At 64.0% G+C, this 115,343-nt stretch carries 85 protein-coding genes and 1 pseudogene (1 of these 86 running past the window's edge); 37 read left to right on the forward strand and 49 right to left on the reverse strand.

Going from position 1 to position 115,343, the window contains the following annotated elements; all coding sequences use genetic code 11:
• The 3 genes in view from JFU04_RS18915 to JFU04_RS18925 are tightly spaced (each overlapping or abutting the next) and all read right to left on the reverse strand, a layout consistent with a single transcriptional unit that may run on beyond the window.
• A protein-coding gene (locus tag JFU04_RS18915; protein WP_201145339.1) for an ABC transporter permease crosses the window boundary here: on the reverse strand, positions 1–736 show its 5' portion. Its footprint begins 92 nt before the window's first position; the window shows 736 of its 828 coding nt (coding positions 1–736); it begins with the start codon at positions 734–736; its stop codon lies beyond the left edge, outside the window.
• Positions 736–1,713, reverse strand: a complete 978-nt coding sequence (locus JFU04_RS18920) for an ABC transporter permease (protein WP_120449090.1) — start codon at positions 1,711–1,713, stop codon at positions 736–738. The genes JFU04_RS18915 and JFU04_RS18920 overlap by 1 nt, the downstream gene beginning before the upstream one ends.
• On the reverse strand, positions 1,710–3,293 hold the full coding sequence (locus JFU04_RS18925; protein ID WP_065904090.1) for an ABC transporter substrate-binding protein: 1,584 nt from the start codon (positions 3,291–3,293) through the stop codon (positions 1,710–1,712). Before JFU04_RS18925 ends, JFU04_RS18920 begins: the two co-directional genes overlap by 4 nt.
• Positions 3,294–3,598: 305 nt before the next feature.
• Between JFU04_RS18925 and JFU04_RS18930 the strand changes: the two genes are divergently transcribed.
• A complete protein-coding gene (locus JFU04_RS18930) occupies positions 3,599–4,945 on the forward strand; it encodes a tetratricopeptide repeat protein (protein WP_201145341.1) in 1,347 nt (448 codons plus the stop codon).
• Positions 4,946–5,065: 120 nt separating this feature from the next.
• Here the strand turns inward: JFU04_RS18930 and JFU04_RS18935 are convergent, their stop codons facing one another.
• The gene (locus tag JFU04_RS18935; RefSeq protein ID WP_201145343.1) at positions 5,066–6,061 is read right to left on the reverse strand and encodes a P1 family peptidase; all 996 of its coding nucleotides are present in this window, start codon (positions 6,059–6,061) and stop codon (positions 5,066–5,068) included.
• Between the two features lie 287 nt (positions 6,062–6,348).
• Here JFU04_RS18935 and JFU04_RS18940 point away from each other — a divergent pair, with 287 nt between their 5' ends.
• The 7 genes from JFU04_RS18940 to JFU04_RS18970 are packed head-to-tail and all read left to right on the forward strand — an operon-like array spanning position 6,349 to position 15,135.
• A complete protein-coding gene (locus JFU04_RS18940) occupies positions 6,349–8,784 on the forward strand; it encodes a TonB-dependent receptor plug domain-containing protein (RefSeq protein ID WP_065904104.1) in 2,436 nt (811 codons plus the stop codon).
• A gap of 57 nt (positions 8,785–8,841) precedes the next feature.
• On the forward strand, positions 8,842–10,179 hold the full coding sequence (locus JFU04_RS18945; RefSeq protein WP_065904105.1) for an LLM class flavin-dependent oxidoreductase: 1,338 nt from the start codon (positions 8,842–8,844) through the stop codon (positions 10,177–10,179).
• The gene (locus JFU04_RS18950) at positions 10,176–11,090 is read left to right on the forward strand and encodes a 5'/3'-nucleotidase SurE (protein ID WP_065904108.1); all 915 of its coding nucleotides are present in this window, start codon (positions 10,176–10,178) and stop codon (positions 11,088–11,090) included. Before JFU04_RS18945 ends, JFU04_RS18950 begins: the two co-directional genes overlap by 4 nt.
• Positions 11,087–12,067 (forward strand): LLM class flavin-dependent oxidoreductase, encoded by a 981-nt coding sequence (locus JFU04_RS18955; RefSeq protein ID WP_201145345.1) that lies wholly within the window; start codon positions 11,087–11,089, stop codon positions 12,065–12,067. Before JFU04_RS18950 ends, JFU04_RS18955 begins: the two co-directional genes overlap by 4 nt.
• On the forward strand, positions 12,064–13,041 hold the full coding sequence (locus JFU04_RS18960) for an LLM class flavin-dependent oxidoreductase (protein WP_065904114.1): 978 nt from the start codon (positions 12,064–12,066) through the stop codon (positions 13,039–13,041). The genes JFU04_RS18955 and JFU04_RS18960 overlap by 4 nt, the downstream gene beginning before the upstream one ends.
• Before the next feature lie 16 nt (positions 13,042–13,057).
• Complete coding sequence (locus tag JFU04_RS18965; protein WP_065904116.1) at positions 13,058–14,011, forward strand: LLM class flavin-dependent oxidoreductase; 954 nt, start codon at positions 13,058–13,060, stop codon at positions 14,009–14,011.
• Positions 14,008–15,135 carry an LLM class flavin-dependent oxidoreductase gene (locus tag JFU04_RS18970; protein ID WP_065904119.1) on the forward strand — a complete coding sequence of 376 codons (1,128 nt, stop codon included), beginning with the start codon at positions 14,008–14,010 and terminating at the stop codon, positions 15,133–15,135. The genes JFU04_RS18965 and JFU04_RS18970 overlap by 4 nt, the downstream gene beginning before the upstream one ends.
• 7 nt (positions 15,136–15,142) lie before the next feature.
• On the opposite strand, the gene JFU04_RS18975 is transcribed toward JFU04_RS18970, so the two are convergent.
• On the reverse strand, positions 15,143–15,607 hold the full coding sequence (locus tag JFU04_RS18975; protein WP_157955066.1) for a hypothetical protein: 465 nt from the start codon (positions 15,605–15,607) through the stop codon (positions 15,143–15,145).
• Positions 15,608–15,895: 288 nt separating this feature from the next.
• Positions 15,896–22,153, reverse strand: a complete 6,258-nt coding sequence (locus JFU04_RS18980) for a non-ribosomal peptide synthetase (protein WP_201145347.1) — start codon at positions 22,151–22,153, stop codon at positions 15,896–15,898.
• Between the two features lie 479 nt (positions 22,154–22,632).
• Between JFU04_RS18980 and JFU04_RS18985 the strand changes: the two genes are divergently transcribed.
• Both JFU04_RS18985 and JFU04_RS18990 read left to right on the forward strand, forming a co-directional pair.
• Positions 22,633–23,427 carry a helix-turn-helix transcriptional regulator gene (locus tag JFU04_RS18985; protein ID WP_201145349.1) on the forward strand — a complete coding sequence of 265 codons (795 nt, stop codon included), beginning with the start codon at positions 22,633–22,635 and terminating at the stop codon, positions 23,425–23,427.
• The gene (locus JFU04_RS18990; RefSeq protein ID WP_201145351.1) at positions 23,427–25,001 is read left to right on the forward strand and encodes an efflux transporter outer membrane subunit; all 1,575 of its coding nucleotides are present in this window, start codon (positions 23,427–23,429) and stop codon (positions 24,999–25,001) included. The genes JFU04_RS18985 and JFU04_RS18990 overlap by 1 nt, the downstream gene beginning before the upstream one ends.
• Positions 25,002–25,483: 482 nt before the next feature.
• Here the strand turns inward: JFU04_RS18990 and JFU04_RS18995 are convergent, their stop codons facing one another.
• Positions 25,484–26,824, reverse strand: coding sequence for a PQQ-dependent sugar dehydrogenase (locus tag JFU04_RS18995; RefSeq protein ID WP_065904145.1), 1,341 nt, complete (start codon positions 26,822–26,824; stop codon positions 25,484–25,486).
• 212 nt (positions 26,825–27,036) lie between these two features.
• Between JFU04_RS18995 and JFU04_RS19000 the strand changes: the two are divergent.
• Positions 27,037–27,462: pseudogene (locus tag JFU04_RS19000) on the forward strand (Sbal_3080 family lipoprotein); the annotation flags it as partial.
• A gap of 25 nt (positions 27,463–27,487) precedes the next feature.
• Here JFU04_RS19000 and JFU04_RS19005 read toward each other — a convergent pair.
• The 5 genes from JFU04_RS19005 to JFU04_RS19025 all read right to left on the reverse strand — a co-directional run bounded on the left by JFU04_RS19005 (position 27,488) and on the right by JFU04_RS19025 (position 31,931).
• Positions 27,488–28,420, reverse strand: a complete 933-nt coding sequence (locus JFU04_RS19005) for a pyridoxamine 5'-phosphate oxidase family protein (protein WP_201145355.1) — start codon at positions 28,418–28,420, stop codon at positions 27,488–27,490.
• Between the two features lie 79 nt (positions 28,421–28,499).
• The gene (locus JFU04_RS19010) at positions 28,500–29,384 is read right to left on the reverse strand and encodes a LysR family transcriptional regulator (protein WP_201146429.1); all 885 of its coding nucleotides are present in this window, start codon (positions 29,382–29,384) and stop codon (positions 28,500–28,502) included.
• Positions 29,384–30,304 (reverse strand): LysR family transcriptional regulator, encoded by a 921-nt coding sequence (locus JFU04_RS19015; protein ID WP_201145357.1) that lies wholly within the window; start codon positions 30,302–30,304, stop codon positions 29,384–29,386. The genes JFU04_RS19010 and JFU04_RS19015 overlap by 1 nt, the downstream gene beginning before the upstream one ends.
• A gap of 18 nt (positions 30,305–30,322) precedes the next feature.
• The gene (locus JFU04_RS19020) at positions 30,323–30,955 is read right to left on the reverse strand and encodes a glutathione S-transferase family protein (RefSeq protein ID WP_201145359.1); all 633 of its coding nucleotides are present in this window, start codon (positions 30,953–30,955) and stop codon (positions 30,323–30,325) included.
• Between the two features lie 103 nt (positions 30,956–31,058).
• Positions 31,059–31,931, reverse strand: a complete 873-nt coding sequence (locus JFU04_RS19025; RefSeq protein ID WP_201145361.1) for a LysR family transcriptional regulator — start codon at positions 31,929–31,931, stop codon at positions 31,059–31,061.
• Between the two features lie 132 nt (positions 31,932–32,063).
• On the opposite strand from JFU04_RS19025, the gene JFU04_RS19030 reads away from it, so the two are divergent.
• Complete coding sequence (locus JFU04_RS19030; protein ID WP_201145363.1) at positions 32,064–32,837, forward strand: glucose 1-dehydrogenase; 774 nt, start codon at positions 32,064–32,066, stop codon at positions 32,835–32,837.
• Between the two features lie 695 nt (positions 32,838–33,532).
• On the opposite strand, the gene JFU04_RS19035 is transcribed toward JFU04_RS19030, so the two are convergent.
• Both JFU04_RS19035 and JFU04_RS19040 read right to left on the reverse strand, forming a co-directional pair.
• Positions 33,533–34,324: an ABC transporter permease gene (locus tag JFU04_RS19035; RefSeq protein WP_106803279.1), complete on the reverse strand. Its 792-nt coding sequence runs from the start codon at positions 34,322–34,324 to the stop codon at positions 33,533–33,535.
• Positions 34,321–34,998: an ABC transporter ATP-binding protein gene (locus JFU04_RS19040; RefSeq protein WP_201145365.1), complete on the reverse strand. Its 678-nt coding sequence runs from the start codon at positions 34,996–34,998 to the stop codon at positions 34,321–34,323. The genes JFU04_RS19035 and JFU04_RS19040 overlap by 4 nt, the downstream gene beginning before the upstream one ends.
• A 131-nt stretch (positions 34,999–35,129) precedes the next feature.
• Between JFU04_RS19040 and JFU04_RS19045 the strand changes: the two genes are divergently transcribed.
• Entirely contained in the window at positions 35,130–36,206 is a 1,077-nt protein-coding gene (locus JFU04_RS19045) for an aldo/keto reductase (protein WP_106803277.1), read from the forward strand.
• Positions 36,207–36,404: 198 nt separating this feature from the next.
• On the forward strand, positions 36,405–37,601 hold the full coding sequence (locus JFU04_RS19050; protein WP_201145367.1) for a DUF1835 domain-containing protein: 1,197 nt from the start codon (positions 36,405–36,407) through the stop codon (positions 37,599–37,601).
• Here the strand turns inward: JFU04_RS19050 and JFU04_RS19055 are convergent.
• Positions 37,587–38,702: a catalase family protein gene (locus JFU04_RS19055; protein WP_446739700.1), complete on the reverse strand. Its 1,116-nt coding sequence runs from the start codon at positions 38,700–38,702 to the stop codon at positions 37,587–37,589. The two genes, JFU04_RS19050 and JFU04_RS19055, sit on opposite strands and share 15 nt — an antisense overlap.
• Positions 38,703–38,934: 232 nt before the next feature.
• Between JFU04_RS19055 and JFU04_RS19060 the strand changes: the two genes are divergently transcribed.
• Positions 38,935–41,235 carry an FdhF/YdeP family oxidoreductase gene (locus JFU04_RS19060; protein WP_201145371.1) on the forward strand — a complete coding sequence of 767 codons (2,301 nt, stop codon included), beginning with the start codon at positions 38,935–38,937 and terminating at the stop codon, positions 41,233–41,235.
• On the opposite strand, the gene JFU04_RS19065 is transcribed toward JFU04_RS19060, so the two are convergent.
• Positions 41,236–41,757, reverse strand: coding sequence for a chemotaxis protein CheY (locus JFU04_RS19065; protein ID WP_201145373.1), 522 nt, complete (start codon positions 41,755–41,757; stop codon positions 41,236–41,238).
• 204 nt (positions 41,758–41,961) lie between these two features.
• On the opposite strand from JFU04_RS19065, the gene JFU04_RS19070 reads away from it, so the two are divergent.
• The 9 genes from JFU04_RS19070 to JFU04_RS19110 all read left to right on the forward strand — a co-directional run bounded on the left by JFU04_RS19070 (position 41,962) and on the right by JFU04_RS19110 (position 55,821).
• On the forward strand, positions 41,962–42,648 hold the full coding sequence (locus JFU04_RS19070) for a fimbrial biogenesis chaperone (RefSeq protein ID WP_242485918.1): 687 nt from the start codon (positions 41,962–41,964) through the stop codon (positions 42,646–42,648).
• A 23-nt stretch (positions 42,649–42,671) separates the two neighbouring features.
• Entirely contained in the window at positions 42,672–43,655 is a 984-nt protein-coding gene (locus tag JFU04_RS19075; protein WP_120449113.1) for a fimbrial protein, read from the forward strand.
• Between the two features lie 57 nt (positions 43,656–43,712).
• Positions 43,713–46,511 carry an ATP-binding protein gene (locus JFU04_RS19080; RefSeq protein ID WP_106805626.1) on the forward strand — a complete coding sequence of 933 codons (2,799 nt, stop codon included), beginning with the start codon at positions 43,713–43,715 and terminating at the stop codon, positions 46,509–46,511.
• On the forward strand, positions 46,498–47,691 hold the full coding sequence (locus tag JFU04_RS19085) for an EAL domain-containing response regulator (protein WP_065904201.1): 1,194 nt from the start codon (positions 46,498–46,500) through the stop codon (positions 47,689–47,691). The genes JFU04_RS19080 and JFU04_RS19085 overlap by 14 nt, the downstream gene beginning before the upstream one ends.
• 83 nt (positions 47,692–47,774) lie before the next feature.
• Positions 47,775–50,945 carry a hybrid sensor histidine kinase/response regulator gene (locus JFU04_RS19090; protein WP_201145377.1) on the forward strand — a complete coding sequence of 1,057 codons (3,171 nt, stop codon included), beginning with the start codon at positions 47,775–47,777 and terminating at the stop codon, positions 50,943–50,945.
• Positions 50,946–50,968: 23 nt separating this feature from the next.
• On the forward strand, positions 50,969–51,616 hold the full coding sequence (locus JFU04_RS19095) for a response regulator (protein ID WP_065904208.1): 648 nt from the start codon (positions 50,969–50,971) through the stop codon (positions 51,614–51,616).
• A gap of 190 nt (positions 51,617–51,806) precedes the next feature.
• Entirely contained in the window at positions 51,807–52,409 is a 603-nt protein-coding gene (locus JFU04_RS19100) for a fimbrial protein (protein ID WP_065904210.1), read from the forward strand.
• Positions 52,410–52,484: 75 nt separating this feature from the next.
• Entirely contained in the window at positions 52,485–53,225 is a 741-nt protein-coding gene (locus JFU04_RS19105; RefSeq protein WP_201145379.1) for a fimbrial biogenesis chaperone, read from the forward strand.
• A gap of 85 nt (positions 53,226–53,310) precedes the next feature.
• Complete coding sequence (locus JFU04_RS19110; RefSeq protein ID WP_201145381.1) at positions 53,311–55,821, forward strand: fimbria/pilus outer membrane usher protein; 2,511 nt, start codon at positions 53,311–53,313, stop codon at positions 55,819–55,821.
• 619 nt (positions 55,822–56,440) lie between these two features.
• On the opposite strand, the gene JFU04_RS19115 is transcribed toward JFU04_RS19110, so the two are convergent.
• From JFU04_RS19115 to JFU04_RS19170, 12 genes are all read right to left on the reverse strand, one after another.
• Positions 56,441–57,304 carry an alpha/beta hydrolase gene (locus JFU04_RS19115; protein WP_201145383.1) on the reverse strand — a complete coding sequence of 288 codons (864 nt, stop codon included), beginning with the start codon at positions 57,302–57,304 and terminating at the stop codon, positions 56,441–56,443.
• Entirely contained in the window at positions 57,304–59,526 is a 2,223-nt protein-coding gene (locus JFU04_RS19120) for a TonB-dependent siderophore receptor (protein ID WP_201145384.1), read from the reverse strand. Before JFU04_RS19120 ends, JFU04_RS19115 begins: the two co-directional genes overlap by 1 nt.
• Before the next feature lie 96 nt (positions 59,527–59,622).
• Positions 59,623–60,966 carry a HAMP domain-containing sensor histidine kinase gene (locus JFU04_RS19125; RefSeq protein ID WP_120449122.1) on the reverse strand — a complete coding sequence of 448 codons (1,344 nt, stop codon included), beginning with the start codon at positions 60,964–60,966 and terminating at the stop codon, positions 59,623–59,625.
• On the reverse strand, positions 60,966–61,697 hold the full coding sequence (locus tag JFU04_RS19130) for a response regulator transcription factor (RefSeq protein WP_342389447.1): 732 nt from the start codon (positions 61,695–61,697) through the stop codon (positions 60,966–60,968). The genes JFU04_RS19125 and JFU04_RS19130 overlap by 1 nt, the downstream gene beginning before the upstream one ends.
• Positions 61,698–61,738: 41 nt before the next feature.
• On the reverse strand, positions 61,739–62,962 hold the full coding sequence (locus tag JFU04_RS19135) for a dipeptidase (protein ID WP_201145388.1): 1,224 nt from the start codon (positions 62,960–62,962) through the stop codon (positions 61,739–61,741).
• Positions 62,959–64,323, reverse strand: a complete 1,365-nt coding sequence (locus JFU04_RS19140) for an MmgE/PrpD family protein (protein WP_157955064.1) — start codon at positions 64,321–64,323, stop codon at positions 62,959–62,961. Before JFU04_RS19140 ends, JFU04_RS19135 begins: the two co-directional genes overlap by 4 nt.
• Before the next feature lie 2 nt (positions 64,324–64,325).
• The gene (locus tag JFU04_RS19145) at positions 64,326–65,039 is read right to left on the reverse strand and encodes an SDR family NAD(P)-dependent oxidoreductase (RefSeq protein WP_106803258.1); all 714 of its coding nucleotides are present in this window, start codon (positions 65,037–65,039) and stop codon (positions 64,326–64,328) included.
• The gene (locus tag JFU04_RS19150; RefSeq protein WP_201145390.1) at positions 65,036–66,280 is read right to left on the reverse strand and encodes an FAD-dependent oxidoreductase; all 1,245 of its coding nucleotides are present in this window, start codon (positions 66,278–66,280) and stop codon (positions 65,036–65,038) included. The genes JFU04_RS19145 and JFU04_RS19150 overlap by 4 nt, the downstream gene beginning before the upstream one ends.
• Positions 66,277–67,023, reverse strand: coding sequence for an amino acid ABC transporter ATP-binding protein (locus tag JFU04_RS19155; protein WP_120449127.1), 747 nt, complete (start codon positions 67,021–67,023; stop codon positions 66,277–66,279). The genes JFU04_RS19150 and JFU04_RS19155 overlap by 4 nt, the downstream gene beginning before the upstream one ends.
• A gap of 3 nt (positions 67,024–67,026) precedes the next feature.
• Positions 67,027–67,707 carry an amino acid ABC transporter permease gene (locus JFU04_RS19160; protein ID WP_106803255.1) on the reverse strand — a complete coding sequence of 227 codons (681 nt, stop codon included), beginning with the start codon at positions 67,705–67,707 and terminating at the stop codon, positions 67,027–67,029.
• Complete coding sequence (locus tag JFU04_RS19165; RefSeq protein ID WP_240435316.1) at positions 67,704–69,296, reverse strand: ABC transporter substrate-binding protein/permease; 1,593 nt, start codon at positions 69,294–69,296, stop codon at positions 67,704–67,706. The genes JFU04_RS19160 and JFU04_RS19165 overlap by 4 nt, the downstream gene beginning before the upstream one ends.
• Positions 69,296–71,689 carry a TonB-dependent receptor plug domain-containing protein gene (locus tag JFU04_RS19170; protein WP_201145392.1) on the reverse strand — a complete coding sequence of 798 codons (2,394 nt, stop codon included), beginning with the start codon at positions 71,687–71,689 and terminating at the stop codon, positions 69,296–69,298. Before JFU04_RS19170 ends, JFU04_RS19165 begins: the two co-directional genes overlap by 1 nt.
• Positions 71,690–72,037: 348 nt before the next feature.
• On the opposite strand from JFU04_RS19170, the gene JFU04_RS19175 reads away from it, so the two are divergent.
• Positions 72,038–72,934 carry a LysR family transcriptional regulator gene (locus tag JFU04_RS19175; RefSeq protein ID WP_106803252.1) on the forward strand — a complete coding sequence of 299 codons (897 nt, stop codon included), beginning with the start codon at positions 72,038–72,040 and terminating at the stop codon, positions 72,932–72,934.
• A gap of 394 nt (positions 72,935–73,328) precedes the next feature.
• On the opposite strand, the gene JFU04_RS19180 is transcribed toward JFU04_RS19175, so the two are convergent.
• From JFU04_RS19180 to JFU04_RS19235, 13 genes are all read right to left on the reverse strand, one after another.
• On the reverse strand, positions 73,329–74,165 hold the full coding sequence (locus JFU04_RS19180) for an IS3 family transposase (protein WP_065899479.1): 837 nt from the start codon (positions 74,163–74,165) through the stop codon (positions 73,329–73,331).
• Complete coding sequence (locus JFU04_RS30315) at positions 74,162–74,464, reverse strand: IS3 family transposase (RefSeq protein ID WP_065899480.1); 303 nt, start codon at positions 74,462–74,464, stop codon at positions 74,162–74,164. The genes JFU04_RS19180 and JFU04_RS30315 overlap by 4 nt, the downstream gene beginning before the upstream one ends.
• A gap of 614 nt (positions 74,465–75,078) precedes the next feature.
• Positions 75,079–75,663: a peroxidase-related enzyme gene (locus JFU04_RS19185; RefSeq protein ID WP_201145394.1), complete on the reverse strand. Its 585-nt coding sequence runs from the start codon at positions 75,661–75,663 to the stop codon at positions 75,079–75,081.
• Positions 75,660–76,124 carry a CMD domain-containing protein gene (locus tag JFU04_RS19190; RefSeq protein ID WP_201145396.1) on the reverse strand — a complete coding sequence of 155 codons (465 nt, stop codon included), beginning with the start codon at positions 76,122–76,124 and terminating at the stop codon, positions 75,660–75,662. Before JFU04_RS19190 ends, JFU04_RS19185 begins: the two co-directional genes overlap by 4 nt.
• Positions 76,121–77,374 carry an acyl-CoA thioesterase/bile acid-CoA:amino acid N-acyltransferase family protein gene (locus tag JFU04_RS19195; RefSeq protein WP_201145397.1) on the reverse strand — a complete coding sequence of 418 codons (1,254 nt, stop codon included), beginning with the start codon at positions 77,372–77,374 and terminating at the stop codon, positions 76,121–76,123. The genes JFU04_RS19190 and JFU04_RS19195 overlap by 4 nt, the downstream gene beginning before the upstream one ends.
• Positions 77,374–78,939, reverse strand: coding sequence for an ABC transporter substrate-binding protein (locus JFU04_RS19200; protein ID WP_106803250.1), 1,566 nt, complete (start codon positions 78,937–78,939; stop codon positions 77,374–77,376). Before JFU04_RS19200 ends, JFU04_RS19195 begins: the two co-directional genes overlap by 1 nt.
• A 9-nt stretch (positions 78,940–78,948) precedes the next feature.
• Positions 78,949–79,935: an ABC transporter ATP-binding protein gene (locus JFU04_RS19205; protein WP_106803249.1), complete on the reverse strand. Its 987-nt coding sequence runs from the start codon at positions 79,933–79,935 to the stop codon at positions 78,949–78,951.
• Positions 79,925–80,923, reverse strand: coding sequence for an ABC transporter ATP-binding protein (locus JFU04_RS19210; protein ID WP_120449129.1), 999 nt, complete (start codon positions 80,921–80,923; stop codon positions 79,925–79,927). The genes JFU04_RS19205 and JFU04_RS19210 overlap by 11 nt, the downstream gene beginning before the upstream one ends.
• A complete protein-coding gene (locus JFU04_RS19215; protein ID WP_106803247.1) occupies positions 80,920–81,804 on the reverse strand; it encodes an ABC transporter permease in 885 nt (294 codons plus the stop codon). The genes JFU04_RS19210 and JFU04_RS19215 overlap by 4 nt, the downstream gene beginning before the upstream one ends.
• Positions 81,801–82,775: an ABC transporter permease gene (locus JFU04_RS19220; protein WP_106803246.1), complete on the reverse strand. Its 975-nt coding sequence runs from the start codon at positions 82,773–82,775 to the stop codon at positions 81,801–81,803. Before JFU04_RS19220 ends, JFU04_RS19215 begins: the two co-directional genes overlap by 4 nt.
• Positions 82,772–84,232 carry an FAD-dependent oxidoreductase gene (locus JFU04_RS19225; protein WP_106803245.1) on the reverse strand — a complete coding sequence of 487 codons (1,461 nt, stop codon included), beginning with the start codon at positions 84,230–84,232 and terminating at the stop codon, positions 82,772–82,774. The genes JFU04_RS19220 and JFU04_RS19225 overlap by 4 nt, the downstream gene beginning before the upstream one ends.
• Before the next feature lie 45 nt (positions 84,233–84,277).
• Positions 84,278–86,776, reverse strand: a complete 2,499-nt coding sequence (locus tag JFU04_RS19230; RefSeq protein ID WP_106803244.1) for a TonB-dependent receptor plug domain-containing protein — start codon at positions 86,774–86,776, stop codon at positions 84,278–84,280.
• 222 nt (positions 86,777–86,998) lie between these two features.
• Entirely contained in the window at positions 86,999–87,949 is a 951-nt protein-coding gene (locus JFU04_RS19235; RefSeq protein ID WP_120449130.1) for a LysR family transcriptional regulator, read from the reverse strand.
• Positions 87,950–88,921: 972 nt separating this feature from the next.
• Here JFU04_RS19235 and JFU04_RS19240 point away from each other — a divergent pair.
• From JFU04_RS19240 to JFU04_RS19295, 12 genes are all read left to right on the forward strand, one after another.
• Positions 88,922–89,842, forward strand: coding sequence for an ABC transporter substrate-binding protein (locus tag JFU04_RS19240; protein ID WP_106803242.1), 921 nt, complete (start codon positions 88,922–88,924; stop codon positions 89,840–89,842).
• Complete coding sequence (locus JFU04_RS19245) at positions 89,839–90,942, forward strand: phosphotransferase enzyme family protein (RefSeq protein ID WP_201145398.1); 1,104 nt, start codon at positions 89,839–89,841, stop codon at positions 90,940–90,942. Before JFU04_RS19240 ends, JFU04_RS19245 begins: the two co-directional genes overlap by 4 nt.
• 2 nt (positions 90,943–90,944) lie before the next feature.
• Positions 90,945–91,811, forward strand: coding sequence for a sulfurtransferase (locus JFU04_RS19250; protein ID WP_242485919.1), 867 nt, complete (start codon positions 90,945–90,947; stop codon positions 91,809–91,811).
• A 127-nt stretch (positions 91,812–91,938) separates the two neighbouring features.
• Positions 91,939–94,086, forward strand: a complete 2,148-nt coding sequence (locus JFU04_RS19255) for a TonB-dependent siderophore receptor (RefSeq protein ID WP_106803239.1) — start codon at positions 91,939–91,941, stop codon at positions 94,084–94,086.
• A gap of 12 nt (positions 94,087–94,098) precedes the next feature.
• A complete protein-coding gene (locus JFU04_RS19260) occupies positions 94,099–94,935 on the forward strand; it encodes a 5'-nucleotidase, lipoprotein e(P4) family (RefSeq protein ID WP_120449135.1) in 837 nt (278 codons plus the stop codon).
• Positions 94,936–94,950: 15 nt separating this feature from the next.
• Positions 94,951–95,544 (forward strand): nicotinamide riboside transporter PnuC, encoded by a 594-nt coding sequence (gene pnuC / locus JFU04_RS19265; protein WP_065904251.1) that lies wholly within the window; start codon positions 94,951–94,953, stop codon positions 95,542–95,544.
• A gap of 62 nt (positions 95,545–95,606) precedes the next feature.
• Positions 95,607–96,425 carry a transporter substrate-binding domain-containing protein gene (locus tag JFU04_RS19270; RefSeq protein WP_201145402.1) on the forward strand — a complete coding sequence of 273 codons (819 nt, stop codon included), beginning with the start codon at positions 95,607–95,609 and terminating at the stop codon, positions 96,423–96,425.
• A complete protein-coding gene (locus tag JFU04_RS19275; RefSeq protein WP_065904255.1) occupies positions 96,422–97,252 on the forward strand; it encodes an amino acid ABC transporter permease in 831 nt (276 codons plus the stop codon). The genes JFU04_RS19270 and JFU04_RS19275 overlap by 4 nt, the downstream gene beginning before the upstream one ends.
• A gap of 36 nt (positions 97,253–97,288) precedes the next feature.
• Positions 97,289–98,662 (forward strand): NtaA/DmoA family FMN-dependent monooxygenase, encoded by a 1,374-nt coding sequence (locus tag JFU04_RS19280; protein WP_201145404.1) that lies wholly within the window; start codon positions 97,289–97,291, stop codon positions 98,660–98,662.
• 81 nt (positions 98,663–98,743) lie between these two features.
• Complete coding sequence (locus JFU04_RS19285) at positions 98,744–99,478, forward strand: UTRA domain-containing protein (RefSeq protein ID WP_065904260.1); 735 nt, start codon at positions 98,744–98,746, stop codon at positions 99,476–99,478.
• Positions 99,479–99,822: 344 nt separating this feature from the next.
• On the forward strand, positions 99,823–102,093 hold the full coding sequence (locus tag JFU04_RS19290) for a TonB-dependent receptor (protein WP_201145406.1): 2,271 nt from the start codon (positions 99,823–99,825) through the stop codon (positions 102,091–102,093).
• 9 nt (positions 102,094–102,102) lie between these two features.
• The gene (locus JFU04_RS19295) at positions 102,103–103,677 is read left to right on the forward strand and encodes an alkaline phosphatase D family protein (protein WP_201145407.1); all 1,575 of its coding nucleotides are present in this window, start codon (positions 102,103–102,105) and stop codon (positions 103,675–103,677) included.
• Here JFU04_RS19295 and JFU04_RS19300 read toward each other — a convergent pair.
• Genes JFU04_RS19300 through JFU04_RS19335 form a run of 8 tightly spaced genes read right to left on the reverse strand, consistent with a single transcriptional unit; the run spans position 103,674 to position 114,354 of the window.
• Complete coding sequence (locus JFU04_RS19300; protein WP_201145408.1) at positions 103,674–105,380, reverse strand: dipeptide ABC transporter ATP-binding protein; 1,707 nt, start codon at positions 105,378–105,380, stop codon at positions 103,674–103,676. The two genes, JFU04_RS19295 and JFU04_RS19300, sit on opposite strands and share 4 nt — an antisense overlap.
• On the reverse strand, positions 105,377–106,231 hold the full coding sequence (locus JFU04_RS19305; RefSeq protein WP_106803231.1) for an ABC transporter permease: 855 nt from the start codon (positions 106,229–106,231) through the stop codon (positions 105,377–105,379). The genes JFU04_RS19300 and JFU04_RS19305 overlap by 4 nt, the downstream gene beginning before the upstream one ends.
• Complete coding sequence (locus JFU04_RS19310) at positions 106,228–107,178, reverse strand: ABC transporter permease (RefSeq protein ID WP_106803230.1); 951 nt, start codon at positions 107,176–107,178, stop codon at positions 106,228–106,230. Before JFU04_RS19310 ends, JFU04_RS19305 begins: the two co-directional genes overlap by 4 nt.
• The gene (locus tag JFU04_RS19315) at positions 107,175–108,749 is read right to left on the reverse strand and encodes an ABC transporter substrate-binding protein (RefSeq protein WP_201145409.1); all 1,575 of its coding nucleotides are present in this window, start codon (positions 108,747–108,749) and stop codon (positions 107,175–107,177) included. Before JFU04_RS19315 ends, JFU04_RS19310 begins: the two co-directional genes overlap by 4 nt.
• Positions 108,746–110,089: an LLM class flavin-dependent oxidoreductase gene (locus JFU04_RS19320; RefSeq protein ID WP_106803228.1), complete on the reverse strand. Its 1,344-nt coding sequence runs from the start codon at positions 110,087–110,089 to the stop codon at positions 108,746–108,748. The genes JFU04_RS19315 and JFU04_RS19320 overlap by 4 nt, the downstream gene beginning before the upstream one ends.
• 13 nt (positions 110,090–110,102) lie before the next feature.
• Positions 110,103–112,547 carry a TonB-dependent receptor plug domain-containing protein gene (locus JFU04_RS19325; protein ID WP_120449141.1) on the reverse strand — a complete coding sequence of 815 codons (2,445 nt, stop codon included), beginning with the start codon at positions 112,545–112,547 and terminating at the stop codon, positions 110,103–110,105.
• A gap of 6 nt (positions 112,548–112,553) precedes the next feature.
• Positions 112,554–113,510, reverse strand: a complete 957-nt coding sequence (locus JFU04_RS19330; protein ID WP_201145410.1) for an ABC transporter substrate-binding protein — start codon at positions 113,508–113,510, stop codon at positions 112,554–112,556.
• A gap of 10 nt (positions 113,511–113,520) precedes the next feature.
• On the reverse strand, positions 113,521–114,354 hold the full coding sequence (locus tag JFU04_RS19335; protein ID WP_106803225.1) for a class II aldolase/adducin family protein: 834 nt from the start codon (positions 114,352–114,354) through the stop codon (positions 113,521–113,523).
• Positions 114,355–115,343: the final 989 nt, after the last annotated feature.

The raw sequence follows: 115,343 nt of genomic DNA on the forward strand, positions 1-115,343 counted from the left end.
GGAAGCTCATCCACCACGCATCGCGCAGCAGGCCACGGGAGGCGTTGATCATGTAGCCCCAGCTCATCGCCTCGGGGTCGCTGAGGCCGAGGAATGCCAGGGAGGATTCGGTGAGGATCGCCGTGGCCATCACAAAGGTCATGACCACCAGCAACGGCGCCAGCGCATTCGGCAGGATCTGTTGGCTGATGATCCCCCACGGCGACTGGCCCAACACCCGCGCCGCCTGCACGAATTCGCGCTGGCGCAGGGTGAGGAATTCACTGCGCACCAACCGCGCGACGGCCGGCCACGCCACCAGTGCAATCGCCAGCACGATGGTGCCCAGGGACGGTTCCAGCACCGCCACCAGGATCACCGCCAGCACCAGTTGCGGGATGATCTGGAAGAATTCGGCGATGCGCATCAGCACGCCGTCGACCCAACCGCCGAAGTAGCCGGCGATGGCGCCCACGAGCAGGCCCATCAGCAAAGTCGCCAGGCTGGTCAGCACGCCCACGGCCAGTGACACTCGCGCGCCATACAGCAAGCCGATGCCGAGGTCGCGGCCAAGCAGGTCGCTGCCCAGCCAATGGGCCGGATCATGGAACGGCGCCAGCATCGGCTGGCTGTTCATTTCCCATGGCGAGCTGCTGGTCAGCCACGGTGCAGCAATCGCCAAGGCGGCGAGCACCAGCAAAAACACCGCGCCGAGCAGCGCCGAGGGTTGGCGCACAAAGCGCTTCAACAACCGCATCAGCCCTGCCCTCCAGCGCCAATACGCGGGTCGAGCACGCGGCAGAGCACGTCCGTCAACACGTTAAAACCGACCACCAGCATCGAGATCACCAGGAAGCCGCCCATCAACACGCCATAGTCGCGCTGGGCCAGCGAGTCATACATCAAGCGCCCGATGCCGGGCCAGGAATAGACCACCTCCACCAGCAAGGCGACGCTGGCCAGCTGGCCGAGTTGCAAGCCGGCAAAGGTCACCACCGGCAACAACGCGTTGCGAAGCACATGCACCCAGAGAATCCGCCGTGGGTGCAAGCCCTTGGCGTGCGCGGTGCGCACGTACTCCTGGGCAAGGGCATCGAGCACGGCGGCCCGGGTCAGGTGGATGTACAACGCGAGGAACATCACGCTCAGCGACAGGCACGGCAACAGCAAGTGCTGCAGGCGATCAAGCAGAGAAAAGTCGCGGCCCACGGTCTCCATGCCAAACGCCGGCAACCAGTCCAGGCTCACCGAGAACAGCAGGATCAGCAGCATCGCCAGCCAGAACGGCGGCATCGCATACAGCAGCAAGGCGCCGTGGGAGATCAGGCCATCGAGCCAATGGCGCTTCTGCCGCGCGCGCGCCGCCAGCACGCCAAGGGTCACCCCCAGCACCGACGACAGCACGAACGCCGAGCCCATCAACGCCAGGGTCGCCGGCAAGCGCTCGGCGATCAGCGACCACACCGGGGTCTGGTTGCGGTAGGAGTAACCGAGGTCGAGGTGCGCGATATTGCCCAGGTAAATCAGCAGTTGCTGGAGCAGCGGTTTGTCCAAACCCATGGTCTGGCGCAATTGCTCGATGAACTGCACATCATCCACCCCGGCCTCGCCGGCCAGCAGCAGCGCCGGGTCACCCGGCGCGAGGTGAATCAACAAAAAGCTCAACACCAGCACGGCCACCACCATCAGCAGCGCCTTGCCCAGGCGCCCACCGATATACAGCACGCCATTCATGGTGCCGGCGCCTCGAGGTACACGCTTTCGTAGTCCTCGTTAAGGCTGGTGGCGGTCTGCAGCAGGTTTTTCACCTGGGTGTGGAACAGCGTCGGGTAGCGCATTTCGAAGATCGGCGCGATGGGCAGGTCGGTGTTCAGTACGTTCTCCAATTGGCTGAAGAGCTGCTTGCGCTCGGGGCCTTCCGGGGTATCCGCGATTTTGCTCCACAGCGCATCCGCCTCGGGGCTGTTGTAGCCGCTGACGTTGGCGAACGGCGAGGTCTTGAGGATGTAGTCGGAGCGGAACAGATAGGCGCTGGTCAGGTACGGGTCGCCGATCTGGAAGATAAAGTTGTAGGTCAGGTCAAAGTCCCAATCACTCACGCGCTGGAACCAGGTCGCCGCATCGGACGTCACCACCTGCACCTTGAAGCCCAACGGCTGCAGGGCCTGCTTGGTGTATTCGGCCAGGCGCTCCCAGGCACCGCCCTTCTCGCCATTGAGCAGGCGGATGCGCACCGCGCCGACGTCCACGCCGGATTCGGCAATCAGCGCCTTGGCCTTTTTCACGTCATAGGTGTACTGCGGCAACTGCGGGTCGTGGTACGGCGTGGTCGAGACAAACTCACCCTGGGCGACCTTGCCCGAACCGAAAAAGATGTTGTCGACGATGAACTGGCGATTCAGCGCGTACAGGATCGCCTGGCGCACCTTGGGGTTGTTCAGCGGTGGCTTGCGTGTGTTGATCTGCAGGAAGGCCAGGCCGGCATACAGCTCCCAGCCTTTCTCCGAGGACTGCACATTCGGCAAGGCGCTGAGCCGCTTGAGGTCGGCGTAATCCGCATCACCGCTGCGCAGCACTTGCACGTCATTGCGCTCGAACGCGGCGGCGCGCGAAGAGCCATCGGGGATCACGTGAAAGATGATGCTGTCGAGGTGCGGCAGGCCTTTTTTCCAGTAATTGGGGTTCTTGGCCAGCTTGATGTAGGCGCCGCGTTTCCACTCCACGAATACAAACGGCCCGGTGCCCACCGGCTTGAGGTTGTAGGGGTTGTTGCGAAAATCGGTGTGCTCATAGAGGTGCTTGGGCACCACCGGGCGCAGGCCGCTGCCCAGGGCCGAGAGCAATGGCGCGAAGGGTTTCTTCAGGTGGAAGACCACTTGCAGCGGGCCCTTGGCGGTGATGCTGTCGACGTACTCGGTGATGATCCCGCCGAGGCGCTTGTCGACCTCGGGGTAGAAGGTCTGGAAGCTGAACACCACGTCATCGGCGGTCAACGCCGGGCCGTCGTGCCAATGCACGCCGTCCTGCAGGTCGAAGGTGTAGGTGAGGCCGTCGGGGGAAATCGTCCAGGCCTTGGCCAGTACCGGCTTGGGGTTGAGGTCGGTGTCGAAGGTCAACAAGCCCTGCAGCACCTTGCCGCTCACGTATTGGGTGGACACGTGGCTGACCACGCCGTGCATCAGCGATGGCGGCTCCGGCTGGGCCACCAGGTTCAGCACCCCGCCGTCCTGGGGTTGCGCCAGTGCCTGGCCGGCCAGCAACGCGGTGCACAGTGCCACGGAGGTGAGGGCACGGCGGAAAGAAAATGGGCGCATGAAGGCTCCTCGACTGGAAAGACAGGCGAGGGATTTTGCAAGGGCTGTGCCATGGGGGTATTGGCGGGGGATTGCTGAGCCAGGGGCCCGGCAAGGTGATGAAAAAACCACAGCGGCCTGCGTGAGTGTGCAAAAAGCAACAGCCCCTGCAGGAGCCAGCTTGCCGGCGATGGCGGTGTCTCAGCCAACGAATCCATCGCCGACCCACCGCTCTCACAGGCGCCAGCGCCCACATGAGTGCCACGGCGTCATCTGGCACAAGGTTTGCCCCTCCAACCCCATCTGAAACCAAGAGCCTCTTCACCATGCCACTGGATTACCTGGGCAACCCCATCGACACCACCGACCCCGTCACCCGCCAAGGGTTGGACGATTTCATCGGCGGCTTCCTCGGCTACCAGCCCCGCGCCGAAGGCATCCTTGCCGCCGCCGATGCCAACCCGGACTCGGCGCTGGCCAATGCGTTTGCCGGCTTGCTGCTGATGTTCATCGAGTCCCCGCAAGGCCCGGCGCTGGCGGAAAAATACCGCCAGCGCGGCGCAGCCGTGAACACCGACCACCCGCGCGCCCAGTTGTACCTTGACGTGCTGCACGCCTGGATCAAGGACGACCTCGATCAGGTCCTGCAGTTGAGCGAAAACCTGCTCGACCGCTACCCTCGCGACCTGTTCGCCGCCAAGCTCAACCAGTACCTGGAGTTCAACCGCGGCAACTGGCCGGCGCTGTTGCGCATCGGGCTCAAGGCCCGTGCCGGCGCGCCCGACACTGCCCACAGCCACGGCCTGCTCGCCTTCGCCTACGAGCAATGCCACCTGCTCGAAGAGGCCGAAGCCAGCGCCCGCGAAGCCCTGCGCCTGCAACCGTCGGAGCCCTGGGCCCAACACGCCCTCGCCCACGTGCTGCTGACCCACGGGCGCATCGAGGAAGGCACCGCGTTCCTGGAAAGCGTCAAGCACCACTGGGACGGCCTGAACTCCTTTATGTACACCCACAACTGGTGGCACCTCGCGCTGTTTTACCTGGCCCGGGGCGAGGATCAACGCGTATTGGTGATTTACGACCAGCATGTGTGGGGCATCCTCCCGGAGTACTCCCAGGACCAGGTCGGCGCCGTGTCCCTGCTGGCGCGCCTGGAATTGGCCGGCATCGACGTGGGCCAGCGCTGGCAGGCCTTGGCGCCCTACCTGCAACGCCGTACCGCAGACACCGTGCAGCCGTTTTTGAGCGTGCAGTATCTGTATGGCCTGGCTCGCGCGGGTCAGCCGGAGGCAGACACCCTGCTGGCGGCGCTGCAGCACCACAGCCTTCACGCACGGCCGGTGTGGGGCGAAGTGACGCTGCCGTTGGCGCGTGGCCTGCTCGCCCATGCACGCGGCGATGCCCACGTCGCGCTTGAACAACTGGGCATTGCCCTGCCGCGCCTGAACGAAATTGGCGGCAGCCACGCCCAGCGCGACTTGTTCGCCCAGGTCGAGCTGGATGCGCGCTTGCAAGCCGGGGATTGGTCCAGCGCCCAGCAGGCATTGGAGTTGCGCCGCCGGTATGACGGCTGGGACGTGCCGACCAATCGCAGCCTGGTGCGGGTATATGAGGCGCTGGGATTGCCGGAGCAGGCAGCAAAAGCCCAGGAGCGGCTTGCACGCTTTACCTGATGTTCACAGATCCAAACAGTAGGCGCTGGCTTGCCTGCGATAGCGGTCGGTCAGCGGCATGTGGCCCAACTGACAGATTGCCATCGCCGGCAAGCCAGCCCTTACAGGAATCCGTGCTGCTCATTGGCTTCGCGCGGCAAACACCCCCCGGGCAATCGCCCGCGCCACACAATCGGCCGCCGCCGAACCAATACAGCCGATCTCCACCTGCCGCCGTGGTCCGTCGGTCAGCTCCACTGCCGCCGATGCCAGCGCAAAGACCGTGTCGCCATCGAACGGCAAATGCGCCGGGCGCACGGCGCGGGCGATGCCGTCCTGGGCCATGATCGCCACGCGCTTGCACTCGGCAACACTGAGCCGCGCAGTGCTGGCGACCACCACCAACGTGGTGTTCGCCCCGGCCTGCAGGCGGCCCATGGAATCCAGGCGCGACAGCTCGGGGATCGGGTCGCTGCAGTCCATCACGCCCTCGGGCCGCTGGCCGCCGAACTCACCGGCGACTTCCCAGGGCCAGGCCCAGAAAGTCTTGCCGTCGGGCATGTACACCGAGCCGATCGGGTTGGCGACCACCAGCGCCGCGACGATCAGCCCGTCGCCTAGGTCCAGCGAGGCCGTGCCCAGCCCGCCCTTCAACACCCCGGCCATGGCGCCACGGCCGGCGCCGACCGAGCCCAGCTCGAAGTCCTTGGCGGCATTTGCCAGCGCTTCAAAGCCCAGGCGCCGATAAGGCGGTTCCAGGCCCCAGGCTTTGTCGCCGCCATTGGCCAGGTCATGCAACACCGCAGCGGGCACGATGGGGATCGCCGGGGCGCCCGGTTTCAGATGCAGCCCGACCTGGTCCTGGGACAGCTTCGCGGCCACGGCATCCGCAGCGCCGAGGCCAAACACCGAGCCGCCGGCGAAGACCAGGGCATGCAGTTGGCCGACCATGTTTTCCGGCTCCAGGGCGGCCGTCTCGCGCCCACCGGGGCCGCCGCCGCGGATGTCGATACTGGCGGTCCAGAAACCATCGGGGCGGATCACCGTGACGCCGGTGTCGACGTGCAGGTCCGTGGCGTGGCCGACCGTGAGGCCTGGGATATCAGTGAGGGCGTTGCGCGGGCCGGGTCTAGGCATACAGAAAAAGCTTCCTTGGGTTTAGGTATGGCGTGGGGAGAGCAAGGGGTGTGCCAAGCATCGGCGCCCCGGCCTCGCGAGGCAAAACCGGATGGCCCGGAAAAACCCCTGCACAAAAACCAACACCCTGCCTTCGTGCCTGTTAGAAAAACACCAGCGCCCTGCTCAACAACTCATCAACTCACTGTTTTTAAACGACTTTCCCACATGGCACAGGCCTTGCTCTCAAGCCTCCCACCAGAGCTTGAACTCAACAAGCCACCCTACCCATTGGAGTGTTGCCCATCATGAATGCATCCCGCGCCGCCGGCCGCAGGCCCCGCAAGGCCTTCGCCCACACGCTGTTATTCCTCGCCCTGTGCGAGGCCGCCAGTTACAGCAGCCTGACCCTCGCCGCCGACGCCCCGGCCAGCGACAACCCCCTGGACACCGTGGTGGTGATCGGCAACCGTGGCCAGGCGCGCACTCTCGCCGAAAGCCCGGCGCCGGTGGATGTGATCTCCTCCAAGCAATTGCTCGCCACCGGCCAGGGCGACCTGACCCGCGCCTTGAGCAAGGTTCTGCCGTCGCTCAATCAGCCGGCGTCCTCCGGCTTCGGTTCCACCTCGGTGGTCCGCCCGATCAGCCTGCGCGGTCTCAACGGCGACCAGGTGCTGGTGCTGGTCAACGGCAAGCGCCGCCACAACAGCGCGCTGCTCAACAACGGCACTTACCTCAACTCCGGCTCGCAACCGGTGGACCTGGACATGATCCCCACCGCCCTGGTGGATCACGTGGAAGTGCTGCGCGATGGCGCCTCGGCCCAGTACGGCTCGGATGCGATCGGCGGCGTGGTCAACGTGGTACTCAAGCAGACCGACCACGGCGGCAGCCTGTCCACCAGCTACGGCCAGAACTATGAAAACGGCGACGGCGAAACCGCGCGGCAGACCGGCAATATCGGCCTGGCCCTGCCCAACGACGGGTTTATCAACCTGGCGCTGGACGTGAAAAAACAAAACATCTCCGACCGCTCCGACAACGCGCCGTACACCGACTCTGCCGGCAACACCAGTCTGCAGCACACCTACTACGGCACCGGCCTGCCCGAGGCGAAGAACTTCAGCCTAGGCTACAACGCCGAGCTGCCGGTGGACGATGCGCTGACCTTGTATTCGTTTTCCACCTACACCCACCGCAACTCGGAAAAGCCCCTGGCCTTCCACCAGCCGTCGAGCTTCAACGGCATCCAGACGCCCTATCCGGAAGGGATTGAAGACAACCTGCGCTTTATCGAAGAAGACTTCCAGGTCGCGTTCGGCGGCAAGGGCAAGGCCGCCGGCTGGGACTATGACCTGTCCAGCACGTTTGGCCAGGATCACGCGCGCGCCACCCTCACCGACACCTACAACCTGAGCTACGGCCCGACGTCGCCGACCTCGGTGGACACCGGGGTAAAAACCTTCAGCCAGTGGACCAACAACCTTGACCTGACCCGCGCCTTCGACCTCGGCCTGTACAAGCCCACGCAGATTTCCTGGGGCCTGGAACATCGCTACGAGGATTACAAGATCGGCAAGGGTGACGTAGCCTCCTACGCCAGCGGGCCGTTCAGCACCGGTGCCAACGGCGCGCTGATCCCGCCTGGGACCATTTCCGGTGCCGGCACCACGCCCGCCGACGCCGCCGAGAAAAGCCGCGACAGCCTGGCTGCCTACGGCGAAATCGGCCAGGACTTCACCGATAAATGGCACGTCGACCTGGCCGGGCGCTACGAGCATTACGACGATGGCTCCGGCAACACCACCAACGGCAAGCTCTCCACGCGCTACCAGTTGACCCCGATCCTGGCCGTGCGCGGCACCGTCAGCACCGGCTTTCGCGCACCATCGCTGGCCCAGCAGATCTACAGCGCCACCTCGCAGACCAGCGTGAATGGCCAGCTGTTCGACTATCGCAACGTGGCGGTCGATTCCGACGTGGCCAAGGCCCTGGGCGCGAGCAAGCTCAAGCCGGAAAAATCCACCAACTTCAGCCTTGGCATCACCCTGCAACCCACTGACGCCACCAACATCACCCTCGATGCGTACCAGATCAAAATCAAGGACCGCATCGCCCAGACCGGCTACCTCGGCGGCACCCCGCAGATCAGCGCGATTCTCGCCGCCGCCGGGCTCAACCCGAACCAGGCCGTCACCTACTTCACCAACGCCCTGGACACCACCACCCGAGGTATCGACCTGGTCGGCGACTATCGCCAGGACATCGGCGCCTGGGGCAGCCTGAAATACTCTGCGGGCTTCAACTGGAACACCACGCAGATCGACGACATCCACGCGTCCGCCGTCGCCGCCCAGGCCCTTGGCCCGGACGGTGGCTACGACCGTCAGCGCCAGGGCAACCTCAAGTACGGCCTGCCGCAATCCAAGCTGCTGCTGGGCACCACCTGGACCTACGACAAGCTGGAAGTCGGCCTCAACCTGACCCGCTACGGCGAATACACCCAGTACGGTACGGCTGAAATCTACGACCGCACCTTCTCGCCGGCGTGGATCACCGACCTCAATATCGACTACCACCTGACCCCGGCAATCACCCTGAATGCCGGCGCCAACAACCTGTTCAACAAGTACCCGGAACGCACCGACCTGGCCAGCAGCTCGGGCGGCTTCCCCTACGGCAACTTCTCGCCCTACGGCACCACCGGCGGCTACTGGTACACCGGCGTGACCTACAACTTCTGACCCAGCCCACGGGGCCGGTTCGCCGGCTCCGTGCCTGACCTCGATGGGAGCCTGTTCATGACCCGCCGCACCGATCAACTCAAACTGGGGGCCTTCCTCGCCAACAGCGGCCACCACGTGGCTGCCTGGCGTCACCCCCTCGCACAGGCCGATGCGAGCCTGGATTTCGAGCACTTCAAGCACATCGCGCAGACCGCCGAACGCGGCAAGTTCGACGCGCTGTTCATCGCCGATGTGGTCGCGCTGTGGGGCCATCACCACGACGCCCTCAGCCGCACCGCCCGCGCCGAACACTTCGAGCCGCTGACGCTGATGTCGGCCCTGGCCGCCGTGACCCGCAATATCGGCCTGATCGCCACCGCCACCACCACCTACAACGAGCCGTACCATATCGCGCGCAAGTTCGCCTCCCTCGACCACCTGTCCAAGGGCCGTGCCGCCTGGAACCTGGTGACCTCGGTGGTCTCCGACGAAGCCTGGAATTTCGGCCGGGAAAACCATGTGGACCATGGCGACCGCTACCAGCGCGCCGAAGAATTCCACGACGTGGTCAAGGACCTGTGGGACAGCTGGGACGACGACGCCTTCACCCGCGACAAGGCCAGCGGTGAATACTTCGACCCGGCCAAGTTGCACACCCTCAACCACCGGGGCGAACACTTTGCCGTCCGGGGGCCGCTCAACGTGGCACGTCCGCCCCAGGGCCACCCGGTGCTGGTGCAGGCCGGTGCTTCGGAGCCGGGCAAGCAGCTGGCCGCGCGCGTCGCCGAACTGATCTTTGCCCACGCCCATAGCCTTGAAAGCGCCCAGGCGTTCTACCAGGACATCAAGCAACGCGCCGCCGCCCTCGGGCGCGACCCGGACCACGTCAAAATCCTGCCCGGTGTCACCCCGTTCATCGCCGACACCCGTGAGCAGGCCCAGGCGCTGTTCGAGGAATTCCAGGCGCTGATCGACCCGGTGCTGGGCCTGCGCCTGCTGGCCGACACCCTGGGCGATGACATCGACCTATCCGGCCATGACCTCGACGGCCCGCTGCCGGACACCCCGGTGGGCCAGCGTGGCAGTCGTCGCGACAAAGTGCTGGAACTGGCGCGCAGTGAAAACCTCAGCATCCGCCAGTTGTACCTGCGCCTGGCTGGCGGCAACCCGGTGATCGGGACCGCCGAGGACGTCGCCGATTACTTCGAGCGATGGTTCCAGGCTCGAGCCTGCGATGGCTTCAATGTGTTCTTCCCGTACTTTCCCGGCGCCATCGACCTGTTCGTCGAGCAGGTGATCCCGCTGCTGCAGGCGCGTGGCCTGTTCCGTCTCGAGTACGAAGGCACCACCCTGCGCGACAACCTCGGCCTGCCGCGCCCGCCCAACCGCTTTACCCAAGGAGCCACCGCATGAAACGCAGCGCATGGATGCTCGCCTTTGGCAGCCTGATCGCCTCCAAGGCGTTTGCCTTGAACATTTTGCTGAGCAACGACGACGGTTATCAGCACCCCAATATTCGCGCCCTCTACACCGAGCTCAAGGCCCAGGGCCACAACGTCAAGATTGCCGCGCCGCAAAGTGACCAGAGTGCACGTGGCGGCGCGTTCTTTTTCGGCCGCGAAGTGACCGTTGGCCACGACAGCGACCCGGCCTATCCGGACAGCTATTACCTCAGCACCCTTGAAAAAGGCGTGTGCCAGAGCGCCGACTGCGCCGGCAAGGAGGTGCAGATCGAAATCAGTGGCACGCCAGTGATGGCGCTGCTGATGGGCCTGAATAAAATCCTGCCGCACCCCGACCTGGTGATCGTCGGTCCCAACCCCGGCAACAACCTGGGCGCGATCAATATGGCCTCCGGCACCTTCAATGCTGCCAGCGTGGCGTTGCAGGCCGGGATCCCGGCGTTGGCGGTGAGTACCGACCTGAAGGAAAAAGACCCGCAGCGCGCCGCCCTGCTGGTGGCGAAACTGGTCAAGGCCCTCGATCAACATCGCCAGCCCAACGGCGCGCTGTTGCCGCCGGGCCTGGGCCTGAACATCAACTTGCCCAAGGACGCGCAGATCAAAGGCGTGAAACTCACCCGGGTCGGCAGCTATGTGGGTTTCGAGGCGCTCTACACCGACGACCTCAAGCAGTTCAACCTGCCGGGCAAGCCGGGCATCGGTTTCCAGTACAGCCCCGCCGCGACGGCTGCGCAGCAGAACGACGAAGCGGTTTGGCTGAACAAGGGTTACCTGACCATCAGCCCCTTCAGTGGCCTGCCGGAATCGGTCAGCGCCGGCCCGGCGCTGCAAAAGCAATTGGCGCAGGAGGTGAACCCATGAGTGGCGGCTTTTCCCTGGGGTTCCTCAGCCGGGTCTACAGCCCCAGCGATGACCCCAAGGTCTACCGCGACACCCTGGAACTGTTCAAGGTCGCCGAGGCGCTGGGCTTCGACAGTGGCTGGGTGGCGCAGCATCACTTCGCCAGTGAGCACGGACGCCTGCCTGCGCCGCTGGTATTGCTTGCCGCCGTGGCCCAACGCACGCGGCACATCAGCCTCGGCACCGGGATTATCGTGCTGCCTCAGGAACCCCCGCTGCGCCTGGCCGAAGACGCGGCGGTGCTCGACCTGCTGAGCAATGGCCGCCTGGAGTTGGGCCTCGGCGCAGGTTTCGACCCCGAGACGTTCCTCGCCTTCGGCCGCGAACATGACGCGCGCCACCGTGACTACGAACAACACCTGCACCAGTTGCTCAACGCACTCGGCAACGCGCCCCTGACCGACAGCGGCTCGCGCCTGCTGCCACGCGCCAACGGCTTGAGCCATCGGTTATGGGAGGCCACCTCCCGCGTGGAACTGGTCGCCGAACGCGGCCACGGCCTGATCATGGCACCCAACCCGCACCAGCCCGCCGACGCCGGCACAGACCTGGTGAACCGCTACCGCAATGCCTGGACCGGCGACAACGGCACCCCGGCGCGGGTCGCGCGGGTGCAGGCGCTGTTCCCGGCACCGGACGACGCCACCCGCAACGACATCCGCGCCTATGTGCAGCGCCAGCAACGCATTGGCGTGTTCAAGGGCGCGATCGATGACGATTTCGACACGACCCTCAAGCGCCTCGGCGTCCTGCACGGCCCGGTACAGCAGATGATCGAGCAGTTGCAGCAAGGTCCGGCGCTGACCGCCCACGACCAGTTGATCCTGCAGGTGCAGACCGTCAGCACGCCGTTGCGCGATGCCATTCGCGCGCTGGAGATCATCCGCGAACACATTGCCCCAGCCCTGGGCTGGCAGCCCACAGGAACCCCGTCATGACGTTCAAACTGGGCTTTCTCAGCCACGCTTTTGGCGATGATCCACAGCAGGTCTACCGCGACCTGATCGAACAATTCGAAGTGGCCGAAGCCCTCGGTTTCGACAGCGGCTGGATTGCCCAGCACCACCTCAGCAACGGCTTTGGGCGCCTGCCGTCACCCTTGGTGTTGCTGGCGGCGGTGGCCGAGCGCACGCAGCGTATCGAGCTGGGTACCGGCGTGATCGTATTGCCGTTCGAAGACCCGATCCGCCTGGCCGAGGACGCCAGCGTGCTCGACGCCTTGAGCGGCGGCCGTGTGCAACTGGGCCTGGGCAGCGGCGGCGCCAACCTGGACAATTTCAGCGCGTTCGAGCGCGACCCGAGTCGACGCCAGGCGGAGTTCGCCGAGCGCCAGCAAACGCTTCAACGGCTGCTGGAGGGCGAGCCACTGACGGGTGGGCTCACACTGCAGCCACCCGCGCGCGGTTTGCGCCAGCGCCTGTGGCACTCCCACGCCAGCATCGACGGCGCCACCTACACCGCCGAACAGGGCAACGGCCTGTTGCTGGGCACCGCGACCCATGATCCGCTGACCGTGCAAAAGCCCTTGGCCGATGCGTACCTCAAGGCCTGGTCACATCCAGGCCGCGCGCCGCGTATCGGCGTGGTCCGGGCGGTGTTCCCGGCGGCGGACCGCGCCAGCGCCCAGGCGGAGCTGGCGGTGGATATCGAGCGGCACATCCCGCGCCTGCAACGCGAAGGCCTGATCGACCAGGCCGTCGACCTGCAGGAACACCTGCGCCTGATGAATGTGCACCACGGCCATCCCGATGAAGTGATTGAAAGCATGCAGCACGATCCCTCGCTGCTGCCTTATGCTGATGACCTGATCGCTGTCGTCCAGGCCGAAAGTTCGACCCAGGCGCAGATTCTCAAGCGCCTGGAAATCCTCGCCAGGGACATTGCCCCGGCCTTGGGTTGGAAAAGACCATGAAGAGTGGAGCGTGTGCATGCCCTTAGCATTCAGCTGGCTGATGCCCCTGTGTACCCCTGACTGGGCAGCGCGGCCGGGGCAGTGGATTCAGCTGGCCCAAGCCGTGGAATACGCCGGCCTCGACGGCCTGTGGATTCCCGGCGGGGCCTTGTGTGCCGACAGCCTGGGCGTGGCGGCGGCGTTGTGCGCGCACACGCGGCGGGTGCAATTGTCGGTGAGCGTGCCGCCCGAGGTGATGCTGCCGGCGGCGCTGGCCACGACCTTGCAAAGCCTGCAATCGATCAGCAACCACCGCGTGCAGTTGCACCTGCCCAACAGTGAGCGCAGCGCGTTTGGCGAATGGCTCAACCGCGACCAGCGCAGCGAACGCATCGGCGAATACCTGGACATCCTCCAGCAACTGCTCGCGCCCAATGACACCGGCCTCGACTACCAAGGCCGTTACTTCCAGCTGGAAAACGCCGGCGTCGCCCGCCGTGAGTTGCCCGCGCCCGCGCTGGTGCTGGACGACAGCCAGAGCCACACGCTGCTCGCCGCGCATGCCCAGACCTGCCTGCTTGCGCCCGGCCCTCCCAAGGCGCTGGCCAAGGAAATCCAGGGCTGGCGCGCGATTCAACCGTCGCTCAAATTTGCCTGCACCTTTGGCCTGATCCTCGGCGACAGCGAAGACCTCGCCTGGGAAACCGCCGCCACGCTGCTGCCGGTGCCGGCGTTGCCCGACGAGCTGCTGGCCACCCTGCCCCGCGCCCGTCACCCGCTGCGCCAATGGGAAGTGCACCCGAACCTGCTGCAGTTGGCGCCGGGCCAGCCGCTGATCCTGGTCGGCACGGCGCAACAGATCGCTACGCGCCTGCAGGAACTACACGGGCTGGGTTTGAGCCAATTGATCCTGGAAGGCGGCCCGGCGGTCAGCGAAGTGCTGCGCTTTGGCGAACAGGTTGTCCCTCTCTTGCGCAAGGAGCGCTCATGAACACTGATGCACGCCCACCGATCCAGCTGGACTGGTTCCTGCCCACCAATGGCGACGGGCGCCACCTCACCAGCAGCGGCTTGCCCAAAGTCGGGCTGTTCCAGCAAGGCGAACGCGCGCCGACCCTGGATTACCTGCGCCAGATCGTGCGCGCCACCGAACAGGCCGGCTTCGACGGCATCATGGTGCCGACCGCCAGCGGCTTTGAAGACCCCTGGCTGATCACCGCCGTGCTGGCCCAGGAAGTGCGTCGCCTGAAATTCCTGCTGACCCTGCGTCCTGGCCTGGAGCTGCCCGCCTACACCGCGCACCGCGCGGCGACCTTGCAACTGCTCAGCGAAAACCGCCTGGCATTGCACGTGGTGACCGGTTCCAGCCGCTTCGAGCAGCGCTCCCTCGGCGACTTTCTCGAGCACGACGAACGCTACGCGCGCACCGCCGAGTTCCTGCAAGTGTTCCAGGCCGTCTGGGCCGGCCAGCCACCGACGCACCCCGGCCGTTATTACCGCAGCGGCATCCACACGCCCATGGCGCCGGGGGCGACTGCGCCGCCGATCTACTTCGGCGGCGCGTCCGAAGCCGCCGAACGCGTCGGCGCGGCCCATGGGCAAACCTACCTGATGTGGTGCGAGCCGCCTGCGATGATCGCCGAACGCATCCAGCGCATGCGCGACCTCGCTGCCGCCCAGGGCCGTACCCTGCGCTTCGGCCTGCGCCTGCACGTGTTCGCCGCGCCTACCGATGAGGCGGCATGGGCGCATGTAGAGCGCTTGCTGGAAGAAATCCCCAAGGACGCCATCGACCAGGCGCAACGGCAGATGGCGACGTATGAGTCCGTCGGCCAGAGCCGGCAGACCCAGTTGATGCAAGGCCGTGGCCGTGGGGCGCGGGAACTGGAAGTGTCAGCCAACCTGTGGGCCGGGGTCGGCCTGGTGCGGGGTGGCGCCGGCACCGCGCTGGTGGGCAGTTATGCACGGGTGGCTGAGCGGATCGAGGAGTATCACCAGTTGGGCGTGGACAGCTTTATCCTGTCCGGTTTTCCGCACCTGGAAGAGGCGATTCATGTGGGGGCGGAGGTGTTGCCGCTGCTGCGCAACACTGGCGGTCAGGGCGACCGCCAGTAGAACCGGGTTACTGTGACTGTTTCTGGGCCGGCACGGGTTCTTCGCTGTACTTGCGCAGTGCTTCTACCTCGGATTTCTGATCCAAAAAACCATCCCCGGGTGTGCTGCCCGAATGCCTGTAAAGACTTGAGTCTTTATCAATTTCATTGGCTTTATCGGCTAACTTCTGCAACGCATCGGCGCGCTTGCTTGGATCTTTATTGGCGTCGGTGAAATCACCTACGTGTTTTTTTAGACCCTCAAACAACCTTTGCTTGTCAGGCCTGAAAGCATCGTCATTCGACAGGATTCCCCGGTTCAGAATAGGGTTGTCCTTGAGGACCTGCTGCAAGCGCGCTTCACCGTCGGGATTATCCTGATTATTTGTGATGCCGGGTTGCGTGTTTTGGGCGACTTGAGAAAGCGGGGAAATTGCAGGGTTATCGTTAATATAAAAGCTCATGGCTACCTTGTTTTCAAAGTTCAATTGCACTGGAACGTCCCCCTGAATACATCAGGGACGCTCACGTTATTGGTGACGGCGACGAAATAGTTCCCGGGAATGTGAGACAACTGTCGTTCTTTAAGCGAATTTCTTTCAGCGCGCCGTAGGCAGTTATCCTCGTACGTATAGGACCTGTAGGCAGGCCGCATGTATTGGCGCGTTCGACCGTGGCCAACCTGCCGGAGGTGGCGGGTTGACGATGGCGGCGGGTCATCGACTTTACTCGTTGCTGATAGACCGCCATCGCCGGCAAGCCGGCGCCCATAGGTTGTTGGGTCAGAGTCGACGGCGGCGGTTGAGGTGGGGGATGGCCGTGGGCGGCGCTTCCACGCGTTGCACCGGGATCACGGTGGCGGCGGCCAGCTGCGCCAGGGTCGGGTGGCTGAACAGCGTCCGCGCATCGACTGCCAACCCGGCCTTGCGCAGGCGCGCCACCAGGTTCACCGCCAGCAATGAATGCCCGCCCAGCTCGAAGAAATGATCGTGGCGCCCTACCCGCTCCAGCTTCAACACCTCGGCCCAGATGCCCGACATTAAGGTTTCCACCTCGCCCAGTGGAGCCTCGTAAGCGCGACTGACCACCGCCTCCATCCCTGGCTCCGGCAGCGCCTTGCGGTCGAGTTTGCCGGCCGGGTTGAGTGGCAAGGTGTCGAGTTGCACAAACGCAGCCGGCACCATGACCTCCGGCAATTGCTCCAGCATATGCGCGCGCAATGCCTGCAGGCTCGGCGGCTCGGCGCGCACGGTGAAGTACGCCACCAAGCGTTCATCCCGGATCAACACCGCCACTTCGCGCAACGCCGGATGCGCCAGCAGGCGCGACTCGATCTCCCCCAGCTCCAGGCGCACGCCGCGCAGCTTGACCTGGAAGTCATTGCGCCCGAGGAATTCAAGGTTGCCATCGGGCAAATAGCGCACCAGGTCGCCGGTGCGATACAAGCGGTCGCCGGCCACGAACGGGCTGTCGATAAAGCGCTCGGCGGTCATTTGCTCCAGGCCCAGGTAGCCGCGCGCAACACCGACGCCGCCAATATGCAACTGGCCACTGACGCCCAGCGGCACCGGCGCATCGTGCTCGTCCAGCACATACAGGCGGGTGTTGCTGATCGCGCGGCCGATCGGCAGTTGCCGCGCGGGCACGGGTGCGCCGGGGGCCAGGGTCCACGCGCTGCTGTCCACCGTGGCTTCGGTGGGGCCGTAGACGTTATGCAAGCGCACCTGGGGCAAACGCGCCTGCACGCCACGCGCCAGGGCTTCAGTGAGTTCGCCGCCGCCACACAGCACGTCGGTGAGGCTGGTGCACAGGGCGGATTCTTGCAGTTCGAGGAACTGCTGCAGCATCGCCGGCACGAACTTGATCACGGTGATCCGCTGCTCGCGAATCACCTGCGCCAGGTATGCCGGCTCGCGATGCCCATCGGGCCGCGCCAGCACCAGGCGCATGCCGTTGGAGAGCGGCCAGAATAGCTCCCACACCGAGCCATCGAAGCTGAAGGGCGCGCGCTGCAACACCGCGCCGCCCTCGGCATTCGGGCACAGCTGCGAGCCCCAGTGCAGCAGGTTGCCCAGGCCACGGTGTTCGATCATCACCCCCTTGGGCGTACCGGTGGAGCCCGAGGTGTACATCACATACGCGAGGTTGGCGACACTCAGGCCCGGTACCCGTGGATTGCCGTCCGGCGCCTGGCTCCAGGCGCAGCGGTCGAAGTCGATCACCGGGATTGTCACGTCACCCATCACCTCGCGTGTGGCGGCGTGCACCAGCAAGGCCACTGGCTGGCTGTCGTGCAGCATGTAGGCCAGGCGCTCGCGCGGGTAGCCCGGATCCAGCGGCACGTAGGCGCCACCGGCCTTGAGGATCGCCAGCAAGCCGACCACCAGGTCCAGCCCGCGCTCGACGCACAGCGCCACCCGCGAATCCGGCTGCACGCCGCGCTCGCGCAGAGCGTAGGCAAGCTGGTTGGCGCGTTCGTTGAGCTGTCGATAAGTCAGGTGCTGCTCGCCGGCCTGCACCGCAATGGCATGCGGGATTTGCCGCGCGTGGGCTTCAAACAATGCTTGCACGGTAAGGGTGTCGGGGTAGTCGCTGGCGGTGGCATTGAAGCCCACCAGCAATGTCTGCAACTCGTGGGCGGGCACCACTTGCACCTCGCGCAACGGCGTTTGCGGGGCGTGCTCCAACGCCGCTGCCAAGCCGTCCAATGCGCTGTCGAGGTAGCCCAGCAAGCGCTCGGCGCCGACCTGGCGCGGCGCCTTGGCCTTGAGTTGGAAGCCACTGGCGGTATCGTCCACAGTGAGCATCAACGGGTAGCTGAGGATGTCTTCGCTGCTGAGCAAGGCGATGCCGGGGACCAGTTTCGGCTGTGGGTCGGCGCCGGTGTGGCGGTAGTTGAGCAAGCTGTTGAACAACGGTGTCGTACCGCTGCAACGCTGGGCCAGGGCGAGCGAGGCATGTTCGTGGGCCAGCAAGGCACTGAGTTGCAGATGGGTGTCGTGCACGGCCTCGATGACTGTCTGCCCGGCCAGGCGCAGGCGCAGCGGCAGGGTATTGATGAACATGCCCAGGGCGCGGTCGGCGCCCTCGCCCGCTTGCAGGCGGCCGAGCAAGACGGTGCCGAACACCACATCCTCGCGGCCGGCCACGCGGCTGAGCACCTGGGCCCAGGCCAGGTGGAACAGACTGGCGGCGCTGACCCCAAGCGCACGCGCCTGGGCCCTGAGGCGCTGGTTAAGGGCATCGCCGACCGGCTGTTCGAAGGCGTCGATGTGCGTACGATCCGCCTGGCGCGCCTGGACACCGAAGGCCAGGGTCGGTTCATCCACAGCGGCCAGGCGCTCGCGAAAGAACGCCTCGTGGGCGGCCTGGCGCGCTGGCAAGCGGGCCTGCGCCACCACGTTGCGATACGGCACCGATGGCGGTAGTTGGGCCTGCTCACCGAGCAAGTGAGCGCGGATTTCATCCACCAGCACGGCGGTCGAGGCGGCGTCGTTGATCAGGTGATGAAACCGCAGGCGCGCGATCCAGCGCTGGTGCTGGGGCTCTTCGGCGTAGTCCAGGGCCATCAGCGGGGCCTGGCGCAAGTCGAGCGGTTCAGCCGGTTCGCGCAGCGGTTCGACGTGCAATTGCGCATGGCGCCACACCACCTGCATCGGCTGCTCCAGGGCGTCCCACGCGAGGCTGGTGCGCAGGATATCGTGGCGGTTGATCACCTGTTGCAGCGCCTGCGCGAAGGCGTCCAACTGGTCGCGGCGCGCGAAGCTGAACAACGCGTGTTGCTGATAGGGATCGCGCTCGTCGGTGAGGTGGTGGTAGAGCAAGCCTTCCTGCAACGGCGCCAGCGGATAGATCTCCTGCACATTGGCGGCGCCACCGGGGACGCCGGCGACAATACGCTCGATGCTCGGCGGATCCAGCTCGGCCAGGACCAGTAACTGCGGGGTGATGCGCAGGCAATCCGCCGGCACCCGATTGGCCGGTACCGGCTCATCGCGACCTTCACTCACGGCCGCCAGCGCGGCCAGGGTCGGCTGGCCGAACAGCACCTGTACATCGGCCTGCAGCCCCGCCTGGCGCATGCGTTGCACCAGTTGCACCGCCAGCAACGAGTGCCCGCCAAGTTCAAAAAAGTGGTCATGCCGACTCACCTGCTGCACCTGCAACAGCTCGGCCCAGAGCTGCGCCAGGGTGGTTTCCACGCCTGCACGCGGGGCCTCGAACAGGCGCGTGACAAAGGCTGCCTGGGTCGGTGTCGGCAGCGCCTTGCGATCCAGCTTGCCGTTGCTGGTCAGGGGCAACGCGTCCAACTGCATATAGGCCACGGGCAACATGTAGTCCGGCAGCGAGGCGTGCAGATGGGTGCGCAGGGCTTCGGGCGCAATCGCATGCTGCGGGATAAACCACGCCAGCAGTTGCCCTTCACGGTACTGCACCACCGCGTCCTTGACCGCCGGATGGGTGACCAGCGCCGCTTCGATTTCCCCCAGTTCGATGCGCACGCCGCGGATTTTCACCTGGTCGTCATTGCGCCCCAGGTACTCAAGGTTGCCGTCGGGCAGCCAGCGCGCGAGGTCACCGGTGCGGTACATCCGGCCACCGTTGAAAGGATCATCGAGAAAGCGCTCGGCGTTCAGTTCGGGCCGATTCAGGTAACCACGCGCCACGCCCCGGCCGCCGACGTACAACTCCCCCACTACGCCAATCGGCACCGGGCGCTGCCGAGCGTCCAGCAGGTAGACGCGGGCATTCGCGACAGGCGCACCGATATGCACGGGCTGGCCCGCCTCCACCCGGCCGGACGTCGCGACCACCGTGGCTTCCGTAGGGCCGTAATTGTTGATGACCTCGAAGGTCTGCGCCTGGTTGAAGCTGCGCAGGCGGTCGCCGCCAACCAGCAAGGTGCGCAGGGTCGGATGGCCCTGCTGCTGGCTGAAGGCGTATTCGGCCACCGGCGTCGGCAGAAACCCCACCTGCAACGGCTGGGCGCGCCACCAGTGCAGCAGCGCATCGATGTCCTCCGCGCCATCGTGGGCCGGTGGCAGGTGCAGCGTCGCGCCGACGCACAACGCCGGCCAGACTTCCCAGGCCATCGCATCAAACCCGAAACCGGCGACGCTGGCGGTGTGGCTGCTGGCGTGCAGGTCGAAGGCCCGGCAGTGCCAGTCGACCAGATTGGCCACGGTGCGGTGCTCGACCATCACGCCCTTGGGCAACCCGGTGGAACCGGAGGTGTAGATCACATAGGCGAGGTTCGCCGCGCTGACCGCTACGCGCGGATTGCCGGCCCGGTGAGAGGCCGGGCGATCCAGCAGGACTACCGGCACGTCCAGCGCCGGCAGGCGCGCCAGCAGCGCGTGCTGGGTCAGCACCACCACCGGCGCGCTGTCGTGCAGCAGGTAATGCAGGCGTTCCGCCGGATGCGCGGGGTCCACCGGCACGTAGCAGGCGCCAGACTTGAGAATCGCCAGGAGTGCCACCAGCGTGTCCGGGCTGCGCCGCGCCAGGATCGCCACGCGATCATCCGGCTGCACCCCATGTTCGAGCAACTGATGGGCCAGGGCGTTGGCCTGTTGATCGAGCTGGGCGTAGGTCAGTTGCCGGCCCTGCTGCACCACGGCGACGGCGTCCGGTGCGCGCGCGGCCTGCGCTTCGATACGGGTGTGCAGGGTGTACGGTTCGGCACTGGGCTGCGCGGTGGCATTGAAGCGTTGCAACTGGTCGTGCTCGGCAGGCGTGACCAGGGAAAACTCGCCGATCGGCTGCGCGGTGTCCGCCAGGCCTTGTTCCAGCAGCCAGCTAAAGCGTCGTGCCAGCGCCTGCACTTCGTCGTGCTGGAAGTACGCCTGGTGGTACACGCAATGCAGGCTCGCGGTGGCCTGGCAGCGGTTGCTGCGCAAGTGGATGGCAAGGGGCAGCGCTTCATGGTGGTTGGAGACTTTGACGGCACGCGCCTGGACTTGGCCGAAGCGCAGATCGTGGTCGTCCTGTTCGAACGATACCGACAGATCAAACAGCTGGCCGCGATCGCTGCGGCGCAGGCCGAGTTCGCGGTTCATCTCGCTCAGGGGAAAACGCTGGTGGCGAAAATCCTGCTGGAGTTGATCCCGCACACCGCGCACCAGCGCGCCGAACGTCAGCTGTTCGCTGAAGCTGAAACGCACCGCGCTGACCTGGGTGAACAAGCCGACCGTGGCGCGAAAAGCCGCGTTGGAACGGTTGAGAATCGGCAGCCCCACCACCCACTCCTCGCGCTGGTAGGCGCGGGTGAAATACACATACAGCGTCGCCAGCAGCACATGGAACGCCGAGGCCTGGTAACGGCTGGCCACCGCCTCCATGCGGTCCAGCAACGCCACCGGGAACGGCTCGACCAGTGTGTGACTGGCCGTCGGCGTGGCGTGGCGTGGCACCAGCAGTGGCTCGGGCAAGGTCGGGTAGCGGTCGAGCCAATAGGCACGGTCGCGGGGGTAGCGCGCGGACGCGTGGTAGCGCTGGTCGGCCTCGATAAAGTCGCCATAGGACGGTGCCAGGCACTCAGGCTGCCGGCCTTGCTCCAGCGCGCTGTACAGCTGCGCCAGCGATTGCAGCATCTGGCCGAACCCCCAGCCGTCGAGGATCAGGTGGTGGGCCTGGGTACCGAGGCGATAGTGATGGTCATCGAGCTTGACCAGGAAAAAATGCCACAGCGGCCCGCCGTCCAAGGCATAGGGCCGGGCCATGTGCGCCTGCATCAAGGCCTGGGCCGCCGCCTGCGGATCGGCATGGGCGCACAGGTCGTGCAAGGGCACGTGCAGCGTCAAGCTGGCGGCGAAGGTCTGGCGTGGAAAGCCGTCGGCGTCGCTGTGCAGTTGGGTGCGCAAGGCATCGTGCAGCGCTACCAACTGCTCGATGGCGCGCTGCATCAGCACGGGCTCCACCGCACCCGCGAAGTCGACATAGCCGCCGATGTTGTACAGCGGCGAATCGCCCGCGCGCAGTTGGTCGAGCCAGATGTCCTGCTGGGCGGCGGTGAGGGGGAAGCTGGGAGAATGCTTCATAAGATCCTTCTCATGGGTATCAGGCGCTGGCCACTCGGGGACGGCGAAATGGCCGGATTTGAGCATGGGGTCCGCAGGCCCTCTGACACCCGAAACCCGGACAGCCGGAAGGCGCGAAACGGGCTTGGCTGATGGCTCACTGCTGAAACGATTAAAGGGCTGTAGGAAATTGGCTATATCCGGCCGATGTCATTTTTTCAGGAATGTTTTTTAATAATTATTTTTATCTTATTTATCAGATAGTTAATTCACTCTAAAAACCATTTTCGATTTATCTCGGCCGGAATGGACCGTCAGAAACGTCGAATTAATGACGATGTTTTTATGGCACGTTGTGTCCCTCGTTTCTGCTACATACGTAGGACGAATCCCCAGGCTAACTACACGCTCGAGTGCCGACTCTGCTTCATGAAGAACGGATCGCCCCGTAGAGGCCCAGGGAGTTTGTGACGGTTTTCGACATCAAGGATGAGATGGCTATGAGTTTGACGAGCAGTTTTGCCAACACGCACAGCACGCATTTTTATGCCGAAATGGGCGAGTTGATTGCCAACTGTGGGCACGCGGATTTTGCTGCCCACATGCTGCACCTGGTGGACAAATGGGTACCGATCCACCTGGTAGACCTCAGTGAATGGACCCTGGACGAGTTGCGCGACCGCGTGCTCGATATCAAATTGCTCGGCAGTGCCGGCCAGAACCAGGACCTGCCGCCGCCCCTGACCCTGCACTCGATCAACGACCACCCGCTGCTGCGCGACATGCTCGGCATGCAGGACCCGTTGCTGATCCAGCTCAAGGCCAAGGCCGACAGCGCGCACCCACGGGGCACCTCGCACCAGTGCAACCTGGTGTCACGCCAGGGCAATCGGCGCTGCGTGATTTCGTTCTACCGCCCGCCGACCCAGCGCGGGTTTTCCCTGGCGCAGCTGTCGTTTCTCAAGTGCCTGTCGGACACGTTGCTGCCGTTGATCGAGTGCCACGCCCAGAGCCTGCGCCAGGCGCCGTCTCCCGCGCTGGAGGCGGCCCACACCCTGCTGGAGCAGTCGCAGTTGCAGCACGCGTTCTACATACGCCTGTCCCTGGGCGACATCACCCTGTCAGCGCGCGAGCAAGAGGTGTGTCTCGGCCTGTTGACGGGCGGCACCGTGCCGCAGATGGCGGAAAAACTCAGCGTGAAAAACAGCTCCATCGAAACCTACCTCAAGCGCGCCGCCGCCAAGCTTGGTGTGAGCGGCCGACACGGCCTGGCCAAATGGATGGTCGGCGCCTGATGAACCGACCCGCGCTCATCCCCTTTGCGCTGGCCTGGATGCTGGGCGGTTGCTCGCTGATCCCCGAGTACCAGCGGCCCGAGTCTCCCGTGCCGGCGCAGTACCCCCAGGGTGGGGTCTACCGCGCCATGCCCACCTCGGACTGGCACGGCATGTTCCACGACCCGGCGCTGCAGCAACTGATCGGCGCGGCGCTGCTCAATAACCGCGACCTGCGAGTGGCCGCGCTGAACGTCGAAGCCTTCCAGGCGCAGTACCGTATCCAGCGTGCCGATCTGTTCCCCGCCGTGTCCGCCACCGGTGCCGGCAAGCGCCAGAAACTGCCGGGGGATGTGACCGGTACGGGCAAGTCCGCGATCACCTCGAACTACTCCGCCACCCTCGGCCTCAGCGCCTACGAGCTGGATCTGTTCGGCCGTGTGCGCAGCCTCAGCGAACAGGCGATGCTGACTTACCTGGGCACAGAAGAGGCGCGACGCAGCACGCAGCTGAGCCTGGTGGCCAATGTCGCGAATGCCTACCTGACCTGGCGCGCCGACCAGGAACTGTTGGCCCTGGCCCAGCAAACCCTGGCCGCCGACGAGCACAGTTGGCAGTTGACCCGGCGCAGTAAAATCGCCGGCAAGGCCTCGGCGCTTGACGTGGTGCAGGCGCGTACCAGCGTCGACAGCACCCGCGCCAGCGTGGCCCGCTACGCGCGCCAGGTCGCCCAGGACCTGAATAACCTGACGCTGCTGGTGGGCAGCCCGGTGGATGAACACCTGCCGTCACGCCCACTCGCCGACGAACTGGTGGCGCGCCTGCCCGCCGGCTTGCCGTCCGATCTGCTGCAACGCCGTCCGGATATCCTCCAGGCCGAATACCAGCTGCAGGCGGCCAACGCCAATATCGGCGCAGCCCGCGCGGCGTTCTTTCCGTCGGTCACCCTCACGGCCAACGCCGGCAGCACCAGCACTGAACTGTCGGGGCTGTTCAAGGGCGGTTCGGGCACCTGGACGTTCCAGCCGCAGGTCAACCTGCCGATCTTCAACGCCGGCAGCCTGCGCGCCAGCCTCGACTACGCCAAGCTGCAAAAAGACATCAGCGTGGCGCAGTACGAAAAATCCATCCAGAGCGCCTTCCAGGAAGTCGCCGATGGCCTCGCCGCCCGCCAGACGTTCACCGACCAGCTCGCGGCCCAACGCGACTTCGTCGCGGCCAACCAGGCTTATTACGACCTGGCCCAACACCGTTACCGCAGTGGCGTGGACAGCAACCTGACGTTCCTCGATGCCCAGCGTTCGCTGTTCAGTTCGCAGCAGGCGCTGATCATCGATCGGCTCGCGCAGTTGGTGGCCGAAGTGAACCTGTACACGGCACTGGGCGGCGCTTGGGACGTGAACGCAACCCCGACTGCCGCAGCCGATACGCCCCCGGCGTCTGCTGCGCATAGCGAAGGAAAAACCGGCGCTTGGCCTCCTCCATCACCCGCTCCAGCGGCCAATGCTCCAGGTAGTGAGCCTCGATCAATTTTCGCGGGCCTTTTTGTGGCGAGCGGGCTTGCCCCGCGTTGGGCTGCGCAGCGGCCCCAGTAAGATCGACGCGGTGTTTCCTGGGGAACCGCGGCGTCTGATTTGGGGCCGCTTTGCAGCCCAACGCGGGGCAAGCCCGCTCGCCACAAGAAAAGGCCCTCCTTGCCTCAGGAAGCCCACTTGCCACAAGAAAAGGCCCTCCTTGCTTCAGAAAGCCCACTTGCCACAAGAAAAGGCCCTCTTTGCTTCAGGAAGCCCACTTGCCACAAGAAAAGGCCCTCTTTGCTTCAGGAAGCCCACTTGCCACAAGAAAAGGCCCTCTTTGCTTCAGAAAGCCCACTTGCCACAAGAAAAGGCCCTCTTTGCTTCAGGAGGCCCACTTGCCACAAGAAAAGGCCCTCTTTGCCTCAGGAAGCCCACTTGCCACACACTTGCCACAAGAGGTCACCTGCCCCAGGGGGCCCACTTGCCATAAGAAGTCACTTGCCCCGGGAAGCCTACTTGCCATCAAACATGGGGATTTCAGAGTACCGGCTACCCCAGCCTCAAGGCTTGTCCCGCACCACCCGCCACACCGTATTCCCCACATCATCCGCCACCAGCAATGCGCCCTGCGCGTCCAGGGTCACGCCCACCGGACGGCCCTGGGCTTCGCCCTCGGCATTGAGGAAGCCGGTGAGGAAGTCCACCGGTGTGCCCGTCGGCTGGCCGTCCTTGAAGGCGATAAACACCACTTTGTAGCCCGCCTGCGGGTTGCGGTTCCACGAGCCGTGCTCGCCGACGAACACGCCATCGGCAAACGCCGCCGGCATGCTGCGGGCGTCGGAAAAGGTCAGGCCCAGCGGCGCGACGTGGGTGCCGAGGGCGTAGTCGGGGGCGATGGCCTGGGCGACTTTGTCCGGGCGTGGCGGCTGCACGCGGATGTCGACGTGGGCGCCGTAGTAGCTCCACGGCCAGCCGTAGAAAGCGCCGTCCTGCACCGAGGTGAGGTAGTCGGGCACGAGGTCGCTGCCGATTTCGTCGCGTTCGTTGACCACCGTCCACAGCTGCGTGGAGCCGGGTTTCCACGCCAGGCCGTTGGGGTTGCGCAGGCCGCTGGCAAACAGGCGTTTCGCGCCGCTGGCGATGTCCAGTTCCCAGATGGCCGCGCGACCTGCCTCGGCGTCGAGGCCGTTTTCGCCGACGTTGCTGTTAGACCCCACGGTCACGTACAGCCGCGTGCCTTCCGGGTTGGCCAGCAGGTTTTTGGTCCAGTGGTGGTTGATGCCGGCCGGCAGGTCAGTGACGTGCACCGGGGTCGCGTCGATGTGCGTCTGGCCGGGGGTATAGGGCACCTTGACCACCGCGTCGGCATTGGCGATGTACAACTCATCGCCCACCAGTGCCATGCCGAAGGGCGACGCGAGGCCGGTGAGGAACTCGCTGCGCACCTCGGCATGCCCATCGTGATCGGCATCGCGCAGCAGGGTGATGCGGTTGGCGCTCGGCGTATCCGCGCCGACGCGGCCCATGACGATGCCCATCGCGGTGCGGCGGGCCCAGGCGATCAAGCCGCTGCCTCCATCGGTCGCGCCTTCTGGCATCGGCGGATGATTGCTTTCGGCGACCAGCACATCGCCGTTGGGCAAGGTGTAGACCCAACGCGGGTGGTCGAGATGGTCGGCCAGGGCGGTGACGGTGAAGCCTTCGGGGGCACGCGGCTGCACCTGCTCGGGCCAGCCCACGGCCTTGGACACCTTGAGCGTGGGCATCAACGAAGTGCTGGGCTCCGGCAGTTGGGGCGTGGGGCCGACACCGGCCTGGAAGGGCAGCTTGGACGATTCGCCACAGGCAGTCAGAACCGCCGCAGCAGTGATCAGGAGTGCCAGTCGGCTCGGGTTGTTCATGCTTGAAACCTCGGGAAAAATCCCGACGGAGTATTGCCTGATGACCCGGGGGTAAACACCGGCGATGGCGCAATTGAGTTTTAACCGCAGGGCACGAATGCCTTGAGCCCACGAAGGCCATCGCGCTTGCTGGCGATAGCGACCCTGGCAAGCCGGGCTCCTGCAAGGGATCAGCTATCATTAAGCCACCACTCAAGACATGGACAGTCCCTATGCGCCCGCTATCTGCTTCCGCTGTTGTGCTGACCGCCCTTTTCCTCTCGGGGTGCAGCATTACGCAGACCGTTACCCCGGTGGCCTTGTCACCCGCCCAGTCCGCTGAAATCTGCATGATTCCCGCCGCAGGCCTGCGCAGCGGGTTCAACAGCACCTACACCGCGCAGCTGCGCAGCAAGGGTTTCCAGACCCGCGAGTTGCCGCCGGGCAGTCCGCCCGCGAGTTGTGCACTGTCGACCACCTACATCGGCACCTGGAGCTGGGACTTTGCGCTGTACATGACCTTTGCCGACATCCAGGTGTTTGAAAACGGTCACCGCATCGGCCAGGCGCTGTATGACGCGACCTGGGGTGGCGGGCGTCCGGACAAGTTCATCAGCGCACAGAACAAGATCATCGAGATGACCAACCAGTTGTTCCCTGCAGCCTCCTATGCCAATCCCCAGGCTACCCATTTCCCATAGCCAGGCTGTGCGGCGAGAACTCCACGAAGCGCCACCTCAACGCGAGGGCTGCCGGACGCCGCACCAGATGCTCCACGGTGACGGTCCACAAGCGTTGCGCGCCTTCGAAGCGGGCGACTTGCGGTCCGTCGAGGATCAACGAGGTGCGCCCGACGATCTGCAGGACGTCCCCCGATTCGAAATCGATGAACAACAACCCCGCCACCGGGTTCACGTGCAGGTTGCCCAGGGTGTTGAAGAACAGGTTGCCGGCGAAGTCGGGGATGGTCAGCAGATCACCTTCCACGTGCACAAAGCCGCGGTAGCCGCCGCGATGGGACACGTCCACCGAGCGTTCGCCGGCGACGTCGACGTAGCTGGCGACGAAGAACGTGTCGGCGCTGCGGATCATTGCGTGGGCCGCGGCATCCAGGCCGTCGAGGCGCTCGACCCGCGTGTCGGGTCTACGTGCGACGCCAACCAACGGCCGTAGCTGGATGTATTTGGGGCAGTTGCCGTAGGTGTGCACCACCTCGATCGAAAAACCCTCGTGCCCCAGGCTGCCGATCCGGCCATTCAGGCGGTTGCGTCGGCGTGTGTTCAGGTCGATGCCAAGCACGCCCACGCTGGCGCCGCGATGCAACGCAGCACGGGCGGGGTCGCTCACGGACGGCACGCTGTCGATCTGCAAGGTCTGCGGGTCGGGTGAATGCGCGAACCCTGGCGCGGCTTCGATCATCGTCGCCCAGGGAAGCCCTTGTTCATCCACCACGCCGAGCACCAGGTACGGCAACAGGGGATAGAAGTCCCGATGCTGCTCCGGCAAGTGATCGCGGATCACCTTGGGCCCGACCACGGCCATGCGCTCGGCGGCGCCGGCGTTCTGCTGCAGATACCGTTCGCCGGCATGCCAGGGGGAATGTTCGATGGGGTTCATGCTGCTCACCTCCGAATGGATACGCCGATGGTGCGCGCTGGCACCCCACACGAGAATGCCCACGCCGGGCAATCGACTGTTACACCAACTGAAATGCCGGATGATCCCGCAGCGCCGCCACGCAATGGTCGACAAAACTGCGCACGCGCATCGGCGCATGGCGGCCGTCGCGGTACACCACGTGCACCGGCAACGGCGGCGGCTCATAGTCCGGCAGCACACGACACAGCTCACCGCTGAGGAGGTGCTCATGCACGGGATAGCTCAGGCAGCGAATCAGCCCCGCCCCCTGCACGGCCGCATTGATCGCGCCTTGCACCGTGGTGCTCCTCAAGCGCGCACGCGCCTTGAGCGGGCCGCCTTTGAAAGCCCAATCGACCGGATCGGAGCTGGCGATCAGTCGATGCTGCTTCAGCGCGTCCGGGTGTCGCGGCTCGCCATGGGCAGCGAGATAGCCAGGGCTGGCACACAGGATCGGCCGCACGTGCCCGACCGGTCGCGCAACCAGGGAAGAACTGGGCAGCTCGCCCACCAAAATCGCCACGTCCAGCCCCTCTTCGTGCAGGTTGGGGTAGTAGTCGTGGTAGTGCGCCACCAGGCGCACGTCGGGGTAGCGATCCATATAACCGGCCAACACGGGCGCCATCACATAACGGCTGAAGAGCAGCGGCAGGAACACGCGCAAATTACCCTGGGCCTGATCGTGCATGCCCTTGGCCGAAGCCTGTGCAGCGTCCACGGCGGCAAGCAGGCGCACGCAGTCGGCCAGGTAGGCCTGGCCAGCCTCGGTCAGGCTGACGCCGCGTGTACTGCGCACCAGCAACGTCACGCGCAGGCGGGCTTCCAGGCGGGCGACCGCGCGCATCAGGGTCGGGCCGGACACCGCGACACTGCGCGCCGCCGAGGCCAGGCTCGGGTGCCCGGCCAGCGCGGCGAACAGCTGCATATCGCGGTATCGCTCCATCATCCGCGCCGCTTCATCGCCGGATTCAGGGCTGCGTCCTGACCCAGGCGGTGGGTGAGGAAATCCACGAAAGTGTTGATCTTGGCCGGCACTCGCGGGCTTTTCTGGAACACCACCTGGATCGGCAGCGCCGCGGGCTCGAAAGCCTCGAGGACAATCTCCAGCTCACCGGCCGCCACCGCCCCGGCGACTTGATAGGACAGCACCCGCGTCATGCCCCAGCCCTGCCTCGCCAGGTTGATCGCCGCATTGTTCGCCGTCACCACCAGACGCGGCTCAATCGGCACGGTCAGTGGCTGGCCATCCTCGACAAATCGCCATTCGCTGACAAGTTGACTGGAAGACGAGGTCGCAATCTTCGCGTCGCGCAACTGCGAGGGGTGCCCGGGCCGGCCGTACTGCTCCAGGTAAGCCGGCGCCGCACACACCACGCGGCGCACCTCACCGACCTTGATCGCCTGCTGCCCCGGCTCCTGCAGATGGCCGATGCGCACGGCCACGTCGACACCTTCGTCGAGCATGTTGACCACGCGATCGACCAGCAGCGCATTGATACTCACCTGCGCAAAACGGTCGAGATATTCCCCCAGCGCCGGTGCGACATACAGCTCGCCGAACAACACCGGCGCGGTCACCGTCAGGTGGCCGCAGGGAATCGTATAACTGCCCGCCGCCGCTTCCTCGGCCTCGTCGAGTTCAGCCAGGATGCGCCGACAGTCTTCCAGGTAACGCTGGCCGGCTTCCGTCAGGTGCAGGCTGCGGGTAGTGCGCGCGAGCAACTGCGTGCCGATCCGCGCTTCCATGGCGGCAATGGCGCGGGTCACGCTGGGTGGTGAGGTGTTGAGGCGGCGCGCGGCGGCGGCAAAGCCCTCCTCCTCGGCCACCGCCAGGAACACCTGCATTTCATGGAATCGGTCCATCGACAGGCCTCGTGAAAATCAGTGTGATTGCAGCCCCACCGCCGTGCGCGGCATGCCGACAAACCCCGGTAACGCTTCAATGCTGGCGAGCCAGGCGCGTACATGAGGGTAGTCGTCCAGCGACACATTGCCTTCCGGCGCGTGGGCCACGTAGGTGTAGAAGGCCACGTCGGCAATGCTCGGCTGTTCGCTGGCCAGGAAGCGGCTGTGGCGCAATTGCTGCTCCACCAACTGCAGCAAGGCGTGGGAACGGCTGATCGCGGTGTCGGTATCGACCTGGGCACCAAACACCAGGGCCAGGCGCGCCGCAGCAGGGCCGGCGTGCAGTTGGCCGGCGGCGGCCGACAGCCAGCGCTGGACGCGCGCCTGGCCTACGGGATCGCTCGGCAGCCATTGGCCTTTGCCGTAGGTGCTCGCGAGGTACACCAGGATCGCGTTGGAGTCCGCCAGTACCGTGCCGTTGTCGTCAATCGCCGGCACCTGGCCGAAGCTATTGAGGGTCGCGACGAATTCAGGCGCTTTGTGCGCGCCCTGCTTGAGGTCGACCAGAATGAATTCACTGGGCAAGCCCAGCAGGGACAGCATCAGCTCGACCCGATGAGTGTGGCCGGACAATGGATAACCGTAGAGTTTGATCGCAGGCTGGGACATGGAAGGCTCCGAAAGAGGGGTTCGACACACCGCATGTTCCATCGCTGCCCGGGTCGATGGAATCACCAGGTTTTACAATCCAGCATTTCACCCGGTGAAACAATCACTCGCCGAACAATTCGACGATCAGATCAAACAGCGTGCACTTGACCGCGCTGTCCAACGCGGTCCAGGCCAGCCCCGTGCTGGTCTCGAACCCACCCAGTTGCAGAGGCCGAGACACGCAATTGGCCGGCAGAGCCCGCGTCGCCTGCACCGGCAGCACGCCAACACCCAACCCGGCGCAGACCAGCGCGAGCATAGTGGTGAACTCGCCCAGCTCCGAGGCGATCTGCAGGGGGATCCCCAGCGCCTGGATAAACTCATCGTAGAAGCCCGGGGCATAGCGCCGCGCGAGGATATACACCGGCACATCGAGCAGGTCGGCGGGCTGGATGGACGCGTGTGTCGCCAGCGGGTGATCCACGGGCAACGCCACGCAGAAACTCTCGTGCAGCACCGCGCGGGTCTGTACCCCCGGGTGCGCGGCCGGCAGGCGCATCAGGCCGAAATCCAGCAGGCCGTTCTTCAGTGCGATGGCCTGGTCGGGGCCGGGCATGTCCTTGAGTTCCAGCTCGAGGCGCGGGTATCGCTGGTGCACCGCGCGGATCAACTCGGGCAACCATTGCGGGAGTACCGAGGACACAAACCCCAGGCGCACCCGGCCGATCTCGCCACGGCTGGAGGCGCGCGCCGCATCCGCCGCCCGCGTCGCCTGGTGCAAGGTGGCCTGGGCTTCCGGCAGGAACACGCGACCGGCTTCGGTCAGCGCCACCGAGTGGCGATTGCGGTCGAGCAGGCGCACGCCGAGGCCGCTTTCGAGCAACTTGATCTGCATGCTCAGCGCCGGTTGCACAATCGACAGCTGGGCTGCCGCCCGACCGAAATGTAGCTCCTGGGCGAGCACCACAAAGGCCCGCAAGTGTTTGAGCTCCATACCCTACCCTGGTGATCACCGATATTGATCAGAAGATCATAAATGAACATTGGACCTACCCCCTGGATTGCAGCGAAGTTAAGCCCATCAAGGCCTGTTTGGTTATCACCCGCGCGTTCGGAGAACGGTTCCATGCACAGTGTTTTAGACAACTTCCGCCTGGATGGCCGGCTCGCGCTGGTCACCGGTTCCAGCGCCGGTATCGGCCTGGCCATTGCGCGCGGGCTGGCCCAGGCCGGCGCACGGGTGGTGCTCAACGGACGCAATCGCGGCAACTTGTGCGATGCAGCCGCGATGCTCACGCTGGAGGGCCTGGAGGTGCACACCCAGGCATTCGATGTCACCGACAGCGCGGCGATCCAGGCCGCGGTGGCGGATATCGAGGAGCGCCTCGGCCCGCTGGAAATCCTCGTCAACAACGCCGGCATGCAGCGTCGAGGGCCGCTCGAAGACTACAGCGAGCAGCACTGGCGCGAATTGATCAGCACCAACCTCGACAGCGCGTTTCTGGTCGGCCAGGCCGTGGCGCGGGCGATGATCGCGCGCCAGCGTGGGCGCATCATCAATATCTGCTCGGTGCAAAGTGAACTGGGCCGCCCGGGCATCGCGCCGTATGCGGCGAGCAAGGGCGCGTTGAAGATGCTCACCAAGGGCATGGCCATCGACTGGGGCCCGCATGGGTTGACTGTGAATGGCATCGGCCCCGGTTACTTCAAGACCGAACTGAACGCCAACCTGGTGACCCACCCCGAATTCAACGACTGGCTGGTGCAGCGCACCCCGAGCCGCCGCTGGGGCGACGTGGCCGAACTGGCCGGCGCCGCCGTGTTCCTCGCCAGCGACGCCGCGAGCTTCGTCAACGGGCATATTCTTTATGTGGATGGGGGAATTACTGCGTCGTTGTGAGGGTTGGAGCTGGGAATGGGATTGTGGTTGGGAGTGAGATTTTGGCTGGAAGTGAAACTGTGGCAGGGAATGAGATTGTGGCTGAAAGTGAAACTGTGGTGAGCGGGCTTGCTTATTGTGGCGAGCGGGCTTGCCCCGCGTTGGAGCGCGAAGCGGTCCCAATAAGACCGCCGCATTCCGTCAGACAGAATGCGGAGGATGGTTTTAGGGCGGCTTCGCCACCCAACGCGGGGCAAGCCCGCTCACCACAATAAGCGCGTCCCCCAATAAGACCGCCGCATTTCGTCAGACACAATGCGGTGGATGGTTTTAGGGCGGCTCCGCCACCCAACGCGGGGCAAGCCCGCTCACCACAATAAACGCGTCCCCCAATAAGACTGCCGCATTCCGTCAGACACAATGCGGTGGATGGTTTTAGGGCGGCTTCGCCACCCAACGCGGGGCAAGCCCGCTGACCACAATAAGCGCGTCCCCCAATAAGACCGCCGCATTTCGTCAGACAGAATGCGGTGGATGGTTTTAGGGCGGCTTCGCCACCCAACGCGGGGCAAGCCCGCTCACCACAATAGGCCCGCTCACCACAACAGGCCCGCTCGCCACAATAAGCGAGCCTGCCAGAACAATCTTGCTCACCAACAAGCGCGCCTGCCAGAACAAGCGTGCTCACCAACAAGCGTGCGACAACCAGCCCGCACTCAGCGCTCTTGCAACCGATCACGCAAAAACCGGTGGCTGGTGGAGAACAACCGTCGGTAGGTGAGCAGCACTGCACCCACCGTGCCCAGCGCCGACGATGCGGCGATCAGGAACATGATCACGATCTGATACCGCACCGCATCCACCGGGCTTTCCCCCGCCAGCACCTGGCCGGTCATCATGCCAGGCAGGCTGACGATGCCGACCACGGTCATCTGGTTCAGCGTCGGGATCATGCCGGCGCGCACTGCCTGGCGGATCGCTTCCTGCGCGGCTTCCCAACGCGAGCCGCCGAGGGCGAGGATCATCTCGATGGTGTTGCGGCCCGAGGTCAGTTCCTGGGTCATGCGCTCGATGCCCAGGGAAACGCCGGTCAGGGTGTTGCCGAGGATCATTCCCAGGATCGGAATCGCGTACTGCGGCTCGTACCAGGGATGGATGCGAATCACCGCGAACAGCCCCACCGCCGTCACCAGCCAGGAACTGCCCCACACCGACAGGATGCTGTCGACGCGCTGCCCGCGATACGTGCGGCGTCCACGGCCGGCCGCCGAAAGGCCGGCAATCAAGGTCATCGCGCACATCAACGGCAGCACCACGTACCAGTAGGCAAACTCGAACACCCATCCCAGCAGGTAACCGATCGCCAACAGTTGCACCACGGTGCGTACCGCCGCCCACAGCAACTGTCGGCCCAGGCCCAGGCGCAACAGCACTGACAGCGCGCCATTGATCAGGATCAGCGAGGCGGCGATGCCCATGTCCAGGGCCGTGAGGTTCTGATAATTCATGGCTGGGCCGCTCCATCCAGCACACCTGCGCTCATCTGCATGTGGATGTCACTCATGCGCCGGGCCTGGTCGAGATCGTGGGACACCCAGACATAGGCGCGCGCGTTGTCCGCGGCGAACCAGGCGTCGATAAGCGCTTCGACGTCACGCGAAGATGCCGGGTCGAGGGCGGCGGTGGGTTCGTCCAGCAACAGCACTTCGGGGTCGAGTTGCAGGGTGCGGATCAGCGACACCACCTGGGATTCACCGCCGGACAAGTCCAGCGCGTGCTTGGCCAGGAAGTCCGGCGCCTTGCCCGCATGCTCCAGCAGCGTGATGACTGACGCGCGGTCAAAGTGACGCTTGCGCAGGGTCTTGAGGCTGAACGGGAAACGCAGGTTGTCTTCCACCGTGCCTTCGAGCAGCGCCGGGCGTTGCGACAGGTAGCTGATGTGGCTGCGGTAGTGGGGAATCTGCGCATTGGCGATCGGCTGGCCGTTCCACAGGATCTGCCCCGAGGTCGGCGTATCCAGCAACGCCAGGGCGCGCAGGAACACACTTTTGCCGGAGCCGGACGAACCGGTGATCGACACGCGGTCGCCGGCGTGCAAGGTGAAGTCCGTGGGTTGCAGCAAGGCCACCTGGCGGCGTTCATCCACGCGCGTGAGGGCGCGGGTTTGTATCAATGCGCTCATGGACGCGGGGTTCCTCGTAAATCCTGCCAGACGCAATGGTGCGGCACACGCGGGAAGATTTCATGAAAAAATTCAAACTATCGCCAGCCACGTCGTTCACACCTTCACGTGCAACGTAAACAGGAGGCGACATGCAGTACCGACAACTGGGCCATTCCGGCCTGCTGGTATCCGAAATCATCCTGGGCACCGTGCCGTTTGGCGGTCGTGCCGAGTTCGAAAAATGCGGCTCGGTGGACGTGCCCCAGGCCAAGCGCATGTTCGACATCGCGTTCGACGCCGGGGTGAATATGGTCGATACCGCCGACCTCTACTCCCACGGCCTGGCCGAAGAAGTGGTCGGCAAGGCGTTGGGCGACAAGCGCAACGACATCCTGCTGGCGACCAAGGGCCGCAGCCCGGTGGACAAGAACCCGAACAACTCCGGCTCGTCGCGCTACCACCTGATTCGCGCGTGCGAAGCCAGCCTGAAGCGCCTGGGCACCGACCATATCGACCTCTACCAACTGCACAACTGGGACGGTATGACGCCCATCGAGGAAACCCTCGAAGCCCTGCGGCTGCTGGTGGGATCGGGCAAGATCCGCTACTTCGGCACCAGCAATTTCACCGCCTGGCAAATGATGAAAACCCTGGGCAAAGCCGAATTGCACGGCATGCTCAAGCCCATCACCCAGCAGATCTATTACACCCCGGAATCGCGCGAGGCCGAGTATGAGTTGCTGCCACTGGCGCTGGACCAGTCCATCGGCACCCTGGTGTGGGGCCCAATGGGCGAAGGTTTGCTGACCGGCTCGACCCGGCGCGGACACCAGCCACCGGCCAATACCCGCCAAGGCAGCGGCTGGCCGGAACCCTACGTGCATGACCAGGAGCGCGCGCTGGATATCATCGAAACCCTTGCTGCCGTCGGCGACGAGCATGGCGTCTCGGTGGCCCGCACATGCCTGGCCTGGCTCAAGGATCGCCCAGGGATCACCTCGTTGATCGTCGGCGCACGTACCGAAGAACACCTGCGCGACAATCTTGCGGCAACCGAACTGAAGCTCACTGAGGAGCAATCCTCGCGCATCGAGGCCGTGACCCGTCGCCAGCCGTTGTACCCGTACTGGCACCGGTTTACTGCGGGCATCGACCGTTTTGACCCGGCAGAACAGCCGTTCCTGGCCGAGCATCAAAAGACCATGGACGCACGCAAGGATAAGTAAACCGGCCTGAATGTGGGTGCGGGCATACCCGCGCCCACATCTTGAGGGTTGCAGTGAACGGCGATGCTGCCTATATTTCCCGCCTGGCGCTCTCTACGCCACCTTCCGCGGAAAGGGCTGCGCCCAAGACACTGCAACCTCCTTTTTTTCTACGACTCCCCAGCCTTAAAGCGGAAAAGGTCTGTGCAAGGAGATCGTATGTCCCAACACTTCAACACCGATGGCCGCCTCAACCTTGAGCAGCAGCGCAAGCGCGCCAAGGAACTGTTGCCGCGCCTGAAAACCCAAGACCCGAACGCGACTTTGTCCCAGGCCCAATGGACGATCGCCAAACAGCTGGGCTTCAGCAGTTGGCCCAGGCTCAAGGCGCATATCGATGCCATCGACTTCGCCGCGCAGCACCCCGACTTCACCGCCAGCGATGAAGCGCGCACCACCCATTGGCGCTGTGGCAATGACATCGCCCATAGCTTGCAACTGGCCGGGTTCAAGGGCAAGTTCCGGATGCTTACCGACCCGTTATGCATGGGCCCCGTGCGTGATGTGCCGGATGAAGCATTCCGCGCGCTGCGCAGCGCCTTCATCAGCCAGGCCTTTGCCTTGGACCACGCCGAGACAGCGCGCCGCGTGGACGATGAATACCAACAGCTGAATGCCTTGGCCGGCGCCGATCACAGCGTGCTGTGGTGCGAGGCGGACGCCTATGACCAGCTGTTCCTGGTCCGCACACTGGCAAGTCTGGAACACGCGCCGCGCAAGCTGGAGCTGATCGAGGTGGGCCGCATTCCGGGCGTCGAGCGCTTCATCGGCATCGGCCAGTTGGCGCCTGACGTCCTGGCGTGGCTATGGCCGCAGCGCCGGCTGATCGACGATGACGCGGTGCAATTGGCCAGACAGGTGTGGTCGGCGTACTGCGACAACTCGCCCGTCACCCTCGCCGAACTGGCGCACGGCTATCACCCTTCCCTGCCCTTTCTCGCGCCGGCGCTACTGCGTCAGTTGCAGGAGTTGCCCAGCCAGCACAACGGTCTGTCACTCACCGAACAGTTATCGCTGAGCTACATCGCCGAGGCTGGACCGATGCCTTTCGGCCGGGTGTTTGCCGAGTTGATGGCCAAGCGTGAGCCGCTGCCGTTCCTGGGCGACATGATGTTCCACGCGCTGCTGCGCCCGTTGATCGATGCCGAGCAGCCGTTGCTGATCGAGACCGGCACCGACCAGCCATGGCCTCGCCGCCCGTTGACACTCACCGCGTTGGGCCACGCGGTACTCAAGGGCGATGCCTATTGGCTGGACCATGCCAGCGACGTGCGCTGGGTTGGCGGCGTGTGTCTCTCACCCCGCCAGCCGCATTGGACGCTGGATGATCAACGACGGCCGTTATGGCGTAGCTGACGGCCGTGGCTCATGGATCGGGCAGCCGTTGTGCTCGGCCCGGAACCCGGACGACATCTCATAAGCGGGCTTGCGCACCCGCATCACCCCGCCCAGGGGCCGATGGGCCGCCAGCCCGTGCCACGGGCTGAAGGCCATGCCATCGTCGATCTGCTGCACATTTTCCGGGCTCCAGGCCGCTTGCGGTGCAAGGTCGATGCGCGCCACGGTCACATACGGGCTGAGGTCTTCAGGCCACTGCACCGAGGCGTCCTCGATGGGCATTTTTTCCAGGTCGGTGGCCAGTTGGACGCGCACCTCCCAGCTGCCGCCGCTTTGGGCAAAGTAGGCCTCGACCGCTGCACGCAGGCCATCGGGATTACCGCCGAAATCCACGTGCAGGTCGGTCAGCGCCGTCAGGTTAGACGACACCGGCACCACCGCGACCTTGGCGTAGTAAGGCCCGTAGAGCATCGGCACGACGCTGGAAAAACTCTCGCCGAGGATATGCGTCTGCGGGTGGCCGCCCAGGCTCTTCAAGGTACCGCTTTCGCCACCGAGCGACTCCAGCGTCGCCTCCACACCGCGCAGCACTGCCGACAAGGCTTTCTTCATGCCGGGGGCCTTGTCGGTAGTCTTGGCCAATAACTTCAGGGTCTTGAGGAAATCCTTCGGCGTCGCGGCGGTGAAGGCCTTGGCGTTTTGCATGACGAAATCCTGCGTCACCTCGCCATCGCTGCCCGGCAGGCGCGCACCCTCGACGCCGACGATCTTGACCGCCAGCCCGCGCGGGGTGGACACCTTGTCATCGAGGATGTCGCCAGGGTTGGTCGAAAAGCGCATGAACACCGGCAGTGTCACCGGCTTGGCGAAGGCGCCCTGGGCCAGTTCGGCCGGCAGGTTATCCAGCACCGTGATGTGCCCGCGCAACAAACCGTGGCCCTTGGCGTGGACACTACGGGTGGCGTGTCCACTGTCGCGAAACGTGGTCTGCATAATGCCGTGAAGGGCTTCGGCCAGCTCCGCGCTGGTCTGCGCTTCATCTTCCGGGATCTGTTCGAAGGACGCTTCAAAGGGCAACGGCGCACGCACTGAATTGACTACAGGTAGGTCGTTCATCAGGTATCTCTCCGCTCGGCATAGGGTTCACGGCAGGCTTTTTTCTAATAGTCAGGCACGCCTGAAAAAATCCAGGCGTGGTGATTCATAGGTCCGGGGCAATCAAATGGATGTTCAACAAATCGGCATGACGTCGGACGAGCGGTGTTCACCTACCGTCCGGAGATCAGCTCGAACCTTTTGCAGCGCGCATTCGTCACAGCCTTATTCCTCCTGATAGCACCCGGGTGCCGCCATGCTGATCTATCCAAAAGCCCACTTTCACCCCTACACCCATGCGAGCGGCGGCTGGGGCTCGGCGCAGTCGGTAATGAAAATCCTGTGGCGCGAGCAGGCTTTCGCCAAGGGCCCGCGCGCGCTGATGAAACAGAACAAGCCGGACGGCTTTGCCTGTGTCAGCTGTGCCTGGGCCAAGCCGGGCAAGCCGCACGCCCTGGAGTTTTGCGAGAACGGCGCGAAGGCCACGGCCTGGGAGTTGACCTCGCTGAAGACCTCGCCGGCGTTCTTCGCCGAGCACACCCTCAGCGAACTGCGCCAATGGTCGGATTACGCCCTGGAGCAACACGGGCGGCTGACCCACCCGCTGCGCTATGATCCGGCCACCGACCGCTACCAGGAGACCACCTGGGAGCAGGCATACCGCGAGATCGGTGCGCAGTTGAAGACGATGCAACCCGACAGCGTGGTGTTCTACGCCTCCGGGCGCGCGTCGCTGGAAACCTCGTTCATGTACCAACTGTTCGCCCGGGCCTACGGCACCAACAACCTGCCCGACAGTTCGAACATGTGCCACGAGAGCACCTCGGTGGGGCTGCAGGAAAGCATCGGCATACCGGTCGGCAGCGTGACCCTGGAAGATTTCGAACACACCGACTGCCTGTTTTTCTTTGGCCAGAATGTCGGCAGCAACGCCCCACGCATGCTTCATCAACTGCAGGATGCGCGCAAACGCGACGTGCCGATCATCACCTTCAACCCGCTGCGTGAGCGCGGGCTGGAACGCTTCGTCAATCCGCAGTCGCCGATAGAAATGCTCACGCCGGAATCCACCGTGATCAGCACGCAATACCACCAGGTAGCGATTGGCGGCGATAGCGCCGCCCTGCTCGGCCTGGCCAAGGTGCTGCTGGAGATGGACGACCAGGCGCAGCGCGAGGGGCGCGCGGCGGTGCTCGATCACGCCTTTATTGCCCAGCACACCCAAGGTTTCGAGGCCTTCGCGGCGCTGGTACGGGCTTGCCAATGGCAGACTGTCGAGCGCCAGTCCGGGCTGAGCCGCAGCGCCCTGGAGGCGGCCGCGCAGGTGTATGCGCGCAGCGAGCGGGTGATGATGATCTATGGCATGGGCCTCACCCAGCATCGCCACGGGGTGCAGAACGTGCAGATGCTGGTGAACCTGTTGCTGATGCGCGGCAACTTCGGCAAGCCGGGCGCCGGGATTTGCCCGGTGCGTGGCCACTCCAATGTGCAAGGCCAGCGCACCGTCGGCATTACCGAAGACCCGAAAAAAGTCCCGGTCGAATTGATCGAACAGCACTTCGGCTTCAAGGTGCCCGAGCAGATGGGCCTGTGCACCGTCGACGCCTGCGAAGGCATCCTCGCCGGGCGCGTGCGCGGTTTTATCGGGCTGGGCGGCAACTTCCTGCGCGCGATCCCGGATACCTCGCGCATGGAACCGGCCTGGCAGACGCTGCAACTCAACGTGCAGATCGCGACCAAGCTCAACCGCACGCACTTGTTGCCTGCAGCCCACCAATGGCTGCTGCCGTGCCTGGGACGCATCGAAATCGACCGGCAGAACGGCGTCGCCCAGACCTGGGCCACCGAGGACAGCACCGGTTGCATCCACGGCTGGCGCGGCAGCGCGGAACCGGTAGGCCCGCAGGTGCGAGCCGAGGCCAGCATCGTCGCCGGCCTGGCCCTGGCGACCTTGCCGGCCGGCAGCAAGATTGACTGGCAAGGCTGGAGCGCCGACTACTCGCAGGTGCGCACCGCCATTGGCGCAATCTACCCGCAGATCTTCCACGACATGGAAACCCGCATGGCCGAACCGGGTGGTTTCCACCGCCCCATCGCGGTCGCCCGGCGTGAGTGGCTGACCCACAGCGGCAAGGCACAATTTGTGCTGCCCAGCACCCTCAACGAAGATGACGACGTCAATCCCGAGGTGCTGCCACGCGATGTGCTGCAGTTGATGACGCTGCGCAGCAACGATCAATTCAACACCACCATTTATGGCTACGAGGATCGCTTTCGCGGTATCAGCGGCACGCGCGAGGTGATTTTCATGCACCGCAACGACATCGCGCGGCTGGGCTTCGAGAATGGCCAGGGCGTGATGCTGACCACCGCCATAGAGCCGCAGGTCAAGCGCCAGGTGGGGCCGCTGGAGATCGTCGCCTATGACATTCCCGAAGGCTGCGCCGCGGCGTATTACCCTGAATGCAACCCGCTGGTGCCGCTCTGGCACCATGCCGAACGCAGCAAGGTGCCGGCGGCCAAATCGGTGCCGATCCGCCTGAGCCTGGCGGGTTGATCAGCGCTTGGGCGACAGCCCGACCGCGCACGCCACCACCGCCGAATCCTGCGGATAGTGAGCGCGCGGGGCCATCGCAGGCGACAGCAGCCGACCGTCGACGGCGCGCAACATCGGCCGCTCGACGGCTGGCGCGCAATGCTGTGGGTCGATAATTTCCATGCAGCGGCGCAACGAGTTGAAGTCCGGCGACTGCGCCAGCGACAAATGCAACGTCTGGCTGACCGACACCGACACCACGGACCCCTGCACGCATTGCCCGTCATAGATCAGCGCGTGGCGGATCAGCGGGTTGTCATGGCAGTACTTCAGCAGGTTGAATGGCCGCGCGCACACCAGTGCCGTGTTGATGATCAACAGGTCGAACGCCACCGTGCCCGAGCGCGTCAAGGCCTGCAGCTCGTCGAACGTGCTCAGCGGGGCGATGCGGTAATAGCCCAGCTGGTTGAGCATTTTCTCGATCTTGATCCGTTGCAGCAGGTCTGCATCGGCAATCAGAAGGCGTAACGCTTTATTGGACATAGGTAAACCTGACAGTTGGGCATCCGCGTCGATCATTCAACGCTGAATACGTTAACCGTCAGCCAGCAAACCTGACTTTAAGGCGATTCTGAAACGGTAAGCCGCTACCCCCACGCACTTTTAAGAATCGCCTCAAAGCCCTCGCACTGCCCTGCCCCTACCATGGGCCGCGTCCCTCACGCTCCCCTGGATTCGGCCGTGCTCATGTTTCTACTCAGAATGGTGTTTTTAGCCTGCGCCTTGCTGGCCCTCGCATCACGTCCCGTCAATGCGGCGTTGAAGATCGAGGGCACGCGCCTGATCTATTTCGGCCAGGACAGGGAAGCCACCCTCGGCGTGGTCAACCAGGCGCCGCGTGAAGTAGTGGTGCAGACCTGGATCACCGGCGAGGACGACGCAAGCGGGCGCACCGTGCCGTTCGCCGCCACCGAGCCGCTGGTACAACTGGGCGCCGGCGAGCACCACCGGCTGCGCATCCTGTATGCCGGCGAGGGCTTGCCGACCGATCGCGAGTCGCTGCTCTGGCTCAACGTCATGGAAATTCCGCTCAAGCCGCAGGACTCCAACAGCGTGCAGTTTGCAATCCGCCAACGGCTCAAGCTGTTGTACCGCCCGCCCGCGCTCAAGGGGGGATCGAGCGAGGCGGTGCAGCAGTTGGTCTGGAGCCGCAACGACGGGGGCAGCGTGACGGTCAGCAATCCCAGCGCATTTCACCTGTCGCTGGTGGACGTGCAGACCGACAGCCAGGCGCTCAGCGACTACCTGTTGCTCAAGCCCTACGAGCGCAAAACCCTGGACACGCCGAGCCCGCTGGCCGCCGGCACCACCCTCCACTTTACCGAAATCAACGATATCGGCCTGCAGGCGCGCCGTAGCGCGCGGCTCAAATGACCGATCGCGGGGTACTTGCACCTATGTCACCGACCAAACGTTTACTGCCCCTGCTGCTGTGGGCCTGCGCCGTGTTGCCCGCCACCAGCCATGCGCTGGCCTGCCGCGAGGACGGCACCAACTCGATCATCACCGAGGAGGCGCTGGGCACCGCGCTGGCGGTGGCTGCCGATGCCCCCAACGGCAGCATCATCTGGGAATCCGGCCCGCGCTCGACCAATGTGATCTGCAAGGACGACTACAACCATGGCCGCGAGGAAGTGTATTTCTACGTCAACCCGGCCAACGTGAGCATCGGCACCGGTATCCGCGTGGGCATCCGTTACAACAACCAGCCAATTACCCAAAGCAGCGGCAAAGTCGGCACCGGGTTCTATTCCGACCGTGGCTGCAACCTGGCCAACTGCGTGGGCTGGGACAAGGCGCGCTTCACCCTCAACTTCAGCGTGTTCATCGAAAAATACGACCCTACCCCACCGAGTGGCCAGGCCAGCACCCTGACCTCTTACCGGGTGTTCCAGCTGGACGGCGTACGCGGTCTCAACTCACGGCCCAACAGCAACTTCAACTATGTGGTCACCGGCATGAACGGCATCCGCTTCGTGCCCTGCACGCCCGAGCTGACCATCACCCCCAGCGTGGTCAACTTCCCGACACCGTCGCGCAAAGCCTCGATCGGCGAAGTCGCCAGCAGCGCCAACTTCAGCCTGAACCTGCGCAAAGGCTGCGACACGCCCTACACCGTCAGTGCGCGCTTCGCGACCACGGCGGGCGGCGGCAGTGTGAGCAATGGCTTGCTGGTGCCGGACAACAACAATTCGGTGGGCATTTCGTTGTCGCGCGCCGAGAGCCAGCAGCAACTGCCGTTCAACGCGTGGTTCACCCTGCAGGAACTGATGGGCCTGGGCCAGAGCCACGATGAATTTCGCGCCGACCTGAAATGGCGCACCCTGCCGCTCCCCGGCGCCTTCGACGCCGCCGTGGTGGTAGATATGTATTACAAGTAGGCGAATTTTAAGGATCGTCTTATGCCCTTGGCGCACGCGGGTCTCTACAGTGCGCCGATGCGATTGAAAAGTTACCTGCTGCAGATCAACCCCGTCCTCTCCCGACCCGAAGCAGCCAGAAGGCTGCTGCGTATTTTTGCGACCGTGCTGCTTATCGGCATCTTCAGCGGGGTGTATACCTTTCTGCTGTCGACCTTCAACAACGACATCTCCCAACGCCGCGGCTACATGAGCAGCGCCATCGCCGAAGCCCACACTTTTTTCACCAACCGCGAGGCCTTGCTCGAAAGCCTCAGCCTCTCGGCCGTGCGCAAGCAGGCGCGGCTCTACCCCTCCTCCGAAGAAGAACAACACCTGCAACTGGGTGACACGCCGGGCAACCAGTGGAGCATCTGGCTGACCGCGCGCATGCGCGACTACCTCAAGGCCAAGCAGGTCAACCTGCTATACGTGAACACCGGCCCCGAGCCGCAGGTGACGCGCCTGTACGACTCGACCGCGCAGGTGCTGCCGATTTCCAAGTGCCTGCTCAATCGCCTCAAGGCCCTGCAACGCAGCGACCCGTCGACGCTCAAAGAGCTGTGGCTCAGCGACAAGACCGAGCACCACTCGCACCTCTATCTGTTCATCCGCCTGGACGAGCGCGACCCGCGCTCCGGCTGGCTGGGCCTGGAGATGGAAAGCCGTGAGGTGTCCCAGACCCTCAGCGACCAGAGCGCCGGCGAGTTCATGATGCTCAATTCCCAGGGCATGCTGGTGTTCACCAACAGCGACGATGCGCAGTGGAGCCAGCAACGCCTCAAGCCCCAGGAAGACAGCTTTTTCGGCTTTGTCGGCAACGGCTGGCTGCCCGATCACCTGGTGATTCGCAAGCACCTGAAGTCTTCGGACTGGCAACTGATGTACTCCATCGACCTGCACGCCGTGGTCTCCGGGCTGTGGAAGCAGCTGCTCGGTTCGCTGCTGTTCTGCCTGCTCAGCGTGACGCTGATCTGGCTGGTGATGCGCCGTGTCGACCAGCGTTTCATCATCCCCTCGATCCACCGTATCCAGGCGCTGATCGAAAGCGAGGCGTTCGGCCGCGATGTGATCCAGACCGCGCCCGTCGCCCTCTGCGTGCTGCGCCGCACCGACGGCCAGGTGGTGCTGGAAAACACCCTGGCCCAGCAATGGCTGGGCCATGGCCCGGAGCGTGAGGCATTGCGCGCAGGCTGGATCGAGCAGGCGTTTGCCGATGACGCCCACGAACACTGCGATTACTTTGAAACCATCGACGGCCGCCACCTGTACCTGAGCAGCGCCCCCACCCGTTATCGCGGCGAAGACGTGTTGTTTTGTGCATTCAGCGATATCAGTGCGCGCAAGCAGGTCGAGGCGGCGCTGGAGGAAGCCCGCCAGTCAGCCGATGCCGCCAACGCTGCCAAGACCCTGTTCCTGGCGACCATGAGCCATGAAATCCGCACGCCGCTGTATGGCGTGCTCGGCACCCTCGAACTGCTGGCGCGCACGCAACTGGACGCCCAGCAGAAGGACTACCTGCACGCCATCGAAGGGTCGTCCTCGACCCTGCTGCAGTTGATCTGCGACGTGCTCGATGTGTCGAAGATCGAGGCCGGGCAACTGGCCCTGGAGTTGAGTGAGTTTTCGCCGCTGGAGCTGGTGCACGAAATCATCCAGGGCTACGCCGCAGCCGCGCAGGGCAAGGGCCTGCAACTGTATGCCTGCTTCGACCCGAAGTTGCCGGAGCGGCTGATCGGTGACGTGACGCGCATCCGCCAGATTCTCAACAACCTGCTCAACAACGCGGTGAAGTTCACCGACTACGGGCGCGTGGTGTTGCGGGTCAAGGTGCTGGGGCGCGACGGCGAGCGCTCGAGTCTGCTGTGGCAGGTGTCGGACACCGGCAAAGGCATTGCCCAGGAAGACCAGGCGATGATTTTCGAACCGTTCTACCAGAGCGAAGGCAATACCAACGTCGTCGCCGGCACGGGCCTGGGGCTGCCCATCTGCCAGCGCCTCACGGAGTTGATGAACGGCAATATCCGCATGGTCAGCGAAATGGGCCTGGGCAGCAGTTTCAGCCTGATCCTGCCGCTGGAAGAAGCGCCCACCCCGCCGATGACCCCGCTGCTGGCCGAGACCATCTACGTGGTCGCGCCGATCCCCGAGCTGGCGCACTCCATCAGCGGCTGGCTGCGGCGCTGGGGCGCCAGGGCGCAGACCGGCCTGCCGACGCTGGCGGACAGTCATCTGCTGCTGCAAGTGCATCCGGGCAGCATCGACCCGTCGCTGGCGCCCGAGTGGCCGGGTCCGGTGATCCACGTGAGCAGCAACGCCTGCACTGCCGTGGAAGCCGACGCCGGCGCGTGGCACGTCAACCTCAATCACCTGGCGGCGATTCACCAGGCCGTCAGCCAGGCGCAAGGGCTGTGGGTGGCCCGTAGCGACGAGCAAATACGCCAGCGTGACTTGAGCAAACTCAACCTGCATCTGCTGGTGGCCGAGGACAACATCATCAACCAGCTGATATTGCGCGACCAACTCGAAGAACTCGGCTGCACCGTGGAGCTGGCGGCCGATGGCCAGGAAGCGTTGCAGCTGTACACCGCCGGCAACTTCGATGTGGTGTTGACGGACGTGAACATGCCCCACATCAACGGTTATGAACTGGCGCGCGAATTACGTCGCCAGGGCTGCCCGTTGCCGATTATCGGGGCCACCGCCAACGCCATGCGCGGCGAGGCCGACCTGTGCCTGGCCGCCGGCATGAACCATTGCCTGGTCAAACCCTTTGCGTTGCGGGCTCTATTCAACTCCCTGGCGCCTTATGCACGGAACACCCATGAAGCCCCTTAGTATTCTGATAGTCGAGGACCACCCCCTGCAGCACATCTACCTGCAGCACCTGCTCAGTGAGTTGGGGGATTTCAGGCTCGAAACCGCCGAGGACGGCAAAGAAGCGCTGGAGCGGCTGCGCCAGCGCGATTTCGACCTGGTACTCACCGACCTGCTGATGCCCGGCATGGACGGCGTGCAGTTTATCCAGTGCCTGGCCAGCCTGCGCTGCAAGCCGGCGCTGGCGATCATGAGCGCGGCGTCGCGGCGCATGTTGATGGCGGCCAGCCTGGTGGCGAAAAACCTCGATGTGGAGGTGATCGGGCTGATCTCCAAACCGGTCGCCGCCGACGCCTTGCGCAGCCTGGTGGACCAGTTGCGCAACCGGGTACGCACGCCCTCCCCCGAACTGCCCGAGCACCTGGACATCGACCGCCACACGCTGGTCCAGGCCATGAGCGCGGGCCAGTTCCAGGCCTGGTTCCAACCGAAAAAATCCCTCGCCAACGGGCGTATCGTCGCCGCCGAGGCCTTGGTGCGCTGGATGCACCCCGAGCAAGGCGTGATGCTGCCCGCCGCGTTCCTGCCGGCGATCAAGGCCTTCGAGCTGGAGGAACGGCTGTTGTGGCTGGTGCTCAAGCAGGCAATTTACGCCCAGGAGCAGTGGCGCCAGCGCGGCTATGAAATCCCGGTGTCGATCAACCTGCCCACCCACCTGCTCAACAGCCACGACCTGGCCGACCGTTTGCTGGAATTCGTGCTGCACCACGACGGTATCCCGGGGATGATCTGCTTCGAGTTGATGGAATGCTCGGTGCCACAGGACATCAGCAACTTCTACGCCGGCGCCTGCCGCTTGCGCATCAAAGGCTTCGGCCTGTCCCAGGATGACTTCGGCAAGGGCTACAGCTCCTACCTCAACCTGGTGTCCACGCCGTTTACCGAACTCAAGATCGACCAGGCGCTGGTCCAGGGCAGCCATGACAACGAAGGCATCGCCCAGGCCTTGGCGAGCATCATTGCGCTGGGCCGCAAACTCGGCCTGACCGTGGTCGCCGAAGGCGTGGAGACGCCCCAGCAACTGGCGTTGCTGCGCAAGATCGACTGCAACCAGGTGCAGGGTTTCCTGATCTCCCACGCGGTGTCTTCGGATCAATTTCAACAACTTCTGAACAATGATGGCCCTGCGACATCTCACTAGCAGCCGGCCCTGGATTATTTGCTCTTTAATAAGGAGTAAGCTCCCTCCAGTGCCGATTTATCCTGCGCCTGCGGAACCCCCTGATGAAGCACAACAACGCGATACTCGAAGCCTTCACCCGCAGCTCCCTGCGCCTGAACAAAGGCCTGATGGTGCTGATTGGCATCGCGTTGTTGCTGATACTGACCAACTACTGGTCGCTGCAACGCGGGGTCGAAACCCGCTACGGCGCGACGCGCTTTCATTTCGCGCGACTGATGGAAAACCTGACGGAGCAGGAGTCGTACCTCAGGAGCCTGACGCACCCCGGCATCCAGGCCGAACTGCTGCGCGCAACCAACGTGCAGGTGAGCCTGAAAAGCCGCATGGTCGACAACCACCGCACGCTGTACGAAGGCCAGAAGTACTCGTTTTCGGTGCCCTTCAGCGTCAAGTTCGACGAGCAGCAGGTCGGCCCCGCCGCGCGGCCGCAGATTTTCGCCCTCGGCGCGCACCTGACCAGCTACTACAGCGCGTTCTGGTCTTCTTCGCCGTACGAGGCGCCGCAAACCTTTCTATTCAATCGCCACACCCACTACACCATCACGGTGCCGTCGGTGGGCTACCAGCGTCGAGAGAACACCGAGGAAACCGGCAACCTGGTGGCGCTGGTCAACGCCGTGCAGCAAACCCTGGAAAACACCCCGCAGCCGCTCGAGCAGAACCGCGTGTATTGGCAGGCCGGCCCCGCGCCCGGGCACTTGCTGGCCTATATCGGACTGCCGCTGGACGGCCAGGAACAGGCGGTGGTCGGCACCTTGCTCGACCTCGCGCGGGTCGACGATGTACAGCGCGCGCTGGACCGCTCGGCCTTTGATCGCCTGACCCTGATCGCACCCGACGGCACCCGGCTGGCAGGACCGGACGTCGGGCAGCTCAGCGATGGCGTGCATTTCAATGCCGATGGCTTTGAATTCAAGATGACCCAGCCAGGCGACCAGCCGTGGAGCGCGGTGTATGGCCTGAACTACTCGCACTTCTTCCACTCCGCGCTGTGGCCGCTGAGCAGCCTGGCGCTGTTCTTCGTCGGCCTGGTGACCCTGGGCTGGGGCGGCAGCCGCTGGTACCGGCGCCAGGTGATCAACCCGGCGCGCCTGGCCCACGAGCGCATTGCCGAAAGCGTGGCCTTCAGCCGTGTGATCATCGACACCGCGCCCACCGGCTTGTGCGTGGTGCGGCGCAGCGACGGCAAGGTCCTCATCGAGAACCAGCGCGCCCAGCAATGGCCCGGCACCGCGCGCCTGGTGGCCGCCATGGCCGGCACGCATGACAGCGCCGAGAGCGGCGAGACGCACCTGGAGATCGAAGGCCGGCACCTGCAGATCGGCTTTGTGTCGACCCGTTATCAGGCCGAAGACGTGCGCCTCTACGCCTTCAACGACATCACTCGCCACATCGACGACGCCCAGGCACTGGAAGATGCACGCCGCGCTGCCGATGCCGCCAACGAGGCCAAGACATTATTCCTGGCGACCATGAGCCATGAAATCCGCACGCCGCTGTATGGCGTGCTCGGCACCCTCGAACTGCTCGGGCTGACCGACCTCGATCCGCACCAGCAAACCTACCTGCACACCATCCAGCGTTCGTCCGGCACGCTGTTCCAGCTGATCAGCGATGTGCTGGACGTGTCGAAAATCGAGTCAGGGCAAATGGCGATAGAGGCCGTGGATTTCTGCCCGCTGGACATGCTCGAAGACACCCTGCACACCTACGCCGCGTCCGCACAGCGCAAGGGCTTGCAGCTCTACAGTTGCATCGATGCGCAATTGCCCGATTGCGTGATGGGCGACCCGATGCGTATTCGCCAGATTCTCAACAACCTGGTGAGCAACGCTATCAAGTTCACCGACATCGGGCGCGTGGTGATTCGCGCCAGGGTCACGGCGCGCGACGCCGGCAACGTCGACCTGGAATGGCAGGTCACCGACTCCGGCGTCGGTATCCCCGAGGCCCAGCAGGCCAAGCTGTTCGATCTGTTCTACCAGGCACCGGACACCGCCAGCGAAGGCGGGGCCGGGCTGGGGCTGCCGATTTGCCGATGGCTGGCGCAGATGATGGACGGTGAGATCCGCGTAGTCAGCGAGCCGGGCCTGGGCAGCAGCTTTACCCTGAAATTGCGCCTGCCACTGTGTGGCGGTGCGCTGACCCAGCTGCCGTTGATCGAGCCCAGCCCGACGCCAGTCTATGTGCAGGCGCCGGTGCGCGAACTGGCGCAGTCGATGAGTGACTGGCTCAATCGCCTGGGCATCGCGGCGGCGCTGGCGGCGACCACCCAGGAGCAGGACAGCCGCCATGCAGTGCTGGTCGACCTGCTGCCCGGCGACCCCGTCCAACCCTGGGCCGGCCAACGCGTGCGCTGCCTGCCAGGCGCTCACAGCCCGCCACTGCACACCGAGCAGGGTTGGGTCGTCGATCTGCACGACGTGCGCGCCATCGCTGCCACCGTGTCGCTGGCGCAGCACGGCAAGCACGAGCAACCGCCAGCGGCCCGGCCACACAGTGCCGGGCAACTGGGGCTGCGCATCCTGGTGGCCGAGGACAACCCGGTCAACCAGGCGATCATCAAGGAACAGCTGGAGGCGCTCGGTTGCTCGGTGACCCTGGCGGCCAACGGCGAGCAGGCGTTGCAGCTGTGGCTGCCGCAGGCCTTCGACCTGGTGCTCACCGACGTGAATATGCCGTTGATGAATGGCTATGAACTCGCCCGCGCCCTGCGCGAGCATGATCCGCAGTTGCCGATTATCGGCGTGACCGCCAACGCGATGCGCGAGGAAGGCGTGCGCTGCCTGGCGGTGGGCATGAACGCCTGGATCGTCAAGCCGTTGAGCCTGCAGACCCTGCGCGGCCAGTTGATCAGACTGTGCAAGGTCAAGCCGCCGGTCGAGCCCGACCTCGTGCCCTGCGACGACAGCGTGCAGTTGTCGGACACCATGCGCCCGTTGTTCATCAGCAGCGTAGAGCAGGACCTGCAACGCATCGGCGCGGCGCTCGAACGCCGCGATGCGCGTGCCCTCGGCCAACTGCTGCATTCGGCCGCCGGCGCATTGGGCGCCGTGCAGGCCCTCGACCTGGCCCAGGCCTGTATCGAACTGGAAGACCAACTTAACCGCGGCAGCCTCGACACTGCCCTTGCGCTCAAGGTGAAGGCGGTGATGCAGCGCCTGTCGGCCGTCCTGGACACGCTTCGGCCCGGGCACCCTTCACTCACCTGAACTGGCACTACGGACGGCCCTTTATGAAAAAATTCAACGTGGTAATCGCGGACGATCACCCGATCGTATTGCTGGGCGTTCGCGAGCTGGTGGAGCGCGACACCCGCTTCCAAGTGGTCGGCGAGGCCGTGTGTTCAGCCGGACTGATCGCGCTGTTGCAGCGCCAGGGCGTCGACATTGTGATCACCGACTACAACATGCCGGGCGACTCGCCCTACGGCGATGGCCTGAAACTGGTGGAGTACCTCAAGCGGCATTTCCCGCAGGTGCAGATCCTGATCCTGACGATGATTTCCAACCAGCTGATTCTCACGCGCCTGCAGGAGTTGGGCGTGGTCGGCATCATCCAGAAAAGCCAGTTGCACACCGAGATCCAACTGGCGCTCAAGGCGATTGCCCAGAAGAGCGCCTATCGCAGCCTGGAACCGCCGAAGACATCAGTGATCGAGACCCTCACGGACTTCGACGAGCGCTTCACCAGCCTGTCGCCCAAGGAGTTCGAGATCCTGCGTTTGTTTATCTCGGGCATGAGCGTGAGTGATATTGCGCGCAGCCAGAATCGAAGTTCCAAGACCATCAGTGCGCAAAAGATATCGGCCATGCGCAAACTTGAAGTGAGCAGCGACCAGGACCTGCTCGCTTATTGCCTGGCGCGTAATATCTTCAACTGACCTGCCCCTCCAGCAAGCCATTCAAGGCAATGGCTTCGCCCGCCCCCGCCCATGACCGCTCTAGAACGCATCTCTCCCGCCTGCTCCAGGGTTTATAAGAATCGTCTTATGTCGTCCAAACCTTGGACTTTTTATTCTTGCCCCGCAGTTCAACAACCGCACTTTCCAACTCACACTAACGGACATCATCATGAAGAAGTTTTCCCTGGCTGTTATCGCCTCGGCCCTGGTTGCGGCCTCCGGCAGCGCATTTGCCGATGAAACGGCACCGACGCCGACCCTGGGCGGCAGCGGCAAAATTACCTTCACTGGCGTGATCAACAATGACGCGTGCTCGGTGGACGGCGCCAACTCCGACCGCACCATCTCCGTGGACATGGGCAACGTCTCGATCAAGGACATGGGCACCGCCGAAAACCCAACCGCAGGTCGCGTGACCGCCAAAGACTTCAACCTGAACGTCAACTGCAACCAGGGCACCAAAGTCGCGATGATCTTTGACGCCAACAACGGCGGTTCGGGCCTGGTCACCGGCAAGAAAGTCCTGGCCCTGAACCCGGGTTCGGCCACCGCGCAAAACGTCGGCATCGCCCTGCTCGACAGCAAAGGCAGCCTGATCGACCTCAGCTCGCCGAGCACCGCACGCATTGAAAGCACCATGCACGGTCAGGGCACTGAAGGCGGCGACGCCACCATGAGCTTCGCAGCCGCCTACGTCACCACCGGTGCCGCCGGTGCCTCCACCGCCGGTCGCGGTGACGCGACCCTGCCGTTCATCCTGCAATACGAGTAACTCGGCGCGCCTGAGCACCGAACGCGCGAGGCCCTGCGGCCTCGCCATTTATTTTTGATGACACCGGACACCCTCATGCAGCCTCGTATTATCACCGCGAGCCTGGTGCTGCTGGGCATGCTTATGGCTACCCAGGCCACCGCCAGCATTTCACTCAACGCCACGCGTATCGTGTTCGATGGCAGCCACAAGGAAGCCAATATCACCGTGCGCAACGGCAACCAGGACGTGTTGATTCAGTCCTGGGTCGACATGAACGACGCCAGTGGCAGCCGTGCACCGTTTGCCGTCACCCCGCCCCTGGCACGGGTGTTTGCCAAGGAGCAGCAACTGCTGCGCATCCTCTATCAAGGCGCCGGCATGCCGACCGACCGCGAGTCGGTGGTGTGGCTCAATGTGCAGGAAATCCCCAAGGCCAGTGAGGCCGAGAACACGTTGCAGTTGGCCATCCGCCAACGCATCAAGATCTTCTACCGCCCTGCCGGCTTGCCCGGCAATGCGTTGCAAGCCCCGGCGCAGCTGGAGTGGCGCCTGGCCAAACAGGGCACGCAAACCCTGCTGCTGGTGAAGAACCCGACGCTGTACCACGTGTCGATGGCCGACATCAAAGTGCAGGCGCAACTGGCCAGCGACTCCACCATGATTGCGCCCGGCGAGGCAAAACAGTTCCCGCTCGGCGCGACGCCCGCCAGCGGCCCGGTGCAGTTGTCGTTTTCCAGCATCAATGACTACGGCGCGCAAAACCACTACACCGCGCCCCTGTCCATCGGCGCTGCGGCAGCCGCGAACGCGACTGAATCGCGCCTCAAACCCTAAGCATTTCGTCTAACCCACAGGCTCACTTCGCGTGCGTGTTTGCGTGCCCGGCTGTTCGCCAACCAGGGATGTCACAGGTCTTCGCATGTCTTTTATTTCCAGCAACAGGCCCGTACGTGGTGCACTGAAGTTGAAGACGCTGTCGCTCGCGATTGCCGCCAGCCTGCCCGCCTGGGCACTGGCCGACGAGCCTGCGGAAACCTTCAACACCACCTTCCTGCAAGGCGCGCAGTCCGCCGTCGACCTGCAGCAATTGCTGTCGGCCAACAGCGTGTTGCCGGGTACTTACCGCGTCGACCTGTACAGCAACGAAGTGCTGGTCGGTCGCCGTGACATCGACTTCAAGCGCAACCCCGGGAACGGTCGCGTCGAAGCCTGCCTGACCCTCGACCTGCTCAAGCAACTGGGCATCGACATGGCCCGCTTGCAGGCCCAGGGCAAGCTGGATCCGCAGCACCCGCAGGACTGCTACGCCCTCGCCGACATGATTGAGGAGGCCAGCGTACGCTACGACAGCAGCCGCCTGCGCCTGCTGGCGAGCATTCCGCAGGTGGCCATGCAGCGCGGTTTGCGCGGGTATGTCGACCCGCAGTTGTGGGACGACGGCGTGCCTGCGGCGTTCATCAACTACCAGCTCAACAGCAACCGCAGCGCTGGCGACGCCGACACCCGCATCAACAACAACCTCGGCCTGCGCAACGGCATCAACCTGGGTGCCTGGCGCCTGCGCAACGAGTCGAACATGAATGGCGGCACCGGGCGCTCGAACACGTTCACCAGCAATCGCACCTACCTGCAGCATGACGTCACGCCGATCAAGGGCCAGTTCAGCGCCGGTGAGATTTTCTCCGACGCCGACCTGTTTGACAGCGTGCGCTATCGCGGCTTGAAACTGGCCTCGGATGACGGCATGCGCGCCGACAGCGAGCGCGGTTATGCGCCGGTGATTCGGGGCGTGGCGCAGACCAACGCGACCGTCGAAATCCGCCAGAACGACTACATCCTCTACACCGCCAACGTCGCGCCGGGGCCGTTCGAAATCAACGACATCTACCCCAGCGGCTCCAACGGCGACCTGGAAATCACCGTGATCGAGTCCGACGGCAGTCGCCGCGTGACGATGCAGGCGTTCTCCAGCCTGCCGATCATGGTGCGTGAGGGGCAAGTCAAATACAGCCTCTCGGCGGGTACCTTCAAGAGCAATGCCGACGGTTTGGCGACGCCGCGTTTTATCAGCAGCACCCTGGCGTACGGCTTGACCAGCAACCTCAGCGGCATCGTCGGTGTGCAAGCCAGCGAGGACTACAGCGCGCTGTCGATCGGCGCCGGCAAGAACACCGCGCTGGGTGCGTTTTCCCTGGATGCCACGCATTCTTCCAGCAAGGCCCGTGGGCAAACCACCCAGGGCAGCAGCGTGCGCGCGCTGTATGCCAAGACGTTTGCCGGCACCGACACCAACTTCACCCTGGCCGCCTACCGCTACTCCACCGAGGGCTACCGCACCCTCACCGACCACGTCGAAGACATGAGCGAAGACGTGCGCGTGCGCACCGGCCATTCGAAAACCCGCACCGACCTGACCATCAACCAGAGCCTGGGCCGCAACAATGCGTTCGGCAGCCTGTATGTGAACGCCAGTGACCAGCGCTACTGGAATCGCGGTGGGTCGCAGAGTTTTTCGGCCGGCTACACCAGCAACTGGGGTGACCTGAGCTACAACCTCGGCGTGACACGCACCAAGCAAATCGTGACCTGGGGCGCGCCGAGCAGCGACACGCAATTGAACCTGTCCATCTCGTTCCCGCTGGGCAGCCAGGCGCGCGCACCGCGGGCGTTTGTCACCACCAGCCGCCAGCACGGCGACACCACCACCCAGGCGGGTATCAATGGCTACGTCGCCGACACCAGCGACACCTTTTATTCGGTGCAAGCGGGCCACAGCGACACCAGCGGCAGTTCCGGTTCGGTGAACCTCAACAGCCGCACCTCCATGGCAGACGTGAGCCTCGGCTACAGCCAGGGCCAGGGCTACAACTCGCAGAACCTCAACATCGCCGGCTCCGTGGTGGCCCATGCAGGCGGCATCAACCTGGGGCAAACCGTCAGCGAGACCTTCGCGCTGGCTGAAGTACCGGGCATCTCCGGGGCGAAGATCAGCAGCTACAGCTGCGTGGAGACCGGCTACAACGGCTATGCGGTGATCCCGACGGCGCAACCTTACCGGGTCAACTGGATCAGCCTGGACACCCGCGACCTGGGCGGCAATGTGGAGGTCACCAACGCCACCCAACAACTGGTGCCACGCCGAGGCGCCGTGGTCGTCGCGCATTACAGCGGCACCACCGGACGGCGGGTGCTGTTCGAGTTGTTTGATGCACAGCACAAACCGCTGGCGTTCGGCGCTTCGCTGGAAGATGGCAACGGCAAGCAACTGGCAATTGCCGACCCGAATGGGAATGCGCTGGCGTTGGTCGAGCAGGATCAAGGTACGTTAGTGATCAAGTGGGGCGACCAGCAATGCAATGCCCACTATGCGCTGGCACCACAGAACAAGGCGCTGAACTATGAGCGCCAGGCGTTGGTGTGTGCGCCTTGAAGCTGGGGTAGAAGGCCAACAGGTGGGGTTGAGGTAGGGCCCAGGCACCCGGGTGTATGGAGATCAAATGTGGGAGCTGGCTTGCCTGCGAAGGCGGTGGGTCAGGCACCAAATGCATCAACTGACAGGCCGCCTTCGCGGGCAAGCCAGCTCCCACAGGGGATTGGGGTGGGGCCTGAGACCCCGGGTATACGCAGATCAAATGTGGGAGCTGGCTTGCCTGCGAAAGCGGTGTGTCAGTCGCCGAATGCATCAACTGACAGACCGGCTTCGCGGGCAAGCCCGCTCCCACAGGGGATTGGAGTGGGGCCTGAGACCCCGGGTGTACGCAGGTTAAATGTGGGAGCTGGCTTGCCTGCGAAGGCGGTGGGTCAGGCAGCGAATGCATCAGCTGACAGGCCGCCTTCGCGGGCAAGCCCGCTCCCACAGGGGATTGGGGTGGGGCCTGAGATCCCGGGTGTACGCAGATCAAATGTGGGAGCTGGCTTGCCTGCGAAAGCGGTGTGTCAGGCACCAAATGCATCAGCTGACAGGCCGCCTTCGCGAGCAAGCCCGCTCCCACAGGAGATTGGGGTCGGGCCTGAGACCCCGGGTGTATGAAGATCAAAGGTGGGAGCAGTTATTGGCTCATCTGCTCCAACGTGTAGCGCAATGAAGCCGCCAACATCGGCCCGTGCCCCAGGCCCGGGAATGCCTGGTAGCGCACGGTCAGTCCCTCGACACTTTGCAGCGAGGCCAACAGGCGCTTGACCGCGCCATCATCCTGCGGCTTGGCGGCCCTGGTCGGGCTGGCGGGTTCTGCATCCCCGCGCATCAGCAGCAAGGTCGGCCGCTTTGCGTGCAGGCGCTGCGCGAGTCCGTCGGTATGAATCACGCCATTGTTCCACCACAGCGACGGGCTCGCCGCGGCGTAGTCGTCAAACGCCTGCGGACGCGTCGTCAAGGCATGCAGCACCAACAACCCACCATAGGAATGCCCCCACAGCAATTGCCGCCTGGGTTGTATCTCCAGGCGCTGGTTGACCAGCGGCCGGATCTGCTCCGTCAGCAAATCCAGGAACTGATCGGCGCCTCCGCTGGGCACATCCGTCAAGGGATCACGTTGCGCGCCCTCGCCCACTCTCGGGGTGTAGTCGAACGTCCGCGCATTGCGCTCGATACGCAGCGGCGTCGCATACCCCACCGCCACCAGTACCGGCGGCGCCGGGCGATGGGACAGGTGGTTGAGCAGTTCGGTATCCAGCGCCGCCATCGCCGCATTGCCATCGAGCAGATAGGCCACGGGGCTGGCCGCGCTGACCTTGAGCGGGCGCCCCAGCCACACCCGGTAGTGCCGCGCGCCGTCAGTCGAGTCCAGCTCCAGCGTGCTGAACTGGTAGTCGCTGGCCTCGCGCAATACCGGTGCATCCATCAGTTGGTCGGGTGCCGGCTGGGCACAGGCACATTGCACAAAAAACAACGCCAACCAGCATGCGCGCCCCATCAGAACGACGCCGTCAGGCTGGTGTACAAGGTGCGCCCGGACTGGTTGTAGGTCGCGGCGCCGGCGCCTTCGATGTTGTTCACGCCCTGGGCATTGCCCTCGCGCCACAGGCGTTTGTCGAACACGTTGTCCACACCGGCGGTGAGGCTGAGGTTTTTTGTCAGGGCGTAGGTACCGCTCACCCCGGCAATCGCATACGGCGAGAGTTGGTTGTTGCTGGTGCCGGTCACGCGGTTGCCGTGGTAGTCGTATTTCTTCGGAGTCTGCTTGCCGTACCAGGCCACGCTCGCCTGCAGGGACAGGTCCTGGGTGGCCTGCCAATCGAGCATCGAATTGAGGGTGTACTTGGGCGTGACCGAGAGCACATCACCGGTCTGTTTGTTTTTCGATTGGAGCATGTAGGTGAAGTTGTTGGTCCAGTTGACCTGCTCGCCCAGCGGCAGCGCAACGGTACCTTCCAGGCCTTCGACCAGCGCCTTGGGCACGTTCTCCCACTTGAAGATGCTCGCGCGGGCGGTGCTGCCGGTGCCGCCGGACGCCGTGCCGACCGGGGTCAGGCCGGACTCGATCTTGTTTTTGTAATCGTTACGAAAATACGTCAGGCCGGCGACCACGCCGTCATTGCGGTACTCCAGGCCCAGTTCCTTGTTGACGCTGGTTTCCGCGTCGAGGTCGGCATTGCCTTGCAGGTAGCAACTGGTGGTCTGGCCGTAGCAACCCTGGCCGTTGCTGTACAGCAGGTAATTGGGGTTGAGCTGGTAGAGGTTCGGCGCCTTGTACGAACGGGCGATGCCGGCCTTCAAGGTCAACGTGTCGGTGAGCACCTGGGACAGGTTGAGCGACGGGCTCCAGTTGTCGCCGACGATGTTGTGGTGGTCCAGGCGCAGGCCCGGGGTCAGGCGGGTGCCGGGGCGCAGCTCGATGTTGTCTTCGGCGAACAGCGAAAAAATGCGCGACGCCGACGAGTCACTGCGAGAGGTGCTCGACAAGCCAGGCACGCTGCCGCCAGCCGTGGTGGTTTGCAGGTTGGCATTCGGGTCGCCGAGCTTCTGTTCGACCCACTCGCTGCCGAGCGTCAGCACCTGGTCGACACCTGCGTGCAGCGGCAGGTTGACTTCACCGTGGGCGGTCAGGTCGCGCAGTTCGTTGGTGCTGAAACTGTTGGCGGAAAAGATCCCTTCCAGGCCACCGGCCAGGCCTTCATTGAGACGGCGGTTGCGAGTCTTTTCATACTGCACGTAGGCCAGGGTGCTGCCGAAATCCCATTCGCCGCGATGGGTCACGGCGTAGGTTTCACGGTAGAGAATATTGGTCTCATGCCCCAGCATGTTCTTCACGGTGGCGTTGCTGTTGGTGTTCTGGGTATCGCCGGTATAGATATTGCCCTGGCGGCTGAAACCGGCCTCCAGGTCGAGGGTTTGCTCGGGAGTGATGTTCCAGCTGAGCAGGCCGTTGACGTCTTTGTTGCGCACCCCCTCGCGCCCCGCCGGCAGCGTGCCGACCTGGTTGCCGGTGCGCAGGGATTCATGCCCGCTGTTGATGTCGGCATCGTCGGCGTTGGTCTTGGCCACGTTGCCGTACACGCGGTAGCTGAGGGTGTCGGTGAGCGGGCCATTGAGGCCGAAGTTCATGCGCTCGGTCTCACCTTCGGCCGAGTGCTGGGCGAAGTTGTGGTAGATCGATGCCGAGCCGTGCGTTTGCGTGCCCGGCTGCTTGGTGATGATATTCACCACGCCACCCGCCGCGCCGTTGCCATAACGCGCTGCCGCGGGGCCGCGAATGACTTCGATGCGCTCGACCTGATCGGCTGGCACCCAGTTGCTGTCGCCGCGGCTGTCACGCTCGCCACGCCAGCCATAGCGCACCGAATTGCGGCTGCCGACCGGCTTGCCGTCCACCAGGATCAGGGTGTTTTCCGGGCCCATGCCGCGAATATCGATCTGGCGGTTGTTGCCGCGCTGGCCGCTGCTGGAGTTGCCGGTGAGATTGACGCCGGGCATGGTGCGGATGATGTCCGACAAGTCGTTGGCCGGTGGGCGTTTCTTGATGTCTTCAGCGGTGATGATCGACACACCGGGCATCTGCTTGATCTCTTCCTGCGCGGTGCCCAATACGGTCTGGGTCGGCAGTTCCATCTGCGCAGGGGCTTCGGCCTCGGCGGCGAAGCTGCTGACGGGCAACAGGCTGCAAATACTCACGGCAAGCAGGGACAAGCGGAACATGCGGGGATCTCCAAGCGCAGCCCGACCGATAGCGGTGGGCCATCAAAGATCGCAGATGATAATCAGATGCAATTGCGAGTAAAGAACATTAACTTTCTAAACATTTGCCGTGGGCAGGCGCAGATTCATGCGCAATCCCGAGGCACCCTGGGTCGCCCACAACTCGCCGCCCTGCAGTTCGATGGCACGCCGCGCGATGCTCAATCCCAGGCCAAAACCCGTGCCCACCGTGCCGTCCAGCCGCAGGTAGGCTTCAAAGATGCGCTGCAGATCGCCCTCGGCAACGCCTGGCCCCTGGTCTTCGATCACCAGCCACCAGCGGTCGCCATCCCGCTGGCCGCTCAGGCGAATCACGCCGTTGGGCGGTGAGTGGCGGATGGCGTTGCGCAGGATATTTTCCACGGCCTGGGCAAAGCTGTTGAGGTGTACGTGCACCTGGCACGTACTGTCCAGCTCGCACACCAGCGCTTCGAGCGGCCAGCCGGTTTCGAAATGCGCGTCCTGCACCAGCGCTTCCCAGACGGAGGCCACCACCACCGCTTCGGCTTCCAGGCGAGGTTTTTCGGTGTCGAGCCAGGCCAGGTTGAGGGAGTCGTCCACCAGCCGGCGCATCTCCTCCACTTCCCGTGACAGGCGTTGCTGCAACTGCTCGGGCGGCAGGCCGCTGTCACTGGCGATTTTCAAACGTGCCAGTGGCGTGCGGATTTCATGCGACAAGGTGCGCAGCAATTGCCGCTGCTGATTAAGGCTCTGGCGCAGGCGCTCGGCCATGTGTTCATAGGCGCGGGCCAGTTCGCCGAGTTCATCCGGACGGCGCGTCACGCTGCTGCTGGCCAGCGGTGCGAGGTCGCCGGCACTCAACGCGTTGGCGCGCTCGCGCAGTTCATTCAACGGCTGCACCAGATGGCGGTACAGCACCAGCCCCAGTGCGAGCGCCAACAACGCCGGCACCAGGCCGTGGGTGAACACATGGGTCCACGGCGTGAGCCCCGGCGGCAACAGGCGTTCGGGCAATTGCATCACCAACCGCCCACGCTCGGGGTGCTCCGGGAAAGCCATGCTCACGTACGGCAATTCGTCTTCGAGGCGCTTGCTCATTGGCCAACTGAGCTTGCGCATGAACGTCAGGTGGCTGACCTGTTCGGCGCTCAACGGCGTGGTGCCCAGGCTTTGCAGGTAGTCATCCAGCACCGCCACCCAGGTGTGTTCGCGCTGCTGCAATGCCAGGCGCCAGCGCTCTACCGCCGCGGCGTCGCCAGTGGCCGCCACGTGCTCGGCCTCGGCCGCATAGGCAGCCAGGGCGATGCGGTCGGACGCCTCCAGGAAGTAGGTGTTGCGCTCCACCCGCAAGCCCCAACTCCACACCAGCCATACCAGCAGCAAACAGGCACACACTTGCAGCAGCGCCATTTTCCACAGCAAGGGATGACGACGTTGCATCAGGCGCCGTCGCACAACAGCACATAACCCTGATGACGCACCGCGTCGATGCGGATGCCCTGTACCTCGATGGCAGCCAGTTTGCGCCGCAGGTTGCACACATGCACATCGAGGCCACGATCCAGGCGGGTGTATGGCCGGTGCAGCACATGCTGGTAGAGGAAGGCCTTGGTCAGTGCCTCGCCTGTGTGCTCATGCAGCGTGCACAACAGACGGAATTCCGACGAGGTCAGGCCGGCGGCGCGGCCGTTGAAGCTGACGTCCCGCGCCTGCGCGTCGAACGCCAGGGCGGAAGGCCGCGAAGGCATCGACGGCGCCCGCGTGCCGCAATCGATCGCCACGCGCCGCAGCAACGCGTCGATGCGCACATCCAGTTCGGCCAGGCTGAAGGGCTTGGGCAGGTAGTCATCGGCGCCTTGGCTGAAGCCGGTGATGCGATCCTGCTCGGCGCCCAGGGCCGACATCAGGATCACCGGCGTACCGCGCTCCTGGCGCAGCCGCGCCAGGATATTCAAGCCACTTTCACTCGGCAGCATGATGTCCAGCAGGATCAATTCCACTGGCGTCTGCAGCGCCAGGTCCAGGCCCTGTCCACCGCAATGGGCGCTGTTCAAGGCAAAGCCGCGCCGGCTGAGATGGTTGCTCAGGTGCGTGCACAGCTCGACGTCATCCTCGATGATCAGGATGCGCGGGCTGGAAGATAAAGACGGGGCCAGATGATAAGTATTCACAATTACGTCAGTTTCGCATTCGACGAAACATTTCGCAATGTTCACTCACCCCGACACTGTCCCTCCGCCTGCAATTGACGCCCCTGCGCTTGCGCCCGGCCCACCAGGCGCAGCAGGTTGCCGCTCCAGATGTTGCCGATATCCGCCTCGCTGTACCCGGCCTGCAGCAACGCTTCGGTGATCTTCGGCAACTGGCTGACATCCTCCAGACCCCGCACCCCGCCACCGCCGTCCCAGTCCGCGCCGATCCCTACGTGCAGCGGCCCGACCTGCTCCAGCGCGTGCAGCAGATGGCGCATGAAGTCGGCAAAAGTCGCCTGGGGGTTGGGATAACGCTGCTGCACGTCGAGGATCTGCGCCGACAGCGCCTGGAACTGCGCCGGCTGCAGCGCCGGCATCAGGCGCAAGCGCTCGAACAGCGGCTTGAGCGCCTTGTCACGCTGGGGATTGGGCGGCTGCGCGATCAGGTAGCTGCCATAGGTATTGACCTGAATCACCCCGCCACTCGCCGCCAGGCGACGCATGCGCGCGTCGTCGAGGTTGCGCGGGTGCGGGTTGATCGCGCGGCTGCTGGAATGCGAGACGATGATCGGCGCGCGCGACAAGGCGAGCATCTGGTCGAACGCCTGGTCGGACGCATGTGAGGCATCCAGCAGCACGCCCAGGCAATTGGCGCGCTGCACCAGGTCGCGCCCGACCGGGCTCAGGCCGTGCCATTGGGGAATGGCGGTGGCCGAATCCGCGACTCGATTGTTGGCGCTGTGCACCAGGCCAAGCATGCGCAGGCCGAGGCGCTGATAAGTCGCCAACAGCCGTGGGTCGGCAGCCAGGGGCTCGGCGTTTTCCATGCTGATAAACACCACGCGCTTGCCCTCGGCAGCCAGGCGTGGCGCATCCTGCGGCTGCAACGCCAGGCCGAATTGCGCCGGGTAGCGCGCCACCATGTCGCGGATGCGCGTCAGGGTCGCCAGGCCTTGGTCGGCGGCCCGCGCCACGCCGGCTTCATCGTCGCTGCCCTGGGGCGTGTACACCGCCCAGAAACCGCCGTCGAGACCGCCTTCGACCATGCGCGGCAGGTCGACCTGGGACAAGTCCTCACGGCCATGCCGCTGCAAAAGGCTCCAGCCCGGGCGCGACAATTGCCGAGGCGTATCCAGGTGGCTGTCGAGCACCAGCAAGCGTTCATGCAGCGCACGCGCCTGGGGGCTGACCTCGGCGTACGCCGGCACAATCGCCAGGCTCAGCAGCAGTGCGAGCAACCTCATGGGCCGATCCCGAACAGGCGCTCGGCCTGCAGCGGCGCCGTCACCAGCGCCTGCAGGGTCGCCAGCAACGGGCCGTCACACAGCGCGTGCAACTTGGCGTGCAACAAACCATCGCGGCCGGCCGCATCCAGCGCAGCGTCCGGCCCGTCATAGTCCAACTCGACCGACTCGCCGGTCAACGCGTGCACACTCAGGGCCGCGGGAAATCCTCCGCTGCGCGCCTGGCGCTGGTCCATCTCGGCACTCGCTTCAATATGCACACGCGCCATGAACGCCAGCACCTGCGGATCGGCAAGCGCCTCGCCCTCGAAGTCTTCCAGCGCCGCGCGCCCGCGTACAAACGCGCTGGCCACCACATACGGCAAGCTGAAACGCGCGGCCAGGTCGTTGTCGATCGCCCGGGTCGACAGCGACCGTGCACTGCCGGCGTTGACCCGCACCACCACGCTCACCACCTGCCCCGCCGGCACCTGCTGGCGCAGTTCCAGCGCCAGGCGAATCGCCGTCTGGCAACCAAAACAGGCGGGATACGGTTTGATCGCGAAGCTATCGAGGTGCTTCTCCAGCGGATCGGCGGATAAAAACCCATCCTGTGCGGTGTCAAATCCAAAGCTGGCCAGCCAGCCGTGTTCGCCGGTCAGGAACGCCGCCGGCCCGGTGGCGCCCGCCTGGGCGAGCAACACCGACTGCACTGCGTGCTGGGCGGAAAACCCCACGGCCAGGTCCTTGTCCTGGCTGTAACTGCCCACCGTCGGCGACAGCGCTGACAGCAACCCGGCACTCAGGGCGCTGGCGGCAATGGCGGTGCCGTGACAAGCGCGGTCAAGGTCGTCATCGAGCAACGCCGAACCACCCAGCGCCGCGGCCACCGGTGCGATCAGCGAGGTGGTACGAAACCCCGCCTGCGCCGTGCGGTGGCCACGTCCCAGGGCCTCGGCCAGGGAAATATTGGCTGCGAAAGCGATCCACAGCGCCCGCAGCAAGCGCTTGCCGACCACGCCATGTTGTTCGGCCAGCGCCAGAATCGCCGGGATGATCACCACGGCGGCGTGCCCGTTGTTGCGCGGGTTGATCAACACCTCCTGGAAGTCCAGCGCCTCGGCGGCGGTGCCATTGAGCAGCGCGGCGCGCGCGGGGTCGGTGCGCAGCGTCGCGCCCCACACCGAGCACCCGGCGGCGACCGGCTGCGCCAGGGCACTGTCGATGCGGGTGCCGCCCACTTGATGGCGCCTTGCGTACGCGGCGATCGCCACGGTGTCGGCGAGCAGCCGCCCGAGCGCACGCGAGACCGCGTCGGGGATGGGAGCCTCAAGCAATAGCAGATGTCGTGCGACCCACTGCCGGTCTATCGTCGTTGCCACGGTTATTGAACCCCTTGCGCCATGATGCCGCCATCGATCACGAAGTCCGTGCCGTTGGCGTACTGAAAAGCCGGCCCGGTAAGGGCCACGATGGCCTGCGCCATTTCCCGGGGTTCGGCGAGCCGGCCCAGGGGAATGCTGGCCAGAAGATGTTGTTCATCCAGGCGCCCGGCCTCGATGGCGCTTGCGACCATGCGCGTGCGGGTGTAGCCGGGGCTGACCGAGATCGCGCGCACCGAGGCCGCGGCGAAATCCAGTGCCAGCACCTCGGTCATTGCCACCACGCCGGCCTTGGCGGCGGCGTAGCTGGCCCGGCCGGGGCCGGAACGGTGAGCGATGAATGAAGCGATGTTGACGATCAACCCGGTGCCCGACGCCGCCAATGCTGGAAACGCCGCCTGGCAGCTGTAAAACGCGCCGCTGAGATTGGTCTGCAGCACCGCCTGCCAATCTTCGGCGCGCATATCGATGGCCGACGCGCGGCGCGCGATACCGGCGCAGGTCACCAACACGTCCAGGCGCTGCAAGCCTTCGGCGGCGCGCTGGAGGGCGGCCGGGTCACGCACATCCACGGCGGTGATGGGAAACCCGGCCTGCGGATTCGGCGCCAGGTCCCAGCCGATCACTTCGGCGCCCTGCTCCTGGAATACCTGGGCCACGGCCAGGCCGATGCCACTGCCGGCACCGGTGATCAACACACGTCTTGAAGGGCTCATAGCAAGGCGCCTTGTTCGAGTAACACACGTTTCACCGCATCAAACCCGGTGCGCTGCGCCAGCCGGCTGGACAGCGCGGCCGACACGCCCGCCGCATGCCCGGTGGCAAAACTGGTGCCCATCACCCGCACGGAGCCGAAGGCGATGTCGTCGGCACCAATCGAGCTGCCAGCCAGCCACAGGTTGTCGCTGCCTTCGGGAATCAGTGCACCAAACGGCACATGAAACCAGCCGTGGTGCGGGATGGCGCGGTACTCGGTGACGCCGGACCGCGGGTGCAATTCACAAGGCCAGCCGGAACGGGCGATGCCATTCGAGCGTTGCCGTGCACTCAGCGCGTCGTCGGCCACCACGTCCTGCTGGGAGATCACGCAGCGGGTGGAGCGGATGCCCAGTTGCGGCCCGCTGGTTTCCAGGATCGCCTGGGCAAACCCGGGCACGGTGCGGCGCAACGATTCGAGGTAGTCATGGGCGATGGTGCGGGCTTCGATTTCAGCGCGGGTCAGGTAGTGCGCGTCGGTGTTGACCAGGTCGACATCGATCATCATCGCCCAGTAGCTGCCCGACCACGGCAACGGCACGAAGTAACCGCCATTGCTGCGCGCCAGGTGACGCCGTGTGCGCCGTTGGTAGTCGATGACGGCCGCTTGCAGGGCCTCGCGGTCCGGCGCATGCCCGGGCTCGACATTGCCGATGCGCACGGTCAGGGTCGCGGCCTGCAGGCGCGGGCGCAGGCTGTGCGGGGCGATCATCGCCGCCACATTCGCGTTGCCGGTAGCATCCACCACACTGCCGACCTCGAGGCGCAGGCTGCCTTCGGGATGACTGCACAGCAAGGCATCGATATGGCCGTTCTTGCCTTCGGTAGCGATGACGCGGCAATGCAGCAGCGGCGTGATGCCGGCGCTCAGCACCAGGCGATCGAGCACGGTCTTCAGGCGTTCGGGGTCGAGCAGGATGATCCAGTTACCCGAGCTTTGCAGCACCGGTTCCACCGAATGCCCGAACGCCTGCAGGGCATCCAGCACCCGCTGCCCCATGCCAGCCACCACCCGCTCCGGCGTCGGGCCGCTGGTGAGGAAGCCACAGTAGGACTGCACCCCGGAGATGGTCGCAGTGCCGCCGAAGAAACCATAGTCCTCGATCAACACCACGCGCCGGCCACACTCGGCCGCTGCCAGCGCTGCGGCAATCCCGGCCGCGCCACCGCCGACGACGGCCACGTCATAAAAAGCGCTCATAGCACGGTGTCGAGAAAGTCACGGGTACGCGGGTCCCGTGGCGTGTCAAAAAATGCCTCGGCCGTGGCGTGCTCCACCACCTCGCCCTGATCGATGAAATACACGTAGTCGGCGACCTCGCGGGCAAAGCGCATCTCATGGGTGACCAGTACACAGGTCATGCCCTGGGCGGCGATCGAACGGATAACCCCCAGCACTTCTTTCACGGTGTGCGGGTCGAGGGCGGCGGTCACCTCATCAAACAGCATCACCTGGGGCTGCATGCACAGGCCCCTGGCGATTGCCACCCGCTGCTGCTGGCCGCCGGACAACTCGCCGGGATACGCCTGTTCCTTGCCTTCCAGGCGCACCTGTTGCAACAGCGCGCGGGCTTCTTGCTCGACGGCGTGGCGGTCGCGCCCGAGGACCTGGACCGGCGCCATGCTGACGTTCTGCAACACCGTGCGATGGGGGAACAGGTTGTAGCTCTGGAACACGATGCCCACCCGCTGGCGCAACTGCTGCAGGGGCAATTGCGGGCTGCCGATCAGCGCGCCGTCGAGGGTGATTTCGCCCTGGTCGATCTCGGCCAGGGCGTTGATGCAGCGCAACACCGTGGACTTTCCCGACCCCGACGGGCCGATGATGCACACCACTTCGCCACGCCCCACGGCCAGGTCGATGCCCTTGAGCACCGGCGTGTCACCGTAGGCCTTGCTCACCGCGTGCAAGGCGATAAAGGGGTTTTCCAGGATACGTTTCATGGGTTACCTGTAGGCCAGGCGCCGTTCCAGGGAACGGGCCAGCAGTGAAAGCGGAAAGATGTAGAAAAAGAACAACGCCAGCACCAGCCCGTAGACCGGCAGCAACAGATCGGTGCGCGCGGTGGCGGCGAGGATCTCGCGGCTGGCGCTGAGCAACTCCCCTACCCCGACCAGGCTGGCGAGCGCGCTGGACATGGTCACCACGCAGTACAGGCCCAACGCCGGCGGCACCATCAGCCGCAAGGCCTGGGGCAGGATCACATGACGCAGTTGGGCCACCGGGCCGTAGCCCAGGGCGGTGGCGGCTTCCCACTGGGTCCGTGGGATCGACTGCAAGGCGCCGCGCACGATTTCCGAAGCATTGCCCGCCGCCGGCAAGGCCAGGGCAAAGACCGCTTTGAGCCACGCCGGCAAGCTGATCACCGCGCCGGTCAGGTGCCATTCATAGGGCAGCAGGTGCATCACAAAAAACATCACCACCAGCCACGGCGCGTTACGCAGCAACTGCGTCAGCCCGCGTGCGCCCAGCCGCAGCACGCGCGAACGGGCGCGCTGCAGGGTCCCCAGACAGACACCGGCAAGGCACGCCAACAGCATCGCCAACACACCGATCCACAGGTTCAGCGCAAAGCCCTTGAGCATCAGCGGCAACCACGGCAGCAGGGCCACAATCACCTCGTTCATGCACCACCCCCGGGAATCTGCAGGCGCCCTTCCAGACGGTGCAGTGCCCAGGCCAGCACTGCCATTGCGCAGAAATACGTGACCAGGACCAGCAGCATCATTTCCACCACGTTATACCGCTCACTCCAGATTTCCTGGGCGCTGTACAACACCTCAGGCACTGCCACGGCGTAGGCAATGGAGCTGCCCTTGATCAGTTGCACCATGTTGTTGCCCAGCGCCGGCAAACAGGCACGCAAGGCCAGGGGCAACTGGATATGCCACAGCCGACTCGCGCGCCCATACCCCAAGGCCAGGGCCGCGTCGCGGGTGCTGGGCGGCACCGCGAGCAGCCCGGCGCGCACGATTTCCACCGCAAACGCGCCGTAATGCAAGGTGATGCACAACGCCGCCAGCCCGAACGGGTTGGCGTACCAAGGGGCCGCGCCACCCTCCAGGCCGCCGCGCAACAACGCGCCGACGCCGAAGTAAATGAAGTACAACTGCGCCAGGCTGGGCGTATTGCGCAGCAGCTCGACATAACCGCGCACCAGCCAGCGCAACGGCCGCGAAGCCCCCATCGCCAGCGCACCGAACAGGCCGATCAAGCACGAACCGAAAATGCCAATGGCCGAGAGTTGCAAGGTGGTGACGATGCCGGAGGCAAATTGGCGGGCGGTCCAGCCGTCGTAGAACACCGGAAAATTCCAGCCGGTGCGGGTATTGAGACGTTCAAATCCGTCGGTGAGGCGTTGCAGGAAATACGGCAGGCTCTGTTTGTCCTGCGCCGCACTCTCGACTTCGCTCGGGTCCAGCGGATGCTTGTGGGGCAAGCCATAGCGGCTTTCCAGTTCATACAGGAAACCGCTCTGGCGCCAGTGCAACGCCAGTTGCTCCAGAAGCTCGCGCCACTGCGCGTCGCCCTTGGCCACGGCCATGCTCCAGGGGGCTTCGAGAATCACCGGCAACTGGATGCGATAGCCCTGCCATTGCTGGCTGTCCTGCAGGCGCAGGCGCGCCACCGCCTCGTCCATCACCTGGCCGATGCAGCGTCGGTCACGCAGGGCCTGGGCGCTTTCGGTGAGCCCGGCGAACGCGAGGATATTGACCCCATAACGCTCGGACACCGCCTGGTTGTAGGTCGAGCCCTGGCTGCTGCACAACGTCGCACCGCGCAGGCTCTCCCAACTTGCCACCGGCTGGTCGTCACGGGTCAGCAATACCGCGCCAGAGGCATAGAAGCCCGGGAAGATGAAGTCCACCAGGCGCTGGCGTTCTTCGGTCACGCTGAAGCCGGTGATGATCACGTCGCACTTACCCTGCTGCACGAACGGCACGCGATTGGCGCCGCTGGTCGCGATGGTCTGTGCGCCGATCTCGCGGCCCAGGCGCTGGCTGAGGGATTGGCGCAGGTTTTCCAGCAGGTCGGCGTTGAAACCCACCGCCTGCCCCGACGGCGTCAGGTAGGCGAACGGACGGTTCTCGACATTGGTGCAGGCGTTGACCACCCCACGCGCGTGGATGCGCTGCAACACCGACCCGTCCTCGGCCATCGCGCCCAGCGCAGCCGTCAGCACGCTGACCGCCAGCCAGGCCTTGAGCAACCGCATCACCACGAATACGTCGCCTTGAGGTAGTAGAACGCGCCGTTCATGCCGAATGGCGAGTAGGAGATGTAGTTGACGTTCTGATGGCCGGGGTTGTTCAGGCTGTTGCGTTTGTCCGGGTAGGCGTCGGTGACGTTGTCGCCGCCCACGGTGAATAGCCAGTCGGTGTAGCGGTAGCTGGTGGACAGGTCCAGCACCCATTTGGCATCGAAACGCTGGTCGTAGGCTGCGCCGGTGTTACTCACCGCCAGGAAGCTGCCGTAGCGCACGAGGTTGGCGTGCAGGCCCCAATTGTCCTTGCTGTAGTCGGTGGAAAACGACAGCTTGCTGCGCGGTGTGCTGTCGGTGAGTACACCGTAGCGGTCGCGGCGGTCGATGCGGTCCAGGTTCAGGCCGCTCTGCGCCAGCGCGGTGGGGTTGTCCTTGATGTCGGTGACGCGCGTCTTGCTGTAGCTGTAGCCCACGGTGCTGTTGAGGCGACCGCCATTGTCGAAACGGTAGCGATGCTGGCCGGTGAGGTCGACGCCACGGGTCTGGGTGTCCACCGCGTTGGTGAAGTAGCGCACCGACTGGTAGAGATCGGTGGCAATCCCGTTGGCCGCCAGGTAAGCCTGGCCGGCGGCGGTTTGCACGTTGAGGTTGCTCGACAGGGTCACCCGGTCATTGATGTTGATCTGGTACACATCGAGCGTGGCGCTGAAATCATCAGTCGGTTGCAGCACCAAACCCAGGCTGATGTTGCGCGACTTCTCGGCCTTCAAATCCTCTGCACCGAGCAAGCGTGCAATCGGCGAATCCACCGAGGCGGTGAGCTGGTCCTGGTAGGCGTTGATCGACGTGTTGAGGGCGCTGGTGGTCGCCGAGTAATGCTGCTGTGCCAACGACGGCGCACGGTAGCCCGTGGACACACTGCCGCGCACGGCGACCACCGGGTTGAAGTCATATCGGCTGGAGAACGAGCCGGTGGTGGCACCGCCGAAGTCGTTGTAGTCGTCATGGCGCAGGGCAACCGAGGCGCGCCATTTATCGGTCAGGTTGGTTTCCAGGTCGATGTACTGCGCCACCACATCGCGGCGGTAGCTGCCGCTGTCGCCGGGCTTGAGGCCGGAGAAACCTTCGGCGCCGGTGCCGTAGTAGGAGTTGGCTTCGCCGCTGCTTTCCTGGTAGGTCTGGTGCTGGTATTCCAGGCCGAACGCCACCGACAACGGGTTGCTCAACAGCGGCACCGCCAACTCGTTGCTGAAGTCCAGCTGGTACACCGCCAGGCTGCTGGTGAGGCTGCCGTCATCGAAGTTCTGCTGGGCATTGCCGGTGTCGCGGTACAGGTACCGGTTGAGGGTGTCGCGGCTGCTCAGGTCGATTTCATTGCGACCGTAGTCGACGCTGGCGTCCCATTTCCAATCGGCCAACAGCCCACGCAGGCCCAGTACCAGCGATTGGTCCTGGGTCTCGGCGTGCAGGCGCGGCAGGTAGCCTTCAGGGTGCGCAGCGCGGTCGAAGGTGGAAGCGCGACCGTTGCGAAAGGCATCCCAGGTATCGCCAGTGGACTTGTTGTAGCCGGCAAACCCGTAGGCGGTCAGGTCGTCGCTCAAGGCGTAATCGGCGTTGAGCATGACCTTGCCGTTGGTGATGTCCGGGTCGCCAAGGCGATACGTGGTGCTGCCATAACCCGGCGCGCCAGGATTGCGATTGTCCGGACCGGCGCGGTTGGTGAAGTCATTGTTGTTGCCGTCGAAACTCAAGTGCGCACTGCCGCGCTCGCCGAGTTTGAAACCGGTGTCGGCGTCGACATGACGCTGGATGCCGTCGCCCTTGGAGTACTGGCCGTAGCTGGTGGTGACCTGCCCGCCCTCGTCATCTTTCTTGAGGATGACGTTGATCACCCCGGCAATCGCATCCGAGCCGTAACGCGCCGATGCGCCGTCGCCCAGCACTTCGATATGGTCGATCGCCGACAGCGGAATCGCCCCCAGATCCACCGGCGCCGAGCCACGGCCCTGGGTCACGTTGGTGTTGAGGAAGGCACTGGTGTGCCGACGCTTGCCATTGACCAGCACCAGCACTTGGTCCGGCGACAGGCCGCGCATCTGCACCGGGCGGATGATCCCGGTGAACCCGGAGCTGGCCGGACGCGGGAAATTCAAGGACGGGATCAACCGCGACAGGGCTTCGGACAACTCGTTGCTGCCGGTGCTTTGCAGGGTTTTGCTGGACACCACCTGGATCGGTTGCATTGACTCCAGCACAGTCCGGTTTTCCGAGCGCGTGCCGGTCACCACCACCGCATTCAACTGCGGGGTGGTGTCGCTGTCTTCTGCCGCTTGTGCCTGCATGCCTGCCACGACTGCCACCACCGCGAGCGACAGCCTGCACTGTTTGAACCTGCCCTTGATCATTCCTTATTCCCCAGCCAACAGCCGTCACCGCGCCCTGACATAAACGCAGGGGCAGTGGCTGTCGAACATTTGTCTATTCAAAAGTTGATAAAAGAGTGGCCAGGGGGCAATTCGGTGGTGTGTTGATTGCTTGCCTGGTATGTCACACGGGGCCCAATTTACCTGCCCTGCGCGGCCATACCTATGGAAAAAACAGCGGACAACACTAACTTTTACTCATGTGGCACTGCGGTTATATGGTTAAAAGAACACGGTCTATTTGAAGACGGTTTATTGATTGAGCGCGATAAAAGATCAGGCTATAAGTGCTCGGTTTTATTAACAGGCAATACCCGAGTGTTCTAACTTATGAATCTTCGCCAGATGGAAGTCTTCCGTTCCATCATGCTCACCGGCAGCATCGCGGGCGCCGCCGAGTTGTTGCATATCTCCCAGTCCGCCGTGAGCAAAATGCTCAGCCACACCCAGCAACGTGGTGGTCCCAAGTTGTTCGAACTGGTCAAGGGCCGGCTGGTGCCCACCAGCGAAGCGCGGGAGCTGTACGAGGAAGTCGAGCGGCTGTGGCGCAACGTGGAACGGGTGCGTGAGCTGTCCAGCGAGCTGGCCAACCCTTCCAAGGGCAACCTGTACATCGCGGCCTCCCCGAGCCTGGGCATGTCGGTGGTACCGCAGAGCCTGGCGCAGACGGTCAAGGAGCGACCGGACCTGAGCGTGAAAGTGATCCTGCCGCTGCCCGGCGCACTGACTGATGTGGTGGCGGAGAAGATCGTCGACATCGGCATCACCACGTTTGAAGTCGACCACCCGAGCATCACGGTGCATGCGCGCTATAGCTGCCCGCTGGTGTGCATCATGGCGCCTTCGCATCCGCTGGCTTCGCTTGCGTCCATCAGCCCGACGGACTTGATTGGCCACCGGCTGATTTCGGTACCGTTGCAGGAGTTGTATGGGATCAATGAAGAGAAGGTGTATGGCGACGTATTGGCGCAATTGAATATTGGGTTGCAGGTGCGTTCGGGGTTGATTGCGAGCCTGTTCAGTTTGGCCAGTGGGGAGATTGCGGTGGTCGATGCGCTGGCGGTTTCGGGGAATTTGCTGCCGTTGGTGATCCGGCGGTTTGAGAGTGCGGCGGCGGTGAATATTTCGGTGATTCATAACAGCTTTAAGCCATTGTCGCCGCAGGCGTTGTTGTTTCGGGACATGGTGATGGGGCATTTGCGGGGGGTGTCTGATAGTTATCAGTGATGTGGAGTGTGGGTGAATATCCGTTTTTTGGGTAACGGCTGGTATTGGTTCCGCCCTTACGGCGGGTCACTTTTGGAAAGAGCCCAAAAGTAACCAAAAGGCTCTTGCCCCACCACTCGGTGCCTCGCCTAGGCTCGGCATGCCCTCACTCCGGCTTGAATCCGTGGGCCGCCGCGATGGGCCATCCCTGGCCCAGCGCGGCTAACCCGGCGTCCTGCCGGGTTACCCACGGATTCAAGCCTGCGTTCGGCCAGCGTGGTTTAACGGGGCGCCTAGGATCAAGATCAAGATCAAAAACAGAGCCAGAGCACACCGCTTTCTGCCTGAAAAGTGGAGATCCAAATGTGGGAGCGGGCTTGAACTGGTCAAGTAATCTTGGACACCGATTAAGGGTTCACGCCACCAGCTTCTCCCTGGCGACTGGTGACCGATAGTCGTTGTAGCTATGCGGCCTGGTGATGTTGTAGCGCGATACATAGCGCTGCACATCCGCTCGGGCCTCATGTTCCGACCCGTAGCCTGCTTCTGGCACCCACTCTGATTTCAAACTTCCAAAGAAACGCTCCATCGGAGCGTTATCCCAGCATTCGCCTTTACGGCTCATGCTTTGTCGGAGTCCATGTTCCAGCAGTTCATTTCTGAATTTATGGCTGGTGTACTGGCAACCTTGGTCGGAGTGAAACAGTACGTCTTTTGGGCGACCGCGCAGTTCAATCGCCATGCGCAGGGCTTCGCAGGTCAGCGTGGCATCAGAGATCATCGAAAACGACCAGCCCACAATCCGGCGAGCGAACAAGTCCAGAACCGCCGCGAAATACAGCCAACGCTTGCCGACTTTGATGTACGTCACGTCCCCACACCACACCTGATTGACCGTCGCAACATCAAACTTGCGTTTGAGCACATGCGGTGCCACCAAAGCCTCCACGCCAGGTGACTTGTACTTATGGCGCCGGCGTTGACGGCTGACAATGCCTGCTTCTCGCATCAAGCTGCGAGCCATGAACCGCCCGACATCATGCCCGCCGGCTTGCAGCTGTTTAGCCAAGGTACGAGCGCCCGCAGACTCTCTCGACGCCCTGTGGTGCTTGACCAGCATAGCCTTGAGTTTCTCTCGCTTAGGGCTCACCTTGCCTTGGCGCTGACGCCATGCGTAAAAGCTACTGCGGTTTATTCCGAACACACGACAGCAATCGTTAACGCCGTACTGCTCGCCCAGCTCACAGATCAACGAGAGTGATCTTTGGCGTCCAAAAGCAGGAGAGCACTGGCCTTTTTTAGGATTTCGATATCCCGGTCTCTTTGCCTGAGCAAGGCTTTAAGTTCCTGGATCTCTCGCTGATCCGCGGTAATCGCCTTGGCTCCCACCGGAGTCGAGCCCAAGCGTTCCTTGCGAACTTGATCGACCCAGCGGCGCAAGGCCGTAGGGCCAATATCCAAGCTGGCACAGACCTCGGGAACCGACTGCCCCTCGTCCAGCACCATGCTGGCAGCCTTGAGTTTGAACTCACATGAATAAGATTTACGCATATCCAAACACCTCAGATTTGGACGCCATCATAGCGCCCGATTGAGGTGTCCAAAATCATTAGGCCAGTTCAGCTTGCTCGCGAATGCGGTGTGTCAGTCAACAAATTCATTGCTGATCCACCGCATTCGCGAGCAAGCCCGCTCCCACATTTTTGACCGTGTCCGGCTTCCTTACCCTGTGAAATCAGCTTTTCTGTGGGAGCTGGCTTGCCTGCGATGGCATCAACTGGGTATGCCTGATGTACCGAGTTGCCTGCATCGCGGGCAAGCCAGCTCCCACATTTGAACTCACTCCAACTGAAAACCCGGTCGGCTCTAAGGCCGCCGCGCTCTTGATTTTGATCTGAGGCGCCCCGTCAAACACGCTGGCCGAACGCAGGCTTTGGAGCGTGGGTAACCCGGCAGGACGCCGGGTTAGCCGCGCTGGGCCAAGGATGGCCCATCGCGGCGGCCCACGCTCCAAAGCCGGAGTGAGGGCACACCGAGCCTAGGCGAGGTGCCGAGTGTTGGGGCAAGAGCCCTTTGGTTACTTTGGGGCTCTTTTCCAAAGTGACCCGCTGTAAGAGCGGAACCAATATCAGCCGTTACCTAAACAACGGATATGTACACCCCAATCACGCCCCCCAAACAGGCTCCCCAAGATTAAGCATCAACCGATTAGCCCAAGCAAAAATCGCAATCGCATGAACCAAATCAAGAATCTCCCCATCCCCCAACCCCTCCTCGCGCAGCACCCTCAACGCCCCCGCACCGACCTCCCCAGGCGCCAACGTCAGGTCAATCGCAAACCGCACAATCGCCCTCTCCCGCGACATGGTTCCGGCCGTCTGCGGATCACTGAAAACCTGCGCGATCACATCATTGCGCTTGGCCAACTGCTCAAACCGCTGGGCATGCACCGACGCGCAAAACACGCATTGGTTGACGCGCGACACCACCGCACTCGCCAACTCCCGCTCAGCCCGTGACAACCCACCCGGTGCATACATGATCGCGTTAAAGGCCAACGAACGCTGGCGTAACACTTCGGGCTGGTGAATCAACGTGAGGTAGTACTCGGAAACCTTGGCCTGGGGATGGCTCTCCTCCAACACCGCCACTTGTTCGGGGTTGGCCTGGGCCAGGTCGAGGGTCGGCAGCCAGGATTTCCAGCCCAGGCTACGGTTGGTGAAGCCTTGGATGTCCAGGGGTTCGCTCATTGCAATTGCTCCAGGGCTTTGAGCCCGCTGGCCAGGCGTACTTGGTAAGAAATGAACGCGATCAACTGACCGAGAGTGACCACGTCGACGGTGTCCAGACCGGCGTCCAGCAGGGCCGTCAACGCCTGGCGATCACCTTCCACGGGGGCCAGCACCAGGGTGCGGGTGAAGTCGAGAATAGCCTTGAGGCGCGGCGAATCCTCAGGCGCCGTAAACCCTTGAAGGCGTTCAAGGTAATGCGCGGCCAGCTCCGGTTGCGGGGTCAGTTGGCTGGCGTATTCGGCCACCAGCAGGCGTTCCTGCAGGGTCAGGCTGCCAGGCAAGTCGGCAGCAAACAGCGCCTGGTAGCTGCCTTCGGTGGCGTCGGTGATCTTGGCCCGCGCTTGGCGCAGGCCTCGTACCGGGCTGGTTTCGCCGAGCACCAAGCGGGTCAGCAGGTCGGGTAAGGCGGGACTGTTCATTGCAACTCCTTGGAATGCGCGCGGCGCTCGGCCACGGCGTTGTGCAGAAACTCCACCACGGTTTGCCACGAATGCTCGTTGGCCTGGGCGTTGGCCTCGGGCTGGCCGTCGTCGGTGTAGGTGGTGGGAATGTAGGGCAGCAAAATGCTATGGCCGGCTAACGGAAAATCCCGTTGCAGCACGGGCCAGGGGTGATCGAAATGCTGGAGGCGCGCGCTGACCATTTGCCCGAAACGGCTGGACGGCCATGCCGCGTCATCGCCGGCGGTCAAGGTCAGTACCGGCCCGCGAATGCGTTCGACGTGGATGCGCGCACGCGCTACCGCGTCGTCGTCTTCCAGCGCGGTGTTCATCGACACCGCATTACGCTGCCCGGCATCACGGGCCGCCCATGAAGCATGGCGATTGTCGTTCCACAGGTGCACCAGCGGCTGCCCGCGATACAACCACGCGGGACCATCGCGCCCCACTGCCGGGTCAGCGGCGGCTTGCCCACCATGCACCAGGGCACTCGGCACATAGCCGATCACGGCCGACACGGTGTCGGGAAACAGGCTGGCGAGCAACAACACCAACTCACCTCCACGGGATTGGCCACTGAGCGCGATGAAATCATCGGCCGGTACCAGCTCGCGACGCATCCACGCCAGCCCCCTCTCGAAATACTCGAGCGGCGTGTTGGAGATGTAGTCCGACAACCCCGGTGCCTTGAAGTACCCCAGTGCCAACGCGCTGTAGCCCCGCGAGGCATACAGTGCCGCGCGGGCTTCGTTGATGCCGCCGCCGGAGCCATTGAGCACCATCACCGCCGGATGCGGGCCAGCGCCTGCGGGTTGGAACAAGGTGCCCACCAGACCGTCCTCGCGGACCTCTCGCCGGGTCACGCCGGCGGCGGCCAGGCGTTGCACCAGTACAAGCGCCTGGTCTTGCACCTCTATGCGGGTGTGCAAGGGTTCCAGGACCGAATCAGGAAACACCGCCGCACTGTGGCCCTGCTCGATGCGCTGGCTCCATAACAAGCCCATGCCCGAGACACCGCTATAGTCGCCAGCCACCGGGGCGTCACGCTCAAGGTCCACGCGCCCCTGGGCATCGGCCACGAAGGTTGCGGCGCTCTGCCACGGCTGTCCGCCACCGCGCAGGGTGCGGCTGGTCAATGTCACCCGCGCGCCCGGCGTCACGCCTTCGACGACGATGTGGCGCGGCTCATCCAGCAGGCCATCGAGGGGCGTGATCAGCAGGCGCGCCATTACTTTTCCTCCGTCACCATCGAGGCGGTGGTGCGGTCGCTCACCAGTGGATCGACACGCAGGCCTTTGCGGGCCGCCCAGATGTTCTGGTAGTGGAATAACGGCAGGATGCCGACGTCGTCGCTCACGCGTTGCACCGAATCACGCAGGATCGCTTCGCGCTTGGCTTCATCGAACTCGGCCGACGACAGTTCCAGGTCCTTGTCCACCTGTGGGTTGCTGTAGCGCCCCCAGTTCGACGAGCCCTGCCCTTTGCTCGGGTCGGCGCTGGCCAACACGTTGAGCAGGCCATAACCCGCCTCGCCGGTGCCGTTGCCCCAGGCAATCACCGTGACCGCGTATTCGTTTTTATTGGCGCGGGCGGCATACACCGACCATGGCACCACCTGCAAATCCACCTTGATGCCGATCCGCGCCCAGAACTGCGCCACCGCCTGCATGCTCTCCGGCGCCAGTGGGTAACGGTCGCCGGGCACGTGCACGGTCAACTGGAAGCCGTCCGGAAAACCCGCTTCGGCCAACAGCTTTTTCGCCTGGGCCGGGTCGTTGGCGATGTTCTTGACGTCGGTGTTGTAGCCGAAGGTATCGGCCGGCATCCACTGGTTGGCCTCGGTCACGGTGTTTTGCAGGATGCGCTCGACAATCGCCTTGCGGTTGATCGCCAGCGACAGCGCCTGGCGTACCCGCACATCGCGCAGCGGGTTTTCGGCCAGCGGCTTGCCCTGGTTGTCACGCACGAACTCGTTCGGCCCCGGACGGAAGCTCGGCTGGATCAGCAGCGCGCGTAGCCCCGGGTAGGCAAACACCTTGACGCTCGGCGTGGCCTGCAGCTTTTTCACGTCCTGGGGCGAAACCTTGTCGATCACATCCACGTCACCCGCCAACAAGGCCGCCGTACGGCTGGCCGGGTTGGCGATAAAGCGGTAATCCACCGTGTCCCACAGCGGCTGCGCGCCCCAGTACTCCTTGTTGCGCTCAAACAGCGTGCGGTCGCCTTGGGCATAGGACACCAAGCGATACGGCCCGGTACCGATCACCGCCTTGCCGCTGTTGTAGTCCTCGGTGCTGGACTTTGCGCCGATATGCCGGCTGACGATGTAGACGGAATCGATGTTCTGCACCAGCAATGGGTTTGGCACCGTGGTCTTGACCCGCAAGGTGTAAGGATCTGGCGCGCTCACCGATTCCACCGTGCGCAGGCTGCTGGAATACGGCGCGACACTGCCGGGTACGTTGCGCGCACGCTCCAGGGAAAACACCAGGTCGTCGGCGGTGAACGGCTGGCCGTCCTGCCATTTCACGCCCTGGCGGATCTTGAATTCCCAAGTGGTGGCGTCAATCGCCTTCCAGCTTTCGGCCAGGCCCGGCAGGTTCTTGTCGTCGCGGCGGTCCAGCAAGGACTCCCAAACGTGCAAGGCCAGGGAGCGGTCGCCGGCATGGTTGTTCAGTTGCGGGTCCAGTGACGACACTGGGTCGGCATAGGCAATACGCAAGGATTGGGCGGTTGCCCCGGTTGCGCCGGTCAACAGCGCAGCAGTCAGTAGCGTCAGCAGCAAGGGCTTCATGGCAAATTCCTAAGAGGCAAGGTTGAGGTGGCAAGCGCTCAAGTGGTCGGGCGACACTTCTTTGAGCAGCGGGATTTCTTCACGGCAACGCGCCGTGGCATGCGGGCAACGCGGGTGGAAATGGCAGCCGGAAGGCGGGTTCAAGGGGCTGGGGATTTCGCCGCGAATCGCCTGGTATTGGCTGCGCCGCAGCTCGAACTTGGGGATCTGCGCCAGCAGCGCCTGGGTATACGGGTGGTTGGCGCGGGCGAACAATTCGTCCACGGTGGCCGACTCCACCACCCGTCCCAGGTACATCACCACCACGCGGTCGCACAGGTGCTCGACCACGCCCAAGTCATGACTGATAAACAGGTAGGTCAGCCCCAGCTGTTCGCGCAGGTCCATGAACAGGTTAAGGATCTGCGCCTGGATCGACACATCCAGCGCCGCCACCGACTCATCGCACACCAGCAGTTGCGGCTGCACCGCCAGGGCGCGGGCGATGCCGATGCGCTGGCGTTGACCGCCGCTGAACTGGTGCGGGTAACGTTGGCGCAACTCGGGGCTCAAGCCTGCACGGCGCAGTTGCGCGCTGACGTAATCGTCAAAGCCTGCACGGTCGGTAAGGCCCTGGCGCAACGCACCTTCGCCAACGATTCGGTCGACCCGCAGCCGAGGATTGAGGCTCGCATAAGGGTCCTGGAAGATCATCTGCACCTTGAGCTTTTGCGCCGCACTCAACGTCTGCATAGGCTGACCGTCCAGCGTCACGTTGCCGCTGGACGTCGGCAGCAGGCCGGCGACCATGCGCCCGAGGGTGGATTTACCGCAGCCGGACTCCCCCACCAAACCCACCACTTCGCCCTTGGCAATGCGCAGGTCAACGCCGTCCACCGCACGCGTCAGCGGCCGCGGTTTGCTCAGCCCCAGGCGTTGCAGCACGCCACCCGGCGCCTGGCCAAACTGTTTGCTGACCTGGTGTAACTCGATCAACGGCACGGATTCATTCGCCATGGGCAACTCCAGGATGGAAGCAACGCACGCTGCGACCCGGTTCGATTTCAAGAGGCTGCGGTTGCTCGATACACGCACTGCTGACACGGCTGCAACGCTCGGCAAACGCACAGCCGGGAGGCATCGACCGCAAGTCCGGGGCCATGCCCGGAATCTGCCGCAGGCGCTGGCCGCGTTGGTTGCGACTCGGCAGGCTGTCGATCAAGCCTTGGGTGTACGGATGCAACGGCCGGTCGAGCACGTCGTCCACACGGCCTTGCTCCACAATGCGCCCGGCGTACATCACCGCCACGTCGTCGGCGAGGCCGGCGACCACCGACAGGTCGTGGGTGATCCAGATCAGCGCAGTGCCTTGTTCGCGCACCAGCTTTTGCACTTCGCCGAGGATCTGCGCCTGGATGGTCACGTCCAGTGCCGTGGTCGGTTCGTCGGCGATGATCAGGTCGGGGCGGTGCAACAACGCAATGGCAATCGCCACCCGTTGGCGCATGCCGCCGGACAGTTGGTGCGGATAGGCACGCAGGCGTTCTTCGGGGCTGGCGATGCCCATCGACGCCAAGGTGTCGCAGGCATGTTGACGTGCCTCGCGCTGACTCATCGGGTTGTGGGCACGCACCGCTTCGATCATCTGCGTGTCGATGCGCAGCACCGGGTTGAGGGTCATCATCGGGTCCTGGAAGATCATCGCGATGCGATTGCCTTGCAGCTGGCGCAACTGGGCCGGGCGCAGCTTCACCAGGTCGCGCCCCTGGAACAGAATCTCGCCGCCGCTGATACGGCCCGGCGCGTCCACCAGCCCCAGGATGGAGAAACCGGTGACGGATTTACCCGAGCCCGACTCCCCCACCAGCCCAAGGATGCGCCCCGGTTGCAAACGCAGGGACACGTCACGCACCGCCGGTAAAATCCCGTCGCGGGTATGGAACGAGGTGCACAGGTTGCGCACTTCAAGCGTCGCCGGTAACACGGCGTTTTCGAGTGCCTTCATCGTTGCAACCTCGGGTTGAGCACGTCTCGCAGGCGATCACCCACCAGGTTGATCGCGACGATAGTGAGCAACAGGGCCAGGCCGGGAAACACGCTGATCCAGTACTCATCGCCGAGCATGAACTGGAAACCGTTGGCGATCAGCAGGCCCAGCGACGGCTCGGTAATCGGCACGCCCAGGCCAAGGAATGACAAGGTCGCCTCCAGCGTAATCGCACGAGCAATCTGCAACGCGCCGATCACAATCAACGGCGGCAGGCAGTTGGGCAGGATGTGCCCGACCAGGATGCGCCAGCGGCTGATGCCCTGCCCGCGCGCCGCCTCGACGTACTCGCGGCGGCTTTCCACCAATGCCTGGCCACGGGCGGTGCGGGCGTAATACGCCCATTCCAGCACCACCAACGTCAGCACCACATTGCCCACGCCTTTGCCCAGCCACGCCAGGATCATCAGCGCCATCAGGATGCCGGGGAACGACAGCAGCAAATCCACCAGGCGCATCAGCAATGCATCGACCCAGCCGCCGGCATACGCCGAGACCAGCCCGACCAAGGTGCCGATCACCGCCGCGATCAACGCCGAACCGACCCCCACCAACAGGCTGATACGCAGCCCGTAGACGATCGCCGAGTACAGGTCGCGGCCCTGGCCATCGGTGCCCAGCCAGTAGGTGTAGTGCCCTTCGCCGCTGGTGGCGCCGGGAGCCAGGCGGGCGTCGAGCACATCCAGTTGCATCAGGTCGTAAGGGTTCTGCGGGGTGATCCACGGTGCGAACAGCGCCGCCAACACGATCACTGCCAGGATCAGCAGGCCGACAATGGCCATGGGCGAACGCAGAAAATCCAGCACACCGCGTTGCCACAACGATTCCACGCGGATCATTGCGCACCTTCCAGGCGTACACGCGGGTCAAGCAGGCGGTACAGCACGTCCACCAGCAGGTTGAGGCTGACGAAAATCACCACGACCACCATCAGGTACGCCACCACCACGGGGCGGTCGAGGGTGTTGATGCTGTCGAGGATCAGCTTGCCGGCGCCGGGCCAGGCAAAGATGCTTTCGGTGACCACCGCGTAGGCGATGGTCGAGCCCAGCTCCAGGCCGAGCACCGTCACCAGCGGGATCAGGGTGTTACGCAACACATGCATAAGGGTCACTCGCAGCGGTGACAGGCCCTTGGCCCGAGCGAACTTGACGAAATCCTGGGGCAAGATCTCGCGCACGCCGGCGCGGGTCAGGCGCAGCACCAGAGAGATTTTGAACAGCGCGAGGTTCAACGCCGGCAACAGCAGGTGCTGCCAGCCGTCGAGGGTCAGCCACGACCACTGAATGCCCAGCCATTCGCGGGTGGCACCACGGCCACTGGCGGGCAGCCAACCCAGGTGCACCGAGAACAGCATGATCAACATCAGCGCGACCCAGAACGACGGCAGCGAAAAGCCGACAATGCTGCCGGTCATCATCAGCCGCGAGGCGAAGTGGTCCGGGTACAACCCGGCGAACAGACCCAGCGGTACACCGATCACAATCGCCATGAGCAACGCGCTGAACGCCAGCTCAAAGGTCGCCGGCAAACGCTGCAAGATCAGCTGCAAGGCGTCTTCGTGGTGCACGAAACTCTTGCCCAAATGCCCATGCGTCGCGCCATTGAGGAATGTGATGTATTGCTGCCACAGCGGCTGGTCCAGGCCCAGGCGGGCAATGGCTTGCACGCGTTCGGCCTGGTTGAGGTCTTCGCCGATCAAAATGTCCACCGGGTTGCCGATGGCGTTGAGACCGACGAACACGATCACCGTCATCAGCAACATCACCAGCACGGCCTGGCCCACGCGCCGCAGCAACCACAGGCTCATGTACGCAACTCCTCGGTGCGCAGGCTGCCAACCTGCCATTCATCACCTTGCAGCTCCGGCTCAGCGTAGGTTTGCATGGCCTGGAAGTGCATCGCGACATCGTCGTTGAACAACTGCCCGGCCAGGCCCTGGGCCATGCGCTTGGCGCCTTCGCTGATGGCCGGGATATCGCCGGAAACACCGCCGTAGGTCAGTGCTGCCGGGTAGCTGAAGCAGTGCACGCGCTCAAGGCCTGGACAGGCATCGGCGTTGCGGGGCTGGAATTCGAACAACGGGCCGAGGTCCGGCAGTTGCGAGAGTTCTTGGTCTTCCTGGCCGGCGGGTGCGGTGAAGCGGTCGCGCCAGAGTTTGATATGCGGGGCAAACGGCGAGAACTCCGGGCGCAGCGCAAAGTTGCTGCGAAAGCCGGTTGCAAACACCAGAAAGTCGTAGCGCAGTTGTGCGGAAGGCGTGTGCAGTAACAGGCTGCCATCGGCTTGCACCGCCACCGATTCAATCGGGCTGTCGAGCAAGAACCGAGCATTCGCGTGGCGCGAAACGCGCAGGGTGCTGCCGTGAGGGGGCGGCACCTGTTGCAGGTTCAGGTAGTGGCGGATGCTCCACTTCCAATCGTCTGACAGGCGCCAGTAGCCGTGAGTCATGCCCGGGCTGCCAGCGCCCTTGCCCTTGTTGATGCGCGGCAGGTCCTTGCGCCGCACCAGCAGGTCGACGTTGAGCGCACCGGCTTCGAGTGCCGTGCCCGCTGCGTCCATCGCTGATGCGCCGCCGCCGATCACTGCGACGCGCTTGCCGACGAACCACTCATCCTGCAAGCCATCGGCCGAGTGCGCCCAGTATTCGCTGGGTAACTGGCGCGCCAACTCGGGCACCCACGGGCCGCCCAACCCATCACGCCCCGTCGCGAGTACCACGTGGCGCGCAGAGAACACCTGGGCCTGGCCGTGTGCATCCACGTGCAATTCAACACGCCCATCCGCCTGCGGTTGCACACGGGTGACCCGGTGTCTGTTGCGCACATCCAGGCGCAGCACCTGGCGATACCAACGCAGGTAATCCGCCCATTGCAGGCGCGGGATCTTGTCCAGCGCATCCCAGGCTTCCAGGCCAAACTGCGCCTGGAACCATGCGCGAAACGTCAGCGCCGGCAAGCCCAGCGCCGGCCCGCTCAACTGCTTGGGCGAGCGCAGGGTTTGCATGCGCGCCGTGGTTGCCCACGGCCCTTCAAAACCTTGTGGCGCCTGGTCGAATACCACCGCCCGCACACCCAGATGGCCGAGTTCGGCGGCCACCGCCATGCCCGCCATACCGCCGCCGATCACCGCCACTTCAAGCAGCGGCTGACCGTCCAGCTGGCGCGGTTTGACCCAAGGCTGGGCAGGAAGATCGAGCCACTCCAGGTCCTCGCGCAGGCGCGCTTCGAGGGCGGGTAGACCGATGGGTGCGGTGGTGTGCGGCATCGTTGGGGTACTCGATCAAGTGAGCGGGCACGCGGCCCGCAAGGGTTAAAAGTCGATGTTCAGGCGGCTGTAGTAGAACGCCCCGTAAGAACCGAATGGCGAGATCGACGAGTAGTAGGAACCGCCGGAGACATCGGTCACGGTGTGCTTGTCGGGGTAAATGTTGAACAGGTTGTCGGCGCCCAGGGAGACCCGCACGTTGTCGGTCAGGGCATAGGTCACGTCGACATCGGTGATCCACTTGGCGCTGAACGTTTCATCCACGCCGGTGGTGCCGCTGCCCAGCCGCTTGACCTTGCCGTAGCGGGTGGTGCGCACGCCCACGTCCCAATCGTTGACCTGCCAGTTGAGGCCAACGATGTACTTGCTCTTGGGGGTCAGGTCGGTGATGCCGCCCAGTTCGGTGCGTTCGAAGCGTTGCAGGCCAAGGCTTTGCAGCTGCGATGGGTTGGCCTTGAGGTCAGTGATGGTCGCCTTGTTCCAGTTGGCGCCGACGTTCCAGCGCAGGCGACCGAAGCGGTCCAGGTACTGGGTGTAATCGGCCACCAGGTCGAGGCCCTTGGTGCGGGTGTCGAAGGCATTCGCGTAGTACTGCACTTGCTGTACATGGGAAAAACCATTGGCGGCAAGGATCCGGTCGACGGCGGCGCCCGACAGCGGGCTGATCAGCGCGATACGGTCCTGCAGGTCGATCACGTAGGCGTCCAGTGCCACGTTCAAGTCTTTGACCGGCGTCCACGTCAGGCCGGCGGACACGCTTTGCGACTTCACGGGTTCCAGGTCTTCGGCGCCCAACGCCTTGCCAATCGCCGAGGTGGTCTGCACGCGTTTGATCATGATGTCCTGGGTGGTGTTGCCCACGGTGCGGCGGCCCAAGCCGGTCTTGGCGTAGCCCTGTTGCACCATCGACGGTGCCACGAAGCCGGTGCTGAGGGCGCCGCGTGCGGCGATTTCCGGCGTGAAGGCATAGCGGGTCGAGAGCTTGCCGGTCCAGGTATTGCCCGAGCTGTCGGTGTAGTGTTCGAAACGCCCGGCAGCGCCGACGAACCATTTATCAGTGACATCCAGGCCCAGGTCGACATACGCCGCCGAGTCACTGCGGCGCAGGTTCACTTCGTCTTCCGGCAGCAACAGGTAGTTGCCCAAGGCGCCAATGGCGGCCAACTGGCCTGCGCGCGGGTGGCCGACCGGGTAGCGATAGTTGCCGTTACGGTAGGAGTCCGCATCACCGGATTCGGTGCGGTACTGCTCGAAACGGTACTCAAGGCCGGTGGCGAAGTTCAGCGGGTTGCGTGTGCCGATATCGAGCTTGCGGTTGAGGTCCAGGTTGGTGGTCCACTGGGTAAACGTGTTGGTCTGCAAGGTGAAATCGGTGGGGCTTGCGGTGCCGAGGGACGGGTTGAGGTTGTTCTCGGTCATCTGCTTCTGGCGGTTGGCGCCATAGGAGGTGCTGAGGTCCCAGCCCCAGCCCGCCAGGTCATCGCCACGAGCACCGAACGTGCTCTGGTAGTCGAGACTTTCAAAGGTGAAATCCGGGGCGATACCGTCCGGGTACAACTCGTTGATGATGGTGTTGGAGTTGGGCCGACGGAAACCGATGGAGACCAGTGCGTTCTGCTTGCCCAAGGTGCTGAACGAGTACAGCGAGGTCGCATCATTGAGCGGCAACTCAGCGTTATACGACACGTTGATCTGCTTGATCTCAGGCAGGCCGCCACCGAAGCTGCGTTTTTCCACGGTGTTCTCACGCGGGTCGGGTTGGCCGTTGACCGGGTAGTAAAACGCGCCGGTGGCCACGCCGGAACGCTTGGTGCTGTCCTGCTTCTTGGCGTCGAGGGCGAAGTTGAAGAAACCGTCGTTGGGCAGCGGCAGGCCGTAATTGAGCGTTTGCTGGTACGTCTCGCCATTGGAGCCGACGCCACTGGCGTAATGCGAACGGCGCCCGGCCATGGTGCTGGAACTGCCGCCGCTGCTGTCGGACTTGAGGATGATATTGATCACCCCGGCAATCGCATCCGAACCGTATTGGGCAGCGGCGCCGTCACGCAATACTTCAACGCGGTCGATGGCGCTGATGGGAATCAGGTCCAGGTCAGCCGGGTTCCAGCCTTCCACCAGTACCGAGTTTTCCGAGGCCACCGAGCCGCCATGGCGACGCTTGCCATTGACCAACACCAACACATAGCCACCGCCGAGGCCACGCAAACCGGCAGCCCGCGCCACGTTGCTGTAGGCGCCGCCGGTGACCTTGGCCACGTTGAAGGACGGCAGCAGATGCTCAAGGGCATCCCGCAGCGCCGTGCTACCGCCCTGCTTTTGCAGGTCATCGCCACCGATCACATCAATCGGAACGGCGCTTTGCGCCACGGTGCGCTGGTTGCCACGGTTACCGACCGAGACCACGGTCTGCATCACCGGCTCGGCTTTCTTGCGTTCGGTGTCTTGGTCTTCCTCTGCCATCAACGGCGCGGACGCCAGGCACAGGCCGGTCAGCGCAAAGGCTGCCGGTGAAAATAATGCAGTCGAAGAAAAGCTGTTTTGCATCTGGGTACTCCCCGGAAAATCGCCAAAAAGGGTGTTGCTGGTCGTGCGGCGATTTGCCGAGGTCGGCTGGATGTCCGCGAAGCAAGGTGGCTGGGTGAACAGCCATCTATTCGTTTTCGTTATTCATTAGCGCACTGAATGCGGTAAATGAATACTAAAGGGCATCACTTATTCCATCTACTAATTAATAGAGCTATGCATATTCCAAAATTTATATAAGGGTCAGCTGGCGTAGATGCGCTGCATCAAGGCGTCATGACGGTTGGCCGGGTGGATGATCATGCCCGGCAGCAACTCCTGGGACGAGGCTTGCAGGGTGTCGATCAACGCACTGGCCACGTCCGACAACGGGCTGGCAAAGGCCGAAATCAGACCGAAGAAAAACGGGATGGTGCTTTCAATCGGCCGCACGACCACGCCATCGAGCGGCACGCCGAATGCGGTGAACGGGTCCACCAACGCTACCCCAAGACCGGCGCGGGCCATTTGCATGGCGGTCAGCGAAGTGTTGGTTTCGAGGATGTGCTGGGGCTCGGCACCCATGTTTTCAAAAGCCTTGTTGATGCGACGGCGAAAACGGAACGGGTTGGAAATACTAATCAGCGTGTGCTGCGCCAGCGTCTCCATGCTCAGCACCGACTCGCTCGCCAAGGGTGAGTCGTGCGCCAGTACCGCAACGCAAGACGCCTCGCCGATCCAATGCACCTCCAGGCCGCGATGCTCCAACGGCAGGCTGACCACGCCGAGGTCGACGGTCTTGGCCAGCACGGCCTGCACCACGCCTTCGGGGGTGAGGCTCTGGATCTGCAATTGCTGCGGGCGCAGTTGCGCTGGCAAACGTGCAATCGCCGGAGGCAGCAAACCGGCAGCCAAGGCGGGAGTTGCGACCACGCGCAGGCTGAGGTTTTCGTCGCGGGCGATGTTCAAGGCGCGCTGCTGAACATGGCGAACCCCTTGCAAGGCACTGTCGACTTCGGCCGAGAGCTTGAAGGCTTTTTGCGTGGGGGTGACTTTGGGGCCGCTGCGTTCGAACAAGGCGAAGCCCAGTTCTTGCTCAAGCTCCTGGATCAGGCGCGTCACGGTGGGTTGTGAGCGACCGAGCATCTGCCCGGCTCCGGTGACACTGCCTGCCGACATGACGGCGGCGAATGCTTCCAACTGGCGTAGGTCCACCGGACTCTCCTTTGAAGTGAATGATGGCGGTGGAGTGTACACAGCGGGGGTTGATCGGTCTGTATGGGGGCATATCCGTTGGTTAGGTAACGGCTGATTATGGTTCCGCCCTTACGGCGGCTCACTTTGGAAAAGCCCCAAAGTAAGCAAAGGGCTCTTGCCCCACCACTCGGTGTCTCGCCTAGGCTCGACATGCCCTCAACTCCGGCTTGAATCCGTGGGCCGCCGCGATGGGCCATCCCTGGCCCAGCGCGGCTAACCCGGCGTCCTGCCGGGTTACCCACGGATTCAAGCCTGCGTTCGGCCAGCGTGGTTTAACGGGGCGCCTAGGATCAAGATCAAGATCAAAAACAGAGCCAGAGCACACCGCTTTCTGCCTGAAAAGTGGAGATCCAAATGTGGGAGCGGGCTTGCTCGCGAATGCGGTGTGTCAGTCAACAAATTCATTGCTGATCCACCGCATTCGCGAGCAAGCCCGCTCCCACATTTTTGACCGTGTCCGGCTTCCTTACCCTGTGAAATCAGCTTTTCTGTGGGAGCTGGCTTGCCTGCGATGGCATCAACTGGGTATGCCTGATGTACCGAGTTGCCTGCATCGCGGGCAAGCCAGCTCCCACATTTGAACTCACTCCAACTGAAAACCCGGTCGGCTCTAAGGCCGCCGCGCTCTTGCTTTTGATCTAGAAGCGCCCCGTCAAACACGCTCCAAAGCCGGAGTGAGGGCACACCGAGCCTAGGCGAGGTGCCGAGTGTTGGGGCGAAGGCCTTTTGCTTACTTTTGGGCCTTTCCAAAAGTAAGCCGCTGTAAGAGCGGAACCCTAAGTGGCCGTTACCGCAGCAACGGATATGTACTCAAACTCAAACCCAACCCCCACCCAGTTATATCCATAGCACCAACCGATATTGGTATATACCAGATCACTCCCTTATAAATCGCCCCCATCAAAGAACGTTGCGCTGGAGTAGCAAACGATGGTGTCGGTAAAGGTAATGCTGGAGTACTTCCACCCCTGGCCAAACTCGGCCGGTCTGTACCTGGCACGCGAACGCGGCTGGTACGAAGAACTCGGCCTGGATGTAGAACTGGTCGTCCACGACCCCTACCACGGCGACACCCTGCAACACCTGCTGACCGGCGCCGCAGACTTCGGCATCTTCCCCAGCAACCGCCTTCTCGTACGCCGTGGCCTGGGCCAGGCGCTGCAAGGCATCGCCGCCATCAACCACGCAGGCCTGGAGTCGATCCAGACCCTCACCGACTCCGGCATCCGCCGCCCCCGCGACCTGGTGGGCAAACGCCTGGCGCTCAACCCGACGCCACGCGGCCTGGCCATGGTGCGTCATTTGGTCAGCCGCGATGGCGGTGATCCGGACGGCGTGATCCTGGTGGACAGCGGCGTGCGCGAACTGCGGCCCGAGCAACTTGCCGAGGGTATTGCCGATGCCAGCTTCGGCGGCTACTGGGCCTGGGAAGCGCTGATGCACAGCCCCATCGACGCCGAGCGTCGCGTCGTGTTGCCGGTGGATGAGATCGGCGCACCGGCCTATCACAGCTACCTGCTCGGCGCCCATGAGCGCACCCTGGCCGACAAGCCCGACCTGGTGCGTGATTTCCTCGCGGCCACCGCAAAAGGTTACTTGGCCGTGGCGCAAGATCCGTCAATCGCGCTCACCGCCTACGAACACACCACGCCGTATTTCCCCGCTGAACTGTTGAGCGCCTCGCTGCATAAAATCGCCCCGACGTGGTTGCACAGAGGCCGCTGGGGCGAGCAACGCCAGGCGCTTCTGCAAACCTACGCCGAGTGGTTGCACGAGCATGCCGTGCTCGACAACCCGCAGGTCTGGCAAGGCGCGACCAGCAACGCCTACCTGCCAGAGGTAAGCGCATGACCCCCCAACGCACCGCCCACGGCCTGGGGCTGGAGCCGGTCGCCGCCGACTGGCCGGCCCTGCATGAAGCCGACATCGAGCAGCTGCTGGTTGACTACCCCCAACTGGGCCCCTTGCACAGCCTGCATTGGCACAGTCCACGGCCGTTTTCCGCCGCGGGGTTGATCACCACCGGCGCTGGCACGCTGTTCGTCAAACGCCATCACCAACAGGTGCGCCAAGCGGCGTGGCTGAAAGAAGAGCATCGCCTGATCGCCCATCTGCATCGCCAGGGCGCACAGGTGGCGGCAGTGGTATCGAACCAGCATGGCGCCACGGCGACGGGGCAAGGTGAGTGGACGTATGAAGTGCACCACGTTGCCGAGGGCCTGGACTTGTACCGCGATGCGCTGTCGTGGTCGCCGTTTCAAAATACCCGGCATGCGCTCGCCGCAGGCCAGGCGTTGGCCCGTCTGCACCTGGCGGCCGAAGCCTACGACGCCCCTCAACGCCAGACCCCGGTGCTGCTGGCCAACGCACGGTTGATTGAACAATCAAACCCGCTGGAAGGCATCAGCAGCCCCTACCTCGCCGACAAGGAGTGGCGCACTCAACTCGGCGAGTTGCTGTTGCCGTGGCACGCAGAACTGCATCCGCTGTTGCGTGAGCAACCGCCACTGTGGACCCACAACGACTGGCACGCCTCCAACCTGCTGTGGAACGCCGACGGCAGCGTTTCCAGCGTGCTGGATTTCGGCCTGGCCGACCGCACTTTCGCCCTCTTCGACCTCGCCACTGCCATCGAACGCAACGCCGTGCCCTGGCTGGACCTTGATACGGGTGGCGTAGCGCGCGCCGATCTCGACAGCGTGGATGCCCTGCTCGCCGGGTATCACCAAGTACGCCCATTGAGCACCCGCGACCTGCTCACCCTCAGCGCCCTGTTGCCGCTGGTGCACGTGGATTTCGCCCTGTCCGAGGTGGCGTATTACCAGGATGTGGTGGGCTCCACCGCCAGCGCCGATATCGCCTATTACGCCTACCTGCTCGGTCATCTGCGCTGGTTCGCCGGTGCCGAGGGGCAACGGTTGCTTGGCCATATCCGGCGTAAAAGCGTATGAGCATGCTGGTCGATACTCAGTGGCTGCACGCGCATCGGGCTGATCCCACGCTGGTGATACTGGATGCCACGGTGGTATTGCCGTCGCCGGCGTTCGATGGCGATTACCGCGTCCAAAGCGGCGAAGACGGCTGGTTGCAGGCGCATATTCCAGGCGCTCGACACGCGGATCTAGTGACTGACTTGGCCGACACCCATGCCAGTTTCAGCTTCGCCCTGCCAACGCCTGAAGCGCTGGTAAACAGTTTGGCCAAGCTCGGCGCCGGCCAAGGGAAAACCCTGGTTATCTACGACCGTGCCGATGGTTTCTGGGCCGCTCGCCTGTGGTGGATGCTGCGCGGCGCAGGCATCGACGCCCAGGTACTCGATGGCGGGTTCAACGCCTGGCGTGCCGCCGGTTTGCCGGAACACAACGGCCCAGCCGAGCCGGTCATGCCGGTGCAACCCATGGCAATCAACCCGCGTGCCGGGCTGTGGATTGACCGCCGCGGCGTTGAAGCCATCGTCGCCGGGCAAGCACCCGGCGTGTTGATCTGTGCCCTTGGCGCGGCGTTGTTCGAAGGCACCGCGCCCACCCGCTACGCCCGACGCGGGCACATCCCCGGCAGTCGCAATCTGCCGGCGCGCAACCTGTTCGACGCCCACGGCCGCTACCTGCCCAAGGATGCCCTGGCCCTGGCCATCGGCCCCACGCTGCTGCACAGCGAAGGCCCACTGGTGCTGTATTGCGGCGGCGGCATCTCGGCCGCCGCCAACGCCCTGGCCCTGACCCTGCTGGGTCGCCAGGACATCGCCCTCTACGACGGTTCCCTGCAGGAATGGGCCGCCGACGCACGTTTACCAATGACTACCGGAGCAGCTCCGGCCTGACGCCACTTTCGGCGAACTCGGCTTTTTCATTTCGTACTGGCAACCCGTTCGTTGCGCAGCGCTGGGCAGCCTTTTGCCCGATAAAAGCGTACGGCAGCGGCGGTCCGGCCCTTGGAGCGCTCCTTACATGGCTACACCTTATCGCCACACCCTGCTCGCCTTGAGCATCACCCTCGCCGCAACAGCGGCGCATGCCCAGGAGGCGACCCTGGACACCGTCACCGTGGTCGGCCAGGAGGCCAGCGATTACCAGGCCAAAAAAGCCGCCGTGGCCGGCTTTGACAATGCTCCGTTGCTGGACACCCCGGCCTCGGTTGCGGTGATCACCGAAGCCCGCCTGAAAGACCAGCAGGCGCGCCTGCTCAGCGAGGTGTTGAAGAATGACGCCTCGGTGGGCGACAGCTACGCCCCGGTCGGCTACTACGAGAATTTCGTGGTGCGCGGCTTCGCCCTGAACCCGGCCAGCAGCTACAAGATCAACGGCCGCACCATCACCGGCGAGCAGAACGTGGCGCTGGAAAACAAGCAGCAAGTGGAAGTGCTCAAGGGCCTGGCCGGCCTGCAGAGCGGCGTGTCCGAACCCGGCGGGCTGGTCAACTACGTGAGCAAGCGCCCGGAGAATGTGCGCTCGGTGACGGTGTCCACCAACGAGCAGGGCGAGCGCTACCTGGCCACCGATATCGGCGGCTGGCTCGGCACCGAGCAACAGGTGGGCGTGCGCATCAACCTGGCCCACGAAGACATCCGCTCCTATGTCGAGCACGCCGACGGCAAGCGCGATTTCGCCTCCCTGGCGCTGGACTGGAACATCAGCCCCAACGCCTTGCTGCAACTCAACGCCGAGTACCAGAACCGCGAGCAGCGCTCGGTGCCGGGTTATCAATTGCTCGGCGGCACCGAGGTGCCGCACCATGTGTCGCCCAAGGACCTGCTGGCGTACCAGAGCTGGTCGAACCCGGTGGGCATCCAGTCGCTGAACCTCGACGGGCTGTTTGAATACCGCTTCAACGAAGCCTGGAAAGCCAGCTTCAGCGCGTCGCGCAGCCGCGTGGTGATCGACGACTACAGCACCTTCGCCTGGGGCTGCTACGGCGCCGCCAGTTGCGCGAACACCGCCGTGCCGAACCACTTCAGCGCCGAGGGCGACTACGACATCTCCGACTACCGCAGCCCCGACGACACCCGCAGCAACGAGGAAGCCCAGGCGGCCCTCAACGGCCAGTTCGACACCGGCTTTCTCAAGCACGACCTGACCTTCGGCACCACCGCCTTCCGCCGCCTGGTGGACCGGCGCAAGTCGGTCAACGAGTACATCGGCGAGGGCAATATCTACCAGCCGTCACCGGTACTGGAACCCTACGACGGCCCGTTGGGGCACACCTACCGACGCCTCGACAGCCGCCAGTACGGCCTGTTCGCCAGCGATCGCATCAGCTTCAACGAACAATGGCAAACCCTCCTCGGCGGGCGCCAGGTCCGCCTCGACGAAGAGACCTACAACCAGGCCGGCGCCACCACGCGTCATACCCAGCGCAGCGTGTTCCTGCCCCAAGTGGCGCTGATCTACAAACCGCGCCCGGACACCTCGCTGTACGCCAGCTACAGCAAAGGCCTGTCGCTGGGTGGCGAGGCCGCGTGGTTCAGCAGCAACGCCGACGAGGTATTGCCGCCGACCACCTCGCGCCAGCTGGAGGTCGGGATCAAGCGTGACTTCCAGCGCCTGAGCCTGACCGCTGCGCTGTTCCAGATTACCCAGGACCTGCAATACAACCGCCCCAACGACGACGGCAGCATCACCTTCGTGCAGCAAGGCAAGCAGAAAAATGTGGGGATCGAACTGTCGGCCAACGGCCGCGTGACTTCCGACCTGCAAGTGTCGGCCAGCATCGCGGCGATCCGCGCCGAAGTCGACGGCAGCGGCACCGATGACTACGACGGCCACCAGGCGATCAACGTGCCCAAGCTGCGTGCCAGCCTGCACGGTGACTACAACATACAGGCGGTACCGGGCCTGGCCCTGCTCGGCGGGGTGCAATACAGCGCGAGCAAATACGCCAACCGCGAGGCCACGGTGAAAGTCGACGACTATGCGGTGTTCGATGTGGGCGGTCGCTACACCACCAAAGTCGGCGATTACGCTACTGTGCTGCGCCTGACCGTCGACAACCTGTTCGACAAACGCTACTGGCGGGACGTGGGTGAATCCGCAGGCGACGGCTACCTGTTCCTGGGGGCGCCGCGTACCGCACGGCTGTCCGCCACCGTCAATTTCTGAGGCTGAGTGTTTATGCGTAATCTGATGTTTGCCAGTGTCTGCCTGCTCTCCACCGCCCTGGTCGGCTGCCAGCAGCAACCGCCCGCCAACGACCAACTGGACGCGGTGCTGTGGACCCAGACCTCCATCGAACACGAGCTGATTTATCGCCAGGTATTCGCCAGCGCCACGCGCCAGCTGGACGCCGCGCTGGCCGATCCGACCTGGGACGCCCTGCCCTTGCCGCCGCGCAACCTCGCCGGGCTGCCACCGGCAGTGGTAGTGGATATCGATGAAACCGTGCTCGACAACGTGCCGCTCAACGCGCGGGACATCATCAACAACCAGGTGTATTCCTATGACCGCTGGAACACCTGGGTCGACCAGGCCAAGGCCCAGGCGCTGCCCGGCGCCGTAGCGTTCCTGCAAGCGGCCGATAAAAAAGGCATCACCGTCTACTACATCACCAACCGTGAACACAGCCAGGTCCAGGCCACGGTCGACAACCTGCGCCTGCGCGGTTTCCCGGTGCAGCGCAACGAACAGGTGCTGGCCGCCAGCACCCCGACCGGCCACTGCGAACAGGCCGGCTATGGCAAGAACTGCCGCCGCCAATGGGTGGCCGCGCATGCCCGTGTGCTGATGCTCGCCGGCGACTCGCTGGGCGATTTCGTGCAGGCCGAGCACAACACCCTGGCCGACCAGCGCAAGGCAGCCGAACCGTACCTGGCCTGGCTCGGCCAACGCTGGTTCCTGCTGCCCAACCCTACGTATGGCAACTGGTACAGCGCGCCCTATGGCGACCAGGAAAAACTGCCCTTTGAACGCAAGCGCCAGCTCAAACAACAGGCGCTGCCTCTAGAAAACTAGTCGTGTGAGAACCCTATGTCGCCACTGGAAATCGTCGCCGTGTTCTTCAACATCGCCGGGGTCTGGCTCACCGCACAGCGAGTGCGCTGGTGCTGGCCGGTCAGCGTGGTCGCGGTGTTGCTGTATGCCTGGATCTTCTTCGACGTGAAGCTGTATTCGGACATGCTCCTGCAGTTGGTCTTCGCCGTGCTGCAAGGTTATGGCTGGTGGCGCTGGAGCACCGGGCGCATCGAGGCGGGCAAGGTCCGCGTGGAACGCCTGCCACTCCGGGAGGCGTGGCGCCATCTGCTCGCGGGGCTGATCGGCGCCGTGGCCCTGGGCGCCGTGATGCACCACTTCACCGATGCCGCGCTGCCCTGGCTGGATTCGCTGCTCACCGCCTTCAGCCTGGTGGCGAGCCTGTGGGCGGCGCGCAAATACGTGGTCAGCTGGTGGCTGTGGATCCTGCTGGACGCGGCCTATGTGGGGTTGTTCCTGTACAAGGACCTGCAACTCACCGCCGCGCTCTACGCTGGCTTTGTAGGGCTGGCGGCCTATGGTCTGCGGGCATGGCAGCGTGACCTGCACCAACAGGAACATATAACCAAAGCTTCGGTTTACAGCGTTTAATATCATTAAACACAAGTGCATCTATCGCGTTTAAATATAAAAAACCTCGCTTGGATGCTTTTATGAACTTACGCACTGCCGCCGCGCTCAGCGTCACTCTCCTCCTGGCCAGCCCGGCGATCTTCGCCGGGCAGACTCTGGACCGCATCACCCAATCCAAGCAATTGGTCGGCGTGCTGATGGAGAATTACCCACCCTTCTCATTCCTCAACGAGCAAAACCAGTTGGATGGTTTTGACGTCGACGTGACCAAGGCCGTCGCCGACAAACTCGGGGTGAAACTGAAACTCGAAACGCCGTCCTGGGAAGTCATCGCCGCTGGCCGCTGGAATGGCCGCTACGACGTGTGCATCTGCTCCATGACCCCCAGCGCCGCGCGCGGCCAGGTCTTCAACTTCCCGTTCGAGTACTACGCTTCGCCGGCCGTGGTCGTGGTAAACAGCAACGACGACACGATCAAGTCGGCAGCCGACCTCAGCGGTAAAAAAGTCGGCGTGGGCAGTGCGTCGACCTACGAGGCGTACCTGGCCAAGGACCTGGTGATCGAAGGCGCCAGCACACCGATCGACTACCCGTTCAAGGCCGTGCAAGCGGTGCCCTACGACAACGAGACCATCGCTTTCCAGGACCTCGCGCTGGGCACCGGCAAGCGCCTGGATGCCATGGTCACCAACCTGGTCACCGCCAAGGAACGCATCGACCACGACCCACGCTTCAAGATCACCGGCGCGGTGCTGTACGCCGAGCCGAATGTGGTCGCCACCGAGAAGGGTGATCCACAATGGGATGCCAGACTGACGCAGATTCTCGCCGAGCTGAAAAGCGACGGCACGCTGGCGAAGATCTCGCAGAAATGGATCGGCTCAGACATCACCCAATGAGTGTTTTCCCTACCCCTCCAACCACGATCAAGCCGCCCGTGGCCAAGCGCACACGGCTGTCGTTCCGTGTGCGGCTATGGCTGACCTGGGGCGTGATGCTGGGCCTGTTCACCGCGATGTTCATGAGCTTTGACCTGCAGTTCGCCATCGTCGCCGCGAAGTGGCAGAACCTGGTGGGGCTGCACCTCTCGCCCCAGGGCTTTCTGCAAGGCGCGGCGCTGACGCTGTTCTTGTGTTTCTGCTCGATCTGGCTGTCGGTGGCCCTGGGTTTCGCCACCGCCCTGGCGCGCCTGTCGAGCAGCGCCGTGGCGTTCGGGATCGCCAGTTTCTATGCCTCGTTCTTTCGCGGCACGCCGTTGCTGATCCAGATTCTGCTGATCTACCTCGGCCTGCCTCAACTGGGCGTGGTGCCCGGCGCGATCAGTGCCGGGATCATTGCGCTGTCGTTGAACTACGGGGCGTACCTGAGCGAGATCTTCCGCGCCGGCATTCTTGGCGTGTCCCAGGGCCAACGCAATGCCGCCGCTGCACTGGGCATGGGCCGGGCCGTGACGTTCTGGCAGATCGTGCTGCCCCAGGCCATGCGCACCATTATTCCGCCGACCACCAGCCAGTTCATCTCGATGCTCAAGGACTCGTCCCTGGTCTCGGTGATGGGCGTGTGGGAGGTGATGTTCCTCGCGCAATCCTATGGCCGCTCGTCTTACCGCTATATCGAAATGCTCACCACGGCCGCCGTCATCTACTGGCTGTTGTCGATCGGCCTGGAGCTGATCCAGGCCCGGCTGGAACGGCACTACGGCAAGGCTTATCTCCACGGGCGATAGTCTGTCGCCGCACTTTTTTTACATGCAGGAAGCACCATGTCCGATCCTACCCCGCTGTTATTCGGCCTCTATGAACAAGCCAGTGTCGGCTGCGGCGGCGCGCCCAGCCTGTGGACCCACCCCAGCGATGAAAGGCTGGGCATCAATACCCTCAAATACTGGTCGAACCTGGCCCGCACGGCGGATGAAGCCAACCTCGACCTGATGTTTTTCGGCGACGTACTGGGCTTTTACGATGTGTTCGGTGGCTCCGAAGCCATGGCGTTGAAATGGGCAGTGGAAGCCCCGGCCAACGATCCTTTAAGCATTATTCCGGCGCTGGTGGCCCTCACCGAAAAGCTCGCCTTCGGCGTCACCGTGACCACCACCTACGAACACCCGTTCACCCACGCGCGGCGCTTCAGCACCCTCGATCACCTGTCTGAAGGGCGGATCGGCTGGAACATCGTCACCTCTTACCTGTCCAGCGCAGCGCGCAATTTCGGCCTGGAGCAGATGATCAAGCACGACGACCGCTATGAGCGCGCCGAGGAGTTTCTCGACGTGGTGTACAAGCTCTGGGAAGGCAGTTGGGCCGATGACGCGGTGCGCGCCGACAAACAGGCGCACACCTACGCCGATGGCGCCCGCGTGCGGCCGATCGCGCATGCCGGCGAGCATTACCGCGTGGCCGGACCGCATCTGACTTCGCCATCGCCGCAACGCACGCCGCTGCTGATCCAGGCCGGCTGGTCGGCGCGCGGTCGGCAGTTTGCGGCCAAGCACGCGGAGTTGGTGTTTATCGCCAAGTCCAATCCACTGGAAATCCGCCAGGGCCTCGAAGACATCTGGCGCCAGGCCGAAGCCCGTGGCCGCCGCGCCGCCGACGTGAAGTCACTGACCGTGCTGCGCATCGTCACGGCGCCCACCGCTATCGAGGCGCAGAAAAAATACGACACCTTGCAAAGCAACTATCACCTGCAAGCGCAGTTGGTGAGCTATGCCGGCGACACCGGCATCGACATCAGCCGCTACGCCGACAATGAAGCGCTGTCGACCCACACCGAAGGCATGACCTCCTACGTGATGAAACCCGATGGCAGCGGCAAGCCGCTGACTGCCGGCGAGGTGCGCCAGCGTTTTGCGAATGTCACCCGTGGCAGCGACCTGATCCTGGTCGGCACCCCGGAGCAGATCGCGCAAAAGATCGAGGAGCACGCCCGCATCTCAGGCACCAGCGGCTACATGCTCAACCCGCTGATCAGCCCCGGCTCGCTGAATGATTTTGTCGAACTGGTGATCCCGGCCCTGCATAAGCGCGGCCTGTACCGCACCACCGCGCAAACCGGCACGCTGCGCTCGCGGCTCAGCGTCGACGGCAGTGATCGCCTGCCCGCCTCGGCGCATGGCGCCTCGTTCCGCTTTGCATAAAGCCTGCGTGGGACCAGGTGACCTGCGCCAACAGGAACGGTAGAGTCTGCCCCACGTCATGCCTGCACACGGAACCCCAGGATGCCTTTCGACCCCATCTCGCCGCACTACCAGCGCATCCGCGAACAGATCGCCCACGACATCGCCGCCGGTGTACCCCAGGCCGACGAGAAATTTCCCTCCGAGCGGGAAATGATCGAACGCTTCGGCTGCACCCGCGTCACCTTGCGCCAGGCCTTGCAGCAACTCGAGGCCGAAGGCCTGGTGTACCGCGAAAACCGCCGGGGCTGGTTCGTCAGCCCGCAGCGCATCCGCTACGACCCGACGCGTATTAGCGGCTTCATGGATTACGTCAGCGCCCAGGGCCGCACACCCCGCACCGAATGCCTGCACGCCGAACTGCGCCCGGCCGGCGCCTGGCTGGCCAAGCGCATGGGCCTGGCCTCGACGCAGGAGCCGGTGTTTTTCCTGCAGCGTCGCCGCTGGATCGATCGCCGCCCGGTGCTGCTGGAATTCAACGCACTGCTCGCCAGCTGGTGCCCCGGCCTGCTGGAAGCCGACCTCAATACCTCGCTGACCCAACTGCTGCGCGACCGTTTTGCGCGGGTGCAATCACGCTGTGAACTGCAGATGCACATCGGCACGGTGAATGAAGAACAGGCGGAGTTGCTGCAATTGTCGCCAGGCTCCACCAGCGTGTACCTGGAGCGCTTGAACTTCGGCGAGGACAACCAGGCGGTGGAATTCGACCAGGAATACTGGCGCCCGGATGCACTGTCGATTGTGATGGAGACGCGGTATCCGGGTACGCGCTGACCCTGTGGGAGCCGGCTTGCAGGCGAAAATCTTTCGGGCACCGCGTTGCGCCTGGGTTGCCGCGTCATTGTTGAAGATCTTCGCTGGCAAGCCGGCTCCTGCAAGGGGGTGACTGCCGCTGTTGCTTGCGTAACAACCTGCCGCCCGCGTGTTGCATAAGCAACGCTCCAACCGTGCCCGTTGAAAAATCCCCAATAAATTCATCAACTTAATTATGACAAAATGATGGCATATAGCTTGCTATCGATGTCAGCAGCTTACTCTTCAAAGAGCGGCCCCTGCGCGATGGGACGGCATTCCGCCTGCCCCGCGCTCAAGAATCGGATTTCTTAAGGGACCTTGCCATGCACTCGCTGCTTCGCAACCATCGCTACACCAAACCCGCCCGCCCGTTTGTCCTTGCCAGTGCGCCCTTCATGGCGTTGCTGGCCGGCGATGCGCTGGGGACCGACAACCAGACCACGACTGCCCTGCCCCAGGTCACGGTGACCGCCCAGCGGCATGAAGAATCCGCCCAGGACGTGGGTATCGCCCTGACCGCGCTCAGCGGCCAGGACCTGCAGAACAAGGGTGTGACCAACGTCAACGAGCTGCAGAACTACGTGCCCAACCTCGACATCGCGCCGCAGTACGGCGGCGGCAACCCGCTGTTCCGCATTCGCGGCGTCGGGCTCAAGGATTACGGCAGCAACAACACCTCCACCGTCGGTGTATACCTGGATCAGGTCGCCTTGCCCTACCCGATCCAGACTCAGGGCCAGCTCTTCGACCTGGAACGCGTCGAGGTGCTGCGTGGCCCGCAGGGCACGCTGTACGGGCGCAACAGCACAGCCGGCGCAATCAACTTCATCACCAACAAACCCACGCGTGAATTCCACGGTGGGCTGACCACCAGCTACGGCTCCTACAACGCCAGCAACGTCGAGGGGTTTCTCTCCGGGCCGCTCAGCGACACCCTGCGCGCACGCCTGGCGTTCATCACCGAACAAGGCGGCGCCTGGCAGGAGAACCGGGTGACCGGGCAAAGCCTGGGCGACAAGGACAACACCTCGGTGCGCGGCCAGTTCGATTGGGACGCCACGCCGGACATCAACTTCAACCTGACCGTGCATGCCGGTGAGGACAAGTCCGACAGCCGCGGCTCGTACCTGTATCAGGGGCTGAAACCCAACGCCAACGGCGCCGCCTACTCGAGCATCAGCCCGGAAAACGACGGCAAGAAAACCGGCTGGGGCCTCACCCCGGGCTTTGCCAAGCTCACCGGGCTGTCGGTGGGTGACAAGCCGCATCGCGACAACGACAACACCGGCTTCGCGCTCACGGGTACGTTCGACCTGAATGACCATTTGAGCGTGACCAGCATCACCGCATCCGACCGCTTCCGGCGCCGCGAATACATCGACTGGGACGCGTCGGTGATCCCGCAATCGGATGAATACTTCGACTCCAAGATCGAAGTGTTCTCCCAGGAACTGCGCCTGGCCTCCCACGACAACGAGCGCTTCAACTGGCAGACCGGCCTGTATTTCGCCCAGGACCGCCTGGACGAAAACTTCTACTCGGACTTCAGCGCCAACCTCGGCTACGGCACCTACACCTCCTACACGCAGAAATCCAACACCTACAGCGCCTTCGCCCAGGGCGACTACCAGCTGACCGATGACTGGAAATTGATCGTCGGTGTGCGCCAGGAAAAAGAACACCGCGAACTCGAGGATTTCTCCACCCAGCGCATCCTCGTCAACAACGGCGTGTACCGTCTCGGGCAGTTGAGTTTCCCGGCCGCCGACAGCGACCTGGACAGCAACTCCACCTCCTGGAAGCTCGGCCTCGAGTACCAGCTCACCCCGTCGACCCTGCTGTATTCCACGGTCAGCCGTGGGATCAAGTCCGGTGGTTTTACCGCCTACAACTCCAGCTATGCCGAGCAGATCGCACCGGTCAAACCGGAAAAACTGCTGGCCTATGAAGTGGGCTTCAAGAGTGACTTGAGCGATACGCTGCGCTTCAACGGCTCGGCGTTCTACTACGACTATCGCGACCAGCAATACCAGTCGCAGGTGTGGATCAGCCAGGCGGTGGGCAACGTCGGCCGGCTGGTGAATATTCCCAAGTCGAAGATCTACGGCTATGAGCTGGAACTGCAATGGGAGCCGGTGTCGGGCTTGACCCTCGGCCAGTACTTCGGCACCAAGAAAGGCAAGTACGTCGACTACCAGGGCCTGAACAGCACCGCGACCCGCGCGGTGGGGTTTGCCTACCCGGTGTACACCGACTTCTCCGGTTCCAGCCTGACCAACTTCCCGAAAATCAGCTACGGCGGCCAGCTGCAATATGTGTGGGACGTCGGCGGTTTTACCTTCAGCGCCGAGAGCGACTACTCGTTCCACGACCGCATCACCGGCAGCAACGGCACCACCACCCAGGCCTACTGGCTGGCGAATGCGCGCCTGGGTGTGACGCCCAAGGGCAGCAACTGGTCGGGGGCGCTGTGGGCCCGCAACGTGTTCGACAAGAAATACGACCTGTACCACGGCTCGTTCCTGTCCAACGCCCAAATCGCCACGCCGGGCGACCCACGCACTGTGGGTGTCCAGGCCAGCTACAAATTCTAGGGACCTGTCATGACTTTTGATTTGAACCGCCGCCAGGCCCTGCGCCTGCTGGCCGGGGCGGCGGCTGCGCCCCTGGTGTTGCGTTACGGCAGCGCGCTGGCGAATGTCGCCACGCCATTCACGCTGGGGGTTGCCAGTGGCGATCCCTGGCCCGATGGCTTTGTGATCTGGACTCGACTGAGCACGCTGCCGCTGTTTCCCGGCAATGAATACGCGCTGCCGGCGAGCATCCCGGTGGACTGGGAAGTCGGCCTGGATGAACGCTTCCAGCGCATTGCCCAGCGCGGACGCACCCAGGCCCTGGCGATCAACGGCCACGCCGTGCACGTGCAATTGCACGGGCTGCAACCGGGCCGCGAGTACTGGTATCGCTTCATCGCCCTGGGCGAGCGCGGGCCGACCGGCCGCGCCCTGACCCTGCCGGCACTGAACGCCAAAGTCGATCACCTGCGCCTGGGCGTCGCTTCCTGCGCCCATTACGAGCGTGGGCTGTTCAGTGCGTATCGGCACATGGCCGACGAGCGTCCCGACCTGGTGCTGTTTCTCGGCGACTACATCTACGAATACACCAACGCCCCCGGCACACAGGGCCTGGCCCGTTCATACGGCGCCCCCGAAGCCACCGACCTGGCCGGCTACCGGTACCGCTACGCATTGCACAAGACCGACCCGGACCTGCAACAGCTGCACGCCGCTGCACCGTGGATCGCGACCTGGGACGACCATGAGGTGCAGGACGACTACTCCGGCGTGTCCTCCAAGGATCCGGGCGTGACCCTCGCGGCCTTCCAGCAACGCCGGGCGGCGGCGTACCAGGCCTTCCTGGAGAACATGCCGTTGCGGCGCCCGCCGCTGGGCAGCAATGGCAGCCCGCAGATTTACCGGCGTTTCACCTATGGCGATCTCGCCGCGATCCCAGTGCTCGATGGCCGCCAGTACCGCTCGCGCCAGCCGTGCTACCAGGCGCCGAATTTCGGCAAAGGCCATATGGAACTGAGCAGCTGCGTGGACCTCTCCGATCCCAAGCGCACGCTGCTGGGGTTTGAGCAGGAACGCTGGCTGTACGACGGTTTGCGCCGCAGCGACAGCCGCTGGAACCTGCTCGCCCAGGATCTGCTGGTGGCGCCGTTGCGGGCGGAACGGCCGGGCACCGATGGCGCGCGGTACTGGACCGACAGCTGGGACGGTTTCCAGGCGGCGCGCGGGCGGCTGATCGACAACCTGCGTGACAGCCGGGTGGCGAACCCGGTGGTATTGAGCGGGGACTATCACTCGTTCTGGGCCAACCATTTGTATGAGCGGCCGGAGGATCCGGATTCGAAGTTGGTGGCGGCGGAGTTTGTCGGCACCTCGATCACCTCCAATGGGCCGAGCTACGAGGCGGTGCAGTCCATATTGCCGGCCAATCCGCAGATCCGCTTTTACGACAGTCGGCCCCGTGGGTATTTGTCGCTGGACCTGACACCGGAGCGCCTGGCGGTGAAGATGCAGGCGATCTCCGATCGCCTGGACCCCAACGCCACGGTGTCGACGCTCAAGCACTTTGTCGTGGAGAGTGGCAGCCCGCAGCTTATCGAGGCCTAAAGCTGCACCACCCTCCTGGCAGGAGCCGGCTGGCCGGCGATGGCGGTCGCCGAATTGACGCTCAAAGAAGGCGCCTCATCGCCGGCCAGCCGGCGCCTGCAGGGGGTGTGCTGGCCGGGAATATCGGCCAGCAGGCTACGGGTGTAGTCATGGGCAGGCGCGGTGAAAATCTGTTCACAAGCGCCCTGCTCCACCACCTTGCCCGCCTGCATCACCACCACATGATCGGAAATCTGCCGCACCACCGCCAGATCATGGGAGATAAACAGGTAGCTCAAGCCCAGCCGTTCTTGCAGGTCCGCGAGCAACGTCAGAATCTGTCCCTGAATCGACGCATCCAGCGCCGACAACGCCTCATCCAGCACCAGCAACTGCGGCTCCAATGCCAACGCCCGTGCAATCGCCACCCGCTGCCGCTGCCCGCCCGACAACTCCACCGGCCGACTCCCCAGCAACCGCGCCGGCAACTCGACCTGTTCCAGCAAGGTCGCCGCGCGCTGGCGGCGCCAGGCGCTGTCGCCCAACGCAAAGGCCTGCAACGGCTCACTGATGATCTGCTCCAGGCTCAACCGTGGGTTCAGCGACGCATAGGGATTCTGGTAAACCACCTGGATCTGCCGCCGCAACGCCAGCCACTCGCGGCGCGACACGTGGCTGATGTCCTGCCCATCGAACACCACGCTACCGCTGTCCAGCCGCTCCAACCCGAGAATCAGGCGCGCAGTGGTCGACTTGCCCGACCCCGACTCCCCCACCAGGCTGGTGGTGCCGTGACGCGGCAGATGGAATGAAACGCCATCCACCGCCAGCGGTGTCGGGTGGCGCCAGGTCGAGAAATCCTTGCGCAGCCCCTGCACCGTCAACAGCGGCGTGGCCTCCACACGCTGCGCACTCACCTGCCGGCGTTGCTGCACCAACAAGCTTGGCGCCGCCTGCAGCAACTGCCGGGTGTAGGCATGCTGCGGCGCCTCGAAGACGCGACGCGCATCGCCGGTTTCGACGATGCGCCCCTGGTGCATCACCAGCAGCCGGTCGGCGCGATCGAGGGCCACGCCCAGATCATGGGTGATCAGCAACACCGCCGTGCCACGTTCACGGGCCAGGGTTTGCAGGCGGTCGAGAATCTGCCGCTGCACGCCCACATCCAGCGCGCTGGTCGGCTCATCGGCGATCACCAGCGGCGGGTCATTGGCCAGGGCGATGGCGATCAGCACGCGCTGGCGCATGCCGCCGGAGAGTTGATGCGGATAACCGCGAGCAACACGCTCGGCGTCCGCCAGCCCGACTTCGCGCAACAGTGCCAGGCTGCGCTGGCGCGCCAGCGGCTTGGGCACGCCGTGCAGGGTCAGGGCCTCGACCAGTTGGTGGCCGATGCGCTTGACCGGGTCGAGGGACAAGCCCGGATCCTGCGGCACAAAGCCCACGCTGCGCCCGCGAATGCTTTGCCACTGGCGTTCGCTGGCAGTGGTCAACTCCTCGCCTGCCAGGCGAATGCTGCCGGATTCGATCTGCGCGTTGCCCGCCAGCAAGCCGACCAAGGCCGCCGCCGTGGTCGATTTACCCGAGCCGGACTCGCCGACAATCGCCAGGATCTCGCCGGCCTTGAGCTGGAAATCAATGCCCGCCACGCCTTCGGTGCGCCCATCGCGGCCGTGATAGGCGATACGCAGGTCGCGTACGTCGAGCAAAAGGTGGTCTGTCATCGTGTGCCTCCTTGATCCTGTTGCAACGCCCGCGCCAGTTGGTTGGCCGACACCACGACCGCAGCCACGACCAGGCCCGGCAGGCTGGTGTACCACCAGGCGGCAATCATGAAGTTGCGCCCTTCGGCCACCAGCAAACCCCATTCGGGTTGCGGCGGTGGCGCGCCAAAGCCAAGAAAACTCAAGGCCGAGACCGACAGCACCGCACTGCCGAATTCCAGCGCGGCCAACGCGAGCACCGGCGCGCTGGCGTGGGGCAGGATGTGCCGCGCGATAATGGTCCACGGCCCGACACCACAGGCCGATGCGGCCTCGACAAAGGTACTCGCACGCCAACGCAACACTTCGCCGCGCACCAGGCGCGCGAAGGTCGCGACCGACGACAGGCCCACCGCCAGGGCGATGTTCAGCGTGCCAAACCCCAGCACCGTGATCACCGCCATGGCCAGCAGCAATGCCGGGATCGCCATCAAGACTTCCACCAGGCGCATCAGCACCGCGTCCACCCAGCCGCCGAAGAACCCCGCCAATACCCCGAGGAGGATGCCGCTGACCAGCGCAATCAGCACCGCCAGCAAGGTCGCGCGCAACGACAGCCCGGCGCCATACACCGTACGGCTATAGAGGTCGCGGCCGAGGTGGTCGGTGCCAAACCAGTGCACCAGGGACGGGCTCTGCAAGGCATTGGCCGGCATCCCGAGCAGCGGGTCGAAATGCGTGAACAGTTGCGGCCACAACGCCCAGCCCAACACCAGCAGCAGGACGATCACGCCCAGCGGCAGCAACGGGCGGCGGCGCAACGCGCGCAAGTGGTGCGGACGCGGCAAAACAGCGGTCAAGGCAAGGCTCATCGTGCGGCTCCGCGAATACGTGGGTCGAGCAACGGATACAACAGGTCGACTAGCAGGTTGACCGCGATAAAGATCAATGCCGCCAACACCACCACGCCCTGTACCACCGGAATGTCCTGGGTGCTGACCGCCCCCTGGGCCAGGCGGCCGACGCCCTCACGGGAGAACACGGTTTCGGTGACCACCGAGCCGGCCAGCAGCGAGCCGACAATCACCCCGCTCAAGCTGAGGATCGGGATCACCGCGTTGTGCAGCACATGGGTCAACAGCACCCGCAGCGGGCTCAGGCCCTTGGCGCGCAGTGCATCCACGAATGGCAGGCGCGCGGTGGCGGCCAACGAGCGCGCCAGTACCTGGGCGATCACCGCGCTGGTCGGAATCGCGAGTGTCAGGGTCGGCAGGACCAGTGAGGCAAACCCCTGGTTGCCCATCGCCGGAAACCAGTGCCAGCCGAAGGAAAACCACTGCAACAGCAGCAGCCCCACCCAGAAGGTCGGCAACGACACGGCCACCGCCGGCAACCCGAGCAACAGGTCGCGCAGCCAGCGCCGGCGGGTCAGGCTGGCGACCAGCGCGAGGCTCACGCCCAGCACCAGCGCCACCGCCAGCGACACCAACGCCAGGGCCGCTGTCTTCGGCAAGGCCTCGGCCAATGACGCCGATACCGGCTGGCCACTCTGGATCGAGTTGCCGAAATCCAGCTGCACGGCATGCCACAGGGCAATGCCGTACTGCACCGCCAGCGGCTCGTCGAGGTGGTACTGCGCGCGTAGCGCCGCGACTTGCTGCTGGTTGACGGTGCTCTGCTCGCCGCTCTGGTTGAGCATGATGCTCACCGGGTCGCTGGGCAGTGCGTACAGAATCACGAATGACAGGCTGAACGCCGCCCACAGCACCAGCAACGCCTGGCCGCCACGGCCCAACAGGTACAGCGCGGTGCCCCTCATGGCTGCAACCAGGTGTCGAAGAACTGCAGCCGCGAGGACGCTTCGTAATGGAGGCCCTGGACCTTCTTGCCGTGGGCCAGCACCGTCGCCAGCTCCACCAGGGCAATCGCATGACCGTCACGCAGCAGCAACTCGCTGGCCTGGTCGATCAGCCCCTGGCGCTTGGCGCTGTCGAGGGTCTTGGACGACTCGCTCAACAGCCGGTCCACCTCCCCCGGTTCGCGCTTGTTGATGTTGTAGCCCCGGGCGTCATACACGGTACGCAGCACGTCCGGGTCGGCGCGGGTCAGGTTGAGAAAACGCACGCTGAAATCCCCACCGGCCTGGATCGCCGTGACCTGGCTGATGGTGGATTTATTCAGTTGGAAGTCGATGCCCACGCCCTTCAATTGCTGCTGTACCAGCTCCAGGATGGGCGTCTGCTGCCAGTAGTCCAGGCGAAACGCCAGGCGCTTGCCGTCCTTGACCCGCACGCCATCCGCGCCCACTTGCCAGCCGGCCTCGTCCAACAGCCGGCGCGCGCCGTCCGGGTCATAGGCCAACAGGCTGGAAAAGTCGCGGTACAGCGGCGTGCTGGTGGCGAGCAAGGCGGTGGCGGGTTTCTGGTAGCGGGAAATGATGCGCTGCAACTCGGCCCGGTTGATTGCCTTGTTCAGCGCCTGGCGCACCTTGATATCGGCGAACAGCGGCGTCGATTCATTCAGCGCCAGGTTGAACACCACGCCGGGATTGGCCCGGGTCAACAGCACCAGGCCCTGGCCTTCGATGCCCGGTTCATCCTGTGGCGCGACGCTGGTGTTCACCTCGATCTGCGCGGACGCCAGGCTGCCCAGGCGCACGCCGGATTCGGGAATGATCAGGAACTCGATGCCGTCGAGCCAGGCCTTGCCCGTGTGGGCCGCCAAGGAAGAACCCCAGGCGTAGTCCTCGCGCCGGCTCAGCGACACTTTCTGGTTATGCACGAATGACTTCAGTACAAACGGCCCCGAGCCGACCAACTGGCCCTGGCAGCGCTCGCCTGACGACAACGCCAGGTTGGCGGGCGACAACAGTCCCAGGGTCATGGTCGAGGTGGCTTGCAGGAATTGCGCGTTGGACTGCTCGAACTCGACCACCACCGTGTGGCTGTCCGGGGTGTCGATGCGCTTGAGCCCGGCCAGGTAGGTCGAGCCGAGGATCGAGCGCGCGCCCAGGGCCAGGATGCCTTCCAGGTTGGCCTTGACCGCCGCAGCGTCCACCGCCGCGCCGTCGCTGAAGGTCGCGCCCTGGCGCAGCACAAAGGTGAAGCGCCGCGAATCCGCATCCACCTCCCAGCGCTCGGCCAGCCACGGCACGATGGCGCCGGTGACCGGGTCCTGGTCGGTGAGGGAGTCCACCAATTGCCGCCCGACGTTCAGCGCGGTGTTATTGCCTGCCTGCTGCGGGTCGACGCACTGCGGATCGCCGTCCAGGGCCACGCGCAGAGTGCCGCCGCTGTGGGGCTTGGACGGGTCGGCCTGGCTGACCTCGCCGGACGGGCCGCCACACCCGGCCAGCAGCAGCGCCAACAGTGCGACTGAATACGGCTTCATGAACGCGCTCCCTGACGACGGTTGGCGATATACGGCAAGCCGAGGTTTTCGCGCAGGGTCTGGCCCTGGTATTCCTGGCGGAACAAACCGCGGCGCTGCAGCTGCGGCACCACGCCATCGGCAAAATCGGCGATGCCCTGGTGCAACCCGGAGAACATCACGTTGAAGCCATCGGCAGCACCACTTTCGAACCATTCCTGGAAGTCATCCGCCACACTTTCGGGCGTGCCGATCAGGATCCGATGCCCACCGGCGGTGAGCTTGTTGAACAGCTCACGCACGGTCGGACGCTCGCGGCGGATCAGGTCAAACACCAGCTTCTGCCGGCTCTTGTGGGTGTTGGTGTCGAACTGCTCGGGCGGCAGCGGCACCAATGAATCGAACGGCAGCTCCGACAAATCGAAACCCAGACTGGTAAAGCGCGAGATCGAACTGAGGAACGCCTTCGGGTCCTGCAGCTCCTGCAGTTGATCGTATTTGGCCTGGGCTTCGGCCTGGGTACGGCCGATCACGGTGGAGACGCCCGGCAGTACTTTCAGGTGCTCGGGGTTGCGCCCCAAACCGGCAGCGGTGTGTTTGATTTCACGGTAGAACGCCTGGCCCTGCTCCACGGTGTGCTGGGCGGTAAAGATCAACTCCCCGGCCCGCGCCGCCAAGCGCCGGCCGGCATCGGAGGAGCCGGCCTGGGCAATCACCGGGTAGCCCTGCACCGGGCGTGCGGCGTTGAGCGGGCCCTGCACCTGGAAGTATTTGCCGTGGTGGTTGAGCACGTGCAGCTTGTCGGTATCCAACCATTGCCCGGACGCCTTGTCCTGGATAAATGCATCGTCGGCCCAGCTGTCCCACAAGCCGGTGACCACGTCGTAGAACTCTTCGGCGCGCTCATAGCGGTCGGCGTGCTTGATGTGGTCGTCGCGGTTGAAATTCTCGCCACCGCCCAGTGAGGTCACCAGGTTCCAGCCGACCCGGCCACCGCTGAGGTGATCGATGTTGGCGAACTTGCGCGCAATGTTGTACGGCTCGTTGTAGGTGGTGCTGGCGGTGGCGATCAGGCCGATATGCCGCGTCGCCAGGGCCAGCGCCGGCAACAGCACCAGCGGGTCCCAGCGCACGCTGTTGGGGCCGCGCGCCAGGGCCAGGGGGTCGAGGTCGACGTTCACCGTGTCGTTGAAAAACAACGCATGAAAACGCGCCGCTTCAAGCTTTTCGGCGATCCAGCGAAAGTGCTCGAAATCGCGGAACGAGTCGGCGGCGGCACTCGGGTGGCGCCAGGCCGACCCCATGATCCCGGCACTCGGAATGAAGGCGCCGAGCAGTATCTGTCGTTCTTGTTGGCTCATGTCGCAGTCCTCATCAGAAGGTGTAGGTCGCGCGGGTGTACCAGAACGCACCGTAGGGATCGAACGGCGAGATGCTGCCGAACTTGGGGAACCCGTTGATATCGCCTTGGGGGAACGCGTTGTTGTCGGCCTTGACGTTGAGCAGGTTGTTGGCGCCCACCGCCAGGTTCAGGTCCTTGGTGAGGTTGTAGGCCACCTCCAGGTCGGTGAGCCACTTGGCGCCGTAGGTCACGTCATAGGCCGGGTTGGTGTCACGGGCGATGACCTTGTCGTAGCGGGTCAGGCCGGCGTTGATGTCAAACTTGTCGACCTTCCAGTTGGCGCTGAGGATCAGCTTGGTCTTGGGGTTGGCCACGGTCAGGTATCCCTGGGCAACGCGGTCGAACAGCGCCAGGTTGCTGCCCACGGCGGTGAGTGCGGCGGGCGTCGACTTGATGCTGTCGATCGTGGTCTTGTTGTAGTTGGCCGCCACGCCATATTTGACGGTGCCGAAGGCGCCGTAATCGACGCGGTAGTCGGTGACCAGGTCGATGCCGCGCGTGGTGGTGTCGGCAGCGTTGGTGAAGTACTTGACCCGGTAGCCAGGGCGGAAGCCGTTGGCCTGCAGGATCTGGTCGACACCACTGCCGTAGAGGAAACCCGTCTGGGCGATGCGGTCGCTGATCTCGATCTGATAGGCGTCCACAGTGATATTCGCTTCGGGCACCGGCTTGTAGGCGAAGCCGAGGCTGATATTGCGCGACTTCTCCGGCTTCAGATCCTCTGCGCCAAGCGCCTGGGCCAGCGGCGAATCGACCCGCACCGACTTGGCCTCGACGAACTGCGCCACGCCATTGACGGTGGTGTATTGGTTGGCAGTCTGCGCATACACCGATTGCGACAGCGACGGCGCGCGAAAGCCGTTGCTGAGGGTGCCGCGCAAGGCGAATTCAGGGGTGAAGTCATAGCGCAACGAGAGCTTGCCGCTGCTGGTGTTGCCTGAGCTGTCGTCGTAATGCTCGAAGCGCCCGGCCACGCCCACATAGAGTTTCTCGGTGGGGTTGAGGCCCACATCCAGGTAGCTGGCGTAGCTGTTGCGACTGGCCTGGCCTTCGTCATCCGGGGTCAGGGTGATTGCGCCCTGGGCGCCCACCGCGCCGGGTTGCCCGGCCAGCGGACCGCTGGGGTAGACATAGCCGCCGTTGATGTAAGACAGCGGGTTGCCCGACTCGGTCTTGTAGCGCTCATGCCGATGCTCGAGGCCGGCCGAGACTTGCAGCGGCTTGCTCAGGCCGATGTCGAAGGCGCGGGTCAGGTCGAGGTTGTTGGTCCACTGGTCAAAATAGTTGGTGTAGGTGGTGAAGTGCGTGGGGCTCGACGGGCCGAGCGAGGCGTTGAGGGTCTCGTCGGCGCCGGCCACGCCCTTGTCGCGGCCAAAGGTCGAACTCAAGTCCCAGTTCCACTCGGCGATCTTGCCCTTGCCGCCAGCCGCGACCTGGTAGTCGGTTTCGCGCAGGGTGTAGAACGGCGCCGTACCGTCGGGGTAAATCGAGGGGATGATGTTGGTGGAGTTGGGCCGCCGGTAGTTCTGCCCGCCCCGCGCGTCGCGCTGGCTGAGGGTCGAGAACGAGTACAGGGTCACGTCGTCCAGGGGCAGTTCGGCGTTGTAGGCGACGTTGATCGCCTTGATTTTCGGCAGGCCGTTTTTCTGCACGTCCTTGTCGTTGGCCTCGCGCGGGTCCGGTGAGCCGTTGGCCTGCGGGTAGTAGAACGCGCCCGTAGCATCGCGGGCACGCACGGCGGTCTGCTGGGACTTGGCGTCCAGCGACAGGTTGAAAAAGCCGTCGTTGGGCAGCGCGAAACCGTTGTTCAGGGTCTGGCGAATCGTGCCGCCGTCGCCCTTGGTGTACTCGCCATAGGAGGTGCTGACCGAGCCACCGTTGTCGTTCTGCTTGAGGATGATGTTGATCACCCCGGCAATCGCGTCCGAGCCGTACTGCGCCGAGGCGCCGTCGCGCAGCACCTCGATATGGTCGATGGCGCTGACCGGGATCATGTCCAGGTCCACCGGGTTGGTGCCGTAGGCCGCCGTGGAGTCGAGGTTGATCACCGCGCTGTTGTGGCGGCGCTTGCCGTTGACCAGCACCAGCACGTTGGAACCGTTGAGGCCGCGCAGGCTGTAGGGCCGCGCGATGCTGTCGTTGGACGTGCCCGAAGGCCGCTGGGAAAACGACGGCAGGGTTTTCTGCAACGCGGTCCGCAGGCTGCTGGAACCGGTTTTCTCCAGTTGCTGGGCGCTGATCACATCGATCGGCGACGGGCTGCTGGTGACGGTGCGCGCCTCGCTGCCGCGCGAGCCGGTGACGATCACCGTGTCGAGCGTGTCATCGCTGGTGGCGGCGTAGGCTGGCAGCATGGAAAAGCCGGCGAATATCAAGGGAGCGAGTTGCAGGGTGGAACGGTAGGCAATGGGTTTCATGGCAGGTCAACTGTTCAGAATAGGGTTGAAGTCGTCACGCCACAGCGCTCGTGCATCGACGCTCTGGCTGATCAAATGGTTGGCATAAAACAGGTCGGCCACCTGCTGCTGGGAGGTCATGGCGTCGGCATCGATGCCTTGCAGGCGGCCCGGCCGGCTGCGCTGCTGGAACTGGCGCAGGTACAGGGCACGATCGATGCCGGTCAGCGCTTCACTGCGCTCGGCCCAGCGTTCGGGATGGGCGTTGACCCAGGCCCAGGTGGCTTGCTCACGCCGCAAGAAATCGCCTACCTGGCTGCGGCGTTGAGGGTTGGCCAATACCTGTTGCGTGGTCGCAATCACGTAGTTGCCGGAGTAGTAGCGGCTGACGTCCGCCAGCAGTTCGCCGTCCATCTGGCTGGTGGCTTGCAGCGCGCTGATGCCGCCGGTGGCGATGGCATCCACATGGCCGTTGCGAAACGCGGTGAGCGCGTCCTGCATCGGCAGCGGTACCGCCGTCACATCGGCCAGGGACAGGCCGTTCTGCGCGAGCATGTTCAGCACAAAGTAGTGAGTGTTGGTGGCCCGTACGTAGCTGATGGTCTTACCCTTGAGGTCCTGGACCGTGCGGATGCCAGCGCCTTTTTTCACCACCAGACTCGTGTCGTTGCGGTCGCCTGCGTACTGGGCCACCAGTGCAATCGGCACCTTGGCGATCGAGGCGAAGATCGGCGGGATCTCGCTCATGAACGCGTAGTCCAGGTGGCCGCTGCTCAGGGCTTCGAGTACCAGGTTGCCGCCGCTGACATCCACCCATTCCACCGGGTACGGCGTGTCGGCCTGGCCGGCGTCGGCCAGAAACGACGCGGCGGTGCCCTTGTAGCGCCACACGCGCAAGGGTTCGGCAGCCTGGGCGCCCAGCAGGGCGCCAGCCGCGAGGGTGCCGCCAGCCAACAGTAATTGCCGACGAGTCAGGGTGTGCATGGCAGGTGCCTCAGTCGAGCAGGTCGGGTTCTTCGGTGCGGATCTGGTCCCACAGCGGCAGGAAGTTGAGCCAGGCGAAGAACTCGTGGCGGGCCTTGTCGATGCCACCTTCCAAGGCGTCCGCCGGCGGCACCAGCGGCTGCCCGGCCGACCGCGCGGCCAGGTGCACGCGGGCGGTGTCTTCGGCGAGGATGAACCGCCAGGCGGCGCTTTCCACCGTCGCGCCGGTGACCCACAGGCCATGGTTCTGCCACACCAGCAGGTTGTTCTGGGCGAAGGTCTCGACGAACGCCTGGCTGACGATGTTGCGGTCCTGTTCCAGCGCGCCACTGGCGGTGCGCAGGGCGTGACGCGGGAAGATCACCTGGTCATTGAGGAAGGCGCCGGACTCGGCGGTGATCGGCTCGAACAGCTGGCCCAACGACGACCAGACGCGGCCATGAAAACCATGAAAGTGCGCAATGCCGACTACGTCCGGGCGCGCCTGTTGCAGGTCGTGGTGCAGTTCCAGGGCGCTGGTATTCAGCAGGCCCTCGCCTTCCACCACTTGGCCATTGCCATCGACGCGCAACAAGTGCGACACGGTGATCTGCGAGAACGGCACGCCCAGCGGGTTGATCCAGTACTGCTCGGGATGGACCGGGTCGCGGGCGGTGAAATGTCCCGCCACGCCTACCTCGAAACCCAGGCGGCCGAACAGGCGATAGGCGGCGGCCAGGCGTTGCTTGCGGTGCAGGCGCTCTTGCAGCGGGTCGTCATGGGTGGGTACGGCGCCCAGCGCCAGGCGATTATTGTCGTAGGGCAAGGTGTAGATGGTTTGTGGGAACAGTGTGGAATGACTCATACAGGCAACCCCTGATCAGGCAGTTTTTATAGGCGAGCGAATCCGTGGCTCGGCAGGGCCGGCAGTGAAAACGCAAGGACGGTGTGGCGGCGGGAAGTGTGGTCAGGTCGTCATGATCAGGGGGGCCCTCGCAGGTGGGTATAGTCGGTGCTCACCTCCACCATGCGAGGGGTCGGGTCGAGTGTGTTGTCGCTGGGTTGAAAGGTATTCGTCTAAGAAACGTCTGTAAAAGGCTTTGTAGTCATATGCTAATAATCAGCTTTTTTTAATATGCTGGTTGGTGATGATCAGTTAATTGCATTTTTTGGGGTTTGGGGGGGATGGGGGGATCGGGGGCATATCCGTTATTTGGGTTATGGTCGACTATGGTTCCGCTCTTACAGCGGGTCACTTTTGGAAAAGAGCCCCAAAAGTAACCAAAAAGGCTCTTGCCCCAACACTCGGCACCTCGCCTAGGCTCGGTGTGCCCGTAATCCGACATTGATTTGGGGGGCCGCCGCCACGCGCCATCCATGGCGCGGGGCGGCTAAACCGGCATCCCTGCCGGTTTACCCCCCAAATCAATATCGAATTCCGGCCAGCGTGTTTGATGGGGCGCCTAGATCAAGATCAAGATCAAGATCAAAAGCAAAAGCACGGCGGCCTGGTAGCCGGCCTGAGTGGTTAGATCAAGAGCGGATATGTGTAGGAGCTGGCTGCCTGCTCCCACAGGGGCTCAAGGTATGGCTCAGGCACCCGGGTATATGGAGATCAAATGTGGGAGCTGGTTTGCCTGCGAAGGCGGTGGGTCAGGCAGCGAATGCATTAACTGACACACCGCCTTCGCGGGCAAGCCCGCTCCCACAGGGGGTTCAAGGTATGGCTCAGGCCCCCGGGTGTATAGAGATCAAATGTGGGAGCTGGCTTGCCTGCGAAAGCAGTGTGTCAGGCACCTGATGCATCAACTGACACACCGCCTTCGCGAGCAAGCCCGCTCCCACAGGGGGCCC

The sequence above is a fragment of the Pseudomonas sp. TH21 genome (assembly GCF_016651025.1).
Lineage (GTDB): Bacteria > Pseudomonadota > Gammaproteobacteria > Pseudomonadales > Pseudomonadaceae > Aquipseudomonas > Aquipseudomonas aylmerensis.

Coding starts and splice junctions, on each gene's coding strand:
- JFU04_RS19320 (WP_106803228.1), bottom strand. CDS start 110,089: ATGAGCCAACAAGAACGACAGATACTGCTCGGCGCCTTCATTCCGAGT.
- JFU04_RS19205 (WP_106803249.1), bottom strand. CDS start 79,935: ATGGCGAATGAATCCGTGCCGTTGATCGAGTTACACCAGGTCAGCAAA.
- JFU04_RS19230 (WP_106803244.1), bottom strand. CDS start 86,776: ATGCAAAACAGCTTTTCTTCGACTGCATTATTTTCACCGGCAGCCTTT.
- JFU04_RS19250 (WP_242485919.1), top strand. CDS start 90,945: ATGCTGGTCGATACTCAGTGGCTGCACGCGCATCGGGCTGATCCCACG.
- JFU04_RS30315 (WP_065899480.1), bottom strand. CDS start 74,464: ATGCGTAAATCTTATTCATGTGAGTTCAAACTCAAGGCTGCCAGCATG.
- JFU04_RS19085 (WP_065904201.1), top strand. CDS start 46,498: ATGAAGCCCCTTAGTATTCTGATAGTCGAGGACCACCCCCTGCAGCAC.
- JFU04_RS19325 (WP_120449141.1), bottom strand. CDS start 112,547: ATGAAACCCATTGCCTACCGTTCCACCCTGCAACTCGCTCCCTTGATA.
- JFU04_RS19080 (WP_106805626.1), top strand. CDS start 43,713: ATGCGATTGAAAAGTTACCTGCTGCAGATCAACCCCGTCCTCTCCCGA.
- JFU04_RS18990 (WP_201145351.1), top strand. CDS start 23,427: ATGAACCGACCCGCGCTCATCCCCTTTGCGCTGGCCTGGATGCTGGGC.
- JFU04_RS19285 (WP_065904260.1), top strand. CDS start 98,744: ATGCCTTTCGACCCCATCTCGCCGCACTACCAGCGCATCCGCGAACAG.
- JFU04_RS19060 (WP_201145371.1), top strand. CDS start 38,935: ATGCTGATCTATCCAAAAGCCCACTTTCACCCCTACACCCATGCGAGC.
- JFU04_RS19015 (WP_201145357.1), bottom strand. CDS start 30,304: ATGGACCGATTCCATGAAATGCAGGTGTTCCTGGCGGTGGCCGAGGAG.
- JFU04_RS19090 (WP_201145377.1), top strand. CDS start 47,775: ATGAAGCACAACAACGCGATACTCGAAGCCTTCACCCGCAGCTCCCTG.
- JFU04_RS19160 (WP_106803255.1), bottom strand. CDS start 67,707: ATGAACGAGGTGATTGTGGCCCTGCTGCCGTGGTTGCCGCTGATGCTC.
- JFU04_RS19135 (WP_201145388.1), bottom strand. CDS start 62,962: ATGAGGTTGCTCGCACTGCTGCTGAGCCTGGCGATTGTGCCGGCGTAC.
- JFU04_RS19065 (WP_201145373.1), bottom strand. CDS start 41,757: ATGTCCAATAAAGCGTTACGCCTTCTGATTGCCGATGCAGACCTGCTG.
- JFU04_RS19190 (WP_201145396.1), bottom strand. CDS start 76,124: ATGAACAGTCCCGCCTTACCCGACCTGCTGACCCGCTTGGTGCTCGGC.
- JFU04_RS18930 (WP_201145341.1), top strand. CDS start 3,599: ATGCCACTGGATTACCTGGGCAACCCCATCGACACCACCGACCCCGTC.
- JFU04_RS19010 (WP_201146429.1), bottom strand. CDS start 29,384: ATGGAGCGATACCGCGATATGCAGCTGTTCGCCGCGCTGGCCGGGCAC.
- JFU04_RS18965 (WP_065904116.1), top strand. CDS start 13,058: ATGCCCTTAGCATTCAGCTGGCTGATGCCCCTGTGTACCCCTGACTGG.
- JFU04_RS19295 (WP_201145407.1), top strand. CDS start 102,103: ATGACTTTTGATTTGAACCGCCGCCAGGCCCTGCGCCTGCTGGCCGGG.
- JFU04_RS19305 (WP_106803231.1), bottom strand. CDS start 106,231: ATGAGCCTTGCCTTGACCGCTGTTTTGCCGCGTCCGCACCACTTGCGC.
- JFU04_RS19020 (WP_201145359.1), bottom strand. CDS start 30,955: ATGTCCCAGCCTGCGATCAAACTCTACGGTTATCCATTGTCCGGCCAC.
- JFU04_RS19220 (WP_106803246.1), bottom strand. CDS start 82,775: ATGAGCCTGTGGTTGCTGCGGCGCGTGGGCCAGGCCGTGCTGGTGATG.
- JFU04_RS19100 (WP_065904210.1), top strand. CDS start 51,807: ATGAAGAAGTTTTCCCTGGCTGTTATCGCCTCGGCCCTGGTTGCGGCC.
- JFU04_RS19300 (WP_201145408.1), bottom strand. CDS start 105,380: ATGACAGACCACCTTTTGCTCGACGTACGCGACCTGCGTATCGCCTAT.
- JFU04_RS19025 (WP_201145361.1), bottom strand. CDS start 31,931: ATGGAGCTCAAACACTTGCGGGCCTTTGTGGTGCTCGCCCAGGAGCTA.
- JFU04_RS19260 (WP_120449135.1), top strand. CDS start 94,099: ATGCGTAATCTGATGTTTGCCAGTGTCTGCCTGCTCTCCACCGCCCTG.
- JFU04_RS18985 (WP_201145349.1), top strand. CDS start 22,633: ATGAGTTTGACGAGCAGTTTTGCCAACACGCACAGCACGCATTTTTAT.
- JFU04_RS19095 (WP_065904208.1), top strand. CDS start 50,969: ATGAAAAAATTCAACGTGGTAATCGCGGACGATCACCCGATCGTATTG.
- JFU04_RS18960 (WP_065904114.1), top strand. CDS start 12,064: ATGACGTTCAAACTGGGCTTTCTCAGCCACGCTTTTGGCGATGATCCA.
- JFU04_RS19045 (WP_106803277.1), top strand. CDS start 35,130: ATGCAGTACCGACAACTGGGCCATTCCGGCCTGCTGGTATCCGAAATC.
- JFU04_RS18940 (WP_065904104.1), top strand. CDS start 6,349: ATGAATGCATCCCGCGCCGCCGGCCGCAGGCCCCGCAAGGCCTTCGCC.
- JFU04_RS19150 (WP_201145390.1), bottom strand. CDS start 66,280: ATGAGCGCTTTTTATGACGTGGCCGTCGTCGGCGGTGGCGCGGCCGGG.
- JFU04_RS19210 (WP_120449129.1), bottom strand. CDS start 80,923: ATGAAGGCACTCGAAAACGCCGTGTTACCGGCGACGCTTGAAGTGCGC.
- JFU04_RS19185 (WP_201145394.1), bottom strand. CDS start 75,663: ATGAGCGAACCCCTGGACATCCAAGGCTTCACCAACCGTAGCCTGGGC.
- JFU04_RS18995 (WP_065904145.1), bottom strand. CDS start 26,824: ATGAACAACCCGAGCCGACTGGCACTCCTGATCACTGCTGCGGCGGTT.
- JFU04_RS19030 (WP_201145363.1), top strand. CDS start 32,064: ATGCACAGTGTTTTAGACAACTTCCGCCTGGATGGCCGGCTCGCGCTG.
- JFU04_RS19225 (WP_106803245.1), bottom strand. CDS start 84,232: ATGCCGCACACCACCGCACCCATCGGTCTACCCGCCCTCGAAGCGCGC.
- JFU04_RS18955 (WP_201145345.1), top strand. CDS start 11,087: ATGAGTGGCGGCTTTTCCCTGGGGTTCCTCAGCCGGGTCTACAGCCCC.
- JFU04_RS18925 (WP_065904090.1), bottom strand. CDS start 3,293: ATGCGCCCATTTTCTTTCCGCCGTGCCCTCACCTCCGTGGCACTGTGC.
- JFU04_RS18970 (WP_065904119.1), top strand. CDS start 14,008: ATGAACACTGATGCACGCCCACCGATCCAGCTGGACTGGTTCCTGCCC.
- JFU04_RS19215 (WP_106803247.1), bottom strand. CDS start 81,804: ATGATCCGCGTGGAATCGTTGTGGCAACGCGGTGTGCTGGATTTTCTG.
- JFU04_RS19195 (WP_201145397.1), bottom strand. CDS start 77,374: ATGGCGCGCCTGCTGATCACGCCCCTCGATGGCCTGCTGGATGAGCCG.
- JFU04_RS19115 (WP_201145383.1), bottom strand. CDS start 57,304: ATGGGGCGCGCATGCTGGTTGGCGTTGTTTTTTGTGCAATGTGCCTGT.
- JFU04_RS19155 (WP_120449127.1), bottom strand. CDS start 67,023: ATGAAACGTATCCTGGAAAACCCCTTTATCGCCTTGCACGCGGTGAGC.
- JFU04_RS19310 (WP_106803230.1), bottom strand. CDS start 107,178: ATGAGGGGCACCGCGCTGTACCTGTTGGGCCGTGGCGGCCAGGCGTTG.
- JFU04_RS19275 (WP_065904255.1), top strand. CDS start 96,422: ATGAGTGTTTTCCCTACCCCTCCAACCACGATCAAGCCGCCCGTGGCC.
- JFU04_RS19165 (WP_240435316.1), bottom strand. CDS start 69,296: ATGCGGTTGCTCAAGGCCTGGCTGGCGGTCAGCGTGCTGACGGCTGCG.
- JFU04_RS19005 (WP_201145355.1), bottom strand. CDS start 28,420: ATGAACCCCATCGAACATTCCCCCTGGCATGCCGGCGAACGGTATCTG.
- JFU04_RS19245 (WP_201145398.1), top strand. CDS start 89,839: ATGACCCCCCAACGCACCGCCCACGGCCTGGGGCTGGAGCCGGTCGCC.
- JFU04_RS19105 (WP_201145379.1), top strand. CDS start 52,485: ATGCAGCCTCGTATTATCACCGCGAGCCTGGTGCTGCTGGGCATGCTT.
- JFU04_RS19145 (WP_106803258.1), bottom strand. CDS start 65,039: ATGAGCCCTTCAAGACGTGTGTTGATCACCGGTGCCGGCAGTGGCATC.
- JFU04_RS18950 (WP_065904108.1), top strand. CDS start 10,176: ATGAAACGCAGCGCATGGATGCTCGCCTTTGGCAGCCTGATCGCCTCC.
- JFU04_RS19175 (WP_106803252.1), top strand. CDS start 72,038: ATGAATCTTCGCCAGATGGAAGTCTTCCGTTCCATCATGCTCACCGGC.
- JFU04_RS19075 (WP_120449113.1), top strand. CDS start 42,672: ATGTCACCGACCAAACGTTTACTGCCCCTGCTGCTGTGGGCCTGCGCC.
- JFU04_RS19255 (WP_106803239.1), top strand. CDS start 91,939: ATGGCTACACCTTATCGCCACACCCTGCTCGCCTTGAGCATCACCCTC.
- JFU04_RS18980 (WP_201145347.1), bottom strand. CDS start 22,153: ATGAAGCATTCTCCCAGCTTCCCCCTCACCGCCGCCCAGCAGGACATC.
- JFU04_RS18935 (WP_201145343.1), bottom strand. CDS start 6,061: ATGCCTAGACCCGGCCCGCGCAACGCCCTCACTGATATCCCAGGCCTC.
- JFU04_RS19270 (WP_201145402.1), top strand. CDS start 95,607: ATGAACTTACGCACTGCCGCCGCGCTCAGCGTCACTCTCCTCCTGGCC.
- JFU04_RS19125 (WP_120449122.1), bottom strand. CDS start 60,966: ATGCAACGTCGTCATCCCTTGCTGTGGAAAATGGCGCTGCTGCAAGTG.
- JFU04_RS19040 (WP_201145365.1), bottom strand. CDS start 34,998: ATGAGCGCATTGATACAAACCCGCGCCCTCACGCGCGTGGATGAACGC.
- JFU04_RS18920 (WP_120449090.1), bottom strand. CDS start 1,713: ATGAATGGCGTGCTGTATATCGGTGGGCGCCTGGGCAAGGCGCTGCTG.
- JFU04_RS19110 (WP_201145381.1), top strand. CDS start 53,311: ATGTCTTTTATTTCCAGCAACAGGCCCGTACGTGGTGCACTGAAGTTG.
- JFU04_RS19050 (WP_201145367.1), top strand. CDS start 36,405: ATGTCCCAACACTTCAACACCGATGGCCGCCTCAACCTTGAGCAGCAG.
- JFU04_RS19120 (WP_201145384.1), bottom strand. CDS start 59,526: ATGTTCCGCTTGTCCCTGCTTGCCGTGAGTATTTGCAGCCTGTTGCCC.
- JFU04_RS19170 (WP_201145392.1), bottom strand. CDS start 71,689: ATGATCAAGGGCAGGTTCAAACAGTGCAGGCTGTCGCTCGCGGTGGTG.
- JFU04_RS19035 (WP_106803279.1), bottom strand. CDS start 34,324: ATGAATTATCAGAACCTCACGGCCCTGGACATGGGCATCGCCGCCTCG.
- JFU04_RS19280 (WP_201145404.1), top strand. CDS start 97,289: ATGTCCGATCCTACCCCGCTGTTATTCGGCCTCTATGAACAAGCCAGT.
- JFU04_RS19335 (WP_106803225.1), bottom strand. CDS start 114,354: ATGAGTCATTCCACACTGTTCCCACAAACCATCTACACCTTGCCCTAC.
- JFU04_RS19315 (WP_201145409.1), bottom strand. CDS start 108,749: ATGAAGCCGTATTCAGTCGCACTGTTGGCGCTGCTGCTGGCCGGGTGT.
- JFU04_RS18945 (WP_065904105.1), top strand. CDS start 8,842: ATGACCCGCCGCACCGATCAACTCAAACTGGGGGCCTTCCTCGCCAAC.
- JFU04_RS19070 (WP_242485918.1), top strand. CDS start 41,962: ATGTTTCTACTCAGAATGGTGTTTTTAGCCTGCGCCTTGCTGGCCCTC.
- JFU04_RS19240 (WP_106803242.1), top strand. CDS start 88,922: ATGGTGTCGGTAAAGGTAATGCTGGAGTACTTCCACCCCTGGCCAAAC.
- JFU04_RS19330 (WP_201145410.1), bottom strand. CDS start 113,510: ATGCACACCCTGACTCGTCGGCAATTACTGTTGGCTGGCGGCACCCTC.
- JFU04_RS19200 (WP_106803250.1), bottom strand. CDS start 78,939: ATGAAGCCCTTGCTGCTGACGCTACTGACTGCTGCGCTGTTGACCGGC.
- JFU04_RS19290 (WP_201145406.1), top strand. CDS start 99,823: ATGCACTCGCTGCTTCGCAACCATCGCTACACCAAACCCGCCCGCCCG.
- pnuC (WP_065904251.1), top strand. CDS start 94,951: ATGTCGCCACTGGAAATCGTCGCCGTGTTCTTCAACATCGCCGGGGTC.